The organism is Terribium retamae, assembly GCF_022347545.1.
Classification (GTDB): Bacteria; Pseudomonadota; Alphaproteobacteria; order Rhizobiales; family Rhizobiaceae; genus Mesorhizobium; species Mesorhizobium retamae.
The window spans coordinates 1-101,583 of the sequence record NZ_JAKREW010000019.1 but is presented as its reverse complement, the minus strand read 5'-3'; the positions used below and the strand labels follow the sequence as shown (position 1 = coordinate 101,583).

Sequence of the window (101,583 nt, the reverse complement as noted above, 5' to 3'; positions counted from 1 at the left end):
CGACTGCCACCCACGGCGCCGACCGCTGCGTTGGGCGCCCGCCCGGGCGCGGCCCCGCCCCCCACAAACCCCCCCACCACGAGGGGGGGCAACCACCCCCCCGCCCGCGGGGCGCCGCGGGGGCCCGTTCGTTTGGCGGGAGGTTTCGCCGGCCTTTTTTCCTGCTCCTTGATTTCACGGCAGAAGCCGTGAAATCTCACGCCATGGAATGGCGCGACGAGGGAATCATACTCGGCACCCGCAAGCATGGCGAGACCAGCGCCATCCTCGAGGTGATGACGCGTGCGCACGGCCGGCATCTCGGCCTTGTGCGCGGTGGTCGTGCGCGCAAGATGCAGCCCGTGCTGCAGGCCGGAAACCGGGTCGACCTGATCTGGCACGCCCGGCTCGATGAACATCTTGGAACTTTCCAGGCGGAAGCCATCGAAATGAATGCCGCGAGGTTGATGGACAGCGCGGTCGCCGTCTACGGTCTACAGCTTCTGGCCGCGCATTTGAGGCTATTGCCCGAGCGGGATCCTCATGATGCGCTTTTCGAGACGCTTGCGCTCATCATCGCGCATCTGGAGGACGCTGAAGTTGCCGGCGGGCTGGTGGCGCGCTTTGAGCTTATGATACTCGACGAACTGGGTTTCGGTCTCGATCTCTCCGAATGCGCAGCGACCGGGTCGAAAGAAAACCTCACCTATGTCTCGCCGAAGTCGGGTAGGGCGGTGTCTCATGAGGCTGGTGCACCATGGCACGATAAAATGCTGGCATTGCCCGCTTTCCTGCAGCGAGGTGCGGGATTGAGTGCGGATCTTTCAGCGATCGAGCAGGCCTTTCGCCTGACGTCTTTCTTCTTCACCCGTCATGTTTACGAACCGCGCGGCATTGAGCCACCCGATGCCCGCACCGGATTCATCGCGGCCTTGCGAAAACACCACGCCGGGCTAGGACTAACCAACGGAGACACCGCTGCATGAGCGCCGTCGAGATCTATCCAGGCCGGGTCTCGCCCATGGGCGTTGGGACCATTCCGCATGCCGACATGCTGAGCTATTCGGGCCTCGAACTGCTGCGTCGCGTCATTGATGGCCAGTATCCCGCTCCGCCGATGGCCTATCAACTGAGTTTCGCGCTCACCGAGGCTGAGGAAGGCCGCGTGGTCTTTTGCGGCATGCCCAATGAAAAACACCTCAATCCGATGGGCGGAGTGCACGGGGGTTGGGCGGCAGCTGTGATGGATTCCGCACTTGGCTGCGCAGTCCAGACCATGCTTGCCATGGGCGAGGCTTATGCGACAGCGGAATTCAAGGTGAATCTGATGCGCCCGATCACGCCAAGAACCGGCGAGGTGGTGTGCGAAGGCAAAGTGATCCACAAGGAACGGTCGCTGGCTGTATCGGAAGCCACGATGAAAGACAGCGAAGGCAGGCTGCTGGCTTTCGGAACCGAAACCTGCTCGATCTTCCCGGTCGCCAATCTGGCGGCCCGATAAGCTACGCGTGATCGTGTAAGGCGCGGTCTCAGGGGGACGCTGGGGTGGATATTTTCAGTATCGTCGGCTTTGTCGTGCTGCTCGTCATCGTGGCCAGGCAGCGCTCGCAGCTCGCCAGGATTGAGCGCGAATTGGGGGCGCTTCGCCAGCTGATTGTGCCGACCGCTGCTGATGGCACTCAGGGCAGCGCCGAGGTCGCAGGATCAGTGGCGGCTCTTTCCCCTTCAGGGCGGGAGGCCGACGAAACTATGGCGGCGGGGCAGGAGGAGTTTCCGCGAACCCCTGTATCCGAAGACGAAGCCACGGAAGCGACGGCCGGCCCTTGGGCTCAAGCAGCGACCGAAGACGTGAGCGCAGTTTCGGAACCGGCAGGTGCGAACGACGCAAAAACGGCGGAAACAAAGAAACCAGACATCGAGACCGCGCTTGGGACGCGATGGGCGGTTTGGGTCGGTGGCGTGGCACTGGCCTTGGGAGGCCTGTTCCTCGTGCGCTACAGCATCGAAGCAGGCATCTTCGGCCCAGGTGTGCGGCTCGCAATGGCAGCTATACTGGGTGTCGTGCTGACCGGCGCTGGTGAATTCATTCGCCGTACCGGTTTCAAGGTGCCGATAGAAGGCGCCGGTGGGGCCTATATTCCCGCAATCCTGACCGCGGCTGGCGCCTTTACATTGTTTGGTACCGTTTACGCCGCGCATGGCATCTACGGCTTCATAGGCCCATCGGTGGCGTTTGTACTGCTTGGGCTGGTTGGCGTCGCGACAATCGCTGCCGCGCTCGTGCATGGCCAGGCGCTAGCCGGCATTGGATTGCTCGGCGCCCTGGCGACGCCGATTCTGATCTCTTCCCAATCGCCCAGCCCATGGACGCTGTTCGGCTATCTGGCGGTTGTTCTCGCCGCAACCGGTTTTATCGCGCGTATTCGCAGATGGTCGCTGCTGATGGCGGCTGCTTTTACCGGCGTCGGTTTGTGGATCGTGCTCTACATGGTCGAAGCGCCAATGCCTGGCTTCGGGGTCCTGGTCTTTATCAATCTGGTTGTGCTGGCGGTTCTTGGCCTTGTCTGGCTCGGTTCGGAACCGGAGGCTCGGGCAGGCTTCGACCTGGTCTCTATAGCTCCGGCGATCTTCGTCGCGGCAGCAACCTTGGTCCTGTTTGCCGAGCCTCGTTTCGCCGATCTCGGTGGCCCCTGGTCGGCAGCCCTGGTCGTCGCCGCGATGATCGGTACCGTCGCGTTCCGGCCGCAAGCATTGCCTATTCTTTACGGTGCCGCGCTGGCGACGCTGTTTGCCTTTCTCAAAATTACGCCATTGGCCGAAGCGTCCATCGACCTTTCTGGCTATGCGACCGTCGATACCATGCCTGTGACGGTCGTGTCCGATGGGGAGATGATCCGCATCGGCATCGTGCTCGGTCTTCTGTTCCTCTGCGCGGGCTTATGGAGTGCCCGGCGGCATGTTGCGACAAGTCTTGCCCAGTCGGCCTCCTGGGCGGCATGGGCTGCAGCTGTACCCCTCGTGATCGCAATGTCTCTCTGGGTGACCTTCGGGGACATCGATCGTGACTTCGCCTACGCGACAGTTGCATTGGCGCTGCTCGCTATTCTGGCGATCGGCGGCGAATGGATCGCGAAAGCTGAAGAACCTTCACTCACCGGCGGTCCGGCGGTCTCTTTTGCTTTGGCTGGCGCTGGGCTTGCCACCGTTTTGATGCTGCACATGGCCTTCGGCTCGGCCCTGACCACCATTCTGTTGGGCGCTGCAGCGGTCGTGCCGGCCTTGGCCACGCGTTGGCGCAGCTATCCCGTTCTCGGCTGGCTTGCGGTTGGCGCTGTGGTAGCCGTTCTTGCTCGCATTGCCTTTGATCCAACGATCGTCGGCGCTGAGTTCTTGTCGCGAACACCAGTCTTCAACTGGCTGCTGCCCGGCTATGCCGTACCTGCGCTCGCGTTTGGCTTTGCTGCTTGGCAGTTGGCGCGCACCACCAATGGTCGCCCACGCCTGGCGATGGAAGCCGGCGCGGCGCTGTTCGCCTTGCTTGGCGTCGCCATGCTGGTGCGTCATGCCATGCACGGTGGTGTGATCGACGACGGGCCCGTCACACTTGCCGAACAGGCGATTTATACGCTGATAACCCTCGGTGCCGGTGCGATATTGATCAGTATAGACATGCGCTCTCCGAGTTCGGTGCTGCGATACGGATCGTTGATCGCGGGCGTCTTGTCGGCACTCACGATCGTCAGCCAACATTTGGGTATTCTCAATCCGCTTTTCACCGATGAATCGACTGGCCGAATTCCGGTCTTTAACCTGCTGTTCCTAGCCTATCTGCTGCCTGCCGCAGCAGCAGGGGCGTTGGCCTATTATGCGCGTGGCAAGCGCCCAAAGTGGTATTCCGCCATGCTTGCGCTGATGGGGGCGTTGCTGGCCTTCGCCTATGCAAGCCTGTCGGTGCGGCGCTTCTTCAAGGGCGAATTCATCGGTCTTTGGAGCGGTATGGGCCAGGTCGAGACCTACAGCTATTCGGCGCTGTGGTTGCTGCTCGGCGTTGTGCTGCTGGTTGTCGGAGTTCGCGTCGGCTCTTACGTGCTGCGTGTCGCCTCGGCAGCGTTGATCGCGATCGCTGTGCTGAAGGTCTTCCTGTTCGACATGTCGGAGCTTGAGGGCGTGTTGCGGGCGCTGTCCTTTATAGGCCTCGGCGCGGTGCTTATCGGCATCGGCCTCTTTTACCAGCGACTGCTCGCGCGCGCCCCTCAGCGGGAGAGTGCTTCGGGAAAGGGTTAAGGATTGTTACTAAAATATTACCCGTAAATGTTTGTTTTTACTAAATTTTGCGCAATGTTGGCGTAATCCATGCGGGCCATTGTCCCTCTGCAACCAGCGCGCTGGTGCACGGGGCCTGGCCGGCGGATTGCTTCCCCAGTCGCCGCTCGGCCACCAGCCCCGTCAACGGGCTGCGGGGCTAAATGCTCCGCAGCCCAATCATTTCGGAGCTAACACCATGTCCAAGCGAAATCTGTTTCTTGTCATGTTCGCTGGCCTCGCACCTTTCGCAGTGCCGGCCATGGCGGCCGACCTCGTATCCGACCAGACCTATTCGGATCCCGCCTACAACTGGTCCGGCACCTATATCGGTGGCCAGGTAGGCACGTCCTCCTCAGGCTTTCCAAACCCGTTTTCCAGCAGGAGCGGCTGGCAGTTCGGTGGCCAGGTCGGCACAAATTTCCAAAGTGGCCCGTTTGTCTACGGCGCCGAGCTCGACGGCTCTTACTCGAAAGGCACAAAACACAAACTGGACGACGGCGCCGAATTGAAGCGAACCTGGACCGGTGCCGCCAAAGTTCGAACCGGCATCTCCTTGGACAAGACGCTACTCTATGGCACTGCCGGCTATTCGATGACCAAGGTCAAGCCAGGCGGTACCGTCGCCTCCGGCGGAAAATGGGAAGGTGGCTATCTGGTGGGCGGCGGCATCGAGCAGGCCTTTGCAGGCAACATCTCGACAAAGGTCGAATACAACTATGTGAACTACGGTGACGTCGACTACACGCTGCGTAACGGCGCCAAGCGTTCGGAAGACTTGAAGAGCCACACGGTCAAGCTCGGCATCAACTATCGCTTCTAGAGCGATCTGACGGAACGCGACGCCGCCGGCCGACGGGTCGGCTGCGTCGTTATTTTTTGGAACGGCCACGGGAAATGGGAATATTCCCTTCGTCGGCTTCGTTCTGTTCTTGAAGGCAACAACGGGCATCGTCGGCGCTGCTTGCGCTGGCCGGCGAAGACGCGTTCAATCGCCGGGGCAACGGGAAAGATTGGCGAACCGCCACCCATGGACGACAGGAAGGCCGCGATCCTTGGAGAGATTCCGCGCTTGCGCCGCTACGCGCGCGCTTTGCTGCGTGATCGCGATGCAGCGGATGACCTTGTCCAAGATTGTCTCGAGCGCGCTCTCGCCAGGCTGGACAACTGGCAGACGGGCGAAAGTCCGAGGAAATGGCTGTTTACGATCATGCACCACCTTTTCATAGATCAGATGCGCAAGGCGGGCCGGCGCGGCGAGGTGGCGATGTTGTCCCTCGATGGCGATGAGGCGCTCGCAGTGCCTGTTCAGGTCGAAAGCATCGCCTCCAGGGAAATTCTCGACGCTTTGCAGGCGATCACCCCTGATCGTAGAGCTGCGCTGGTGACGGTCGCCATAGAGGGTTTTTCCTATGCCGAGGCGGCGGGCATCCTGGGAATCCCGGCCGGCACGCTGATGTCGCGCATTTCACGCGGCCGAGACGAACTGCGTGCATTGCTTGATGATCGTGCACGCCGCCGTTCGCTGAAGGTGGTCGAGAGATGACTGCGCGCGATTTCAACGAACGGGATATCCATCTGGCGCTCGACGGGGAACTGCCGGACGAGGAACGCACGGCCTTCGAGACATGGCTCAAGGCCAATCCGGAGATGAAGGCCAGGAGCAGCCGCTTCCGTACCGATCGAGAAGCGCTGCGCCTTGCCCTGGCAAGCGCCCTTGAAGAGCCGGTTCCGGTGCGCTTCATGAGGCTGGTTGCGGGTGATGCTGGTGCGCGGTCGTCGCAACGTTCCCGCTGGTGGCAGGGCGCTGCAGCCGCGGTTTTGTTGGCAACGGGTGGTGTCGGCGGTTATCTCCTCGGCACGCGAGGCATAGGCATCGAGGATGGCGCTGCAGATCGGTTCGCTGAAGAAGCGATCGCGGCGTATGTCGTCTATGCGGCTGAAAAACGTCATGCCGTGGAGGTGCCGGCTTCGGATGAGGAGCATATGCGCAGCTGGTTGTCGGCGCGTATTGGCCTGCGGCTGGTGACGCCGGACCTCACGACTGAGGGGTTCCAACTGGTCGGCGGCAGATTGTTGCCGGCCGGCGCGGGCAAGGCGGCGATGTTGCTCTATGAAGATACCGAGGGCAACCGCATCTCCCTCTTCGTGACCTCTGAATCTGGCAGCTATGCCAAAGGCACCTACGCCGAGAATAACCGTCCGACGGCGGTCTACTGGCTCGACAAGGGCTATGGTTGCGCCATTGTCGGCGCACTACCGCAAGAACGGCTCGCAGCCGTGGCCCGCAATGCCTATCGCCAGTTGATCGAGGGGGCCGAAAAGAGAGTCTGACCGAGCTGGTCGTGCAACAGTAAGCTTTGCATCCCTTTCGCACTTGCTCCCTGTATCGCGGCGGAAGGCGCTCGACGTCTTGGCAAGCAAGTCGAATCTGTCACAATTCAGCCGAAATCGAAGCGCGAAACGCTGGACATGCGTCGGTTTTCCGTCGGCGTCATCGATGTTTCGATTTGGCTCTTCCTGCTACGCTTCGAGGTTTTTCAAGCCTTCATGCCTGCCGAAATCCGTACGGCCCGCGCTTCCGACGTCGATGCTCTCGCCGCCATCGAAAACGCCGTCTTTGCAACCGACCGCATTTCACGCCGTTCCTTCCGCCAACTGATTGAGAGGGAAACTGCCGAGACGCTGATCGCTGAGAGCGAAGGCAGTATCGCAGGTTATGCGATCGTCCTGTTTCGAAAGGGTAGCCGCGTGGCGCGGCTCTATTCGCTCGCCACCGGTCCTGAGTTCGGCGGCCGAGGTGTTGGTCGACTGTTGCTGGAGGCTGCTGAAGACACTGCCTTCGAACATGACCGGATGATGTTGCGCCTGGAGGTGCGGGAAGACAATTCCCGCGCAATCGGCATCTACGAGCATTCCGGATATCGCAAGATTGGTCGCGAGAACGACTATTACGAGGATGGCGCGCCGGCGCTGCGATATGAAAAGATGTTGCGTGGCCATCTGCCCGTCGCAACCTCCGTGCCCTTCTATGAGCAGACCTGCGACTTTACCTGCGGTCCGTGCTGCCTGATGATGACCATGGCGCATTTCGACACTGACTTCCGGCCAGACCCGGTCATGGAAGTGCGGTTATGGCGGGAAGCCACCACTGTGTTCATGATGTCCGGCCCTGGCGGCTGTGAGCCATTCGGACTTGCGGTGGCTGCGTATGAATACGGGCTTTCGGCCGAGATATTCGTCTCGTTCAACGGGCCGCTGTTCCTGCAGTCGGTGCGCAGCGCCGAGAAACGCAGGGTGATGGAATTGGCGCAGGTCGATTTTCAGCGTCGCGCCAGGGAATATGGCATCCCGGTACGCTACAACGCCTTTTCCATCGACGATGTCCGCGCGGCGATTGCAGCCGGCAAGCTGGTTGTGGTCCTGATCAGTGGCTTCCTCATGTTCGGCAAGAAGGTCCCTCACTGGGTTCTGGCCATCGGCGACGACGGCGACCATATCCTTATCCACGACCCATGGGTCGAAGACGAGCGGGAAGAAACGCAGGTGGATGCCGCCAACATTCCCGTGCCGTACGACATCTTCATTTCCATGGCGCAGTTCGGCCGCGACGGACTGCGAGCCGCCATCATTCTTGGAGCGCGCGCGAAACAATGACCTGGGTCATCCTCACTGGCAGGCAGAACGATCTCGACCAGGTGGCAACGCCGCACAAAGTCATCACCAACCGCGATTATCTGGCCCATCCGTCCCTGTTTCGCGGCCAACGTCCGAAGGTGATCAATCTTTCCAACCGCTATGACTATCAGAGCCGCGGCTATTACGCCTCGCTGCTGGCAAGTTCGCGTGGCCATAAGGTCATCCCGACCGTCGAGACGATGATCGACCTCTCCGAGCGCAAGCTCTACGAACATGCGTTGCCGGAACTGGAATTGGCGCTGAACAAGTGCCGTAAGGATCTCGGTGGCGCCTTTCCGGCCAAGGTTCACATCTTCTTCGGTATCGGTCCCGGCAAGGCTTGGGACCGTTTCGCCAAACTGTTGTTCGACTGGTTCCGAGCGCCGGCTCTGGAAGTGGCCATCACCGATGCCGGCGAATGGGCGACGATCCGCAAGATCGGATTTTATCCCCTGGCCCGCATGAACGATGAAGAGGAAAAGCGCTTCCTCGAATGCCTTGATGTCTATACTGGCCGCGAATGGCGCGACAGCAAGGCACGGATGCCGGCACGCTATACTTTCGCGACACTGGTCGATCCGCACGAGCAACTGCCGCCTTCGGCGATTTCGTCACTGCGCTATTGGGCCCGAATCGCCGAGAAGATGGGCGTCGAGGTCGAGCCGATCACCAAAAAGGACCTGGCCAAGGTCGCCAATTACGACGCCTTGTTCATCCGAGAGACGACCTCGATTTCCAACCATACCTATCGCTTCGCCCGCCGGGCACAGCAGGAAGGCATGCCTGTCATCGACGATCCTTTGTCGATGATCCGTTGCACCAACAAGGTCTATTTGAACGAGCTGATGGCTTTCAACGACGTGCCGGTGCCGCCCACCGTCATGATCGCCGGCCCGTCTGATCTGGAGCTGGCAGCCGACACACTCGGCTTCCCGCTTGTCCTCAAGATACCCGACAGCGCCTTTTCGCGTGGCGTCAAGAAATGCAAGGATTTTGGCGAACTCAAAAAGCTGGCTACGGAGTGGCTGGAAGATTCCGACCTGCTCGTCGCGCAGAAATTCATCCCCACCGACTATGACTGGCGCATCGGCGTGCTCGGTGGCGAGCCGCTGTTTGCCGTGCAGTATTTGATGGCCAAGCAGCACTGGCAGATCGTCAACCACGATCGCGCCGGCAAGCCGGATGAAGGCGGCTTCAAGACCTTCACCTTGAAGGACGCTCCTGCGCATGCAGTGCAGACGGCCGTCAAGGCCGCGCGCTGCATTGGCGATGGCCTTTATGGCGTCGACTTGAAGGAAACCAGGGACGGCGTCTTTGTCATCGAGGTCAACGACAACCCGAACCTCGACCACGGCTGTGAAGACACGGGCGAAAAGGACGAAGTCTGGGTCAGGCTGACGCAGTGGTTCCTCGACCGCCTCGAGAGGCAGGGACGCTAGAGTAACTCCAGGAAAGTACGCAGCGGTATTCCGCCCGGAATGCGTAGGAACAAGAGCTAGAGTGTTTCCGTGAGGGCGGAAAGTTCTAGACGCCCTCCGTTCGGCCCGCATCAAAGCGCTCACGGGCGGCATCGAGATCGCCTGAATGGCGCTCCGCCCAGCGATCTAGCGCGATCAATGCTTCGCTGAGCGAATTGCCGAGAGCGCTCAGCCGGTACTCGACATGCGGCGGGACGGTTTGCATATCGTGCCGGATCACCAACCCGTTGCGCTCAAGATCCTTCAGCGTCTGCGTCAGCATCTTCTGCGAGATGCCGCCGATTTTCCTCAGCAACGCACTGTTGCGCATCGGGCCTGCGGATAAGGCCGGCAGGATCAGCATCGCCCATTTGGACGCGATCAGTTCCAGCGCGTCTCGTGCAGAACAGGTGGAATCATAAACATTTGGTTCTGCCATCGAAAACTCATAGGCACCAAAAGGTGCGTAATTGTCCTTTGGTTCCTGTTATCACAAATGAGCCTGCATCAGAATATCAAAGGAGGGCCGAATGGCTTGGTTGCTGCTTCTTGTCGCGAGTGTCGTTGAAATCGCGATGGGTGTTTCGCTGAAATATGCCGAAGGCTGGACGCGGTTCTGGCCAAGCGTTGGCGGCATTTTCTTCGCGCTGCTGAGTGTTTTCGTGCTGACTTTCGCGATGCGCCACCTGCCTGCCGGCACCGCCTACGCAGTCTGGACAGGCATCGGCGCGGTTGGCATCGCAACCCTTGGTATTGTGTTGTTTGGCGACCCGGCGACGCCGCTCAGGCTTGGCTGTATTGCCCTCATTATCGTTGGCGTCGTCGGATTGCGCTTTGTCGAAGCCTAAGCAGGTTGTCGCAGATCGCTTTCAATCATTTGGAAGCGGGCCATGAAGGCTGTCTCGACCTGTCGTGCCGGTTTGGGCGATAGGTCGAAATGGTCAGCGGAAAATCCGCGTGGGCGGCCGAAGAACTCAGCCGCTTCAGCCAATCCGAAACCGGCCAGCGCCGTCGCCTCGAAATAGGCTGCGATCTGATCCGCGCGCTTGATGTCTTTTTTCAGACCCTGCGCGATGGCAGCAGGCAAACCGAAGCGCAGATGGATGGCTTGCTGGAGACGTTCCTCGCAGGATTTGTATCCGCCGCCGACGACGGATTTGAACGGTGAGATCATGTCGCCGATCACATATTCCGGCGCATCATGCAGCAGTGCTGCCAACTGAGCCGCCGGAGACGCAGCAGGTACTATCGCGCGAAAAATCTCCTCCACCAGCAGGGAATGTTGGGCCACTGAAAAGGCATGATCACCAGAGGTTTGGCCATTCCAGCGTGCAACACGGGCGAGACCATGCGCTATATCGCCAATTTCGATGTCGAGTGGGGAAGGATCGAGCAGATCCAAGCGCCGTCCCGACAGCATGCGCTGCCAGGCGCGTGGTGGTGCGCCCACACGATCCGCCGCCATCAGGCGTCTTCCGCGCCAGCGATTTCGGGGAACGTGAAACGCGCCCAGCCAGGAATGGTGAGCGACACGGCAACGTTATCGGCCTTGATTTCCTGGTTGGCATCCATTGCGGCCTTGACGCGATCAATGCGGGCAATGGCCAAGCCATGTTTGCCGGAGGTCGAGCCGAGGGTGCCGACCGGGCGGCCATCGACTGTAAGTTCAGTGCCAGAAGCGGGCAGGGTGCTGGCAGCTTCCACCAGCAGCACGCGGCGGCGTGCAGTGCCGCGATGCTGCATGCGCGAGACCACTTCTTGGCCAATGAAACAGCCTTTCTTGAAGCCGACGCCGTCCAACTGATCGAGCAGAACATCATGCGGAAAAGCATCGTTCAAGGCATAGTCGAGACCACTTTCCGCCACGCCTTGTGACAGGCGGAAGGCATGCCACTCGTTCTGGGTAGCATCCGCTGCGGGCAACGGCGTTTCGTAGAAGCGCAAGACCGGAAGACCAAATCGGCGGTCGCGTATGCCAACTCCCGACACATCGGCGAAAGCAGTTGAATCATTTTCTGAACGGCTTGAATCCGCTTGCCACCGGACTGCGATAACATCCTGTTCCCACTTGGAAATATCCACCTTGGCGCGCAGCCGGTAGAACATCAGCCGCTTCACGAATTCGTCGGCGATGTCGGCGCGGCACTCTAGAATCAAGGCATTTTCGCCGGCGCGGGAGACCAGGAAATCGAACAGGATCTTGCCTTGCGGCGCCAGCAGTGCGCCTGGTTTGGCTTCGCTTTGTTCAAGCGGATCGAGATCGACAGTCAGGATATTCTGCAGGAAGTGTTCGGCCTCGGGGCCGGAAACAGTGATGAGGGCGCGGTCGGTGAGAAGGGCTGTCGGCATGGGGCCTGATCTTGCAATTCGAAGAGCCTTTACGTAAGCCGCTGGCAATTCCCACACAAGGGCCGGAGCGGATGGCAGTGACATACGACCTCATCCTCAAGGGCGGCATCGTCGTCAATCAAGATGGTATCGGCCGGCGCGACATCGGCGTCAAAGGCGGCAGGATCGCTGCAATCGGCGATCTTGGCACGGCGTCTGCCGGAGAGACCATCGACTGCCTTGGTCTGCATGTACTACCTGGCGTCGTCGACAGCCAAGTGCATTTCCGAGAGCCAGGCCTTGAGCACAAGGAAGACCTGGAGACCGGCTCTCTCGCCGCTGTGTTGGGGGGCGTCACTGCCGTCTTCGAAATGCCCAACACCAACCCGCTGACCACCAGTGAGGCAATGCTTGCCGACAAGGTCAAGCGTGCGACGGGACGAATGCATTGCGATTTCGCCTTTTGGGTTGGCGGTACGCGCGACAATGCCGGCGATGTTGCAGAACTGGAGCGCTTGCCCGGGGCTGCCGGTATCAAGGTGTTCATGGGTTCTTCCACCGGCGATTTGCTGGTGGAAGATGACGAAGGCGTTGCGTCCATTCTGCGCAACACCCGTCGCCGCGCTGCCTTCCACTCGGAAGACGAATTCCGCCTGCGAGAGCGGCTTGGCCTGCGGGTCGAGAACGACCCGTCTTCGCATCCGGTATGGCGTGACGAGATCGCGGCGCTTCAATGCACCGAGCGCCTGGTGCGGATTGCGCGACAGACGCGCGCGCGCATCCATGTGCTTCACATCTCGACCGCGGAAGAGATCACTTTCCTCCAGCAGTACAAGGATGTCGCTACCTGCGAGGCGACGCCGCACCATCTGACGATGAGCTCGGACGATTATGCCCGTCTCGGCACCCTTCTGCAGATGAATCCGCCGGTGCGCGCCGCCCGTCATCGCGATGGCATCTGGCAGGGCATCGGCCAGGGGATCGTCGACGTGCTTGGCTCCGATCATGCGCCGCATACGCTGGCCGAGAAGGCAAAACCCTATCCGGCCTCGCCGTCGGGCATGACCGGCGTGCAGACGCTGGTTCCGATCATGCTCGACCACGTCAATGCCGGCCGGCTCACGCTCGAGCGTTTCGTCGATCTTTCCAGCCACGGCCCAAACCGCATTTTCGGCATGGCGCGCAAGGGACGCATTGCAGCCGGCTACGATGCCGATTTCACGGTCGTGGACATGAAGCGGCGCGAAACCATAACCAATGCCCAGGCGGGCTCGCGCGCGGGCTGGACGCCTTATGACGGCAAGGAAGTCACCGGCTGGCCAGTCGGCACGATCATTCGCGGCAACCGCGTCATGTGGGAAGGCGAGATCGTGACGCCGTCGCAGGGGGCGGCAGTCGAATTTTCCGAGGCCATTATCCGTTAAATGTGGGGCCCGGAAATCTAGACAGGCTCCGTTCATGTTGGAACGCTAAAGCTCACGCCGAAGTCCTCATGGATAAACGGAGAATTGCCTGATGAGCCTCATGAAACTTGCGACTGCTTCGGCGGTTCTGATGACCTTGGCCATTACCGCCTGCTCGCAGACGCCGCAGCAACAACGCGCGACTGGCGGTGCTGCTCTTGGCGCGGCTGGCGGTGCGCTTGTCGGTCAGGCAATCGGTGGCAATACGGAAAGTACTTTGATCGGTGCTGGTGCGGGCGCTCTACTCGGTGCCGTTCTGGCAACGTCCGGTGGCCCACAGCCGCGCGACCGCGGTCGCGAGATGTGCCGCTATCAGGATCGATATGGCCGTATCTTCACCGCACCCTGCGACGAACGCTATTACCGCGGTCGGGGATACTGAAAACTCGCCCGGCGGGTCGGTACATCCCGTCAGGCCTCGTTTCAGCAATGTCTGACTTTGTTCTGAAGGGTAGTATCAGCCTCAATCGCCCGCGACGAAGAAGGTCCAGCGGCCCTGGGGTGTGATGCCGACCCGGTAGAATATGTACGTGCCGTACTGCTTCATGTCTTCATAATCGCCGGCAGTAACGATCTTGAACAATTCCACCCGCTGCTTGGCATCGAGCTTGGCCAGCGGATAGGCAAAGAAATAGGGCCAGACATAGAGTTCCTGCGGCGTGCCGGGGTCGAGCTGTACGTATCCCGCGTCCAGGACTTCCTGCAGGATGGCAAGGATTTCCTGGCCCTCGGTGTCACCCGATAAGCCTTTGAGGAAGGCGATCGGGTCGCCTTCGATGTCGGTCAGCGAGAGTTGTGTAAGCGAATCGCCGATCCCGATCAGCGGGCGGAGCTTTTCTATGTCACCCGTCTTGCAGGCCTCGACGATCAGGTCGCGCATGCGCCGCACGGGTTCCGGCAGCTTGGCCAAGTCATATTGCACGGGCGGCAGCGACCCTGTCGGGTCGATTTGCGGACGTGCAAGATTGCCACTGCCTTCACCCGGCTTGGCGGGCTCCACCTGCTCTGGTTCGTCTTGACCGGGAGGCGTTGTCCTGTTCGCAGGCGGCGTGGTCTGGATCGGATCCGGCAATGGCACGGCGCCGGGTTTTGGTGCTTCCGGTCCCATTTGCTGGCGCTTGCCGGGAACCTGTACGTCGTCGTGTTTGATTTCGCTGAGTGCGATGGCCGGACGAGCCGTCAGAAGAACGGATGGAGCAGCGAGCGCCAGGACGAGAAAACCAGCGCCGACCGCCAGGCCACAAGGTCTGTCGAAAGACGAGAATCTCACGGTCCGCCTCTCCATGCTGCCGGGTAGTGCCCGGTCGGTGTGCTGCCGCGTGCGGAAAGGCAATTCCGCCGGTCGGCGCCTGGCGTCGGTTCAATGCCGAATTTGATCGGGTTCGAACGCGCCAGCAATCACCTTTTCACGCATCCTGTCGAGCAGGGCAAGGGCTGCGGTCTCGCCATTGGCGCGCAACATCTCGCAAAATGCCGTTTCTAGCGCGGCTTCCGCGATGATGTCCGGTTCGATACCCGCCGAGAGCCCTTCGGCCCAGGCCTCGCTGTGGCTTTCGACAGCGGTCAGGCGCTTTTCTTCCCTGACAAGGGCATCAATATCGCTGGCTGTGTGTCCCATACGCAACTACCACCCTGTTCAAGCGGCGATCCTTCAAATAAGGATCAAACTTGACCCGTCCCTTTAAAGTCCCATTAAGGTTCCTACCACAGGAGTTTGGTGCTGTGCTGCCACAATGGTGAAAAAGTTAACAGCTTGCTAATCCGGGCGTATAGGGCCGAATCCCAAGACACACGCATCGGATTTCCGGAAACAGGCCACTTGAACACCTAAAGTGGCCGAATCTCAACAAAGTGCCTAATTGCCATAGCGCGACGCGATGTCGCGCGACAGGCTCTCGCCTTCCTTCATGTAGCGGCTGATCGCTTCGGTGGCCGAGGACGTACACTGCGTGTAGGTGCTGGAGAAGGAGCGGTAGCCGCGATTGAACGCGGCAATGAATCTGGCGCGACGCTCTGGATCCGGATTTTCAGACGCAAGCAGGTTCTCCATCTCGTCTCGCCATCGATCCCCTTTCTCGCCGCACAGGTTGCGGAGAAAATGCAGCGAGCCCAGCACCTCGGCCAGCCGCATCAAGCCGGGTTCAAACGGAGCCTCCGCCGCCAACGGAGCACGGACTGGTATGGCTACCGCCATGGCCAAACCAAGCAGGAGAGAGGCGACGACACGGATCATAGGGCCTTTGTGGAGAAACTATTTGTCCGCGGCAAGGCACCTTCAGGTGTCGCCCAAAGGCTTTTTATTCGGCTGCAGCAGGTCCCTGGCGACGGCAAAGACGGAGCCGGCCAGCGGCATCGTTTCCATCTCGGCAAGTGTGTAGAAGGCGGCCGTTTCGGCATCGTCGTCGGCTTTGGCTTCGCCTCCGATGTAGCGAGCACCGAACACGGTCAGGCGATAGTCGACGGGGTGGCCTTCGGCAGAGCCGTCGATGAAGATTTCGGTCAGCGGACGCAAATCGGCTGCGCCAAGGCCGGTTTCTTCCAAAAGCTCGCGTTCCGCCGCGGCTTCCGGGCTCTCATCCGCCTCGACCTTGCCTCCTGGAAACGCATAGACCCCCTGGGAAGGCGGTCTGGCGCGTTTCACCAATAGCACCGTGTCGCCACGAACGACTGCCACGGAAACAGACGGTATGGTTTGCCTGCGGGTCATTTTCCTGTGTCTTCCGTCGTTCGCCAGGCGTGCGATGGCTGTGGATCGCGCTTCCAAACCGAGCTTTAGCTGTTGCAGCGCCACGCTTCCACCACCACTTTCGGGGCCAGACGGAGAAGAGATTGCGCCATGTGCGGACGTTTTGCCCTGACGGCGACGCCGGATCAGACCACGACCTTTCTGGGACTGGACGATATCGAGCCTTTTCCCGCGCGCTACAACATCGCGCCGACGCAACCGATCACGATGGTGCTTTCCGGCGCTCCGAAGGCGCCCGGTTCGAACCGTTCCGACCGCTCTTCCCTGCTGGTCCGCTGGGGGCTGATACCGACGTGGGTCAAGGATACGCGCCAGTTCCCGCTCCTCATCAACGCCCGTTCCGAAAGCGCGGCAGAGAAAGCGTCTTTTCGTACCGCCATGCGCCATCGTCGTACCCTGGTGCCCGCCAGCGGGTTTTATGAGTGGCGCCAGGCGGGTAGCCGGAAAGGCCAAGCCTATTGGGTACGGCCAAGGAATGGCGGCATCGTCGCCTTCGCCGGCCTCATGGAGACTTATGCAGAACCAGGCGGCTCCGAGATGGATACCGGCGCCATCATGACCACGGCGGCAAATCCAGATATCGCGCATATTCACGACCGCATGCCGGTCGTGATTCACCCCGAGGATTTTTCGCGCTGGCTCGATTGCCGAAGTCAGGAGCCGCGGGCTGTCGCCGATCTTCTGCGCCCGGTAGAGGAGGGTTTCTTCGAGGCGATTCCGGTTTCCGATCTTGTCAACAAGGTCGCCAATTCGGGTCCGGAAATCCAGGAAAGGTTTGTTGCGCCGGCGGCGGACCTGCCGGGCGAGCCAAAGCCGGTCAAACCAGCGCGCAAGAAGCCCGGTGGCGACGATGCCGATCAGATGTCGCTATTCTAGTCTCTCGCGCTGAGCGAGCATCGGTTCTCAGCGACGGCCTGCACCCACAGACCGGTTGTTCAGGCCGCGCGTGGCGAAGTGATCTTGTGCGCGGGCTTTTTCTTCTTAGCCGTGTGGAGCAAGGCCGCCACCACCGCCGCCGGGCCGATTGCCCGATATTGGCTGGCGAGTGCCGGTTGTTTGGCTCGACTGGCTTCCTGCTTGCTGCGTGGCATTTCGACTTCCCCAAGGTCAAGGTCACTGGAAGGCGTTGCAGATGATGGCCGATTCCGACCAAATCGTGGCGTTTTCCACATGAGCCGACGAATATTATAGCACTGAACGCACATACTTAAGAAAATGTTTCTTCAATTGGTTTACGCCCGTCAGAGTGCATCGTCTGTGAAAGTTGCGACTTGACGGCAACACGGACGAGCGCGATAAAGCCGCGCATGAGAACGTCATTCGCCATTTGCGGCATTTGCATTATCGGCTAGCGCACGCGCTGGTCTGGACGTTTTCGCCTCAACTTTCTCTCTGAGTGGACAACGCCCCGGCCAGCAGGCTGGGGTTTGGATTGCGCGAAACGCGCGACGGCCAAGATCGGCCGGGAAGGGGATGAATGTCTGAGGGTTCGAAGGGCTTGCGCCTCTACAACACGTTGAACAGGGCGAAGGAGGATTTTGTCCCCATCGATCCCGCCAATGTGCGCATGTATGTCTGCGGCCCGACCGTCTATGACTTCGCCCATATCGGCAATGCCCGGCCGGTAATCGTCTTCGACGTCCTGTTCAGGCTGCTTCGCCATGTCTATGGCGCCGAGCATGTCACTTATGTCCGCAACATCACCGATGTCGATGACAAGATCAATGCGCGTGCTTTGCGCGATTTCGGCAGCGATATCGCTTCCGGAAAGCTGTCGCTCAACGACGCGATCCGGCAGGTGACCGCCAAGACCGCGGACCAGTTCCACAAGGACGTCGCTACACTCGGCTGCCTGGAGCCGACACACGAACCCCGGGCCACCGAATTCGTGGAGCCACGTGCCGATGGCAAGACCGATATGATCGGCCTGATCCATCAGCTGATCGATCGTGGCCACGCATATGAGGCGGAAGGCGAGGTGCTGTTCGACACCGCGTCTATGCCGGACTACGGTGAACTGTCCAAGCGTCCGTTGGACGAGCAACAGGCCGGCGCGCGCATCGCCGTCGACGCGCACAAGAAAAACCCTGGCGATTTTGTCCTGTGGAAGCTTTCATCTACGGAGGAGCCTGGCTGGCAGAGCCCGTGGGGCAGGGGACGGCCCGGTTGGCACATCGAATGCTCGGCCATGAGCGCCGCCTATCTCGGCGAAGTCTTCGACATTCACGGCGGCGGCCTGGACCTCATCTTTCCGCACCACGAGAACGAGATCGCCCAGTCGCGCTGCGCCCACGGTACCGACGTGATGGCCAAGGTGTGGATGCACAACGGCTTCCTTCAAGTCGAAGGGCAGAAAATGTCCAAAAGCTTGGGCAATTTCTATTCGATCAACGAACTCCTCGAAACGGAGACTTTCGGCGGCCGCAAATGGCCAGGTGAAGTGCTACGCCTTGCCATGTTGATGACGCATTATCGCGAGCCGATCGATTTTTCGGTTCGCAAGCTGGAGGAGGCTGAGAACACCCTTCGCAAGTGGAAGCGCGCGGCGGATTTGGCCGCCGGCGAGGCCGGCGATGTTCCGCAAGCCGTCATCGAGGCGCTTTCGGATGATCTTGGCACCTATCAGGCCTTCCAGGTGCTGACGCAGCTTGCAGCGGAAGCGGCTGAAGGAAACGCCGCGGCGGCGAGCCTGAGAGCGTCGCTGCAATTCCTTGGTTTCAGTCTTGCGACCGCGGACATTGACGAGCAGGCTGTCGCCAAGACCATAGCGGAGCGTCTGGCGTTCATCGCAGCCAAGAATTGGGCGGAAGCGGACCGCATCCGTGACGCATTGCTGGCACAAGGTATTCAGCTGAAGGATGGCAAAGATCCCGTGACGGGCGAGCGGGTGACGACCTGGGAGGTGAAGAGATGATCGATCATACCGGCATTTCTGTCCTGGATTTCGAGGCGGCCAAGGCTTTCTACGACAAGGCAATGGCGCCGCTTGGCGCGTCGCTGCTCTACATGGTACCGGAACAACATACGTCCGGCGCCAAGGTGGGCGGTTATGGCCGCGATCGGCCTGTGTTCTGGTTGCACGAGACAAAAACACCGGCTCCGGGCCGCCACTATGCCTTTACGGCGCGCAGTCGTGCCGATGTCGACGCCTTCCACAAGGCCGCGCTGGCTGCCGGCGGCCGCGACAACGGGGCTCCGGGACTTCGCCCGCACTATCACGAACACTATTATGCTGCCTTCGTCTTCGATCCTGATGGCAACAACATCGAAGCCGTTAGCCACGGACCGGCATGATGAGCCTCGACAACAAACCCACTTACACCGGCGGTTGTCAGTGTGGCGCCGTGCGGTTCCGCATCGAGGGCGTGCTCGGCGAAGCTTCGATATGCCATTGCCGCATGTGTCAGAAGGCGAGCGGCAATTTTTATCAGCCGTTGGTTTCGATAGCCGGCGCCAGCTTGACCTGGACACGTGCGGAGCCGAAACGTTTCCAGTCTTCGAGTTTCGCCCAGCGTGGCTTTTGCCCGGAATGCGGCACGCCCCTCACTTTTGAGGCTCCCGATGGTATCGCGCTTGCCATTGCAGCCTTCGACCATCCGGAAGAGATCCCGCCGACCATTCAGTGGGGTATCGAAGCGAAGCTCCCTTACGTCGATTCCATCCCCTCCTTGCCAGGCGGAAAGACGGAAGACGATCCCGTTTCGGTGCCGTTCGTCACTTCGATGGTGAATTACCAGCATCCAGACCATGACACCACAACCTGGCCCGTGGAGGACAGATCATGACCGATGCCATCAGAACCGGCGGCTGCCAGTGTGGTGCGGTGCGTTTCCGCATCCGGGGTGAGTTGGGGCGCGCCTCCATCTGCCATTGCCGCATGTGCCAGAAGCAATTCGGTTCGTTCTTCGGTGCTTTTGTCACGGTGCCTTCGGACGGCGTTGAATGGGTGCATGAAGAACCGAGCTACTTCCAATCTTCGGTCAACATAGCGCGTGGGTTCTGCAAGCGCTGCGGCACGCCGATGACCTACAAGAGTCCCGATGCGCTGGAGATTTCGATCGGCAGTTTCGACGACCGTTCCGATCTGGAGCCCAAGCATCAGGTCAACTACGCTTCGCGCCTGCCCTGGGTTGAAAAGATTTTCGAAGCGCCGGTCCACCAAAATCCAGACTATTATGCCCGGCAGGAGCAGATCATCTCCTTCCAGCATCCCGACCGTGAAACCGAAAATTGGCCTGAGACGGGGCTGAAACTGTGAGCTTGGAATTGCGTACGCTTTACGCCGAGATCGAACCGTTCGAGACCGGGACGCTGGATGTGGGCGATGGCCATCGGATCTATTGGGAACGGGTCGGCACCAAGGGCGCCAAACCCGCCGTTTTCCTGCATGGCGGTCCCGGCGGCACGATCTCGCCGAATCATCGGCGTCTGTTCGATCCGAAGCTTTACGACGTCATCCTGTTCGACCAGCGAGGCTGCGGCAAATCCACCCCAAATGCTTCGTTGGAAGCCAATACGACCTGGCATCTGGTCGCCGACATCGAGCAGCTGCGCGAGATGGCCGGCTTCGACAAATGGCTGGTCTTCGGCGGGTCGTGGGGGTCGACACTGGCACTGGCTTATGCCGAAACCCATCCCGAACGCGTCAGCGAACTGGTGGTGCGCGGCATCTATACGCTGACCCGTGCCGAGCTCGAGTGGTATTACCAGTTCGGTGTTTCGGAGATGTTCCCGGACAAATGGGAGCGTTTCCTGGCGCCGATCCCGGAAGTAGAGCGCGGCGATCTGATGGCCGCCTATCGCAAGCGGCTGGTGGGCAATGATCGCCAGAAACAGATCGAGGCAGCTAAAGCGTGGTCGATCTGGGAAGGCGAGACCATCACGCTCCTGCCCGAACCGGCAACCAGCGACCCGTTCGCGCAAGACGACTACGCGCTCGCCTTTGCCCGCATCGAGAATCACTATTTCGTCCATGCAGGCTGGCTGGAAGAGGGGCAGTTGCTGCGTGACGCGCATAAGCTGAAGGATATTCCCGGCGCCATCATCCACGGCCGCTACGACATGCCTTGCCCTGCAAAATATGCGTGGCAATTGCACAAGGCCTGGCCGAGAGCCGATTTCCATCTCGTCGAAGGGGCCGGGCACGCCTATTCGGAGCCGGGAATTCTCGACAGCCTGATCCGCGCCACGGACAAATTCGCCGGTAAATGACCATGCAACGCGACCGCCTCTACCTTTTCGACACGACTTTGCGCGATGGCCAGCAGACGCCGGGCATCGATTTTTCGGTCGAGGACAAGATTGCGATCGCAAGCATGCTGGACGAATTCGGCATGGATTATGTCGAAGGTGGTTATCCCGGCGCCAACCCGACCGACACCGAGTTCTTCACCAAAAAGCGCACCGCGCGCTCGAAATTCGTCGCCTTCGGCATGACCAAACGCGCCGGCGTTTCGGCTTCCAACGATCCCGGCCTCGCCGCGCTGGTGCAGGCGCGCTCGGACGCCGTCTGTTTTGTCGCCAAGAGCTGGGACTACCATGTTCGCGTTGCGCTGGGCTGCAGCAACGAGGAAAATCTTGACGCGATCCGTGCATCTGTCGCGGCGGCTATTGCTGCCGGCAAGGAGGCAATGGTCGATTGCGAGCATTTCTTCGATGGCTTCAAGGCCAATCCGGACTACGCACTGGCCTGCGCCAAGACGGCTTACGAAGCCGGCGCGCGCTGGGTAGTGCTGTGTGACACCAATGGTGGCACCCAACCATCCGAGGTTCGCGCGATCGTCGAAAAAGCGATCGCCGCAGGTGTCCCAGGCAGGAATCTTGGCATCCATGCCCATGACGACACCGGGCAGGCCGTCGCCAATTCACTTGCGGCGGTCGAGGCGGGAGTACGACAGATCCAGGGCACATTGAACGGGATCGGCGAGCGCTGCGGCAATGCCAATCTGGTGACGCTGATCCCCACGCTCATGCTGAAGTCGGCCTATAAGGATCGCTTCGAGACTGGCATCTCGCCAGAGCAACTGGTCGGCATTTCACGCCTTTCCCGCGCTTTCGACGAATTGCTGAACCGTGCCCCCGAAGCTCAGTCGCCTTATGTCGGTTCCTCCGCTTTCGCGACCAAAGCCGGGATTCACGCTTCGGCCCTGGTCAAGGACCCGCAGACCTATGAACATGTGCCGCCGGAAGCCGTCGGCAACCGTCGCCGGGTCATGGTTTCCGATCAAGGCGGGAAGGCCAATTTCCTGGCGGAACTGAAGCGGCGTGGTATCGAGGTGCCGAAAGACGACATGCGGCTCGACGCATTGATCGCCGTCGTGAAAGAACGCGAGGCCGAAGGTTACGCCTATGAGGGCGCTGATGCTTCCTTTGAATTGCTGGCGCGCAAGATGCTGTCCGGCCTGCCGGAGTTCTTCGCCGTCACGTCCTTCCGCTGCATGGTCGAGCGCCGCTTCGACGCCAATGGCCAGTTGAAGACTGTCTCGGAAGCCATCGTGAAGGTGGTGGTCGATGATGAGGAGAAGATGTCGGTTGCCGAAGGCCACGGTCCGGTCAACGCGCTCGACCTGGCACTACGCAAGGATCTCGGCAAGTATCAGAACGAGATCGCTGACCTCGAACTCGCCGACTTCAAAGTGCGTATCCTCAATGGCGGCACGGAGGCGATCACCCGCGTTCTGGTCGAATCGCATGATTCCACCGGCGCGCGCTGGTGGACGGTTGGCGTATCTGAGAACATCATCGATGCCTCGTTCCAGGCGCTCATGGATTCCATCATCTACAAGCTGATGAAGAACCGCGAGATGGCAGGTCTGGTCGCAGCAGAGTAACGCAAGCGCGGCGGTCTTTTCCACGAAAGGGAAACGCGATCCATCAGCGAAAGTCCATGATGCATCAGAATTAGTTGATGGTCTTGATGCAATCGCTGGCGCATAGCTTTGGACCATGACCACCCAGACTGTACCAATGGAAGCCGACTCTGGCGCCCGCCGCGGCTTTATCCTGGCTCTCGGCGCTTACCTTTTGTGGGGGCTTTTGCCCTTCTACATGAAAGCGGTGGCACATCTGCCGCTGGCCGAAGTCGTCGCCCATCGCATCATCTGGTCGGTGCCGATCGCGGCCGCCGTGCTGATCTGGCTTGGCCGCACCGCTGATTTCAAGGTGGCGCTGCGTTCGCCACGCATGCTGGCAATGGCGGCGCTGACAGCGACGTTGATCACGATCAACTGGAGCATCTATGTCTGGGCGATCGCTGTCGACCGCACGGTCGAAACCGCGCTGGGTTACTACATCAACCCGCTCGTCAACGTTCTGGTCGGTGCGCTGCTGCTTGGCGAGCGCCTCAACCGGATGCAGATCGTGGCGGTGGCGCTGGCGGCAGTCGCGGTCCTTGTTCTGACGGTTGAGAGCGGCACCTTGCCGTGGGTTTCGCTGGCGCTGGCCTTTTCGTTCGCGGCCTATGGCTTCTTTCGTAAGACACTGCCCATTGGCCCGAGCCAAGGTTTCCTTCTGGAAGTCCTGCTCCTGTCAATTCCGTCACTTGCCTATGTCATTTGGCTGGCATCGCGCGGGGAGGGGCATTTCGCATCCGGCAACACCACGGATACGTTGTTGTTCATGGGCAGTGGAGTAGCCACCGCCGTACCTTTGCTGCTTTTTGCGTTCGGTGCAAAGCTGCTGCGCCTCTCCACCATCGGCATCATGCAATACATTGCGCCGACCATCGTGTTCCTGATCGCTGTCTTCATCTTCGGCGAGCCATTCGACACGACGAAAGCAATCGCTTTCGGCCTGATCTGGGCCGCGCTGGCGATCTATACATGGTCCATGCTGACTGCGAGCCGGCGCGGCTGAGCCCAAGCTCTCACATCTTGTCGATGACGGAAGAGACGCCACTGGTCGGTGCGTCGACGGCGGCACCGGTGGCGAGAATAGTCGCGACGATCTTCGCCGGATCGTCCACCACCAACGGCTTCACATTGTGAGCCGTGTGGATGAAGCCTTCGGCAGCCATGTGATCGATCAGGGCGAGCATCGGATCCCAGAAGCCTTTGATGTTGGCGAAAACGATGGGCTTGCGGTGATGGCCAAGCTGCGCCCAGGTCATGATCTCGACGATTTCCTCGACCGTGCCGATACCACCGGGCAGCGCCACGAAGGCGTCGGATTCTTCGAACATCCTGTGCTTGCGCTGGTGCATGTTTTCGGTGACGACCAGTTCATGCAGCCGGTCGAGCGCGCTTTCCGTTGCCTCCCTGTTCATCAGGAAGCGCGGAATGATGCCCATGACCTTGCCGCCGGAACGCATGGTGCCTTCGGCGACGGCGCCCATGATGCCCTTGGTGCCGCCGCCATAGACCAGGCGCAAGCCAGAGCGGGCAAGCGATTGGCCGAGCTGCCGCCCGGCTTCGAGATAGATGCCATCGCGGCCAGGTGAAGAGCCGCAATAAACACAGACGGATCGAATCGTGTTCATGTTTGGATTGGTGATGCTGTCTGCAAGCTCGGTCAAGCCTTGAGGCGGGCTTTTTCTTGTCGATTCGGCGAAAAGCAGGTAGACCGGTTTAGGTGGCTAAGGGGGGTTGAGATATGACAACAACGCTTGTCAGGGCATTGCTATTTGCGGGTGGTGGCGCAGCCGCCGTAGCCGGCGTGGCTTATGTTTCCGGTGCCCTCGACCCCTACCTGAAATCCAATCCGCCGGCTCAGATCGCTGCTGTTCCGCCGTCTGCACCGGCTGCGCAGCAACCTGCGGTGCAACAGCCCGCTGCGGAACAACCGCCTGCCGAGCAGCAGGCAGCAGTGACGCCGGCGCCCCAAAAAACGGCTGAACCCGCGCCAGCGGTGACAGGCCCTATCGCGCCGACTTTCGACGTGCTGCGGGCCGAGAGCGATGGCTCCGTCGTTGTTGCTGGCAAGGCCGCCCCGAATGCAAAAGTCGATGTCATGCAGGGCGCTACCCTATTCGGGTCCACGACGGCTGGGCCGGACGGCGACTTCGCAATCGTTCTCGACGATCCGCTGAAGCCAGGGAACTACCAGCTACAGTTGCGTTCGACCTCTCCATCCAACACTGTCGTCCCCTCTGCTCAGACTGCCGTTGTTGCGATTCCCGAGAAACCGAACGGTCAGGTGCTCGCGCTGGTCGAGGAACCCGGCAAAGCCGCAACTTTGCTTTCGGTGCCGAAGGTCGAAGAAAAACAAGGTGAAACTGGCCCCAAGGAAGCACCCCCCGCACCTGCGGGCACGCAGGCAGCTGCGCCGCAGGCAACGGCTTCCGCGGCCCAGCCTGCCGAACCTGCCGCGCACCCCACACCCGGAGCGCCGAAGGTCGCGGTCGGGGCTGTCGAGATCGATGGCGGCAAAATCTTTGTCGCCGGCACTGCCGACCCAGGCAGCAAAGTCCGTGCCTATGCCAACGAAATCCTGCTTGGCGAAGCGGTAGCAACCGAAAAAGGGCAATTCCTGGTCGAGGCCACCCGTAATCTGCCAGTCGGCGATTACACCATTCGGGTAGATCTGCTGGGGGCCGACGGTTCCAAGGTGGTTGCCCGTGCTGCGGTGCCATTCCAGCGCGAGCCAGGCGAAGCCGTCGCTGCGGTCGCTCCCTCTGCTTCCGATGCGCCGCCAGCCCCCCAGGATACGGCATCTGCCGGCACGGCTCCGACCGCGGTCGCGCCGAAGCTGGAACAAGTCAATCACGCCGTCATCATCCGCCGCGGGGACTCGCTTTGGCGCATCTCACGTCGGGTTTACGGGCATGGCGTGAGATATTCGACCATTTATCTCGCCAACCAGCAGCAGATCCGCAATCCTGATCGGATCTGGCCTGGTCAGGTCTTCAAGGTGCCGCAGAAGTCGAAGGAAGGCGAGACCGCCGACATGAAGACATTGGGCGACCAAGCAACCGTCGCACAATAGAATTCAGTTCGCCCATCTGGTTAGGTTGCGCAAATTTGGTTCATCGTCTATCGACGATGAACCATGAACCCTTCACCCGAACTCTGTGGCACGGGCCACCCGATCGATACGCGCGCAGTGGCAGCAAAATTTGCGGCGCTGTCTCACCCCGCGCGGATCGAAATCCTAAAGTGTCTGTCCGCCAGCCGCTCTTGCTGTTGCGGTGAGGTGGTCGAGCATCTCGATCTCGCGCAATCGACGGTTTCCCAGCACCTGAAGATCCTTGTCGAAGCTGGTCTGGTCCGCTTCACGCCCGACCGGCAGCGTTCGCGCTACGAGGTCGACCACGAGGCCCTGGCTGGTGTTTCGGCATCCGTTGCCGCGCTGGTCGAGACCTGCTGCCGCACAGCCGAACCGACTTCATAGGGCAAGAACAGTGGCCGAAAAGACCGTTTCCGCCGCCGATACCGGCACGACCTTCCAGACGCTTCGCAATCTGTGGCCTTATATGTATCCAGCCGACCGGCCGGATCTGCGCTGGCGCGTGACCTGGGCCACGCTACTCCTGGTGGTCGCCAAGCTGGTTCTGGTCGCCGGCCCTTACTTCTTCAAATGGGCGACCGACGCTCTTGCCGGCACCGGGCAATATAATCCGCCACTGCCGGAGATCCTGTTGGCGCCAATCGCGCTGGTCATCGCCTACAACGTCCTGCGTCTCGTCCAGCTTGGCTTCAACCAGCTGCGCGATGCGCTGTTTGCACGGGTTGGCCAGCATGCGGTGCGCCAACTCGCCTTCCGCACTTTCGTGCACATGCATCAGCTGTCATTGCGTTTCCACCTGGAGCGGCGCACCGGCGGGCTGTCCCGCATCATCGAACGCGGCACGAAGGGCATCGAAACCATCGTGCGTTTCATCATGCTGAACACGGCACCAACCGTGCTCGAGTTTGCCCTGACCGCCGGCATCTTCGCCTTTACCTATGGCTGGAAGTATGTCGCCGTCGTCGCCATCACCGTCGCGCTCTATGTCTGGTTCACGGTGAGAGCGAGCGACTGGCGTATCGGCATCCGCCGCGACATGAACGACAGCGACACCGACGCCAACACCAAGGCAATCGATTCGCTGCTCAATTTCGAGACGGTCAAATATTTCGGCAACGAGGCGATGGAGGCCCAGCGTTTCGACCGCTCGATGGCGCGCTACGAGACCGCCGCCACTCGCATCTGGACTTCGCTCGGCTGGCTCAACTTCGGTCAGGGCGTCATCTACGGCCTCGGCACAACCGTGGTCATGTGCATGTCTGCATATGAAGTGATGAACAAGACGCAGACCATAGGCGACTTCGTTTTCATCAACGCGATGCTGATCCAGCTCTCCGTGCCGCTCAATTTCATCGGCTTCATCTATCGCGAAATCCGCCAGGGCTTGACCGATATCGAACACATGTTCGACCTGCTCAGCGTCAAACAGGAGGTGGACGACAAGCCGGACGCCAAGCCGCTCGCCATTGGCGCCGGGAACGTCGAGTTCCGCGATGTGCATTTTTCCTACGATCCCAATCGCAAGATTCTGAAGGGCGTCAGCTTTGAAGTGCCCGCGGGCAAGACCGTCGCCATCGTCGGGCCGTCAGGCGCCGGCAAGTCGACGATATCGCGGCTGCTGTTCCGCTTCTACGACGTGCAGTCAGGCGAAGTGCTGATCGACGGACAGGACGTGCGCGATGTCACGCAGGAAAGCCTGCGCTCAGCCATCGGCATGGTGCCGCAGGACACCGTCCTCTTCAACGACACTGTGGCCTACAACATCCGTTATGGCCGCATGGACGCAAGCCAGGACGAGGTCCGCCGCGCGGCGGAACTGGCTCAGATCGGCCCCTTTATCGAGCGTTTGCCGGAGGGCTATGCGACAATGGTCGGCGAACGCGGCCTGAAGCTCTCGGGTGGTGAGAAGCAGCGCGTGGCGATCGCCCGCACCATCCTCAAGGCGCCGCCGATCCTTATCCTCGATGAAGCCACGTCCGCTCTGGACAGCCATACCGAACAGGAAATCCAGGCGGCGCTGGATCTGGTCTCGAAGGACCGCACCACCATCGTGATTGCGCACCGGCTCTCGACCGTCATTTCGGCGGATGAGATCATCGTGCTGAAGGATGGCCAGATCGCAGAGCGCGGCACGCATGCCGACCTCCTCAGGCAGAATGGGCTCTACGCGTCGATGTGGGATCGCCAGCGCGAGGCTACGGAGGCGGAAGAGCGCCTGCGCATTGCCCGCGAAACGGACGACCTTGGGGTCGTCGTGCGCAGGCGTACCGAAGAAGTGTCGTAGGCGGCACGGATCTACGCTATACCTTCGGTCGGCCAGGCCGAAGTGCGCCAGGGCAGGGGGCGCCCAGCAACCCGGGGGAACCGATGCTTTATGCCATTCTCGCTTATCACGCCTCGGGTGTGGTCGAATCCTGGACGCCGGATGAGGATGCTGCCGTGATGGCGGATCTCGCCAGCGTTCGCGAGAGATTGTTGGCCGAGGGCAAGTTAGGCCCCGCTGCGCGTCTGGGACCCACGGAAGGTGCCTTCACCTTGCGCGGCTCCGGTGCCGGGATGGTCATTGACGGGCCATTCGCCGAGACCAAGGAGCAGTTGCTCGGCTTCTATGTCGTTGATTGCGCCACCCGTGACGAGGCGATCGAAGCTGCCCGTAGTCTCCGCAGCGCGAACCCGACTGCGGTCTACGAAATCCGGCCAATCCCGCTCTATCTGCCGGGCGTGCCGTTCCCGGTTACGGAATCGGTGGAGAATTAGAACAATCTCAACCACTTAGCCGGACGATTGCCTGCAATGTGAAGCGCTCGCTGCCGTGTTGGCCCGGCGGCGGTGGCCCGCGCGGCTTTGGCGCGTTGCGATGCTGGGCGCTTTCCGGTAGAGAGGCGCATCCGAAACGGAGCCACCCCTCACCCGATGAACCTTGTCGACACGGTCAAGAACGCATTCGTTCCGATCCACCGCGAAGGCTATCCGTTCATTGCGGGTTTTGCCGCGGCAACGCTGCTGCTTGGATATTTTTCTTCGACGCTGTTCTGGATCGGTCTGATCCTGACGGCATGGTGCGCCTATTTCTTCCGCGACCCAGAACGGGTGACGCCGGTCGATGATCGTCTGGTGGTCAGTCCGGCCGACGGCGTTGTCTCTGCTGTAGGACCGGCAATACCTCCGCGCGAACTTGGTCTCGGCACAACCGAGATGACGCGCATCTCGGTGTTCATGAACGTGTTTTCCTGTCATGTGAACAGGGCTCCGGTGCGCGGTCGCATCACGCGCATCGAGCATCGGCCGGGAAAGTTCCTCAATGCCGAGCTTGACAAGGCCAGCCAGGAAAACGAACGCAACGGTGTCGTTATCGAAAGCCCCAACGGCACCGTAGCTGCGGTGCAGATCGCCGGGCTGGTGGCTAGGCGCATTGTCTGCTGGGCCGACACCGGCGGCACGCTTGCGGTCGGTGAGCGCTTCGGGCTGATCCGCTTCGGCTCGCGTGTGGACGTCTTTCTGCCGGCTAATGCCGCACCGCGTGTTGCCGTTGGGCAGACGGCGGTTGCCGGTGAAACCATCATTGCCGAATTCGGTGGCGCGCAGGCAGCGCCGCTGGTGCGCATCTCGTAGGGAACGGCGCAATGGGCGCTCCCTTCAAGAAATTCGAGCCGCATAGCCACGGCGGACCGCGCATCACCGAGATTCCGCTGCGCATGGTTCTTCCGAACCTGGTGACCGTTCTGGCGATCTGCGCCGGACTTTCGGGAATCCGCTTCGCCTTTGAGAACCGCTTCGAGACTGCGGTGGTCATGGTACTCATCGCAGCGTTCCTCGACGGCATCGATGGCCGTCTGGCGCGGCTCCTCAAGGCGACGTCGAAGTTCGGCGCCCAGATGGATTCGCTGGCCGACATCGTCAATTTCGGTGTGGCGCCGGCGCTGGTTCTTTACGCTTATCTGCTCGACAGGGCCGGCTCGCCAGGCTGGATCGCAGCGCTTCTGTTCGCCATCGCCTGCGGCATGCGTCTGGCACGCTTCAATGTGCTTGATGAACAGACGGATCGTCCCGCCTGGCAGGTCGATTATTTTGTCGGTGTCCCGGCCCCTGCGGGTGCCGTGCTTGTCCTGTTACCGCTCTACCTGTCCTTTCTCGGCCTGCAGCCGACGCGTCCGATCGCCTTTGCCGGCGTTGCCTTCACGGTGCTGATCGCCTTCCTGCTGGTCAGCCGCTTGCCGGTCTACTCCGGCAAGAGCGTGAAGATTCCCGGCGATCGCGTGCTGCCGGTGATCCTCGCTGTCGTGCTCTATGTGCTGCTTTTGGTGAGCTACCCATGGCACACGCTGACGGCATCGGTGGCGGCCTACCTGGTATTCCTACCCTTCAGCGTGCGGGCCTATTCCCGGAGGGCCAAGAAGGAAGGCGAAGCGATCCTGCCCCCGGATGTCGATCATAAAGCGGGCGAAAACGACAGCTGAAGCAAGATCCCGAATCGATGGGTCAGCGAAGCAAGAATTGCAGGTTTCCGGCAAGGTGTTTTCAGGCGATCTGAGCCCGCTTGACTACCACTTGCGCTATGCGGCTTCGAGGCCTAACCGTTCCATGACCATTTTCCGCGCTGCAACATAGTCCGTCTTGCCGGAACCCAGGACCGGCAACGCCTCCACCTGGACGATGTCTTGCGGCACCGTCAGTTCCGCAGCGCCTTTCTCTTTGCTGAATTTGCGCAGTGCTTCGGGTTCGGCATCGCTGGCCGTGGTTATCAGTATGATGCGGTCGCCCCGCCGCTTGTCGGGTACGGCCACCACCGCATGATCGCCCTCCGGCCACAGCGACTGGGCCAACATCTCGACCGCGCCGAGCGACACCATCTCCCCGGCGACTTTGGCGAAGCGTTTTGCGCGGCCACGAATCGTGATGAAACCATCGCGGTCAACCGAGACGATGTCTCCGCTATCGTGCCAACCTTCCAGCGGCCGCAGCACGCCTGGCCGATCCTCGGACATGTAGCCCATCATCATATTGGGGCCGTCCAGCCAAAGCCTGCCACCGTCCTTGACGCCCTCCACAGGGTCTATGCGCATGCGGATGGAGGGCAGCAATCGTCCGACGGTGCCCTCGCGATTGTGAATGGCGGTATTGACGGAAACCACAGGTGCGGCCTCGGTCAGCCCGAAGCCCTCGATGATTTCGGCCTGGAAGCGCTCGCGGTAGGTACGCCGCGTTTCCGGCTTCACCGGTTCAGCGCCGGCCACGATGAAGCGCAGGCTGGAGAAGTCACCTTCCTTGGCGTTGCGTGCATAGTTGGCCAGGAAAGTATCGGTGCCGAACATGACGGTGGGGCGCACTTTCCGGGCCGCTTCCGGGATGAGCTTGTAATGCAACGGAGACGGATATTGGAAAGCTTTCACGCCCGTCAGCAGCGGTAAAATCGTGCCGCCGGTCAGTCCAAAGGAATGGAATGCCGGCAGAACGTTGAAGAGGACATCCTTTGGGGAAATCGTGATGCGCGCCTCGGCCTGCATCGCATTGGCCTGGAGATTGCTGTTGGAGAGCACCACGGCCTTCGGAGTGCCCTCCGATCCGGAGGTGAAGAGAATGACCGCCGCTGTGCTCGCATTCTGGGGCTGCAGCGGCCAGCGCCAGAACAGGCCGGCGACCAGCTTCTCGAACGCCGAGATGTTTTCTTGGACGTCTTCCAGCCAAAGCAGTCGCGCCCCGCCTTCCTCCGCGGCCATGACGATATCGGACAGGGCAGCCTTCTCGACGAAGGCGCGCGAGGAGATCATTGTACGGATGACGGCTGTGCGCACGCCGGAGCCTACGTTGGCGGGGCCTGCCGTATAGTTGATCATCGCCGCCACACGGTTCGCCGACCACAGGCCGAGCATCGTGGCCGCCAGACCGTTTGAGTTCGGCAGAAGAACGCCCACGGCTTCGCCTGGCGCGGTGCGGGCTTCCACGCGTTGACCTAGGAGGCGGGCGGCAGCAAAAAGCTTGCGATAACTGAGTGTGCCACCGATCACGTCTTCGACGATTGGGTGCGACGCGCCGAAGCGATCGGAGGCGTCGCGGATCGATTGGAACAGGCTGTGGCTGAGGTCGGTAGCTGCGAAACGCACCTCTGCGACATAGTCGAACAGAGCATTACCCCGGTTCCTGGGGGGCTCACCATCTCGTGCGGCCAGTTCATCGAGCGTCATCGGGGGCAGCACGCTGACCGACAATTTTTGAAACAGCTTGCGCGGCGCACGATCCGCTGGTGTCAGCGACATTGGCAGCCAGCGTGCGCCGCCGACGAAGATCGGTACGATGCGAGCATCTGCCTGCAGGGCGATCCGCGAAACCGCCCGGTAGAGCCGGAAAGATTTCACGTCCGGCTCGACGGCATCGGGGAAATAGACCGCAAGCCGACCGCGTCCTTTCAAAACGCGGACCAGACGGCGGCTGACAAAGACATGCTCGGCATTGAAAGCGATGGTGCGTGCCAGTTCGCGCCAGGGTTCCAGCCAGAAGGAACGCGCCGAAGCTTCGTCGAGGATGTGCAATGTATCCTCCGGAAGCAATGACAGCATGAGCGCCGGATCGAGCTTTGATTGATGTACGATTGCGTAGATGACCGGGGCCTCAGCCCTGCGCGCAACCTTGAGCTTATGGTCGGCTACACGGTAGGCGAGTTTGAAAGGCGTGTAGAGAAACGCCTGTGCGAAGCTGAGGCCAAGCCGAAACTTCTCGATGGCCGCAATCAACAGCCAAGCAAGCGCGACGGCGGCGAACAGGCCAACGCTGAGGATCATACCGCGTCACTCCCAATGCCATTCAGGGTGTCGCACGCCCGCAAGGCGTTCCGTGCAGTGCGTCGAAGGTTGTCGATCAACCGGGCAGAACGTATCGGAAGTCCCGTCAAGGTCAATGCGGCACAGCAGAAGAGACCGGAATAAGAAAAAGCCGACCAGAAGGTCGGCTGGAGGGGAGCGGGCCGAGGGGTTGGGGGGACTAGAGCGTGGCCCGCAATCGAATAATGCTTGGGCTGTGTGATGGTTCCATGACGATGCAATTATTTTGTTGCCCGGGCTGTGGAAACTTCTGCCGGCCGGCGCGCGGTGTTCCAATCGTTCAGGCCATGGGAAACCACTGCTGCGAGGACCACTGCGCCGCCCAACAGGCTGGCAGCCGGCGGGATCTCTGCGAGGAAAAACCAAGCGAACAGCACAGCAGCAGGAATTTCGGCAGCGCCAAGCAATGCCGATTCTGGCGCTGGAATCAGTCGGCTGCCCTCTGTCCACAGCACCGAGGCGAGCGCGAACGAGGTGCCGAATAGGCCGAGCAGGATCGCGTCTTTGCCGTTGATCGCCAGCGGGTCGGTGACGAACCATCCAAAGACGAACAAAAGCAGCGACGAGATGGCTCCCGCCCACACCACCGGTGTCTCACGAAAAGCGCGAACCATGACAATGTAGAGTGCGCTGCCGATCGTCATCAGCAGCGCCAGCCCGTCGCCGATAAGATTGCCTGAGCCAAGTCCCGCATGGACCATGATGGCGACGCCGGTCAGGGAAAGCGCGGCTGCCGCCACGGTCGGCAACCGGAACGGTTCGCGTACGAGGCCCCAAGCGAGCAGGGCGGTCATGAAGGGGGCGGTGGCATAGATCACCGCGACGTTGGCAACGTAGGTGAATTTGAAGGCCGCGATGAAGGCAATGCTGGCTGCGGCGCCTTCGATTGCAAGCAGCCAACCGCGCCAGCCGAGCCGCAGATCGGGACGTTGGCCAATCCCGGCCGACCGCCAATGCACATAAGCACCGATCAACACGAAGCCGACGAGCCCGCGCCAGCAGGTCACGGTCAATGCGTCGGCCGAGATCGATTTGGTGAGTACGCCTGTGAGGCCGAATACGACCGCCGAGGCTGATACCAGCAGGATGCCGAGTGCACGGTTCCTTTGCGTTTCATCTGCCTGCGTCATCGGCCCTCCAGCGCGACCATACTAGCGCCAGGCTCCTGACAACCTTCTGGCAGGAATCGCCTAGGCTGCAGGTTTGCGGAAACGTTCGCTGGCGACGATAACGAGACCGGCGAACACGATGATAGCCGCTCCGACGAACACGGCGTCACGCGGCACGTCACCCCAGATCAGGAAGCCGAGCGCGAACGCCCAGAGCAGCGCGGTGTATTCGAATGGTGCAATGATGGAAATCGGCGCCCGCTTCATGCCCTCGAACAGGAAATACTGTCCGAGCCCGCCAAGGGCACCGACGGCGATCATCAGCAGGAAGTCCTGCCAGCCGGGTGTCTGCCAGATCCAAAGCAGCGGAATTCCCGCGATCACCAGGAAGAAGCCGTTGTTGAGCACCAGTTGCACAGTCGTGCGCTCCTGTCCGGCGACTTTGCTCAGGAGAACAATGGATAGCCCCCAAAAGCAGGCCGCCGCCAAGACTAGAAGTACAGGGAGCGAAAAGCCTAGACTGGCAGGATCGCAAGCGACGAAGACACCGCCAAAGCCGATCAGGACAGCTGCCCAACGCAGCAAAGGCACCTTTTCCCCGAGAATCACGATCGATAGTCCCGTCACGATAATGGGGGCAGCAAAGTAGATCGTGGTGAGTTCGGCTAGCTGCAGGTCTTTGGCGGCCGTGTAGTAGCAAAGCCATGCAGCGAGGATCAGGAAGCTACGCAGCAGCATGGATTTAAGGATCGGCGAGTGCAGGGAATCGGCCAGAAGTTGCCGGCCGCCCGTCACCAGGCAACCGGCAAGGATGGTGGCACTGCGAAAAAACAGGATCTGCCAGACCGTCGCGGCAGTGACCAGCAGCTTGATCGAGGCGTCCTGGAGCGAGAACAGCAAATACGCCAGACTGGTGAGCAAGATGCCCGCCAGCACGCGTTCGCGCGTATCGGTAAGAACGACGTCTGTCATTATAGGCTCGGCTGCGCGATGCACGGCCGAGCCAGAATCGTAATTGGTCCAGGCCCCTCCGTAGCTGCCAAACTACACGAGAGGCGCCGCCAACGCTGCTGAGCCAGACAAATGCTTGCGTTGGCGCAGTCCTAGAGCGTTTCCGTTTTTCACGGAAACGCGGAAACGCTCTAAGTTTTTGTTTTCGTCACATTCTTGTAACGCCAAGTGATTCCACTTGGCTACAAAATGCTCCAACGCCGGTAGCCTTACTGGGCTGGGGCCGGGGCCGGCTGCTGCTGTTCGGCGCCGGGTTCGTCGTCGCCCATGTCGGCATAAGGCGAGGCGCTTGGCACGCACTGGACCGTCCAGCCGGTCGGAGCAGGCTGCTGCTTCTGGAATTCGGTGATAGCCGCCGCGCATTGCTCGCGGTTGTCGAAGGTGCTGGGCAGCACAACCATGCCGCCTTGCGGGCCGGCAACGACGAGATACCAGACCAGAGCAACGGTCGATGACATGGAAAGTCCTCACTTTAGGATTGGGAATGAATGAGTTGACGTTACCTAGCAAGTCTTGGCCGCACGCGAAAGCGCGCCCATGACGCATAGCTCCGAAAGCTGAATCAACCTTCGGAGCCAGCTGCCTTGAAAAGTGAACACAGCAACCGAACTTGGATTAAGTGTGACTTAGAGCTGCTGCGGGTTCACTCATTCGGATGCGAAGCAATAAAACAGCCCATCACCACCGGTGCCTTTGAGTGCCTCCTGGCTGCAGCCGCCACGCGAGCCGTGGGACGAGTTCCAAGATTTGGCCGCTGCCGAATCGTCGAGACCGGTGCGGTCGGAATGTCCCATGAGCGCGACACCTTCGGCGCCGCTCAACGTCCAGTCACCGCAGGTTTTGTCGGCGGCCCTGGTGCCGTCCGGGTTCGATCCGGTCAGGATGTCATGGCGGTTCGGCTTGTCGCCGCGTCCGTTGATCACCTCGCCTTTTTCATCGAGCGCCGTCTGTTTGGTGAGATTGTTCTTGTCGCTGTGGAGAGACGCGACGTCGTCCGCAATCTTCTCACCCTTGGCGTTGACCCATGGGCCCTTGCCGATGCGGTCGCGCGCGTCGGTGTCTTTTGTGGAAAGATAGGCATGCCAGGTCTTGCCGGTCACGCCGGCAGCCTCGGCCAGCTTGCTGCAATGCGCATCGGCACCAGCTAGACCACCAAGGTCTGCGCCCTTACCAGAGCCGACACTGGTGACGAAGAAACTCATCGTCTTGTCCTGAGCGTAGGCTGTTCCTGCAACGAGCAGGGCTGCCGTTACGGAAAAGAAAAGCAGTTTGCGCATGATATTCCTCCCGGTTGGATTGCCCTCACCGAGAGCAACGATACCGGGGAAAGGATTCATCCCGCAATCGCAGCTTTGTTTGCGGGCCTCAGGCCGGCATTTGGTACGATACCCAGCGATTGTGCTTGGCTTGGAAGATCATGCCGGTTTCGGTCATCGAGGGACTTGCCAGCGGCACGATACGCGCAGCGATTTCGGAAGGGTGGGGCAAAGTGTCGGGATTTTCGCCGGGGACCGCTTGCGAACGCATGGCAGTGCGGGTGGCGCCGGGGTCGACCATGTTGATGCGCAACGGCGAATTGCGAGTTTCGTCTGCCCAGGAGCGGCCCATCGCCTCGATCGCTGCCTTGGATGCAGCGTAAGGGCCCCAGAAAGCGCGTGCCGAATGTGCTGCCCCCGATGAGAGCAAGATGGCGCGGCCGGCGTCGGAAAGCCTGAGCAGCGGGTCGACCGAACGGATCAGGCGCCACGTCGAGGTGACGTTGATGTTGATCACCTTCTCGAAGGTCTTGGCTTCGACGTGGCCGAGTGGAGCGATCACGCCAAGCACGCCGGCATTGGCGACCAGGATATCGAGCTTGCCCCAGCGCTCGTGGATTGCGCCGCCCAGCCGGTCGATGCCGGCCATGTCTGCGAGGTCCAGCGGTACCAAGGTCGCTTCGCCCTTGCCGGTCTTGGCATGTTCTGCCTTGATCTCATCGTCCAGTTCCTCAAGTCCGCCGACCGTGCGGGCCACTGCGATGACATGGGCGCCGGCTGCAGCCATCTGCTTGGCGATGAAATAGCCGATGCCGCGCGAGGCGCCGGTGACGACTGCAAGGCGGCCGGTGAGATCTGGAGTAGCGGTCATGCGGTCATCCAATTCGACGAGAATGGTCAGCGCGACCAGATAGGACGAAATCCGGACAAACGAAACCCCGCACACCGTTGCGAGCAGGGGACCCGACGAATGGTCGCAGGAATTTCAAACGGGATGTCGGAATTGGTCTTGCTGCACCGTCCTTGGGGACGAAACTGGCTCCAAAGGAGGGAACAATGGGCAGAACTGTTGCAATTTTGATCGCAAGACTGATCTTTGCGGGTGCCTTTGCCATGGCCGCGGCGTTCAAGTTTGCCGGCATGGCTGATACTGCCGCCTATATCGCGGCTGCCGGCTTTCCTGTTCCGCTGCTTCTTGCCTGGTTGGCTGCCATCTTCGAGGTCGGCCTGGTGCTGGCCTTCTTGACCGGCGCGTTCTTTTCCGAAGCCGCTTTGCTGGCGGCCGCATACGTGATCTTCCTAGCCTTCGCCTTTCATGGTCCCTCGCATTGGCAGGGGAACCAGGCCGAATTCGGTTTCTTCGTCGACCACTTCACCTTCCTGGCGGGACTGTTGTTCGCCGCGGTTCATGGACCGGGCGAACGATTGACGGCGCGGAACGGACTTCTGTGGAAAGATCAAGCTGCTTCCGCGCGGTGACGCGGAGGCAGAATGCCCGACTTACTGCCCTCCGCTCGCCAGAAGCGACAGCGTGCGCACATTGTCGGCACCTTCATGGTCGAGCAGGCGTGTCGGATATTGTCCCGTGAAGCAGGCGTCGCAGAACTGCGGCTGCTCGTCATTGCGGGTGGCTTCGCCGACAGCACGATAAAGCCCCTCGATGGTGAGGAAGCCGAGCGTGTCGACACGGATGAACTCGGCCATTTCCTCGATGGACATACGGGAAGCCAGGAGCTTCGATTTTTCCGGTGTATCGACGCCGTAGAAGCAGGACGCCCGCGTCGGCGGTGAAGCGATGCGCATATGCACTTCCTTGGCACCGGCATCGCGAACCATCTGTACGATCTTTTGCGAGGTGGTGCCGCGCACGATCGAATCGTCGACCAGCACCACGCGCTTGCCTTCGATCATGCGGCGGTTGGCGTTGTGCTTCAGCTTCACGCCCATGTGACGAATGGAATCGCCCGGCGAAATGAAGGTGCGGCCGACATAGTGGTTGCGGATGATGCCGAGCTCGAATGGGATGCCGGCTTCCTGGGAGAAGCCGATGGCGGCCGGGGTGCCGGAATCCGGCACCGGCACGACGATATCGGCCTCGACGGGATTTTCACGGGCAAGCTCCACGCCGATGCGCTTCCTGACGTCATAGACGTTGCGGCCTTCGACGGACGAGTCCGGACGGGCGAAGTAAACATATTCGAAGATGCAGAAACGGGTCTTTTGCTGCTCGAACGGGAAATGGCTCTCGATGCCTTTGGCGGTAACGACGACCATTTCGCCTGGCTTGAGGTCACGCACGAAGCGAGCGCCGATGATATCGAGGGCGCAGGTTTCCGACGCAAGAATCCAAGCGCCGTCGAGATCGCCCAGCACCAGCGGGCGGATGCCGAGCGGGTCGCGCACGCCGATCATCTTCTTTGAGGTCAGTGCCACCAGCGAGAATGCGCCCTCCAACTGGCGGATCGCTTCAATGAAGCGGGAGTTGATGTCGCGTTCCTTGGACGTGGCGACGAGGTGCAGGATCGTCTCGGTATCGGAAGTCGAGGAGAAGATCGAACCCTGCTTCTGCAAGGTACGCTGCACGGTCAGGGCATTGGTGATGTTGCCGTTATGGGCGACGGCAAGACCGCCGGTCGAAAGCTCGGCGAAGAAGGGCTGTACATTGCGCAGGCCGGCACCGCCGGTGGTTGCGTAGCGCGTATGGCCGATGGCGCGGTTGCCCTGCAACCGGTCGATCACGGATTGCTTCGTGAAAGTATCGCCGATCAGGCCTACATGCCGTTCGACATGGAATTGGCTACCGTCATACGAGACGATGCCCGCAGCCTCCTGGCCCCGATGCTGCAGGGCATGAAGCCCCAATGTGGTGATGGCGGCCGCATCCTGGCGACCGAAAATGCCGAAGACGCCACATTCATCGTGGAAATGGTCGTCTGCCTCGGCGCAAAGCACGTCGTCTGCGTCTGCCATGCCGGAAGCCTCTTGTCCGCTAAAGCCGCGATATAAGGCTATGACCCGCTGAAAGCAACGTGCTCGTTCAGTTTACCATCAGTTATTGGTAGCCGGCGCATTGCCGCCAGCAGGCGGCTGGTCGGCCGGCGCCTGATCATCCGGACCGGGCGCTTCGTTTTCCGGGGTCGTGCCTTCCGGAGCCGGAGCCTGAGTTCCCGGCGTTTCGCCGGCGGCAGGCGGTGTTCCCGTGCCGCTCTCCGGCACTACGCCGCTCTTGTTGAGCTGTTTGAGGATCGTCTTTTCCGGATCTTCCGGCAGAATGCTCTCGATGTACTTTCCGATCGATTCCAGCAGGGGCCGGGACTTCGATTCGGCGACCCAGTTCGGCACCTTTTCCCCGGCCAGCCAGTTGAAGAACATCAGGCCCACGGCGACGACCAGGATGCCGCGTGCAGCGCCGTAAAGGAAGCCAACCGTGCGGTCCAGTGCGCCGACGCGGGAATCGATGATGAAATCAGCGATCTTCATGGTGATGACCGACACGACGATCAACGCGATGATGAAGACGATGCCCGCTGCGGCACCCATCGCGATCTTTTCGTTGTCGATATACGGCTGAACGTAAGGGATGACCGGCTTGTAGAACAGATAGGCTGCAACCGCCGCCGCCACCCAGGAAGCGATCGACAGCACCTCGCGCGAGAAGCCGCGCACCATGGCAAGCATGGCCGAAACAAGGGTGAAGCCGGCGAGAATCCCGTCTAGCAGCGTAATCGGCATGTCCTGCGCCTACTCCATATGCCCAGTCATTCGTCCTCGGTGGCGCGGCCGCGGCGAGTGCCGGCGATGCGCGCCACGAGATCGGCGAGCTCGGTAGGCTGGAAAGCGCCGGCGCCTATACCCCCGGCAATTTCCTCGCTGCCCACGGGCAGGACTGCGCTTCCGAAGCCCAGCTTTTCGGACTCCTTGAGACGCTGTTGCGCGTGCGCAACCGGCCTCACGGCGCCGGAAAGGCTGATTTCGCCGAAATAGACGCAATCGGCAGGAAGGGCAAGACCGGTGATTGACGACACCAAGGCTGCGGCGACCGCGAGGTCTGCTGCAGGCTCGGAAATCCGATATCCGCCGGCAACATTCAAATAGACATCATGCTGGCCGAAGCGCACGCCGCAATGCGCCTCCAGGACAGCGAGAACCATCGAAAGTCGTGCGCCGTCCCAGCCGACGACAGCGCGACGCGGCGTGCCGAGCGAGGACGGCGCGACCAATGCCTGGATTTCGACAAGCACGGGCCTTGTTCCTTCCATGCCCGCGAAAACCGCAGCGCCGGGCGACTTTGCGTGCCGTTCCCCAAGGAAAAGCTCGGATGGATTGGCGACTTCACGCAACCCTTTGTCCGACATTTCGAACACGCCGATCTCGTCGGTTGGGCCGAAGCGGTTCTTCACCGTGCGCAGGATGCGGAAGTGGTGACCGCCTTCGCCTTCGAAGTAGAGAACGGCGTCGACCATATGCTCGACGACACGCGGTCCGGCGATCTGGCCTTCCTTGGTGACGTGCCCGACAAGCACCACTGCAGCACCTGTGGATTTCGCATAGCGGATCATCGCCTGGGCGGCTGCGCGCACCTGTGTGACGGTTCCCGGGGCCGAATCGGCGAGATCCGTCCAGAGGGTCTGGATGGAATCGATGATGACGAGATCCGGCCGCTTGCCGTCGGCGATGGTTGCCAGGATGTCTTCGACATTGGTTTCGGCGGCGAGCTCCACTGAGGCCGAGGCGGCACCCAGCCGCTGCGCGCGCAGCCGGATCTGCGCGACGGCTTCTTCGCCTGACACATAGACGATGCGGTGTCCCTGGCGGGCGAGTGCCGCCGCTGCCTGAGTGAGCAGGGTCGACTTGCCGATGCCGGGATCGCCGCCGACCAGAAGTGCCGATCCGCGTACGAAGCCGCCGCCCGTGGCCCGATCCAATTCGCCGATGCCGGAGGCGATACGGGGGGCATCCTCTATGTCGCCCGACAACGTCGTCAGCGCCACGGCGCGGCCCTTGCGGGCGCTCTTGAGCGATGCAGGACCCGAGCCAATGCCGCCGGCGGTGCCTTCCTCGATCAGCGTGTTCCATTCGCCGCAGGCATCGCACTTGCCCGCCCAGCGCTGATGCACGGTGCCGCAGTTCTGGCAAATGAACTGAACGCGCGACTTAGCCATCGGCGCGGCTGCCGTAGCATGATCCCGAAAAGTTGCAGACTTTTCGGATAAAGATCATGCGCCAAAACAAAGAAATAGGCTGGAACGCCGATTCATCGCCGCACTGCGCCCGCGTGCGCTGGGTTGCCGAGACGCACATCAAGACGTTACTCGAACCTCTCGGGCAGCTGGTGCTCTTCCGCAAGATCGGAGAAGCGAGTGTACTGACCCTCGAAGGCGAGTTCCACCGTGCCGGTAGGCCCGTGACGCTGCTTGGCGATGATGAGTTCGGCCTTGCCCTTCACCTTCTCGAATTTGATCCGCCAGTCCTCATATTCCGGCGTGCCTTCCTCGGGCTGCTTGTTCTGCATGTAGTATTCATCGCGATAGACGAAGAGCACGACGTCCGCGTCCTGCTCGATCGAGCCCGATTCACGAAGGTCCGACAGTTGCGGGCGCTTGTCGTCGCGGCTTTCGACCTGACGCGACAGCTGTGACAGCGCGATGATGGGCACGTTGAGTTCCTTGGCCAGCGCCTTCAGGCCGGTGGTAATTTCGGTGATTTCCTGGACGCGGTTCTGCGAAGACTTCGCGCTGGAGCCCTGCATCAGCTGCACGTAGTCGATGACGATGACTTCCAAGCCGCGCTGGCGCTTCAAGCGACGCGCGCGCGCAGCAAGCTGGGCGATGGAGATGCCACCGGTAGCGTCGATAAAGAGTGGGATTTTCTGCATGGTCTGCGCGCAGGCGACCAGCTTCTCGAAATCGGCTTCGGTGATTTCGCCCCGGCGGATCTTCGACGATGAGATTTCGGTCTGTTCCGAGATGATACGGGTCGCCAGCTGTTCAGCCGACATTTCCAGCGAGAAAAATCCCACCACGCCGCCATTGGCAGCTTTGAAGGACCCGTCTGCCTGCTGCGCCGGCTGGTAGGCTTCGGCAATGTTGAAGGCAATGTTGGTGACCAGCGAGGTCTTGCCCATGGCCGGGCGGCCAGCAAGGATGATCAGGTCGGAGGGCTGCAGGCCCCCGAGCTTGCGGTCGACGTCGCGCAGGCCAGTGGAAATGCCCGATAAGTGGCCATCGCGCATATAGGCAGCGTTGGCCATGTCGACAGCGGTCTTGATCGCGTCAGAGAAACTTTCGAAGCCGCCATCATAACGTCCCGTTTCGGCCAGTTCGAACAGACGCCGTTCGGCATCCTCGATCTGTTCGGCCGGCGACATGTCGACCGGTGCATCATAAGCGATGTTGACCATGTCCTCGCCGACGGTGATCAGCGCGCGGCGTGTAGCCAGATCATAGATCGCCCGGCCATAGTCGGACGCATTGATGACGGTGACGGCTTCGGCGGCAAGCCTGGCAAGGTACTGGGCCACAGTCATGTCGCCGACCTTTTCGTCGGCAGGCAAGAAGGTCTTGATGGTGACCGGATTGGCCATCTTGCCCATGCGGATCAGCTCCGCCGAGACCTCGAAAATCTTGCGATGCAGCGGCTCGTAGAAATGGGCAGGCTTGAGGAAATCAGAGACCCGGTAGAAGGCGTCGTTGTTGACGAGAATGGCGCCGAGCAAAGCCTGCTCGGCCTCGATATTGTTGGGGGCCTCGCGGTAGAGCGGCGTTTCCGCCGCGCCGAATTTGAGAGCTGCCTCTGCCATGATATCCCCAAACTATTCCGTCGTGTCGTTAGCAGAAGGATCGCGGCCGCGGGGGCAACCACACGCGCAGAACGACCAAACATGCCCGTGATCCACAGAACGGCGTCATCGTCCACAGGACGATATTCCACCATCCCGAATCCGATTGACTCGATGGGGTATAAAGCCTAGCCGAGCAATGGAAACATATCAAGAACAAATAGAAAGGTCAGACAGAATCGAAGTCGAGGGTATCACCCCAGTCCAGACGGCGTGCAGCCTTGAAGATCTCGCCGTCCCGTTTCGTGAAAAGGCGCTCCGAGACAGCGCCATCGGACTGGCAAAGTTTCAACGCGACCTTGCCCGAGCCGGTTTTTGATGGTGCCAGCACACGCGCGACGTGGGCGGCTCGCGATTTGCGGGAGGCGGCCAGATAGATGAATTTCTCGTCTTCCCACGGCACATCGGCGTCCTTGGCCAGGCGGTGCAGGCGCGAGCGGGCGACACGTCGCGAAAAATGGCACCAGTCCGGCGCGGCCAGTGGACAGGGTGCATGATGCGGGCAGGGAGCGGCGACAAAGGCGCCGACGGCGATCAGCCTTGTTCTTGCATCGAGGATACGCTGCCAACCTGCGGGCGTGCCCGGTTCGATGATGATCAGCGTGTCTGTAGTGAGCTGCCAGAGTCGTTCGACCAGCTTAGGCAGCGATGCCGGTGCGATTTCGTCCATGACATAGGCCATGGTGACGAGGTCGGCAGCCTGCATGTCGGCAAGGTCGATGGTCACGTCGCCTGCCAGCCAGCGAATTTGGGGTGTGTCAATCCCGGCTGCCAGCGTCTGTCCCACCTTGCGGGCCGCGCTGCTGGCTTCCAGCAGCGTCGCGGAATCGATCGATGACCATAGGTCTGTTGCTGCCCACAGCACCGTTCCCGGGCCGGCGCCGATATCGAGCATCGTCCGTGGCGTGAAATCGGGCGAAGCCTCGGCCAGTACCTCGAGGCTGGTGCGCACCGCGGCATAGGTGGCGGGCAGGCGCGTGGCGAGATAGGCCTTTGCGGCGATGTCATCTCCCATGTGCAGACGCCCGTCGCGAACCTCCGCGCGGTAGCGGTCGGAAAGTGTCCGGGAAGCTTGTTTCAATGTCGCCAGTGGCACCTTGTCCAGCAATTGCTCGACCGCTTGTCGCAATTCTGCGGGCAGTTCCATGCTCAGACGCTCCTTGGCGCGAGCAGGATGACCGAAGCGCCTGCGAAGCAGATCACGGCGCCGAGGAGATCCCATCGGTCGGGACGGATGCCTTCGGCCAGCCAAAGCCAGAAAAGCGACGCGGCGATATAGATTCCTCCGTAGGCCGCGTAGGCGCGACCAGCCGCATCGGTGGGTGCCAGTGCCAGAAGCCAGGCGAATACGATCAGGCATGCGAGGCCTGGCAGGAGCCACAACGGCGATTTTTCCAGCCGCCACCAAGCCCAGAAGGAAAAGCAGCCTGCGATTTCGGCAACAGCCGCAGCGACGAAGAGGGGAATGTTCATTCCCCTCTCATAGTGCATCTCGATGCTCGTGGCATCTGCTGGAAGGAAGGCGGGCGCCGTAGCCTTCGTTTATTCCTTTACCTTCCGACGTTTGGCGACGGGTTTCGCGAAGAGCGGCGCCTGTGGCGCATCGCGAACTTCCAATGCCTTCTCGCACTTGCTGATGTAGTCGCGTGTCACCGGCAGCACATCGTTCTTGTGCGTGAGCTGGATCTGGAAGACAACAAGGTCCTGCCAGCGGAAAGAGGCCTCCGAGCCCGACAGGTAGAACTCCCACATGCGGCAAAAGCGCTCGTCATAGATCGCCTTGACCTTGTCGCGGTTGGCCAGGAAGCGTTCGCGCCAGTGTTTCAGCGTATCGGCGTAATGCAGCCTCAAGATCTCGACGTCGGTGATGGCGAGGCCGGATTTCTCGATGTGAGGCATTATTTCCGAGAGTGCCGGGATATAGCCCCCCGGGAAAATATGCTTGCGGATGAAGGCGTTGGTGGTGGTAGGAGGACCACTGCGGCCTATCGTGTGCAGCAACATCACGCCATCCGGCTTGAGCAGCTTCGAGCATTTGTCAAAGAACGTCTTGTAGTGGTTGATGCCGACATGTTCGAACATGCCGACGGATACGATGCGGTCGAAGCGTTCGGACAGATCGCGATAGTCGCGCAGTTCGAAATGCACATGGCGATCGAGACCCTGGGCATGGGCCCGGTCGGTGGAGACTTGATGCTGTTCGGTGGAGAGCGTCACCCCCAGCACATCAGCCTCGAAGGCTTCTGCTATGTAGAGCCCAAGCCCGCCCCAACCCGAGCCGATGTCCAGAACAGTTTGGCCGGGCCTGACCTTCAGCTTGGCGGCGATATGCCGTTTCTTGGCGAGCTGTGCCTCTTCCAGTGTCATGTCGGGTCGCTCGAAATAGGCGCAGGAATACTGCATATCCTTGTCGAGGAAGAGTTTGTAGAGATCTCCCGACAGGTCGTAGTGATGCGCGACATTCTTGCGGGAACGGCGCGCATTGTTGAGCTGCTGCAGCGGGCGAACCGTCAACCTTGCGGTATTCACCAGCTTGCCCCAGGTCGATTCCACCCAGGAAATGCCTGTGTTCAGATAGACGAGGTTCAGGAAGGAAAGCACGTCGCCTTCGACGAAGTCGAGTTCCTCTTCCATGAAGGCTTCCGGAATGGCGAGCGAAGGGTGCAGCGTAATGGCGCGCTCGGCATGGCGGGTGTGGATCACCATATGCACCTTAGGGCCGGTGCCGTCGCCGAAAGTGCGGGAGCCTCCGTTAGGGCCGGTGATCACCAAATTGCCTTTTCGAACGACACGTTCGACGATGCGTTCCAGAAAAACGTTCATGGTGGGCCCTCAAAGAACGATAGTGACAGCTTTGCTGTCCAATCCTGCAAAAAAGGCGAACGCGTCAAAAAGTTCCGGTTGGCATAAAAAAACCGGGCACCAGGCCCGGTTTCTTGATCCAGCTGCGGGGCTGGATTTGTGACAGATCTTTAAAAGATCAGGCGTTCTCTTCGTCGCCTTCGAACTCGGCGTTCGGATCGAAGAAGCTGTCGGGACGCGCATTCTCGTTGATGTCGTCGCCGTAGATGGCTTCGGCGGTCGTGAGCGTCTCGCCCTTGGCCTGACGCTCGGCCTCTTCGGACGAACGGGCAATGTTGAGCGTCACCGTGACTTCGACTTCCGGATGCAGCGCAATCGCCACATTGGTCAGGCCGATGGTCTTGATCGGATGGTTCAACTCAACCTGGTTGCGGGCAACCGAGAAACCTTCGGCCGTCAGCAGGTCGGCGATATCGCGGGTCGAGACCGAGCCGTAGAGCTGACCGGTTTCACCGGCCGACCGCACGATGATGAAGCTCTTGCCGTCGAGCTTGTCGGCCACCTGCTGGGCTTCGGACTTGCGCTCGAGATTGCGGGCTTCCAGCTGGGCGCGTTGACCCTCGAACTTCTTCTTGTTGGCCTCGTTGGCGCGCAGCGCCTTGCCCTTCGGCAGGAGGAAGTTGCGGGCGAAGCCGTCCTTGACCTTGACGGTATCACCCATCTGGCCGAGGCGGGAAATGCGTTCTAGAAGAATGACTTCCATTGTTTTCTCCATTTGCGTCGCGAAAGACGCCGTTCGGGAGACAGTCAGGAAGAGAAGGGCGCTTGGCGCCGGTTTCGCTGTCCTGCCTGTCAAGGCAGTTAGGGCCTGGGCCCAACTTGGGATTTTATGCCGCCGGCCATGCCCATCATGACCGTGGAAGCCCGCGGGCGTTGCCGCCCGCGGGTAGAAAGCTTAGCGAACCACGTAGGGCAGCAGGCCGAGGAAGCGGGCGCGCTTGATCGCCTGGGCGAGCTCGCGCTGCTTCTTCTGGCTGACGGCGGTGATGCGCGAAGGAACGATCTTGCCGCGCTCGGAAATGTAGCGCTGCAGCAGACGCACGTCCTTGTAGTCGATCTTCGGGGCGTTGGCGCCGGAGAACGGGCAGGTCTTGCGGCGGCGATGGAACGGGCGCCGGGTCGGGATCTGGTTGATGTCGACCATTATTCTGCACCCCCTTCAAAGCTGCGCTGCGGACGCGGGCCGCGATCGCCACCGTCGCGGTCGCCGAACGAGCGCGGACCACGATCGCCGCGGTCGCCGAACGAACGCGGACCACGATCACCACGGTCACGGTCGCCGAAACCACCGCGCTCGGAGCGCTCTTCGCGCTTCTGCATCATTGCGGAGGCGCCTTCTTCGTGCTTCTCGACCTTGATGGTCAGGAAGCGCAGGACGTCTTCCGACAGACCCATCTGGCGTTCCATTTCGCTGAGCGCTGCCGGCGGGCAGGTCAGGTCCATGAGTGTGTAGTATGCCTTCCGGTTCTTCTTGACCCGGTAGGTGAGGGACTTCAGTCCCCAGTTCTCGACCCGGCCAACCGAGCCGCCGCCTGCGGTGATGACGCCCTTGAAACGTTCAACGAGCTCATCGACCTGCTGCTGCGACAGATCCTGCCGGGCAAGGAACACATGTTCGTAAAGAGCCATTTGTCTTGCCTTTCTTCAACTTCTCTCCCGGTTCCCGGCGGCAAAAGCCTCTGCAACTTCTCTTTATCCGCGGGGCGGAGAAGAAAGGAGCATGACGAGACGGTCGAGAGCGGAGACACGGGAGGCGGAAGCGTTTTCGCTCCACACGGCGGTTCTTGAGAAACCTCCGGCCCTCCGTTCAGCCCCCAGCTGGGACCGGCAGATTGCGCGCGTCTATACAGCAATTTGGCCGGAACACAACCCTTGCCGGCCGATCGCAGGCCGAATGAGGTTTGGCAAGCAGTTGTTGTTGACGACGCAGGGCCGTCGTTGCCCCGGCTTTTACACGATCCCATATTGCCCCGCACAATACCAGATGGAGGGAGCACATGTCTTTTCAGGCCTATCTCGATACGATCAAGAACAAGACGGGTCAGGGGCCGGAAGACCTGATGCGCCTGGCCGACGAAAAAGGCTTTTCCGAAGGCGGAAACTGAAGGCCAGCGTCAAGGCGGGGCAGATCATCGAATGGCTGAAGGCCGATTATGATCTCGGTCACGGTCATTCCATGGCGGTTTATGCGCTCTTGACCGGCAAGAAGAAGCCCGGTGACTGAAGATCAGGCATGCCCACAAAGTTGGACGCATCGGCTTCCCGAAAATGTCCGTGCGGACCCGCTGGAATATGAGCAGAGCTAAATTGGACGTTGTACGGGGCAATCGAATGAGCCATCTCGGCCGTTTCGTCCCGAGACACGGAGTTCGCCATGACCAGCCCGAGGAAAGACCACGACCATTGGTCCGATGTCGCATCCGAGTGGATTGAGTGGGCACGCGCGCCTGGTCATGACGCCTTCTGGGCCTATCGATCTTCCTTGCGAGAATTCATAGGCAAAGACACCGGCAATGCGCTGGAAGTCGGTTGCGGCGAGGGGCGGGTTTCGCGCTTGCTCAAGGAATGCGGGTATCGCGTGACCGCGACAGATCCGGTCGAAGCTTTTGTCGTTGCTGCAAGAGAAGCCGGTTCTGCCGATCACTACGAGGTGGCCCCGGCGAACGCATTGCCCTTCGAAGCGGAAAGTTTTGACGTCGTCATGGCCTACAATGTGCTGATGGATGTCGACGATGTGCCTGCCGCGGTGAAGGAAATGCGTCGCGTGTTGCGGCCATCGGGTACGTTGTTCGTGTCGATCGTGCATCCCTTTGCCGACCGCGGCCGCTTCGATCGAGAGCGTGCCGACAGGCCTTTCGTCGTGGATGGCACCTATTTTGGCATCGAGCATTTTGAAGGTGCGGAAGAGAGGGACGGCTTGCGTATGCGTTTCGCCGGCTGGTCGCAACCATTGGTGAATTATTTTGCGGCCCTGGAAGCTGCGGGATTGGCGGTCACATCTTTGTCCGAACCGAGGCCCGATAAAGGGCCGCAATGGGCGGCATTGCGCGATTGGGACCGCATTCCGCTGTTCTTATGGTTGAAAGCACGGCCCCTGGCCGGCTGATGCTCTAACCCTTGGCCGATTTCAGGATCAGACGGCCAACGGCCAGCAGAATGTAGGCGCCGAAGAACAGTGACAGCGCGCCGCCGAAGCCGGAGGGGCCGAACGCGTCCATGCCGAGGCCGATGGCTTGTGGCCCGAGCACCATGCCGACGCCGTAGCACAGCACGAAAGCAGCATTGGCCGAGGCAAGCTCATGTCCTGAAAGCTGGGATCCGAGATGGGCGAGGCCGACAGTGTACATTGCCGCGACCACACCGCCCCAGAGGAACAGAAGTCCGGCCATGAGATGCCAGTTCGAGGCGAGATGCGGCATCACCAGTGTGCCGAGCAATCCGATTGTGGCGCAGGCGAGCAGCAGATAGCGCCTGTCGCCGACGCGGTCACTCACCATGCCGATTGGTATCTGCAGCAGCACGTTGCCGAGGCCGATCATCGTGAGCAGCAGCGCAGCATCCGCCTCCGAATAGCCGATGCGACTGCCATAGACCGGGAACAGCGCAAAACCGCCAGTTTCTACGGCACCGAACACGAGCACGGCCGCGGTAGCGGTTGGAACCAGCCAGATATAGCGCAGGAACCCGCTGGTCTCCTCGCCTTCGGGACGAATGGGCGGGCTTTCCTTGCGGGCGGCAAGAACGGGAACAGCCGCTATGGCAACCAGCACGACGATGACGCCGAAGGGCAGGAAGCCGGCACTGCCGATGCGCGAGAACAGCCATGGCCCTGCAGCGAAGCCCAGCGAAAGCACGGTGGCGTAAATGCCCAGCACAAGCCCCCGGCGTTGCGGCGGCGCCGAGGTACTGATCCAGAACTCCGAAAGAATGAAGAGGACAGTCAGCGCAATGTGAAGCACCGCGCGCAACGGGAACCACATCCAGAAGAAAGGTGCGAAATGGAAGCCAACGAAGGCAAGCGCACCCGCTGCAATCATCAACAGCATTGCCCAGGCGACGCCAAGACGCGTCGCGATGGGCGTGGCCAGCGGGGCCGCCGCGATCGAGGCGATGCCAGCGACTGCCGTGTTCAAGCCGATCATCGAGGCCGAATGGCCGCGGGATTCGAGAATGACGCTGAGCAGCGGCATGCCGAGACCAATGGCGATACCCACGACGCTGATCGACGAAATGGCCGCGATCATCGGCAGCCAATGTACGCGCTCCTCGTCTTGCGCCATGGTTTCGTCCGTCATGCGATACCTGAATGCTGGATTTGGGTCTTAGAGGACTTCACGCACGAAGCGGTTATGGAGCATCCGGTAGAAGGGGATGGTTCCGCCCGGCCGCAGCAGCGGATCGTCACTGAGCCGCTTCTCGAGTTCGTCCAGGATCGTGCGTGTAATCGTTGGTATATCGGCCTTGCGTGCCTCGGCCAGCGGCAGCCAGACCAATTCCTCCAACTCATTGGTGGGGCCGCTTGGCAGGGCAACCGCCACATCGTCGCGCCAGGCGGCGAGGAAGCGGGTGTCGAAGCGGCGGACTCGACCCGGCGGCGTGATGGCGCGGGCGATGAAACGCACCGCTTCCAATGAAGGCTGCACGCTGTGTTCGACGAAACCCTGCCAATCACGCTTACCGGTCGAAAGCGGGCCTTTGCGACCGATCAAAAGGCCGGCCTCCTCATATGTCTCGCGGATGGCCGACAAGGCTATCGCGCGCGCGCGGATGGCGCCGGTACGTCCCGCACGAGCCGTCAGTTTCGCTTCTTCCTCGGGATAGAGGCCCGTTGCGACCGGCACGCGGCTATCGGCAGGGTCGGTGCGGCCGCCGGGAAAGACGAACTTGCCGGGCATGAAAGCATGGGCCGCATGACGGCGGCCCATCAATACGTGGAAATCATTGCCTTTGCGGTCGAGCAAAATCAGTGTTGCCGCATCACGAGGACGTTTCGGTCCATCACCGAGAGCCACCTCGTTGCGTTCGGCCTTGTCGACTTCCGCCTTGGTCATCCCTTGCATGCGACCGACCTAGCGGAAACTCATGTCAAATTAAAGAGGCCGCGACGGTCGCACATTGAGCCAGGATGCCGCTCAGAGTTCAGGATGACCTTCGATATGGTCAGGCTCTCCCCCGAAGCCGTGCATGTAATAGGCCCATTGCAGGCCGATAACGGCGCCTTTGATGGGCTGCAGCAGAGCCAGCGACATGATGATGGTGAGCGGTGCCCAGATCGCCAGATGTTGCCACATCGAAAGCGTCGAGGTTGCTTCCACGCCCATGAAACCGCCCAGGATGACGTGGCCGACAATGACGATCACCAGGTAGGCGGGCAAGTCGTCGGCACGATGATGATGGAATTCTTCACCGCAACTCTGGCAGTGGTCGAAAGTCTTGGTATAGGCGCGAAACAGCTTGCCTTCGCCGCAGTTCGGGCAGCGGCAGAAAAAGCCACGCTTCATCGCCGTCCACAGCGGACGCGTTGCCCTGGCGGACTGCTCGCCGCCGAAAACCTGCTGCTGCATCATCGTCTCCTGCCGCGCGGTCCAGAACGCGAATGCGAGGCGCGGGCGCGGCCCTTTGCCTTGTGAAACGAGCGCTTGGAACCGGGCAGTGGTTTCGGGGGGCTCAGCATCTCGAAGCGCATCGCACCAGCCATCGGCGCCACTTCGACGAGACGGACCTCGACGCGATCCGCCAACTGATATCCCTTGCCGCTGCGTTCTCCAAAAAGCGAACGCGCCGTTTCGTCATACAGATAGTAATCGTCACCCAGGGATGACACCGGGATGAAACCATCTGCGCCAAATTGTGGCAATTGGACAAAAAGTCCAGCCTTGGCGACGCCGGAGATTCTCGCGTCGAAGCGCTCGTCGACCCGCTCGGCCAGATGGGCCGCGATCAGGCGGTCGACCGTCTCGCGCTCGGCCGCCATGGCGCGGCGTTCCGCCGCCGAAATCAGAGCGCCGGTTTCGGCCAGTCTTTCTTCTTCCCCTCGCGTCAGCCCATCCGGGCCCAAACCGAGTGCGGCGATCAAGCCGCGATGCACGATCAAATCGGCATAGCGGCGAATCGGCGAGGTGAAATGCGCATAGCGGTGCAGGTTCAGGCCGAAATGGCCGATATTGTCGGGATTGTATTCGGCCTGGCTCTGGGAGCGGAGCACCACCTCGTTGACGAGCGCTTCATTGTCGGCGCCGCGCACGCGTTCGAGGATCGAGTTGAATTGACTCGGACGCATCTGCGCCCCGCGCGCCAGCGACAGTCCGAGCGTCTGCAGGAACTCTCGAAGTGATTCCTGCTTGGCCAATGTCGGCCCGTCATGAATGCGGTAGATCAGCGACTGCTTCTTTGCCTCGAGCGTCTCTGCAGCGGCGACATTTGCCTGGATCATGAATTCTTCGATCAGCTTGTGCGCATCGAGCCGCTCGGGAACGATCACACGGTCGACCGTGCCGTCCTCCTTGAGCAGGATCTTTCGCTCCGGCAGGTCGAGTTCCAGCGGCTGGCGCGCATCGCGGCCGCGTTTCAATATGGCATAAGCATTCCACAGCGGTTTCAGCACTGTGTCGAGGATCGGGCCGGTCTTGCCGTCGGGCATTCCGTCGATGGCAGCCTGCGCCTGTGGATAGGCGAGCTTGGCGGCCGACTTCATCATCACCCGATGAAAGCTGTGGCGGATCTTCCGCCCCTCCGCGGAAAACGTCATGCGGGTAGCAATGGCCGGGCGGTCCTCGCCTTCGCGCAACGAGCAGAGGTTGTTCGAGATGCGCTCTGGCAGCATCGGCACGACCCTGTCGGGGAAATAAACCGAGTTGCCGCGTTTCAGAGCTTCGCGATCCAGCGCCGAATTCGGTCGTACATAGGCGGAGACATCGGCAATCGCCACGGTCACCACAACGCCGCCGGGATTCTTCTCGTCCGTATCCGGCTCCGCATGAACGGCGTCGTCATGGTCCTTGGCGTCCGCCGGATCGATGGTCACCAAGGGCAGGTCACGCCAATCTTCGCGCCCCTGCAGGGTAACCGGTTTCAAGGCCTCGGCTTCAGCCAGCACCTCGGCCGGGAAGATATGCGGGATGTCATGCGCGTGGATGGCGATCATCGAGACCGCCTTTTCGCTGGTCAGCGAACCGAGCACCGTCAGCACCTTGGCGCGCGGCAGGCCATAGCGGCCGGAGCGCGAAGGCTCCACTTCCACCAGGTCGCCGTTTTGGGCGCCGTTCTGGAACTCCTTGTCGACGATGAGTTCAGGCTGGCGCCGCTCAACAGGCTCGATGCGGAAAGTACCGTCCTTCAGGATGCGAAAGACACCGAGCACCGCGTCCTTGCGTTTTTCGAACACTTTCATGATCCGCGCCGTATAGGCTGGACCTGTCGGCTCGTCGGTCGGGAAGGTCTTGGCGAGCACCCGGTCGCCGATACCGGCGCCCGGTCCGCTGCGTGAAATGCGGATCGACACCGTCGGTGCCTCGCCATTGCCCGGGTGTTCGGATGGGCGAGCCAACAATCCACCCTGGTCGTCGCGGCCGATCACATCGAGCACAGCGACATGGGGCAAGGCGCCGGGCCGGATGTGCCGCTTGCGTTTCTGCTCCAGCAGGCCTTCGTCCTGCAGGTCGCGCAGCATGTCTTTCAGCCAGACGCGATCCTCGCCTCGCAGCGCAAATGCCTTCGCGATTTCGCGCTTGCCGGAGCGATCGGGATTCTCTGCGATGTAGCGAAGGATCTCTTCGCGCGAAGGACGATACTGGTCGCGTGTCCCCCGGCGGGTATCGGCAGCGCGGGGATCGCCATGGCTTCGTCCGGAGATCCTGCGCGCCAATGTCCTATCCCTTCTTTTTGCCGCGGAACGGCTTCTTGCCGCCTCCGCCTTTGGCTTCTTTTTCGGCGATGAGCGCGACCGCCTCATCGATCGTCACCGTCTGCGGGTCCTTGCCCTTGGGCAGCGTGGCGTTGATCTTGCCGAAATTGACATAGGCGCCGTAGCGGCCGTCACGCACGGTGATCTTGCCGCCGCCGGCCGGGTGCTCACCAAGATCCTTTAGTGCCGCCGGCGTTCCGCCATTGCGGCCGCCCGGGCCTTTCGACTGCTTCTCAGCCAGAACCGAGACGGCGCGGTTGAGGCCGATGGAGAACACATCCTCGATGCTTTCGATATTGGCATAGGTGCCGTCATGCAGCACGAACGGGCCGTAACGGCCAAGGCCGGCTGAGATCATCTTGCCGGTCTCCGGATGCTGGCCGACATCGCGGGGCAGGGACAGCAGCGCCAGCGCCTTCTCATGATCGATCGTCGCAGCCGTCCAGCCCTTGGGCAGGCTGGAGCGCTTGGCATCCTTGCCTTCGCCACGCTGCACATAGGGGCCGAAACGCCCCGACCGCAACGTGATCTCTTCGGCCGTATACGGATCCTTGCCGAGCAGCTTGGTGCCGTCCTCGACCGCACCGTTTTCGCCATTGCCGTTCTGGCCGTCCAACTGGCGCGTATAGCCACATTCGGGATAGTTCGAGCAGCCGACGAAGGCACCGAACTTGCCGAGTTTCAGCGATAGGTTGCCGCTGCCGCATTTCGGGCAGATGCGTGGATTGGAACCGTCCTCGCGCTCCGGGAAGACCAGTGGCGCGAGTTCTTCGTTGAGGGCGTCGAGCACATCGGTGACGCGCAGTTCCTTGATGCCGTCGACGGCGCCCGAGAAATCCTTCCAGAAGTCGCGCAGCACATCCTTCCAGGCGAGCTTGCCGTCCGAAATCTCGTCGAGCTTCTCCTCGAGCGAGGCAGTGAAGTCATACTCCACATAGTGCTCGAAGAAGCCTTCCATGAAGGCGGTGACTAGCCGGCCCTTTGACTGCGGTACCAGCTTGCGGTTCTCGATTTTGATGTAGTCGCGGTCTTCCAGCGTCTTCAGCGTCGCGACATAGGTCGAAGGGCGACCGATTCCCAGCTCTTCCATCTTCTTGATGAACGAGGCTTCGGAGTAGCGGGGCGGTGGTTCGGTCGTGTGTTGCGTGGCGTTGACCTGTTCGCGCTTCAGTGTTTCCTCTGCGCGGATTTCGGGCAGACGGCGATTCTCCTCGTCCTCCGAATCTTCGTCCTTCTGATCGGTGTAGGCAGCAATGAAACCGTCGAAGCGGGTGACGGAACCCACTGCCCGTAGGCCGGCGATTTTCGCGCCATTGCGGGCTTCGATCTCGACCGTGGTGCGCTCGATCTCGGCCGGCTGCATCTGGCTGGCGATCGCCCGCTGCCAGATGATCTCGTAGAGCCGCGCCTGGTCGGAATCGAGATATTTGCGCATCTCGGCCGGCGTGCGGTTGAAATCGGTTGGACGGATGGCCTCGTGGGCTTCCTGCGCATTCTTGGCCTTGGTCGTATAGTGACGCGGCTTTTCCGGCAGGTATTTGGCGCCGAACTCTTTGCCGATGGTGTCACGGGCCGCCGAGATCGCTTCGGGCGCCATCTGGACACCGTCGGTACGCATATAGGTGATGAGGCCCGCAGTCTCACCGCCGATGTCCATGCCTTCGTAGAGGCGCTGGGCGACCTGCATGGTGCGCTGGGCCGAGAAGCCGAGCCGCGACGAGGCCGCCTGCTGTAGCGTCGAGGTGGTGAAAGGCGGTGCAGGATTGCGCTTGGTCGGCTTGGCTTCGACCGACAATGCCCGGAAGGATGCACCCTCCAGCATTGCCTTGATGTCGTCGGCCATGCTCTGCGAAGAGATGTCGAGCTTCTGTAGCTTCTTGCCTTCATAGGCAGTCAGCCTGGCTTCGAAGCTCTCGTTGCGAGGCGTGCCGAGGACAGCGGCGATCTGCCAGTATTCCTCGCGAACGAAGCGTTCGATTTCCGCCTCGCGATCGCAGACGAAACGCAATGCCACCGACTGCACGCGGCCGGCGGAACGAGCGCCTGGCAGCTTGCGCCACAATACCGGCGACAGGGTAAAGCCCACCAGATAGTCGAGAGCGCGGCGCGCCAGATAGGCATCCACCAGCGGCGGATCGATCTCGCGTGGGTTGGCGATCGCATCAAGCACCGCCTGCTTGGTGATGGAATTGAAGGCGACACGTTTGACCGGCTTGTCCTTCAGCACCTTCTTCTGCTTCAGCACCTCCAGCACATGCCAGGCAATGGCTTCGCCCTCGCGATCCGGGTCGGTTGCGAGAATCAGGCCATCGGCCTCTTTTACCGCCTTGGCAATGTCGGTCAGCCGCTTGGCCGACGATGTATCGACCGACCAGGACATGGAAAAATCCTCGTCAGGCTTAACCGAGCCGTCCTTGGCCGGCAGGTCGCGGACATGGCCGAAGGAGGCCAGAACCTTGTAGTTCCGGCCGAGATATTTGTTGATGCTTTTAACCTTGTTCGGCGACTCGACGACGACGATGTCCATGAGCGGCTGCGTTCCCGTGCGGCGCCAAACCGTAAAGAGGGGCGCCGGAAGCTGAAAAATCCGCCCGTCAAATGGCCGTGCTTTTCAGCCCGGTCAAGAGGTTGCCGCAAATTGGATGCCTCAGGCCGGGCGGAAGCCGCGCATTTAGAGGCGATCTTTTGCAGCTTGAGGTCTTTGCAGTACGACGCCGTCAAGCGCGACTTCGATTATGTCACATCGACGTGGAAGAAGCTTCGGTCTGCCAAGAATAGAGAGCGGCAACAGGAACTGTTGTCTATGTCAAAGTGGGGCTTTTATCGCGCCGAACGGCATTGCGGTCTTCTGCACCGAACACGACTGGGACGTCGCAAAGGCCGAAGAAAGTCCGCGTTCCGAAATTTATGGGCCTCACAACTTCGTCATCGGCTGCCCACTGTTCTGCGCTGACTTGCCACATAATGATGATTGGAGACCGGGCTCCAGCGGGGCTATATCCTGCTGCGCAACGGACGGAGCATCAAATATGGCACTGGATGTCGGCTATGTCAGCGCGATCGGGGCAGGGGCGATCTCCTTCCTGTCACCATGCGTGCTCCCGCTGGTGCCTCCTTATCTATGCTACATGGCCGGGGTTTCCGTTGAGGATTTCCGTGGCAACGCCGGTGTTGCCGCAAAGGCGAGGGCCCGTGGCGCGTTGATCGCTGCCTCTATTGCCTTCGTTCTCGGCTTCTCTACCGTCTTTATTGCTTTGGGTGCCGGCGCTTCGACCATCGGACGGTTGCTGCGCGTCTACCAGGAACCGCTGGCGATGATCGCCGGCGTTCTTATCATCCTGATGGGCCTGAATTTCCTAGGCATCCTGCGCATTCCGCTATTGTCGAGGGAGGCGCGCTTCCAGTCGCAAGGCAAGCCTGCCAGCGCGGTTGCGGCCTATGTCATGGGCCTGGCCTTCGCCTTTGGCTGGACGCCGTGCATCGGTCCGGTGCTTGGGCCGATCCTGACGCTGGCCGGCGGGCGCGAGACGGTGAGTGAAGGTGCGTTGCTGCTTGCCGCCTATTCACTAGGCCTCGGCATCCCGTTCCTGATCGCAGCGTTGTTCTCGGGCGCTTTCATGCGGTTCCTGAGCAAATTCCGCGTTCATCTCGGACGGGTCGAGAAGGTGATCGGCGCGCTATTGGTTGTTGCCGGCGTCTTTTTCCTGACCGGCGGCGTGCAGGTGATGGCCTATTGGCTGCTGGAAAACTTCCCTGCGCTCGGGCGCCTTGGATAACGGCCTCCGAATTTAACCATATTGGTACCATAGTTCGCCGATGCTAGAAGGCCTCACCTTTTCTTCCATCGGTAGCTGCTCATGACATCCAGAACCTGCCTGTCCATCATCCTCGCCGCTGGCGAAGGCACGCGTATGAAAAGTGCGCTGCCGAAAGTCCTGCATCAGATTGCCGGCCTGCCGATGGTGGCGCATGTGGTGAAGGCTGCGGAGACCGCTGGCGCGACGGACATTGCTTTGGTTATCGGTCACGGCGCCGACGAGATGCGCAAGGCGGCGGAAAAGTTCGCGCCCCGCGCCGGGACGTTCGTTCAGGAGCAACGCCTGGGTACGGCACATGCAGTGCTGGCCGCGCGCAATGCCATCGCCAAGGGTTATGACGATATTCTCGTCATGTTCGGCGACACGCCTCTGATCGATGCGGCAGCGCTTGGCGCAGCGCGGGCCAAACTCGCCGAAGGCGTCGCGGTGGTGGTGATCGGCTTTCGTCCGCCGAACCCTTCGGGATATGGGCGTCTGCTTGAAAAGAGCGGCAAACTCACCGCGATCCGCGAGGAAAAGGATTGTACCGAAGAGGAGCGCAAGATCGGCTTCTGCAATGCCGGCATGATGGCGGTGTCCGGCAGACATGCACTTGATTTGCTGGACGGTGTCGGCAACGCCAATGCCAAGGGTGAGTATTATCTGACCGACATCGTTGAGATTGCCAACGCCAAGGGGCTCGACGTCGTGGCTACCGAGGCAGGATATGAAAACGCGCTCGGCATCAACAACCGCGCTGAACTCGCCGAGGCCGAGGCGATCTGGCAGAAGCGCCGCCGCCGCGAGGCGATGCTTGCCGGTGTGACGCTGATCGCTCCGGAAACCGTCTATTTCTCGCATGATACCGAAGTCGGCCAGGACACGATTGTCGAACCCAACGTCTTCTTCGGCCCAGGCGTGAAGATCGCCGGAGGGGTGAAAATCCACGCCTTCAGCCATCTGGAGGGTGCCACCGTTGCCGCAAATGCCGACATTGGCCCCTATGCCCGGTTGCGCCCGGGTTCGGATCTCGCCGCCAAGGCAAAGGTTGGCAATTTCGTCGAGGTCAAGAATGCCAGGATCGAGGCGGGCGCCAAGGTAAACCACCTGACCTATATCGGGGATGCGCGTGTCGGTGCGGGCGCCAATATCGGTGCAGGGACCATCACCTGCAACTATGACGGCTATTCCAAGTTCTTCACCGACATCGGGGCAGGGGCTTTCGTCGGCTCGAATTCTTCTCTGGTCGCGCCGCTGAAGCTTGGAGATGGCGCTTACATCGCATCGGGAAGCGTGATCACTGAAGATGTCCCCGAAGATGCTTTGGCTTTCGGTCGTGCTCGTCAGAAAACCTTGCCGGGCAAAGGCAAGGAGCTGCGCGAGCGGCGCGCTTCTGCTGCCAAGAAGTAGGTATTCTTGCGGCTGGACTTCGTGAAAGGCCTGTCATACGAGGCAGTGAGATAGGTCTAAAGCAATTCCAAGGAAAAGTGCGTAGCGGTTTTCCATCCGGAGTTGCGCAAAAAAGTTTGAGCGTTCCGCGTTTCCGGAAGAAACCGGAAACGCTCTAAGTCAAAAGACTTGACGAAACGCAATGTGATTGTCGTGGGCGGCAGCGGTCGACTAAACAGCGGCCGGGTTATCGCCAAGAGGAATCGGGGCAGCTTTTATGTGCGGAATTGTTGGAATTGTCGGCCATTCGCCGGTAGCGCCGCTGATTGTCGACGCGCTGAAGCGGCTGGAATACCGCGGTTATGATTCAGCGGGCGTCGCTACGATCGAGCATGGCGAACTGTCGCGTCGCCGCGCCGAGGGCAAGCTGGTCAACCTCGAGCGCCGGCTGCAGGCCGAGCCGCTCGACGGCACCATCGGCATCGGCCACACCCGCTGGGCAACGCACGGTGTTCCCAACGAAACCAATGCACATCCGCATTTTTCCAATGGCGTGGCGATCGTCCACAACGGTATCATCGAGAATTTTGCCGAACTGCGTACCGAGCTTTCGGCTGATGGCTATGAATTCTCCTCGCAGACCGACACCGAAGTCGTCGCCCATCTGGTTTCGCGCGAGATGGCGCGCGGCGCAAAGCCGGTCGAGGCAGCTCACAACGCGCTGAAGCGGCTGGAAGGCGCGTTTGCGCTCGCGATCATGTTCAAGGGCGACGAAGACCTAATCGTGGGCGCCCGCAACGGCCCGCCGCTCGCTGTCGGCCATGGCGAGGGCGAGATGTATCTCGGTTCGGACGCCATCGCGCTGGCGCCGTTCACCAACTCGATCACCTATCTCGAGGATGGCGACTGGGCGGTGGTACGCCGCAACGAGATCTCCATCTTCGACATGGATGGCAACAAGGTCGAGCGTAAGCGCCAACAGTCGATCGGCACCTCGTTCCTGGTCGACAAGGGCAATCACCGCCACTTCATGCACAAGGAAATCCACGAGCAGCCGGAAGTCATTTCCCACACGCTCGGCAACTACATCGATTTCACCAACGGCAAGGCTAAGGCACTGGACCTGCCATGGGATTTCGCAAAGATCGATCGTATCGCCATCTCGGCGTGCGGTACCGCCTACCTCGCAGGCCTCGTCGGCAAATACTGGTTCGAGCGTCTGGCGCGGCTTCCGGTGGACATCGATATCGCCTCGGAATTCCGTTACCGCGAGATGCCGCTGTCGAAGAACAGCGCCGCACTCTTCATTTCGCAGTCGGGCGAGACTGCCGATACGCTGGCCTCGTTGCGCTATTGCCGCAAGGAAGGCGTGCCGATCGGCGTCGTCGTCAATGTGCGTGAATCGACCATGGCGCGAGAGGCCGATGTCGTCCTGCCGATCCTGGCCGGGCCCGAGATTGGCGTGGCCTCGACCAAGGCCTTCACCTGCCAGCTTTCGGTAATGGCAGCACTCGCAGTGCGCGCCGGCGTTGCCCGCGGCTTCATCTCGCCCGATGACGAAGCGAAGCTGGTCAAGCAGCTTGCCGAGGCGCCACGCCTCGCCAGCCAGGTCATCAAGCTGGAGGAGCAGATCGAGAAGGTCTCGCGCGATCTCGCCCATCACCGCGACGTGCTCTATCTCGGGCGGGACACCAACTTCCCGCTGGCGCTCGAGGGCGCGCTCAAGCTCAAGGAACTATCCTACATCCACGCCGAGGGTTATGCGGCGGGCGAGCTCAAGCACGGTCCGATCGCACTGATCGACGAAAACATGCCGGTCGTTGTCATCGCTCCGCACGACCGTATCTTCGAAAAGACTGTCTCGAACATGCAGGAAGTGGCCGCACGAGGCGGCAAGATCATCCTGATCACCGACAGGAAGGGCGCCGAAAAGTCGACGGTGAAGACGATCGACACCATTGTCCTGCCGGACGTACCGGAGATCATCGCGCCGATCCTCTACGCGCTGCCCATCCAGATGCTGGCCTATTTCACGGCCGTGTTCATGGGCACCGACGTCGATCAGCCGCGCAACCTGGCCAAGTCCGTCACGGTGGAGTGACGGCTCAGGCTTTCATGATGCTGCTGTCGCGATAGTGATTGTCGCCCATCCGTGTTGATGCTCTAAGATAGGTGCAGCGCACAATCTTAGAGCACAGCCAATCCTCGAGCACGGAATGTCGGACACCCCCAGGACATCAGCGATAGCGCGTCTGAGGAACTATTTCCTCGCCGGTTTCATTGTCTGCGCGCCGCTCGCCATCACGGCCTATATTGCGTGGTCGTTCATCGGCTGGGTCGATTCCTGGGTCAAACCGTATATTCCGGGACGCTACAATCCCGACACCTATCTGCCGTTTGCGGTCCCCGGTTTCGGGCTCATCGTGGCGCTGGTCCTGATCACGTTGATCGGCTTCTTTGCCGCCAACATCGTCGGTCGTGCCATAGTCACCTTCGGCGAGCGCCTGCTCGGGCGCATGCCGCTGGTACGCGGCATCTATGGGTCACTGAAGCAGATTTTCGAGACCGTGCTCTCGAACAAGAGCGAGATGTTTCGCCAGGTCGGCCTTGTCGAATATCCGCGCAAGGATGTCTGGTCGCTTGTCTTCGTCGCCGGCGAGAAGCACACCGAAATCAACGAGAAGCTCGATGTCGAGGGCGATCCGCTGATGGGTGTCTTCATGCCTTGTACACCGAACCCGACCACCGGTTTCCTGATGTATGTCCGCAAGTCCGAGATCGTCATGCTGGACATGACCATCGAGGAGGGCGCCCGCCTGATCGTGTCGGCCGGCCTTGTCGCTCCGGACCCGAGGAAAAAGGTCAAGGGGCCGGATGGGCAATTGATCGATCTCGGCAATCCGCCGGCTGGAACCTTGCCTCAGCCGGCCCGCAAGAGCCGGACCGCCTCGTCGCGTCCGAACAAATAAAGCAACAGCCTAAGCGCTTCGCCGCGTTTGCCCTGCAGGTCTGGATCGCCGGAGAGGATCAGCCTTGCGTCGTCGCGCGCGGCCTCCAGAAGATCGGCATGAGCATCGATGCGGGCGATCTGGAAACCCGGCGTTCCTGACTGGCGCGTTCCGAGAAGCTCACCTTCGCCGCGGAGCTTCAGATCCTCTTCGGCAATGACGAAGCCGTCCTCGGTCTCGCGCATCACCGAAAGCCGGCGTTTCGCCGTCTCGCCGAGCGGGTCCTTGTAGAGCAGCACACAACTCGACGGCTTCGAGCCACGACCCACGCGGCCGCGCAACTGGTGCAACTGGGCAAGGCCGAAGCGCTCGGCATGCTCGATCACCATGATTGTGGCGTCCGGCACATCGACTCCAACTTCGATCACCGTGGTGGCGATCAGCACACGGGTTTCGCCATCCTTGAAGGCACGCATGGCTTCGTCCTTTTCGGCACCTTTCATGCGGCCATGCACCAGCCCGAGCTGGTTGCCGAATACCGGTTTCAGCGATGAGAAGCGGTCCTCCGCCGACATCAGCTTGATTTCTTCGGATTCCTCGACGAGCGGACAGATCCAGTAGATCTTCTGGCCTTCGACGACCGCATCGCGGATGCGACCGACCAATTCGTCCAGCCGTTCCAGCGGCAAGGTGACCGTGCGGATCGGCTGGCGCCCAGCAGGCTTTTCAGTGAGCTTCGAGACATCCATGTCACCGAAGGCGGTCAGCACCAGCGTGCGTGGGATCGGCGTCGCGGTCATGACCAGCATATCGGGAGCATCGCCCTTGGCGGTCATGGCGAGGCGCTGATGCACGCCGAAACGGTGCTGCTCATCGATCACCGCGAAGACCAGGTTGTGGAAAGAAACGGTCTCCTGGAAAAGGGCATGGGTGCCGACGACGATGTTGATCGAACCGTCGGCAAGTCTGGCCAGCGTCTCGGTGCGTTCGCGTCCCTTTTCGCGGCCTGTGAGGATGGCTGTGGTGAGGCCTGCTTTTTCGGCGAGCGGCGCGATGGTGGCGAGATGCTGGCGCGCCAGGATTTCGGTTGGCGCCATCAGCGCCGCCTGGCCGCCCGCTTCGACCGCACGTGCCATGGCCAGCAACGCAACCACGGTCTTGCCGGAGCCCACATCGCCCTGCAACAGGCGCAGCATGCGTTCAGGCGTCGCAAGGTCGGTCAGGATCTCGGCGAGCGCGGCCTCCTGGGAGACGGTCAGCGAATAAGGCAAGGTTGCACGCAGCCGTTCGATGATCTGGCCGTTGCCGTTCAATGGTCGGCCTGACAGCTTGCGGATGCGTGAGCGGACCAAGGCCAGCGAGACCTGGCCCGCAAGAAACTCGTCATAGGCAAGCCTGCGCCAGGCCGCGCTCTCCGGCTGAGCGTCGATCGGGCTCTCCGGATTGTGCACCCGGCCGAGTGCCGCTGCGAATGGCGGAAAAGTATGGCGCCGCATGAACCCGGCGTCCTGCCATTCCGAAAGGACGGGTACACGCTCCAGCGCCTGGCCGATGGCACGCCGCAGCACTTTCGAGGAAAGTCCCGCCGTCAGCGGATAGACCGGTTCGACCAGCGGCAGGTTGCCTGCATCGCTTGCCAGCGCGATATGATCGGGATGCACCATGCTTGGCCGGCCGTTGAACCACTCCATACGTCCGGACACCACGACAAGCTCGCCCTCGGGCATTGCTTTTTCGAGATAGCTGGCATGGGCGTGGAAGAAGGTCAGCGTGATCTCGCCGGTGTCGTCATGCGCAAAGACCCGGTAGGGCACGGTCCTGTTGCCGCGCGGGGGCGGCTGGTGACGGTCGATGCGCACTTCCAACGTGACGATCGCGCCTTCGATCGCATTGGAGATGCCTGGGCGATTGCGGCGGTCGATGACCGAGTTCGGCAGCACGAACAGAAGATCGCCCACACGCGCTTCCCGGTCGCCCAGGTCCACCGGCAGCACTCGTTCGATGAGCGCGGCGACCTTCGATCCGACACCGGCAAGTATCGTGATGGACGAGAACAGCGGGTCGAGCAGGGAAGGGCGCATCACCGCAATAAGCGCGGAACCGGCCATATGTGCAAGGCATATGCGACCGGTTCCTGACGTCGTGAACTGCTGGTGTCACGCGCCGGCGCGTTTCAGGCGATCAGCCCTTGCGGATGTTGGGTCATACCGATCGGGAGGTGGTCGGTCCGACTGGGAACGCGGCGATTCGAATCTCTCGAGCAGATGTTCCGCTGCCGTCGCTAGCGGCAGCAGCAATCCGTAATCGTCGTGCAGATAGCCCCGGTCGAGCCCGCGTCGGAGCACCGTCTGGTCGCCAGTGCCGGAAAGATAGGCTGACATCGTCGCCTCGTTGAGGATTTCGGCATCCACATTGGCGCAGGCGCGCGTGTCCGCGAGCAGGTAACGACCGGGCGAGAGATCGAGCACGTGCAGGACGGGCATGGCGCGGTCCGGCGCCCAGGCGGCCTTCCAGGCTTCGACACCGTCACCCAGCCGGCGCGCCAGGTCGGGCCTGCGGCGCAGGCTGGACTCGTAGTCACCGATGAAATGATAGGCGATGTCGTCGGCACGCTTTACCGTCGGGAATGCCAGGCTATAGGCCGGAATGGGCCGGACATTGGTGATGTCGTAGTCATCCCTCTTGTCGAAATACGGGCTGAACCGTTCGATGCTGAGTTGGCCGACACCCACCGGGGGCTGCAGGTGCTGCAGCAGCGGTATGAGATCCGCCGTAACCTCATAGGCTGCGTCCTCATCACCCGGAAAATCGGTCAGCAAGTTCCACGCCGCTTCGATGCCAAGCGACCGGGCGAAACGCAGGCAATCAAGATTGATCTTCAGCGTGCTGCCCTTGCGCATCAATTTCAGGACCGAGGTCGCAAGCGACTCGATACCGGGCTGGATGCGCTCGACCCCGGCCGATTTCAGCAACTTCATCTTCTGAAAGGAGAGATTGGCTTTTTGCTCATAGAAGATGCCGACCTTGTTTTCGGCCTTCGCCAGCTCCGGAAGCAGCGTCGAGAAGTAGGAGTGCGGCATGATGTTGTCGACCATCATGATCCTCGTCGCCTTGTGCCGCGTAACAAGGTCATTGAGTTCGGTGAACGCCTTGTCCGCCGATTTCTGCCGATGCTGCATACCGTTGGCGTTGAGACCACAGAAGGTGCAATGCTGCTTGGCGCCCCACCAGCAGCCGCGGCTTGTTTCATAAGGAAGCCAGATCTCTTCCGGACGCAGTCCGTCCGGGTGAATGTCGCAAGCTACCGTCTGTGCCAGCTGTACGAAATAGTCGTCATAGTCCGGCATCGGCGAGTCATCGAGCGTCTCGAGCGGTTCGCCACGGATAATCTTGCCTTTGCCGGTTTTTTGATCGCGCAGATTAGCCAGGAAATCGACAAAGGAGACATCGCTTTCGCCGGAGAAGATATAGTCGATCGAGCCCGCCAGAGGGCGGATGCCTTCAGACATAACGCCGTCGACATTGGCGCCGCCGAGCAGCAAGGTCTTGCCCGATGCTGCTTTTTTGGTTCGTTTCGCAATGGATAGCGCGGCGAGGGTCTGTTCGAAGACGGTGCTGAAGCCGACAATGCCCGCGGGCATCGCGGCGAGTTCCGCGGAGAAGTCGTCGGCCCATTGCTTTGCGGCTTCCTGCAGCCAGCCGAGCGTGACGGCCGATGGGGCGGTCGCCGCGGCAATGGCGCGCTGGACATCGGGCTCCATATGCCCATGTGCTTTGGCTCCGAACATGGCGCGCGCGAAAATCCGTTCTCCGATCAGCAGTCCGGTCGGGGTCCCGCAGAGCTTCTGGTAACGCCGAACACCGACCCGGCTGGCGAAGGAGAGGTTGGCGTAGAGCACCCTGGTTCGGTAGCCGGCTTGCTCGGCGCGTGCAGCAATCACGTGAGGGCCGAGTGCCGGTCGATCCGGGCTTGCGAAGGGCGGTACTACTACGAGAATATCGGCTGTTCTATAGTCTGCGTCGAACATGGCGCACCTGTGTTTTGTTGGCGAGAAAGCCCCCTCCGCCTAGCGTTGATACGCATGATGCGGAGGGGTCTTGCACGATGAACGCAAGCTGCATCGACGGTGGTTGCCTGTCCTTGCCGTCAGAATTTGACGCCGACGGAGACGGTGACTTCGGTTTCCGCGGCCTCGGAACCGGTAAGCGTACCGCCGGGGCGCGTTCTAAGCTTGGCGACCTCGCGCGAGAGCCGGGCGGCTTCGGCGTCCGAAATGATCAGGCCCTTGGCTTTCAAGGCTTTCGACGGATCGCTGAGAAAACTGTCGCCAAATTTCACATCGGTGCTTTTCAGACTGGCGACAGTGGTTTTGGTAGCACTTTTAGTGACAGCTTTGACCATGATCATGCTCCCTCTTGTGGGCAGATGGTTGAGTGCACCGCAAATCTGAGCACGAAGCCGGGTGTAGGACTGTGAGATCAATCACAGTCACGCATATCGGCGATTGAGTTGTCAGGGGGCCTTTGGTGGCGAACAGGCTGACACCGCCGTCTATCCACGCTATATGCGCGCTGCAAGTGAGGAACGCCGCCGCCATGACCGCAACGACACGATCGAACGCAAGAGTGGCGAACAATGAGCTGGACCCGCACCGCAAGAAACTTCTTTTTCGCTCCTGGCATCGCGGCATGAAGGAGATGGACCTCATCCTCGGCAACTTCGCGGAGCGCGAGATCGGCAGCTTGACCGCCGATGAAATCGACCAATATGAAAGGCTCCTCGAAATCTCCGATACGGTGCTGATGCCTTGGTTGACCGGCGGCGAGCCGGTTCCCGGCGACATCGATCTGCCTGTCCTGCATAAGATCCTGGCGTCGCGCCAAACGCTCGAATTCTGAAACGATCATGAGCTTGATACCCAAAATCGGCCTGCCCAAGGGCCGCGCCGCCTCCTATATCGTCGACGGTGTCGCCGACGGCTTCGAAGCGTTCGCGCTGGTACAGGCCGCAAGCGAAATCGCGCCGGATGGGCCGTTGCTTTTCGTCGCTCGTGACGGCCAGCGCCTGCCCGCTATTGTCGAGGCGCTCGGCTTTGCTGCGCCCGGACTGCCGGTGCTGGAACTGCCGGCCTGGGATTGCCTGCCTTACGACCGTGTTTCGCCGGGGTCGGATGCCGCCGGGCGCCGGCTCGATGCCCTGGCGGCCATGATCGCTTTGGCCAGGAAGCCGCATCGGGCCATCGTGCTGACGACGGTGAATGCGCTGCTGCAGCGTATGCCGCCTGCCGAATTGCTGGAAAGTCAGACCTTCCACGCCAGGCCCGGCAATCAGGTCGATATGAACAAGCTGATAGCGCGGCTGGAAAATTCCGGCTTTGAACGCGTGCCGACAGTGCGCGATATCGGCGAATTTGCTGTTCGCGGCGGCATCCTCGATCTCTACGCGCCGGGTTGGAGCGAGGGCTTGCGCCTCGACTTCTTCGGCGACACGCTGGAATCGATCCGCAGCTTCGATGTCGCCAGCCAGCGCACGACCGGCCAGCGCAAGTCGATGACATTGCAGGCGATGAGTGAGGTGGCGCTGACGCCCGAAACCATCAGCCGATTCCGCCGCTCCTACATCGAAGCCTTCGGTGCGCCATCGCGTGATGACGGCCTTTATGCGGCGGTTTCCGAAGGTCGCCGTTTCGCCGGCATGGAGCACTGGTTGCCGTTCTTCTACGAGCGGCTGGAAACCGTGTTCGACTATCTGCCGGACGCGCCGGTGGTATTCGATCACTTGGCGCATGAGGCGCTGGCCGAGCGGCACGATCTGATCCTCGACCACTATGAAGCCCGGCGCAAACAGGCTGACGCAGCGCTCAAGGATGCGGTGCCGTACAAGCCGGTTGCGCCGGCGTTGATGTATCTGGCGCCGGAAGACGTGAAGCGCGCGAATGGTGACCGCGAGCAAATCGAATTCACGCCCTTCGATGCGCCAGATGCCGGCGACCGCAAGGTTTTCCATGCCGGTTCGCGTGCGGGACGCTCGTTCGCCGAGGAACGCGCCGATCCCAATGCCAATGTCTTCGACGTGGCGGTCAAACACATTGCGGAGGAGCGTGCCGCCAAGCGTCGTGTCGTCATCGCCGGCTGGACCGAAGGCTCGCTCGATCGCCTTGGCCAGATTCTCGCCGAACACCACCTCGGCAACATCAAGCAAATCGCATCGCTGGCCGAGGCCGAAAAGCTCGCGCCGGGCGAGGCGGGGCTTGCCGTCCTGCCGCTGGAAACCGGCTTCGAGACCGATGCATTGGTCGTCGTTGCCGAACAGGACATTCTGGGCGACCGGCTGGTGCGCCGCTCCAAGCGCAAGAAACGGGCGGCCGATTTCATCGCCGAGGCAGCCTCGTTGTCGCACGGCGACATCGTCGTTCACGCGGATCACGGCATTGGTCGGTTCGTTGGCCTAAAAACCATTGAGGCCGCCGGCGCACCGCACGATTGTCTCGAAATCCGGTACGCCGGTGACGACCGGCTGTTCCTGCCTGTCGAGAACATCGAGCTTTTGTCTCGTTACGGTTCGGATTCGGCGGAAGCGACACTCGACAAGCTGGGCGGCGGCGCCTGGCAGGCGCGCAAGGCCAAACTGAAGCGACGGCTGCTCGACATGGCGGGCCAGCTGATCCGCATCGCAGCCGAACGGCAGATGCGCGCCGCTCCAAGCATGGTTCCAGCCGATGGGCTGTATGGCGAGTTCGCCGCACGTTTCCCCTACGAGGAGACCGACGACCAGCAATCTGCCATCGATGCGGTCACCGAGGATCTTTCCGCCGGCCGCCCTATGGACCGCCTGATTTGCGGCGACGTCGGCTTCGGCAAGACGGAAGTGGCGCTGCGCGCCGCCTTCATTGCAGCCATGGAGGGTTTCCAGGTCGCCGTGGTGGTGCCGACGACACTGCTGTCGCGCCAGCATTTCAAGACCTTTTCGCAGCGCTTCTCAGGCTTGCCGATCCGGGTTCGCCAAGCCTCGCGGCTGGTGGGCACCAAGGAATTGGCGGAAACCAAGAAGGGTATTGCCGACGGCACGGTCGATATCGTCGTTGGCACCCATGCGCTGCTCGGCTCCTCCATCTCGTTCAAGAATCTCGGCCTGCTGATCGTCGACGAGGAGCAGCATTTCGGCGTCAAGCACAAGGAGCGGCTGAAGGAGCTGAAGAGCGACGTGCACGTTCTGACGCTGTCGGCAACGCCCATCCCGCGCACCTTGCAACTGGCGCTTACCGGTGTGCGCGAACTGTCGCTGATCGCCACACCGCCGGTGGATCGCATGGCGGTCCGTACCTTCATTTCGCCATTCGATCCGCTGGTCATCCGCGAGACGCTGTTGCGCGAGCGTTATCGTGGCGGCCACTCCTTCTATGTCGTGCCGCGGATCTCGGATCTCTCTGAAATCCACGATTTCCTCAAGGCCGAGGTGCCGGAGCTCAAGGTGGCCGTCGCCCACGGCCAGATGCCGCCGGGCGAGCTCGACGACATCATGAACGCCTTCTACGACGGTCAGTACGACGTGCTGCTCTCCACCACGATCGTGGAGTCCGGTCTCGACATTCCGACCGCCAACACCCTGATCGTGCACCGCGCCGATATGTTCGGTCTGGCGCAGCTCTATCAGCTGCGCGGTCGTGTCGGTCGTTCGAAGGTACGGGCCTATGCATTGTTTTCGCTGCCGGCGAACAAGAAGCTCACCGACACCGCCGACCGCCGTCTGAAGGTGCTGCAGTCGCTGGATACGCTGGGGGCAGGTTTCCAGCTCGCCAGCCATGACCTTGATATCCGTGGCGCCGGCAATCTGCTCGGCGAAGAGCAGTCCGGTCACATCAAGGAGGTCGGCTTCGAACTCTACCAGCAAATGCTGGAAGAAGCGGTCGCGGAGGTGAAGGATTCCGGCGAGGTGGCCGACACCGGCTGGTCGCCGCAGATCACCGTCGGCACCGCAGTCATGATCCCGGAGGGCTACGTGCCGGATTTGCAGCTCAGGCTGGCCCTATACCGCCGCCTTGGCGATCTGGAGACCACCGAAGAGATTGACGCCTTCGGCGCCGAACTGATCGATCGCTTCGGTCCGCTACCGGAAGAAGTGAAGCACCTTTTGAAGATCGTGTTCATCAAGGCCCTGTGCCGCAAGGCCAATGTCGAGAAGCTCGACGCCGGTCCGAAGGGCGTCGTTATCCAGTTCCGCAAGAAGGAATTCTCCAATCCTGTGGGCCTGGTCAAATTTATCGGCGAGCAGGGATCGCTCGCCAAGATCAGGCCGGACCAGAGCGTGGTGTTTACCCGCGACTGGCCGACGGCCGAAAAGCGCCTTGCCGGCTCAGCCGTCGTGATGACGCAACTGGCGAAACTCGCAGTCTAGCTAGCTTAAACCGCCTTCTCCAGCTCTCCGCGCGCCTTGGCTTCGGCGACCTGACGGATCGCATCGGCGAGCGTGTCCGTGTCCTGTGCGCCCATCACTGCGTAACGCCCTTCGATCAGGAAGCATGGCACGCCGGTGATGCCCATGCGCGAGGCGGTCGCAATCTCGGCGCGCACGGCTTCGGCGTCCGCGTCGGTCGGCAGCAGTGTCTCTACGATGGAAACGTCCATGCCGGCCTCGCGTGCCGCCTCGATCAACACATGAGGATCGCCGGTGTTTTCGCCATGCTCGAAGTAAGCGCTGAACAGCCGCGCGACCAGATTGTTCTGGACTGCAATGCCGGCAGTGCCCGCCCAACGGATGACGCGATGTGCGTCCAAGGTGTTGGGAGCCACTTTGATGGCATCGAAATCGAATGAAATGCCTTCCACCGCACCCAGCGAGACCAGGTTGGCGTGGATCTGCTTCAATCGGTCTCCGTCGCCGAACTTGGCCTGCATATAGGCTTTGCGGTCCTTGCCTTCCGCCGGAATGGTCGGATCGAGCTGGAATGGCCGCCAGCGCACCTCGACGCTCACATCCTTCAAGCTCTCGATGGCGTGCTGCAGCCGCTTCTGGCCAAGGAAACACCAGGGGCAGACGACATCCGACACCACGTCGATGCTAAGGGTCTCGCTCATCGCTTCGTCCTTTCGCAGCATGGCAATTCCAGGAGGGCGGAGCGGTTTCCGTCCCGAATTGCATAAAGTGTCGGAGCGTTTCCGCGACAATCGGAACCGCCCCGGAGTTCAGTTCGGTTTGCGCCACCACACCGGCAGTTGGTAGCCGAACAGTGGTGTCACTTTCGGATGCTCCAGATAAGTCCAGTAGGCGACCCACTGTTCGGGATTGTACTGCATCGGCACCATATAGTTGCCCGAGATCAACAGCCTGTCGAGTACACGCACTGCGGCAACGAAATCTTCCTTGGTGCGGGCGTTGAGCATGGCGTTGATTGCGGCATCCACCGCGGGGTCGGCAACGCCGGCCAGATTGAACGAGCCGTCGACCTTGGCCGCCTCCGATCCCCAGCGGCCGCGCTGTTCAATGCCAGGCGACAGCGAATTGTTGAAACCGCTCGCGCCGATCAAAACGTCGAAATCGTAGCGCTGCTTGCGCGACTGGATCTGGTCGCCGTCGAGCGCACGAAGCGAAACCGCAACACCGATCTTGGCCAGAGTGCGCTGATAAAGCGATGCGAGCCGCTCTTCGTCCTGTGATGAGGTGAGGATTTCGAAGGTGAGGGGCTGGCCTTGCGGGTCGAGCATCTGGCCATTTTCGATGCGGTAGCCCTGGCCTTTCAGGATCTCAAAAGCTGCCTTGAGTACCTTGCGGTCCTGGCCGCTGCCATCCGTGACGGGTGGCTGCCAGGTGCCATCCATGACGTCGGCAGGCACGCGGCCCGGGTAGGGTGCCAGAAGCGCCTTCTCCTTTTCGCTGGCCGGATGACCGAGCGCCGAAAGCTCGGAATCCTGCCAGAAGCTTTTCAGGCGCGCGTAGCGGTTGCTGAACAGGTTCTTGTTGGCCCATTCGAAGTCGTAGAGCATGCCGAGCGCACGGCGCACCTCCACATTGGCGAATTTCGGCAGGCGCGTGTTGAAAAGAAAGCCGGTGACGACCGGCGGAATGCCGCTCTTGAAGGTCTCCGCCACCACTTCGCCCCGCTTGAAGGCCGGGAAATCCATGTCACGCTCGCGCTTGACCGGATCGGTCTCCATGTTGACGGCGCAGATGCCTTTCTTGAAAGCCTCGAGTTGCGCATTGGAATTGAGGAAATATTCGATCGTGATGCGGTCGTAATTGTCGAAGCCCCGCTTGGACGGGATGTCCTTGCCCCAGTAATCAGGGTTGCGCTTGAAGATGATGCGTTGGCCGGGGACCACTTTCTCGACCGTGTAGGGGCCTGAACCGATCAACGGCTTCAGAGTCGTCTTGTCGAACGTCTCCTTATCGAAGGTGTGTTTCGGGATGATCGGCGTCATCGCGATGATGAGCGGGAATTCCCGGTCCGACAGTTCGTTGAACGTGAAGCGCACGCTGCGCTCACCGGTCTTTTCAAGCTTCTCCACCCGCTTCATGCGATCGGAGTAGGGCGGACGACCTTTCTCCGTGAAAACGTCATAGGTGAACAGCACATCCTCCGGTGTCACCGGCTGTCCATCCGACCACCTGGCTTTGGGATCGATATGGAACTCGATCCACTTTCGCTCGGGATCCATATCGACGCTATCGGCAAGCAGGCCGTAAAGGCCGAACGGCTCGTCGAAATTGCGCTGCATCAGCGGTTCGAAGACGAGGTTACCATAAATGGTGTCGATCACGCCCCGTGCGGTGGTGCGCAGGCTCTTGATGATGAATGGATTGAGATTGTCGAAGGAGCCGACCACGCAATAGGTGATGTTTCCACCCTTCGGGGCATCAGGATTGGCATAGGGAAAATGTGTGAAGCCGGCTGGCAATTCCGGTTCGCCTTGCATGGCGATGCCATGTTTCGGCTCAGCCGGGGCCAGTGAGCTGCCAACCAGGAGAAAAGCGGCGGTCAGCCAATAAAACGAGCGGCTCATGCCGTATCCTCAAACGGAATATGTGATTCGAGACGCAACCTAGCATGAGCTGTGGCCGTACCGTGGCCATAGTCAAGAAATGCCGCTATTGGGCTGGATTCGGGAACAATGCCGGTGTAACACGCCGGGCAAAGTCATTCTGTTGCCTCATTTGGGCAAGAGGTAGCACGCCAAGGTCTGAAGGCCGCTACGGGGATCAAGGTAGAGGAAGTTCATCATATGAAGAGCCTGAACAGCAAAGCTCATCGTCTTTCGCTCATGGCCGTCGGCGTGGTCGGCATCCTGGGTGCGGGCGTTCCGGCTGCTTCCGCTCAGCAGCAGATCCCACAGGGCTGGTTCAAAGCCTGCACCAAGCAGGAAGACGTCGACATCTGCAACGTGCAGAATATCCAGACTGCTGGCAACGGACAGCTGCTCACCGGCGTCAGCCTGATCGATCTGCGTGGCAAGGTGAACCGCAAGGTCTTCCAGGTTACCGTTCCCACCGGTCGTCTCGTTCCTCCTGGCATCGGCCTGCAGGTCGACAACGGCAAGGCACAGAAGCTCGACTATGTCATCTGCTTCCCGGATCGCTGTGTTGCCGAGGTGCCGCTGACGGATCAGCTTGTCACGTCCTTCAAGAAGGGCCAGCAGATCACGCTGACCTCGATCAATTTCCAGAACCAGCCGAATCCCATCAAGATTCCACTGACTGGTTTTGGTACCGCTTTCGATGGCCCCGCCATGCAGCAGTCTGATCTCGAAGATCGCCAGAAGAAGCTGCAGGAGTTCGTCACCAAGAACAACCAGGATTTCTCCAAGAAGCTCAAGGAAGAGCAGGAGAAAGCCAAGACGGCGCAGTAATCGCAGCGCGGCCTGAAGGCCGGGTGATACCGAATGAAAAAGCCCTGGTTTCGACCGGGGCTTTTTGTTGATCGAATGCCAGCCACAGCCTCGAATTGCCGGATTTTGAAGCCGGCTTCGTTCACGCCGCCGTCATGCCGGGTCGCTATGAGCAGCGCCGACTAACCCGGCACGGAGCGATTCTTGATGCGGATGGCACGGCTCGGCGCGGCACTCGCCGCGATGCTGACGATGACGCTCGGTAGCGCGGCGGCGCAAGATCGGACCGCCCTCATCCTCGATCGCCTGCAGCATGCCAACCAGTGGCGTGACCATGTCATGGTCGTTGCGCATCGCGCCGGTGGCCTGCAAGGCGCCAAAGCCCGCTTCCCGGAGAATTCGCTTGCGGCGGTCGAAGATGCGGTCGCAGCCGGCGCGGAAATGATCGAAGTGGATGTGCGCCGATCGAAAGATGGCGCGTTCATCGTCATGCATGACAGCTGGCTGGACCGTACGACGACGTGCAAAGGCGAAGCTGCGGAGCGCACGTTGGCGGAACTCAGAAATTGTCGGCTGGTGGTCGAAGCGGGTCGCGCCGAAACCAATGAAGCCGTCTCGACGCTTGCCGAATTGCTCGCCGTCACCCGGGGCCGCATCCTCGTCAATGTCGACAACAAGCTTGGCACCGAGGCGTTGCCGGGTATCATCGCCGAAGCGAAGGCGCTTGGCATGGCCGAGCAAGTGGTGGTGAAAGAGAATATATGGAACGATGCCCGCATCGCCGAAGTCGGAACTGCGTTGAAAGCAGCGGGCAGGGGCTTCCAGTTTATGCCGATCATCGCAGATGATGCCGTGCGCGATGCGGGTTTTGTCGAGAAGGTTGCCCGCACCTTCAATTCCCATGCCATGGAACTGATCAATTGGCGTAACGGCGCCGAGACGCTGACCGAAACCGGCGGCGCGCTGTTCTCAACCCGCATGCGCGCAACCGCCATACGCGGCGGGTGGCACTTGTGGGCGAACACCTACGCGATCCTCAACAAGCCAGGCGGCTTCCTGGCCGGCGGCCGCGGTGACGAATTGGCAGTCGCTGCAGGCATGCCCGCCGAAAGTTGGGGTTTCTGGGTCGAGCGTGGGGCGACCATCATCCAGACCGATGAGCCTCGGGCTGCTATCGAATGGTTGGCTGCCAAGGGTTATCGTGTGCCTTATGGCCAAAAGCGGCCCGAAATGCCGACGACGACGGCCAGCATCAACTGAATTGTAAACCGCAAGGCTGGCTCTGCCCCGTTTCCTATTGACCAAATGAAAAAGGCCGCCCGGAGGCGGCCTTTTGGATCTGAGTCTGGCGAAACGCTTAGCGCTTCGAGAACTGGAAGCTGCGGCGGGCCTTGGCCTTGCCGTACTTCTTACGCTCGACGGTACGGCTGTCGCGGGTCAGGAAGCCGCCCTTCTTGAGAACGGCGCGCAGCGCCGGCTCGTAATAGGTGAGCGCCTTGGAGATGCCGTGACGCACAGCGCCGGCCTGGCCGGAGAGGCCGCCGCCGGTGACGGTGGCGACGATGTCGTACTGGCCGGTGCGGTTGGCCGCGATGATCGGCTGGTTGAGGATCATCTGCAGGACCGGACGCGCGAAATAGGCGCCGAATTCCTTGTCGTTGACAGTGATCTTGCCGGAGCCAGGCTTCACCCAGACGCGGGCGATGGCATCCTTGCGCTTGCCGGTGGCATAGGCGCGGCCCGACTTGTCGAGCTTCTGGACGTGGACCGGAGCGGCCGGCTGCGCGGTCTGCGCGACCGAGCCGAGTTCTGCGAGCGAGGAAAGCTCAGCCATTATCAAGCCCTCTTGTTCTTGGCGTTCAGCGCGCCGACGTCAAGCGTCACAGGCTGCTGGGCGGTGTGCGGATGCTCGGCGCCTGCATAGACGCGGAGGTTCTTCATCTGGCGACGGCCGAGCGGGCCGCGCGGGATCATGCGTTCAACGGCCTTCTCGACAACGCGCTCCGGGAAGCGGCCTTCGAGCAGCTGGCGCGCGGTGCGCTCCTTGATGCCGCCGGGGTGACCGGTGTGCCAGTAATAGACCTTGTCGGTGTACTTCTTGCCGGTGAAAACGACCTTGTCGGCGTTGATGATGATGACGTTGTCACCGTCGTCGACATGGGGCGTGAAGGTGGGCTTGTTCTTGCCGCGGAGGATGTTGGCGACGAGCGATGCCAGACGACCGACGACGAGACCTTCGGCGTCGATCAGCACCCACTTCTTCACCACGTCCGCAGGCTTCTGCGAAAAGGTTGCCATGGTTACATGCTTTCGTTTCGGACCTTCAGAAGAAGGCGTTTCTTGTTGCTTTCATTGCCGGTCGGCATCTGCCCGCCGCCAATAACAAAACGGCGGCCTTTGCGGGCCGCTGCTTTGCGTCGGCTTATAGGAGAGGGCATCGATGTCGTCAAGCGACGGGAGGCTTCGGATATGCTAAAAAATACCATAAAAACAATAGATTAGCGAAAAGGTATTATTTTACCGCATCCTTATTGCCTAAATGATGCTCGTTTTGCGCCATTTGGACAGCTTGGCGACCAACTACTTTGAGGGCCGGGGTATTTACTCCGACCCTCAATACGTGTCTCGGTCAATTCCAAGCGGCGCCAGCCACCTGACGCACGCTGGCGTTCAATCGGTTCCACACATTGATCTGCGCGATCTGAAGGAGAAGCCCGGATATAGCCTTCTCGTCATAATACTTGCTGGCTTCATCCCAAACATCGTCCGGCACTGCGTCGGAACGGTCGGCAAGACGCGTGACAGCTTCGGTCAGCGCCAGCGCCGCCCGCTCTGCATCATTGAAGAACGGCGTGTCGCGCCAGGCGGCCACGGCGAAGATGCGGCGGTCGGTCTCGCCGGCTTTCTTCAGCTCCTGCGCATGCATGTCGACGCACACGCTGCAGCCGTTGATCTGGCTGGCACGCAGGTGGACCAGTTTGGTGGTGACCTCGGAAAGGCCGCTCTTTTCCGTAGCCTTGTTGAGCGCCATCAGCGCCTGCATCGCTTCCGGAATAACAAAGACGGGGTTTTTCATTCTCGCCTGCATGGTTCTCATCTCCGTGTTAGATCGGGTTCGCGACGATTCCGGCGCCTGTCGGTCACATCGGCCGGATTTCGTTCGTCATCGACATAACGCACGGCAGACAGGGAATGTGACCGATGGACGAAAAAAAGAGTCTTGCAGACCAGTTCGAGGCGAATCGCGCTCATCTGAGAGCCGTCGCCTTCCGCATCCTTGGCTCCGGCAGCGAAGCCGAGGATGCCGTACAGGAAGCATGGTTGCGGCTGAACCGGACCGACATCGGCGATGTCGACAACCTCGGCGCGTGGCTGAGGACGGTGGTGGCGCGTATCTGCCTGGATATGCTGCGTTCACGCAAATTGCGTCGCGAAGATCCCATGGGCGAGAGCGAATCCGATCTGCCATCGGAATCCGGCACCGCTTCTTACGATCCCGAATATCAGCTCGCCCTGGCCGATTCCGTCGGCCTTGCCATGCTGGTCGTGCTGGAGACTCTTGGTCCGGCTGAACGGGTCGCTTTCGTGCTGCATGACATGTTCGATCTGCCCTTCGACGACATCGCACCGATCGTGGGGCGCACTACCGATGCCACGCGCAAGCTCGCCAGTCGTGCCCGCCAGCGCGTGCAAGGCACTCCGATCTCCCCCGAAGCAGATCGCGCGCGCCAACGCAGGGTGATCGAAGCCTTTCTCGCCGCCTCGCGCGACGGCGATTTCGAGGCGTTGCTGTCCATTCTCGATCCTGAGGTCGTGTTCAGGGCCGATGAGGCGGCGACACGACTGGGATCCGAGGCCGAACTGCGTGGACCGGAGGCCGTCGCAATCCACTTCAAGGGCCGTGCGCGTGGCGCCAAACCTGCCACGCTCGACGGCGCTCTTGGTGTCCTGGTGGAATCCCACGGCAAGACGCTGCTGGTTCTGCGTGTGACGCTGAAAGGGGATCGTATCATTGGCATCGACGCCGTGGCGGATGCCGAAAGCCTCGCCGGGCTCCAGGTGAATGTCCTCGACTGAATGCGATCAGCGCTTGGGCGGGATCGAATAGGTTCCAGTCGCTTGTGCTACCGTGTGGCCTGTCGCACCCGCGACGATGTCGATGTCATAGACCATAAGGCTCCTGCCCAATTTCAGGATGCGGCAGTGGCCGAGAATTGGGCCTGCTTCGGCCTTGCGCATGAAATTGATGTTGAGATTGGTAGTAACGGACAATGCATCCGGCCCGGCATGCGAAAGCACACAGACGTAACCGCCGATATCGGCCAGCGTGAACAGGCACGGGCCCGAGACCGTGCCGCCGGGCCGCAGGTGCCGTTCGTCCGCGTTGAGGCGAACGGTGCAACCACCCGGGAAGATGTCGATGGCCTCATAGGCGAGATAATCGTCATTGAGCTGCGGATAGACTGATTTCAGAAGCGCGTTGGCCTCTTTGGCCGTGAGCACCGGCTCGAGATCGTCCTGCATCGGCATGGCACTGCCCGTTCACTGTCGTGGTGCTTCGGCCTTTGCTTTGCACCTGTTATGATCCGAAAATTCAGAAAGCATGCTTGAAGCCTTTCCTTCAACCGGCAGCGTGCTAGTTGTTTTGTTCCATATTGAACGAATCCGACGGCTGAATCGTCGAGCAGCGGAGATCAGGAAGTGGCTGAAATCGTCGCCATAAAAACCGAACCCGTCGGGCCGGTGCTGGCCGAGCAAGCCAATGGCGTCGCACGGATCACACTTGCCAGCCCTCCCGCCAATGCACTGTCGCTGGCTGTCATGGCTGCCCTGCAAGCAGAATTCGACCGGTTGCGCGACGACCGTTCCGTACGGGTCATTGTGCTTGCAGCATCGGGCAAGGTGTTCTGTGCCGGACACGACCTCAAGGAGCTCACCGCGCACCGCAATGAGGGCGACCGGGGCCGGGCCTTCTTTGAGAAGACTTTCGCTGCATGCTCGACCTTGATGCAAACCATCGTGCGCCATCCCAAGCCCGTGATCGCGGTGGTCGATGGGCTGGCGACGGCCGCCGGCCTGCAGCTTGTCGCCAGCTGTGACCTGGCGATGGCTTCCCACGAAGCGACATTCTGCACGCCGGGCGTCAACATTGGTCTGTTCTGCTCGACGCCGATGGTGGCTCTGTCGCGCAATGTCTCGCGCAAGCAGGCTATGGAAATGTTGTTGACCGGCGAAACCATCGACGCCGCAACAGCGAAGGAATTCGGTCTGGTCAATCGTATCGTGCCGCGCGAATACTTGAATCAGGTTGTGACCAAATACGCGCAAACCATTGCATCGAAATCGCCTTTGACGATCCGTACCGGCAAGGAAGCCTTTTACGCGCAGGCCGAAATGGGTCTTTCGGATGCTTATGACTATGCCGGACGCGTGATGGTTGAGAACATGCTGGCGCGCGACGCCGAAGAGGGCATTGGGGCGTTCATCGGCAAACGGCAGCCCGAATGGAAGGGCGAGTGATGCGGCCATCCGACCGTGTCGCTCACATCGAAGCTCCGGGCCTTTTCAGCGCATGAGCCAAAGCCTCGTTCTCGACATACAGCCCAACACTGTCTGGCACGTCGAGGAGGCCTGCCGTCAAGCCTGGCCGGCAGCCGTGGAACAGGTCGTGGATGGCTGGTTGTTGCGCCGTTCGGGCGGCGGCATCCGCCGAACCAACTCCGCCAATCCGCTGGCAGGCAAGCGCCAGTGCGAGGCTGCCCTCATCGACAAGGTAGAAGCTTTCTATCGAGGTTTTCGCCAGGCCCCGGTGTTTCGCCTCACCGATTTTACACGGGAAATTTCGGCCGAACTCGACAGACGTGGCTATACCACACAGGCGAGTACGTTGACCCGGCTAGCCCTGCTTGCTGGCCAGCCGGCTCTCGATGCGGAAGGCTGCATCGTAACGACTGAACCAACGGAAGCCTGGCTTGACTTGCGGGACCGTCTTGCGAAAGATCCGCTGATCTTCCGCGACATGGTTGCTTCGATCAGCCTGCCCAAGGCTTTTTCCTCGTCGCGCGCCGGCGGGCGCACGGCGTCGATTGCCTATGGCGTGCTCTGCCACGGCATGTTGGTGGTGGAGTCGGTCGCTACGCACCCCGACCATCGCGGCAAGGGGATGGCCAAACGTACGGTCGGCGCTCTGATGAACTGGGCGCGGGATGCTGGCGCCGACAAGGCTTGCCTGCAGGTCGTTGCCGACAACCATCCAGCCCTTGCCGTTTATCGGGCTTTGGGCTTCAACACCGAACTCTACAGCTATCATTATCGTTTTGCGCCGGATGCAGCATGAACCACGACGCCTATGACAACGCCTATATCGCCGGCATCCTGAATTCGGTGAAGACCATCGCCATGGTGGGCGCCTCTGCCAACGATGTGCGGCCGAGCTGGTTCGTGCTGAAATACATGCTGGCCAAGGGCTTTTCGGTGTTTCCGATCAATCCGGGTCAGGCAGGCAAGGAAATTCTCGGCCGCATGACCTATGCCAGGCTGGCCGACATTCCTGAACCGATCGACATGGTCGACATCTTTCGTGCTCCGGCTGCCGTGCCTGGCATCGTCGACGAGATCCTGGCACTCGATCCGCTTCCCAAAGTCGTCTGGATGCAACTCGGCGTGCGCCATGACGAAGCGGCGGCGAAGGCGGAGGCCGCTGGCATCAAAGTGGTAATGAACCGCTGCCCCAAGATCGAGTATGGCCGCCTCTCCGGCGAAATCGGCTGGAATGGCGTCAACTCCGGTGTGCTGTCCTCCAAGAAGCCGATCATGCGTCGGGGCTTCCAGAGTTTTGGCGTTCGCCAGAAGTAGTCAGCAACAATTTTCCACGGTTTTGCCGAAACGCTGGCGGCAGCACTGAAAAATAGCGCGCGGCAGGGAAAATCTTCTTTGCATTCGGCGTGCGGCTCGCCCAAGAATGCCGGGCGATTTTTTGGGGCGATTTGAGGAGGTTTTCGATGAGCCAGCGCGCACCCGGTTTCAACACGCTCGCGGTTCACGCCGGCGCCAAACCAGATCCAGCTACAGGCGCTCGCGCCACGCCGATCTACCAGACGACATCTTATGTTTTTGATGATGCGGATCACGCCGCTTCATTGTTCGGCCTGAAGGCGTTCGGCAACATCTACACGCGCATCATGAACCCGACCCAGGCAGTGCTGGAAGAGCGCGTGGCTGCGCTCGAAGGCGGCACGGCAGCACTGGCGGTGGCATCGGGCCACGCCGCGCAGCTGCTGGTCGCGCATACGCTGCTGAAATCCGGCGAGAATTTCGTCGCCGCGCGCCGGCTTTATGGCGGCTCGATCAACCAGTTCGGCCACGCCTTCAAGAACTTCGGCTGGGAAGTACGCTGGGGCGACACCAACGACATCTCGACCTTCGAGAAGCAGATCGATGAAAACACCAAACTCATCTTCGCCGAGAGTCTGGCCAACCCGAACGGTGAGTTCGTCGACATCGAGAAGCTGGGCGATATCGCACGCAAGCATGGCATTCCGCTGGTCATCGACAACACGCTGGCCACGCCCTATCTGGTGCGTCCGATCGAGCATGGTGCCGACATCGTCGTACATTCACTGACCAAATTCATCGGCGGCCACGGCAACTCGATCGGCGGTGTCATCGTCGACGGCGGCACCTTCGACTGGTCGAAATCCGGCAAATATCCGATGCTGTCCGAACCGCGTCCTGAATATGGCGGCCTGGTGCTGCACGAGACCTTCGGCAATTTCGCCTTTGCCATTGCGACCCGCGTGCTTGGCCTGCGCGATTTCGGCCCGGCGATCTCGCCCTTCAATGCTTTTCTAATCCTGACCGGCCTGGAGACGCTGCCGCTGCGCATGCAGCGCCATTGCGACAATGCCTCGACTGTCGCCGCCTGGCTTGCCAACCATCCCAAAGTTTCGTGGGTGTCCTATCCGGGCCTGCCGACGGACAAGAACAACGCCTTGCACAAGAAGTACTCGCCATTGGGCGCCGGCGCCGTCTTCACCTTCGGCCTCAAGGGCGGCTACGATGCCGGCGTGAAATTCGTCGAGGCGTTGGAACTGTTCTCGCATCTGGCCAATGTCGGCGATACCAAGTCGCTGGTCATTCACCCGGCTTCGACAACACATCGCCAGCTTTCCGACGAACAGAAGGTGGCAGCTGGTGCCGGACCGGACACGGTTCGTCTCTCGGTCGGCATCGAGGACGTCAACGATATCATTGCAGACCTCGAACAGGCGCTCGCCAAAGCCTGATCGGCATGGCACAGAAGGCTCCGGACCAGACCGGAGCCTTTTTCATGAGCGAGCCGAAATTCCTCACCGTTTCGATTGATGGCGTCGAGCCGGAGCATGGCGCACCAGCGCCGGATCGGCTGATTTCAGGCGATCCGCAGTTCCGTACCTGGAACGCTGAGGAGCGTGACAGCGGCCTCTATGCCGGAATATGGGAATCGACGCCCGGCAAATGGCGCATCGTCTATGACGAATGGGAGTTCTGCCACATCCTCGCCGGTGTCTCCGTGATCGCAGAGGAGGGCGGTGAAGCGCGCACTGTGCGGGCAGGCGACAGTTTCGTGCTCAGGCCGGGTTTCAAGGGAAGCTGGGAAGTGCTCGAAACCTGCCGCAAGGAATACGTCATCAAGCTCTGACGGCCTCTCTATCCTGGTTTCCGGCCCGAGACCCTGAAGAAGGTGTGCGACGTCACCAGCACGTCGGGATTTGCCAGGTGCTCTGTCAGCGTGGCCATATCCGCTTCAAGGTCGTGCTGCGCGACGAAACCCTGATCGATCATCTGCTCGCGCACATTGTTGACGAATTCATAGAGCATCGGCCGGCGATCATGTCCGAGCGGATAGACATGATAGGCAGCGTCGACATGGATATCGGTCAGGCCCGCTTCGCGGAACAAGCGATGCGTGCGCCGCCCGATGAACAGGTCTATGCCTTGCGCCGTTGAGTAAGCGGTATAGGTATTGAGCAGCCTCTCCCAGGCCGGGAGCGGCGGATCGCAGAAGTGGGCGACGAAATCAGCCTCAAAACTGGCGACCCAGCCGCCCGGACGCACCAGCGCCACCATCTCGCGCACGATGCGGTGCGGCTCCGGCACATTGACGAGGACCAGTCTCATATGGGCGCCATCGAATGAGCCGCGTTCCAATCGGGTGTCGTAGGCGTCGCCCTCGCGCACTTCGACGTGCGGTAGCGCGTGGTCGGCTACGAAGCGGCGCGCCATCTCGACAAAATGCGGACTGCGCTCAAGGCCAAGCACCGAGCCTGACGGGCCGACACGCTTTCCAAGCAGATGAAGCACGCCACCGGGACCGCAACCGAGATCGATGACCCGTTCACCCGGCTTGATGCCGATGCGTTCAAACTGGGCGTCGGAGTCCGGTGCGAGGTTCGCGATCTGTCTTTTCAGACGTGCTTCCTCGGCCGGACCGCGGCCAAGCAGATATTTGTCCTGCCGCATTGATGCACGCTCCCCCTCATCGAGACGTACGGCGACCTGAAACATTGCCTGCGAACAACGCAGGATAGCACGGAATGGTCGTGTTGGCGTGAGAGACTTCACATAGCGCTCACGCAAAAAGCGGGTGCGTCAGACGCGGACGCTGAGCCTTTCCAGCCCATGGAAGTGATAGGTGTCACGGAACCGCGGTTCCTCGGCGAACCGCAGCATCGGCAGCCGCTCGAACAATGTCTTCAGTGAGACCTGCAATTCCAGCCTGGCCAAGGGCGCCCCAATGCAGAAGTGGATGCCGGCGCCGAAGGAGACATTCTTCTGGTCGCTGCGGTCCGCGTTGAAGACATCCGGTGCCGCAAAGGCAGAGGGATCGCGGTTCGCCATGCCGAGAAGCAGGCCGACCTGTTCATTCGGCTTTATCGTCACCCCTGGCACCACCTCAATTTCTTGATAGGCATAACGGGTGAACATGTGCAGTGGCGCGTCATAGCGCAGGCATTCTTCCACCGTGGCTGCGGTCGCCTCGGGAGATGTGAAGAAACGCCTAGGATCGCCGCCTTGCGCGAGGAGCGAACGCACTGCGTTGCCGGTCTGGTGCACGGTTGCCTCGTGGCCTGCATTGAGCAGCAGGATGGTCGAGGAAACCAGTTCATCCTCCGTCAGCTTCTGACCGTCTTCCTGGGCAGAGATCAGCAGCGACAGCAGATCATCGCCCGGCTGCTTGCGCCGTTCCGCGACATAGCCGCGCAGGAAATCCGCGAATTCACGGGCGGCGTGATTGGCCGTATCCTCGGTCTCGCGGGTGCGGCCATGCATATACATGGCCACCATCCGGTGCGACCAGTCGAGCAGTTGCGGTCCCATCTCGACCGGCACACCGAGCATCTCGGCGATGATGGTAATCGGAAGCGGCGCAGCATAGGCAGGCAGCAGATCCACAGGTCTGTCTGGCTCGAAGCCATCGATCAATTTGTTGGCCAATGCCTCCACGCGCGGCCGCAGCCGCTCCACCTGGCGCGAGACGAAGGCGCGGTTGACCAATGTGCGCAGCCTCGTATGCACCGGTGGCTCCAGCTCCAGCATGGAGTTGGCTTCGATCGCGTCGAAGGCGGTGAGATGGCTGCGATCTTGGTTGAGCCCCCGGCTGTCAGGGATGCCGGCCGGGTTTTGGCGGCCGAAGCGGCGGTCGCGGAGCAGGCTGTTCACCGTGTCGTAGCCGCCCAGGCACCAGAAGCCGAATTCTTTCCAGAAGAAGGTCGGGCTGTTGGCGTGCAGCCAGGCATAAGCCTCATATGGGTTCTGGACAAAGGCTGGCTCATGCGGATCGAGGCTAACATGCCGGTTGGCCGGGTCGAGTGAGAGATAGGCTGGCTTCGTCGGCATAAATCGGTCTCAGCTTGCGAAGGAAAGGCACAGGATCGGGGTGAAACCCGCTTCGACGCGTCGCCAGTTCACGAAAGCCGCGCTTTCGCACAAGGCAGCCAGCAAATTCGGCTGATTGCGTTTCAGCGTCTCGGCTTGGCTCAGGTGAATGGTGACGATGCCGCCTTTTTCCACATGGATGGATGAAAGGCCAGCATCCGGTTCGTCCAGATGCGACATGCAATCGATCCAGGCGTCCCAGTTGTGGCCGTATAAATCCGGCAAACCAAAGGCTTCGGCGAAAAGATCATGCAGATCGGCGGCTTCGGAGCAGTCGATGCGGACGAAACGGTGTTGCAAGAAATGCTCCAAGATTGTGAAGTCGATCCGATTTTCCCGCATGAGAAGGGGGTTGCCAATATGGACGTCATCGTCGTCGGCGCCGGCATTGCCGGCCTATCCACGGCCTGGTCCCTGATCAAGGCCGGACACGGCGTCACCATTCTGGAGCAGGGCCCGATCCCAAATCCGCTGGCGGCGTCGGGCGACCATCACCGCATCATCCGCCGTGCCTATCGCGCAGATACCGGCTATGGCCAATTGATCAGCGAGGCCTATGGCGCTTGGGAAGAATTGTGGGACGATCTGGGTGAGAACCATCTCGACCAGCGCGGCTTCCTCTGTGTATCGCGCGAGCCGGGTGATGAAGCCGAGGAATATCGAGAGGGCATGGAGGCGGGCGGTTGGCCAATCGAACTCCTGACACCTGAAGCGGCCGTCGAACGCTGGTCTTTTCTGGAAGCCGGCACTTTTCGCTACGCCTACTTTTCGCCGGATGGCGGCGCACTTCATTGTCGCAAGATCGCAGGAGCGATGGCGAAGTGGCTGCGTGCCCACGGGGCCAATGTGCGCGAAAACTGCAAGGTGACCGCCGTCGACGCCGAAGCCGGAAGGGTTACCCTCGCCGATGGTGAAAGCCTGCGAGCCAGCCGCGTGGTCGTCACGGCTGGCGCCTGGGTCCTGAAGCTGTTTCCAGAACTGGGCGACGAATTAAAGACCTACCGTACCGCGCTCGCCTATGTCGAACCGCCGGCCGACTTGCGCTCTGCCTGGGAAACCGCGCCCGTTATCCTCGATGTCGGCGGCAAGACGGATGGCTACATGATCCCGCTGACGCGCGGCGCAGGAATGAAATTCGGCTCAGGTCTTCATAAGGTGCCGACCGAAGATGCTGACCGGAACCGCACAGCGATCGCAGGCGAGGGTGAGCAGATCCGCGACCTGTTCTCACCCCCGATTGCCCGGATCAAGGAATACCGGGTCACCGATGTCGTGACCTGCGCTTATACGTTCACGGCGGATGAGAAGTTCCTGGCGCGTGAAAAGGGCAAGTGCCTTATCATTTCAGCCTGTTCGGGACACGGCTACAAATTCGGCGCCGCGGTTGGCCGGCGCGTCGCCCTTGCTGTGGGCGACGGCGATATCGACAGGCTGAAACATTGGCTTCGAGCCGAACAGATTTGAATGCGCTACAAAGCCGGAGCAAATGCCCTGCCTTTGTCGGCAAGCTGCCCGCTCAGTATTGGCAATGGCGCGGAATGTGCACGCGGCGCCAGCCGGTCTGGCCTTCGGAGACCATCACACGGCGTGCGACCTGCCGATAAGTCGGAGGAACTTCCAGGACGCGCTCAGAACCAGGCTGGATTACGACCTGCTCGGTCTCATAGCCATATTCAGCAGGGATGACGACGCGGCGGCGCGATTCCGGCTGGATCACCACGGTCTCGGCCACTCTTTCGTAGCGCGGTTTGTGTTTGATCTTGCACAGCACGCGGCGACCATTGATCCAGCGCCACTCCCAGCCATAACCGCCATCCGAGACTTGCACGGTCCGGTAGCGGGTGTCGACGACTGCGGGGATGACTTCATAGGTGACGCGTTCTGGACGGATTAGTACGGCGCGCTGGCGTGTTCCATAAATGGGAGGTGTCCTCACAACCCGGCTGTAGCCAGGACTGACCTGTTCCTCTCCGTAGATCGTGTCGTAGACCGGACGGGTCCGGTACGGCTCGTAACATTCGACCGCGCGGCCGCCGGCCACCGTTTCGGAGGCGGTACCGAGCATGATCAGTGCGGTTACGGCCAGCGAAAGCTGCTTCTTCAACATATGCCACCCCTTTTTACGCGAACTTACGCCACTCGCTTCAACTTTAGCGGATGGAGATCGCCGGAAAAGCGGATTCTTTAAAATTCGTTAACGGTGGCTCATGCCGGAAAATGCGCTGACCGGATGGCTAGGCGCTGCGGTCTTGCGCTAGGGTGAGCCGGCATCCTATCTACGGAAACGACCGTCAGCATCGATTCCGCCCACTCGGCGCGGAAATCCCATCCAGGCAAGGGACCATTTATGAAGAGCCCCATCGAAACCTATATGAACCTCGTCCCGATGGTGGTCGAACAGACCAATCGCGGTGAACGAGCTTACGACATCTTTTCGCGTCTCCTGAAGGAACGCATCATCTTCATCACCGGCCCGGTCGAGGACGGCATGGCGACGCTAGTATGCGCGCAGCTGCTTTTCCTGGAAGCCGAGAACCCGAAGAAGGAAATCAATCTCTACATCAACTCGCCTGGCGGCGTGGTGACGTCCGGCATGGCGATTTACGACACCATGCAGTTCATCAAGCCGGCCGTCTCGACGCTTTGCATCGGCCAGGCCGCGTCGATGGGCTCGCTGCTGCTTTGCGCCGGTCACAAGGACATGCGCTTCGCTACGCCGAATGCCCGCATCATGGTGCACCAGCCTTCGGGCGGCTTCCAGGGCCAGGCTTCGGATATCGAGCGTCACGCCCAGGATATCATCAAGCTGAAGCGCCGCTTGAACGAGGTTTACGTCAAGCACACCGGCAAGGATTACGAGACCATTGAAAAGACGCTGGACCGTGACCATTTCATGACTGCCGACGAGGCCAGGGATTTCGGTCTCATCGACAAGGTCATCGAGAGCCGCGATGCGGCGGAAACGGCCGCAAGCTGATATTCAATCGGATTAAAATTGTCAGTTGTCGGCGGCAGACAACGCTTTTGGTGTGGTTTGCGGCATTTCAGCCACAATTGGCTGTTTCCTCGACGACGACGATTGCCTACGTTAAGGCTATGTTGATTTTCGGCGGCTTAGCTTTCCGTGGGGCTGCGGGAATCATTGCCACGTTTTCTGATTTGTGTTTCGTACGGAATGCGTTGCAGGAGCCAGGTCACTGGCCGACGCGGATTCCCGCGATAGATATGTAGGTGTGCCAAACGCCAAACCATCGGCGGGTGCCCATGAAAGGACTGGGACGATGAGTAAGGTCAGCAACAGCGGCGGTGACTCCAAGAACACCCTGTATTGCTCCTTCTGTGGCAAGAGCCAGCACGAGGTGCGCAAGCTGATCGCCGGACCGACGGTGTTCATCTGCGACGAATGCGTCGAATTGTGCATGGACATCATCCGCGAGGAGAACAAGACCTCGATGGTGAAGTCGCGCGAAGGCGTGCCGACACCGCAGGAGATCCTGAAGGTTCTAGACGATTATGTCATCGGTCAGCCTTACGCCAAGCGCGTGCTGTCGGTGGCGGTTCATAACCACTACAAGCGCCTCGCGCATGCCGGCAAGAACAACGATGTCGAACTGGCGAAGTCGAACATCCTTCTGATCGGCCCGACCGGCTGCGGCAAGACGCTGCTTGCCCAGACGCTTGCCCGCATCATCGACGTGCCGTTCACCATGGCTGACGCCACGACGCTGACCGAAGCCGGTTACGTCGGCGAGGACGTCGAGAACATCATCCTGAAGCTGCTGCAGTCGGCCGACTACAATGTCGAACGTGCTCAGCGCGGCATCGTCTATATCGACGAGATCGACAAGATCAGCCGCAAGTCGGACAACCCCTCGATTACCCGCGACGTGTCGGGCGAGGGCGTCCAGCAGGCACTTCTGAAGATCATGGAAGGCACGGTTGCCTCGGTGCCGCCGCAGGGCGGTCGCAAGCACCCGCAGCAGGAATTCCTGCAGGTCGACACTGCGAACATCCTGTTCATCTGCGGTGGCGCGTTTGCTGGGTTGGATAAGATCATCTCCGATCGTGGCCGCAAGACCTCGATCGGCTTCGGCGCGACGGTCGCTTCGCCGGAAGATCGCCGCACCGGCGATCTGTTCCGCCAGGTCGAGCCCGAGGATCTGCTGAAGTTCGGCCTGATCCCGGAATTCGTCGGTCGTCTGCCGGTGCTGGCGACGCTCGAGGATCTCGACGAACCGGCGCTGATCCAGATCCTGACCGAGCCGAAGAACGCTTTGGTCAAGCAATATCAGCGCCTTTTCGAAATGGAGAGCGTCGATCTGACCTTCCACGAGAACGCGCTCTCGGCGATCGCCAAGCGCGCCATCGAGCGCAAGACCGGCGCACGCGGTCTGCGTTCGATCATGGAAGCCATCCTGCTCGACACCATGTTCGAGTTGCCGGCACTCGAAGGCGTTCGCGAAGTTGTGATTTCGGAAGAGGTCGTTTCGGGCAACGCTCGCCCGCTCTACATTTATTCCGAGCAGAAGGAAAAGAAGGGCAACGTCAGCGCCTGACGTGTCTTTTCCAGAGTTTGAAACGGCGCCTAACGGCGCCGTTTTCGTTTCCCGGATAATAGGATGGCGCATAAAGTTGCCTAGCACTAAAGGCAGGTCCCAGAGGGCCTTGATCTTTGCCAGCACCTTATCCACTTAACCACCGAAGGCCGCGTGCCAATTCTGTGCTGAAAAACTCCCGTCACAATCGGTGGTAGGCGGATTGGTCCGCGGTCGTTAATATGAGATTCGCGATTGGCCAAAGGCGATCGCGAAGGAAAGGTTGGACAATGGCCAAAATATCCAAGGCTCCCGGCGACGGCGTCTTCGCGGTTCTCCCGCTTCGCGACATCGTGGTATTTCCCCACATGATCGTTCCGCTCTTTGTTGGGCGCGAGAAGTCGATCAAGGCGCTGGAAGAGGTGATGGGGCAGGAAAAGCAGATCCTGCTCGCCACCCAGATGAATGCCGCCGACGACGATCCGGAGCCCGATGCGATCTATGACATCGGTACACTCGCCAATGTGCTGCAGTTGCTGAAGCTTCCCGACGGCACCGTGAAGGTGCTGGTCGAAGGTTCTGCGCGCGCCAAGATCGTGTCGTTTACCGACCGTCCCGACTTCCACGAGGCGAAGGCCGCTGTCCTGACCGAGCCGGAAGAAGAGGAAGTCGAGGTCGAAGCTCTGGCACGTTCCGTGGTTTCGGACTTCGAGAACTACGTCAAGCTGAACAAGAAGATTTCGCCCGAAGTGGTTGGTGCAGCCAGCCAGATCGACGACTACTCCAAGCTCGCCGATACGGTCGCTTCGCATCTTGCCATCAAGATCCCTGAGAAGCAGGAGATGCTCGCCACGCTCTCCGTCAAGGAGCGACTTGAGAAGGCGATGGGCTTCATGGAAGCCGAGATCTCTGTCCTGCAGGTGGAGAAGCGTATCCGCTCGCGCGTCAAGCGCCAGATGGAGAAGACGCAGCGCGAGTACTACCTCAACGAGCAGATGAAGGCGATCCAGAAGGAACTCGGCGAGGGCGAAGATGGCCGCGACGAGGCCGCCGAGATCGAAGCGCGCATCAAGAAGACCAAGCTGACGAAGGAAGCTCGGGAGAAGGCTGAAGCGGAGCTGAAGAAGCTGCGCACCATGTCGCCGATGTCTGCCGAGGCCACGGTCGTGCGCAATTATCTCGACTGGATCCTGTCGATTCCGTGGGGCAAGAACTCCAAGGTCAAGCAGGACCTGAATTTCGCGCAGGACGTGCTCGATACCGATCACTATGGCCTCGACAAGGTCAAGGATCGCATCGTCGAGTATCTCGCCGTGCAGAGCCGCCAGAAGAAGCTGAAGGGCCCGATCCTGTGCCTCGTCGGACCTCCGGGCGTCGGCAAGACCTCGCTTGGCAAGTCGATTGCCAAGGCGACTGGCCGTGAGTTCATCCGTATGGCGCTGGGCGGCGTTCGTGACGAAGCCGAGATCCGCGGTCACCGCCGCACCTATATCGGCTCGATGCCTGGCAAGGTCATCCAGTCGATGAAGAAGGCAAAGAAGTCCAATCCGCTCTTCCTGCTCGACGAGATCGACAAGATGGGCCAGGACTTCCGTGGCGATCCGTCGTCGGCGCTGCTTGAAGTGCTCGATCCGGAACAGAACGCCTCCTTCATGGATCACTATCTGGAGGTCGAATACGATCTCTCGAGCGTGATGTTCGTGACGACGGCCAATACGCTGAACATCCCTGCGCCTTTGATGGATCGCATGGAGATCATCCGTATTGCCGGCTACACGGAAGACGAGAAGGTCGAGATTGCCAAGCGGCACTTGCTGCCGAAGGTGGTTCGGGATCATGCCCTGCAGCCGAAGGAGTTCTCGGTTTCCGAGGATGCAATTCGCGCCGTGATCCAGACCTATACCCGCGAAGCGGGCGTGCGTTCGCTTGAGCGCGAACTGATGAAGCTCGGCCGTAAGGCAGTGACTGAGATCCTGAAGACGAAGAAGAAGTCGGTGAAGATCACCGCTTCCAACCTGTCCGATTATCTCGGTGTCGAGCGCTATCGTTTCGGCCGTGCGGAGTCCGACGACCAGGTCGGTGTCGTCACCGGCTTGGCTTGGACGGAGGTGGGCGGCGAATTGCTGACGGTCGAAGGCGTCATGATGCCCGGCAAGGGCAAGATGACGGTCACCGGCAACCTGCGCGATGTCATGAAGGAATCGATCTCGGCGGCGGCGTCTTATGTCCGCAGCAGGGCGCTCGATTTCGGCGTCGAGCCGCCGCTCTTCGACAAGCGCGACATCCACGTCCACCTGCCGGAAGGCGCTACGCCGAAGGATGGTCCGTCCGCGGGCGCAGCGATGGCCACCGCCATCGTATCGATCCTGACAGGCATTCCCGTCCGGGCCGATGTGGCCATGACCGGTGAGATAACCTTGCGCGGTCGCATCCTGCCTATCGGCGGCTTGAAGGAGAAGCTGCTGGCGGCTCTGCGTGGGGGCATCAAGAAGGTGCTGATCCCGGAAGACAACGCCAAGGATCTGGCTGAAATTCCGGACAATGTGAAGAACGGAATGGAGATCATTCCCGTTTCCCGCATTGGTGAAGTCCTGCGGCACGCCTTGGTCAGGATGCCTGAACCGATCGAGTGGGTCGAACCCGTCAGCCCGCCGGCATCAGCCGATGCCGACGATGCCGGAAAGTCACTTGCCCACTAACGTCGGCCACGAGTGCATTGCACAAACCAAAAGCCGGGCTAAGAGCCCGGCTTTTTTGTGAAAAAGCCCGGTTTTCCGGGCTTTTTTCGTTCTTTTGCCGGTCTTATGGCTTGGTTGTCGGAACACTTCTTTCTAAAGTCCAATCCCTGCCGGATGAGTCGCAAGTTCCGGTTTTCTCATGGAAGGGAATTTTTATGAACAAGAACGAACTGGTGTCCGCTGTCGCCGATGCCGCGAAGATCTCGAAGGGTGACGCGCAGTCGGCGGTGGATGCGGTATTTGCCGTTATCACCGGCGAGTTGAAGAAAGGTGGCGATGTCCGTCTGGTAGGCTTCGGCAATTTCTCGGTTTCGAAGCGCGCTGCCTCGACCGGCCGTAACCCGCAGACCGGCGCGGAAGTGAAGATCCCGGCCCGCACGGTGCCGAAGTTCACTGCCGGCAAGGGCCTGAAGGACGCCGTCAACTAAGGCGCGCTGATTGTTCAGAACTGCGAAAAGCCGGGCCTAGGCCCGGCTTTTTTATTGGTCTCGATTAGAGAGCGTTCGGCCGGGATCAAAAATAGGTCCGCGGTCGAACCTGCTTCGCGTGCTGGCGCAGATAGAAGCAGTAGAAGCCGAACGCCGCAGCGAACCACATGTAAGCCTCACCGATCGCCAGCCGGTTGTTGGAATTGCTGAGCAAGGTGATGGCGAAGAAAACCAGCGTCGAAAGATAGCAATGCCAGGCCGTTGCCTCGATCAGCTTTGTCCGGGCCGCCTGTTGCACCTGTCTGGCCGCCCAGATGAACAGAAACGCATAGAAGGCCAATCCGGCGATGCCGTAGCGCACTGCGATTTCGAGATAGCCGTTGTGAAAGACGTCGTAGATATCGGTGTGGTAGGTTCTGTTCTGCCACTCCGTGAGCCACGCTGAACTGGCACCAAATATCGGATGCCGTGACCACACTTCCAACGCATCGGACCAAAGCATTAGTCTGTCTTTGGAGGACAGTGGGGTCAGTTCACTGTTGATAGCTTGGTTCAGGGCTTTGCCAACACCATTGGTCGCCACATCCGAGATCAGCGTTCCGATGAAGGCGACGGTATCACCTGCGGTCGAAGATAGGATACCGTAGGAGAAGAAGACGGCAGCAAGGACCACTATCAGGGCGCTTGTGCCAATGAGCAGGTGACGCCGGCTCCCTCGCAGCAAAGTCAGGACAATCAGCAGCAGAAGCACTGCTGCCAGAGCAAACCAGACGCCCTTCGAACGCAGCGCGACGATGTTGACGACGGCAAATGCCAGTACGGCAGTTGAAAGCAGCCAGAACAGTGCTTTGTTTCCTGCTCTCAAGTCGTTGCGTTGACCCGTGTAGATCGCAAATTGCAGAGCGCACAGAAAGATGAAACCTGCCGCGATCGCGGCATGGATTGTATTGTTGAACAGCCCTGCCAGAGGTTGCATCCCCTGGAGTATGGCCGCGTAGCCCGTATTGGCGGCCAGGAAAGCAAGGCTGGCGGCCATGAAGCACCCGGCCACCACCGCAGGTCTCTTGACGTAAGCCAGAAGCGCGAAACCCGTTGTGGCGTAGAGAGCAGGGAACAGATAGATCCCTTCAGCCGTGCCGAGTTGACCCGTCGTGAAGTAGACGCCCGCGAGACGTGCGAAGACGTAGAAAGTCCAGCCAAAGCACAGGTAGCCGACCCCGCCGATCAGCGGCTTGCTGCATGTCCAGAGGTCCTTGCCCAGCCAGCGAAAGATGCCCGCTATAAAAAGGATCATCCCGGCATAGCGATATGTGTCGGCTTCCCGCCAGACCGGTGAAACGAACGCCAGTACGAGCAGTGTCGCTAGTATCTGCCACAAAAGCGGCTGCCTGGATGTCGGGTAGTCCGGAGCCTCGCCGTTCAGCGGCGGAGACTGGAACACGTGATGCAAGCGTCGAAACTGATCCTTCGCACGGAAACAGGCTGTCCCCAGCCGCTTCCACCAGGAGAATCTCGCTTCTTTGTAGCTTCCGGAGGGCCCTGCGATGCTGGAAACGGCACTGCGCGACGTGAAGCTCAGCACATTCTTGCGGACTGAGTAGACTTCGAGACCAGAATCCCAAAACCTTTCCAGGGCGATATCCCATGGCAAGGTCATCGTGGCGAGTTTTGAAATCAGCTTCTGCGCGCCTCGCCTTGTGACGAGATAGGCAGCCGCCGACCCTTGCGGACCGTGGAGTGTACGCCCGATCTCATCGCCACGCGAAGTCGTGGCTGCACGGATGAACAGTGCGGTTCTGTGCGTGGTGAGCTTGATGGCGTCGAAATCCGGTGCAGCGGCTATGATCGCTTCAATCCGAGGCAGTGAGTCGTCATCGAAGGCGACGTCATCTTCAATGATCAACCCGTATGGCTTGTCTTCGTCCAGGAATGCCCGCAGTGCGGTCAAATGGCTCTGATAGCAGGCGTATTCGGTCGGAAGAATCTCCCGCCCGTTCCGCGTCTTGGCGGTAGCGAAATCGACACCGTTCCAATTCTCGATCGGTAGCGCTCTGCCGTCGATCGCCGACACGCGGTGTAAAAAAAGTCCTGCAGCGCCGGCATTACTGGCCAGCTCTTCCCAACGATCGACTTGGGTGTCGAGATTGATGGCGAAGATGGGAAGATCCATACGGCGTTCTGTCATTGCGATTGAAAAGCTGTACATGCAGAATCACCTGCTTGGCCAGTGCGACTACGCTACCCCGAAATCATCTAGATTTGCGGAAGCGCTAGGGCCGCAACACATCTATACCGACCTTTATGGATCGCGCAGTGTCTTTGCTCACACTCTTGAGCCGAGGGTGTTTCGCATTACGGCAATCTTACAGCGTTGGAAAAAGCGAGAATCCTGCAATCAGGATGCCGGGTTGGCAAGTTGCGAGGGATATGGTGGGCGATGACGGACTCGAACCGCCGACATCTTCGGTGTAAACGAAGCGCTCTACCAACTGAGCTAATCGCCCGCTCCGGCGGGTTCTTTAAGCAGTTACCGAGCACTTCGCAAGGCAAAATCCGAGACGGATCATGCGCGATGCCGGCGTTTCCGTAACTTGTCAAAAAACCTTCGCATGAACTGCAATTAGCACCCATGGGCCGCTTGACACCCGACAGTGAACCCCTTATCCAGCCGCCATCGACGTCACGGCTCATCCGCGGCGTCAGTGCGCGGGTGTAGCTCAGTCGGTTAGAGTGCCGGCCTGTCACGCCGGAGGTCGCGGGTTCGAGCCCCGTCACTCGCGCCATTTTTTCAAAGGCTTAGCCCAAGCTTTTGAAATCAGATTTACCTCCCTCTCGGCCACTTCTATCTTTTGACTCGCTGCTTTGGCAGGTCATTGCGCTTCGTCCGCGGCTCCGAATTGGCCACACCTCGAGCGTCGCAACCGCGTCTGAACGAATCCGCAACAGCAACTGCAGCAGGGTCGTTTGTTACGGGGTGGTGGAATCAGCCGCAACGATGTCGGCCTCCAGGGCCGCTCCCAAAAACGCCGATCGGGCAACATCCGGCGCGGTGGTGCCACCGAGGACGCGCATGCAAGCCATGCGGGCTTGAATGCGTTTGGCGGTTTCCCCGACGGGCCAGTGGTAGAGCAGCATCTCGGCCGCTTGGCGGGCGCTGGTCACCTCGACCTCACCGGACGGCAGCGCCACTGTTACCGGCTCTGCAAATGCGCCATTGCTGTCATTCATTTCTAGTCCTCCTTGCTCGCACGAAACAACATACGAACAGGAAGACCATTCTGTTTCTTCACAAATGGCGGTTCTGGCTCACATTGAGTGAACGGGTGAGGGAAGACATCACTGCCTGCGCAGCAGACCCATGAAATGCAGGACAGAGCGCAACAGCATCACCAGCAGGTTGATTCCGGCAAATTGCAGGGCGAGCACCACGCCGACGCTGGCGAGGAACCAAATGCCGGTATGAGAGACGTCTGCGCATCCCCGGCACAAAAGATCTAAGGTGTATTTGACGATCATGGCAGGTTCGGAGAATCGCGTGGGCGACCAGCTTTGGATAAGCCGACGGTTTGTGCACGACAAGTTGGCGGCATGCGTCCTAAGTTCTGCCAGGCTGCAGGTTGCCGCTGTCTAGAGATATTTCTCCACCTTCCGGCCAATCCTGAGGAACCTTAGCGGATCGATGGCTTCACCATCGTGGCGCACTTCGTAATGCAGGTGCGGGCCTGTGGAACGACCGGAAGAGCCGGTCTGGCCGATAACGTCCCCCATCTTCACCGTCTGTCCGATGGCAACCCCGACCTTGCTCAGATGGGCATATCGGGTGGTGTAGCCTCGACCGTGATTGATCTCGACCATGCGCCCATAGCCGCCGTTCCAGCCTGCCTTGGTTATGACGCCTGCCGCAGTTGCGCGGGCGGGCGAGCCGAGTGGGATCCGGAAGTCCATGCCGGAATGCAGGGCGGCAGTTCCGAGAAGGGGATCCGTGCGCACGCCGAAAGGACTGGTCACAGAGCGGCCGGGCGCTGGATTGGCGAGTGGCAGGCGGCGCGCTTCCTTGCGCAAGTGATCGAGCTGGTCGAGTGCCTCGTCCAGTTCCTTGACCTTTGTGTCGAACAGCGTCGCACGGTCGACCGGCACGAGGGGGCCGCCCACATCGCTTTCATCCTTGCCGAAGTCGCTATCGACCGGGAGCCCCGCCGCTTGTAGCGCTTCCTTGATGGCGTCGGCATTTTCGTATGTGGTGTCGGCCAGCCGTGTAAGGCGCTGGAGCTGTTCGGTTTCGATGTCCTGGAGCGACTGGTTGATGGCTGCAAACAGCTTGTCGGCACGGTCTGCAGCGGAAGCATCAGCAGGAAGGTCAGCGCGGGTCGACCAGCCTGAGAAAGCGGGGGGGTGGCTGTCGCCAAGACTCACCAACGCGGCAAGCTGCGGCATCGACTTTTCCCCGACGAACGTCGCGTGGTCCTCCGGCTTGGTCCGATCGGCGGGTGCTACGTCAGGCGGCGTGGTGTTGATCTCGGGTTCGATGGCTTCGGCGCGTTCGAGGATGGGTCCCAGCCGACCATGACGCTGACTGAGCTGGCTCTGACGCGCCAGCAATTCACCAACCTTGGTTTCCATCAACTGCTGGTCGAGCAACTGCCGGCTGGTGATGCGATCCACTTGCGCGCGCAGTGCCGAAATGCGGTCTTCATAGGCCTGCTGCATGCGCGCTTGCCGAGCGGTCGTCGCGCCGATCAGATCGTCGCGGAACACGAGATATGACGTTGCCAACAGATAACCGATGAAGACGGCGGCAATGGCAGAGCCAACGAAGGCCATCATCCAGGGTCGCACTGTGAAGTGCCGGATCTCGTCGCCGCGAGCGATGATGACCGTATGCGGCTCTTTACGCCTGCCGAACACCGCCGACTGACCGTTTGCGTCCACCGAACCAGGCTTTCGTTTGCTACCCCGACAATGCCATTAGGCACTTGTTATGGTTAACAAAGCCTTGCCTGCGCGCAGGCATCGAAACATTACCCGTTCAGGGTCCGCAACCGCGTAGCTCGCGAATAGACCTCAGAGCCCTCGCACCGCCTCGAGAACCGATTCCGCGTGCCCCTTGACGCGTACCTTTCGCCATATCTGGGCAATCCGGCCATCGCGCCCAATCAGGAATGTGGCGCGCTCCACACCCATATAGGTGCGGCCATACATCTTCTTTTCCACCCACAGATGATAGGTTTCGATCACCTTGCGCTCTTCGTCCGAAGCTAGGTCTACCGTCAGGCCATGCTTGGCCTTGAACTTATCATGTTTCTTCACGCTGTCTGGCGAAAGTCCGATCACCACCGCGCCGGCTTTCTCGAAATCGGATTTAAGCTGGGAAAAGCCGATCGCCTCGTTGGTGCAGCTTGGCGTGTCGTCCTCGGGATAGAAATACAGAACCACCGGCTTGCCGATAAAATCGGAAAGCTTGAAACTGCCGCCGCCATCGCGAGGAAGAGTGAAATCGGGCGCGATATCGCCCACGTTGAGATCGGCCATAACCACGCCTTTGTTTGAACCTAAGCGCCAACCCATGGTGTCTGCAAAGCAGCATTTGACAGACATCATGCGTGATCCTCAATAAATTGGCACGCGCTCGAAGGCAAAGCGGGATTTGAGCTTTTGCCGTTCGCGCTTTGGGTTGGCCCGATATAGTGTCGATGAGGAATCGTCAGCCACGGCGGGCTGAAGACGGAAAATTAGGTGGATCAGGAACTCCCGAGGCACGAGAAGATTCGATTCAGGCGTGACGAGATTGCCGATCTCCGCGCCTTGCCCTCGGCCAATGCCGTGCCTCCGCTTGGACGTGCCAAATTTCGGCGTGGCGCACGGTTATTGAGCCGTTTTCTTTTCGGCGTCGGTGTTCTGGTGGCGGCGGCTGTCGTCGCGATCTATGCGATCGGAGCCACCGGTATCGGTTCGGAACGCCTGCGGCAGGCGGCGGAACGCGCCATCGAGGGGATGGCCGGGGTCGATGTCAATGTGACCGTCGGTCCGGCAAGCATCACGCTCGACAAGGCAAGCTTCCTGGCGTTGCAGGTGCGGGATGTGAAGCTGACTTCCAGCGACCGCAGGCCGATGGTCGAGGCGGGTCTGATGCGCTTCGGCGTACGACTCGCACCCCTTCTTTCGGGAGAGGTGCAGCTTACCAGTGCCAGGGTTTCCGATGCGCGTATCTTTGCAGATACGCTCCCCTCGCAGGGAGATCATGACTGGACCGTGTCACTGCGCAACGGCGACGGGCTCATCGATCCTGACAAGGTGGTCGATGTGGTTTTCGGCGCGGTCCATCAGTCGCTCGATGCGGTCCGCCTAGATTCGATCCGGATGATCGATCTCGACAATGTTGCGGTGGTCTTGTCCAAGACGGGTGACATGCGGCTGGTGACGATTGCCGATGCGACGGTCGAACAGTCCGGCTCATCCGGTGTCAAGCTCTCGTCCAAGCTCGATATCGACGGTCGACAACTGACAGTCGGCGCCACGGCCGGCCGCGATCCCTCGGCGCGCAGGGTGACGGCTCTGCAGGCTGACATAACGGTTGAACCCATCGAGGCCGACCCGAAGGCGGTTGAGGTGGTAGGTGGCAATGTCGGGGCGCTGACGTTGCATCTGGAAGGCACGGAAGGCGAGGGCAACGTTCAGCCTCAGCTGGGCCTTTCCGGCACCTTGGCTGGTGCTGTGCTTGATCTTGGCGCGCGCGGCATGCTGCCCGTCGATGCCAAATTACAAGCCACTCTGGTGCGCGGTGCCAACAAGATCGCTATCGACAAGCTCGACCTGCAGGTAGGCCGCTCGGATTTCGATATCGAGGGCTCTCTGGGTCCGAAGCCGCGGGCTGGCGTAGCGGGAGACGAGCCGTCCTACCGTTTCGATCTGGTCAGCAACAAGTCGATGCTGGCTCCCGGCGATTCCTCGGAACCGGCGCTCAACTTCGCCGGGCGTCTCGCGGGAGATTACCAGACGATCAGTCGCAAGCTGTTGGTGCCCACCATTGCGGTGCGCTCCGACAATGCCGGGGAGGTGCTCGGCAACGCGGCTGTCGAATTTGTTGCTGGCAAAGCGCCGGGCGTTTCGCTTGCTCTCAATGTCCACGATGTGCCGGTTTCCCACATCAAGCAATTATGGCCCTGGTTTTCGGCGCACGGCGCACGCGAGTGGGTGCTGCAGAATCTATTTGGCGGAAGAGTTGTGGAGGCCAGCCTGCAATACCAGGTCGCTCCGGGACGTGCCGGAAATGGAGTGCCGCTGAACCGCAACGAAGTGTTCGGTCGCTTTCAGATCGAAGGCACGCGTTTTGACACGGCCGGCCAGATCCCGCCGATCCGTGATGCCGATGGTGTGGTGGAGTTCCACGGCAATGACGTCGACATCTCTTTGTCGAGCGGTACCGTTTATATGCCGAGCGGGCGCTTGGTCTCGGCAAGCAACGGCACGCTGACCGTCAGAAATGCCAATGTTCCCCCGGTGATCGGTGCGTTGAACATCGATGTGGCGGGCAATGCCGATGCTGTCGCGGAACTCGCCTCATATGAACCGATCAACGCCATGCGCCATGTCGGATTGAAGCCTGACGAATTGTCGGGAACCGTTACGGGGAATGTCAAGGCCGACATCCCGCTGCAAAAGGGCATCGACACCTCGAAGCTCGGCTGGCTGGTGTCTTTGGATTACCAGGATCTCGGCATCACCAAGCTGATTGACGATCAGATCGTCAGCGACGCCGATGGCAGCATCGTCGTTGACCCGAAGAGCGCAACGGTCAGGGCAAAAGCCTCGCTCAACAACATTCCGGCCGAAATCAGTCTGGTGGAACCGCTCGAGCCGGACGGGCCTCCGCGCTCCCGCCAGGTTACACTGACCGTCGACGATAAGGTCCGCCAGGCCCTGATGCCCGGCTTGTCCTCCATTCTCTCCGGTTCGATGAAGATTTCGCTCGATAAGAGCGACAGCGAAAATCAGCACGTGGATGCCGATTTGACCAACGCCAGACTGAGCATCCCGTGGGCTGGATGGAGCAAGGGGGCAGGCGTGCCGGCCACCGTCTCCTTCGTGATGGAGAAGAACGGGTCGACCACTCGGCTCACCGATTTCGATCTCGATGGCAAGACCTTCTCGGCCAATGGCACGGTCGAGCTTTCCAACGGCAATCTGGTTTCCGCCGATCTCAGCCATGTTCAGCTTAACCGTGGGGATGACGTCGCTGTCTCGGTCAAACGATCGGGCAAGGGATACACCGTCAAGCTCGACGGCGAAGCGCTCGATGCCCGCGCGCTGGTCAAGCAATTCACTTCCGATACCGACAGCGCCACAAAAGGCAGTGGCGGTGATGCCATCTCAGTCAGCGCTGACATCAAGTCCCTGACAGGTTTCAACGACGAGGTCGTGTCGAACTTTTCGCTCGACTACAGCGGGGTTGGGTCGACGATCAACGGGCTGACGGTAAGGGCACAGGCCCGGTCTGGGGCCATGATCGACGTTTCGAACAATACCGTAGGGGATCGGCATACGCTGGATATGAAATCGTCGGACGCTGGTGCAGTGCTGCGTTTCCTCGACATCTACAAGCATATGCAGGGCGGCGCGATCGGCGTGGCGTTGGCAGGAGCGGCAGACGGGCCGATGCGCGGCACCGTCGATGCGCGCAATTTCCAGATCGTCAACGAACCGAAGCTGGCATCGATCGTTTCAACAACTCCTGCCGGCGACAAGCGATCGCTGAATCAAGCAGTGAAGGCCGATATCGACACGTCCCGTGTCCAGTTCGAGCGTGGCTATGCCGAGGTCGTCAAGGGCAAGGGCTATCTTAAGGTTGCCAACGGAGTCCTGCGTGGGCCGCTCATCGGTACGACCTTCCAGGGAACACTTTACGACCAGAACGACAACATGGACATGACCGGTACCTTCATGCCCGCCTACGGGATCAACCGCATCTTCGGTGAATTGCCTTTGGTCGGGGCGCTGCTGGGCAACGGCCGAGATCGTGGCCTGATCGGCGTGACTTATCGATTGAGGGGCAGCTCCAAAAAGCCGGATCTGCAAATCAACCCGCTGTCGGCGATCGCGCCCGGTATCTTCCGCTCGATCTTCGAATTCCGGTGAGGGGGGGGGGGGGGGGGGGGGCCCCCCCCCCACCCCCCGGGGGGGGGGGGGGGGGGGGGGGGCGGGGGCCCCCCCCGCGGGGGGGGGGGGGGGGGGGGGGGGGGGGGGGGGGGGGGGGGGGCGGGGCCGCGGGGGGCGGGGGGGGGGGGGGGGGGGGCGGGGGGGGGGGGGGGGCGGGCGGGGGCGGGGG

Annotated in this window: 98 protein-coding genes and 2 tRNA genes; 50 read left to right on the top strand and 50 right to left on the bottom strand. The window is 60.7% G+C overall.

What is annotated here, in order from left to right:
- The first annotated feature begins 203 nt into the window (after nt 1-203).
- The 8 genes from recO (at nt 204) to L4923_RS18425 (ending at nt 9,398) form a co-directional block, all read left to right on the top strand.
- Nucleotides 204-965 (top strand): DNA repair protein RecO, encoded by a 762-nt coding sequence (gene recO, locus L4923_RS18460; protein WP_239367754.1) that lies wholly within the window; start codon nt 204-206, stop codon nt 963-965.
- On the top strand, nt 962-1,480 hold the full coding sequence (locus tag L4923_RS18455) for a PaaI family thioesterase (RefSeq protein ID WP_239367741.1): 519 nt from the start codon (nt 962-964) through the stop codon (nt 1,478-1,480). The genes recO and L4923_RS18455 overlap by 4 nt, the downstream gene beginning before the upstream one ends.
- A gap of 44 nt (nt 1,481-1,524) precedes the next feature.
- A complete protein-coding gene (locus L4923_RS18450) occupies nt 1,525-4,263 on the top strand; it encodes a DUF2339 domain-containing protein (protein ID WP_239367739.1) in 2,739 nt (912 codons plus the stop codon).
- A gap of 217 nt (nt 4,264-4,480) precedes the next feature.
- Complete coding sequence (locus L4923_RS18445) at nt 4,481-5,104, top strand: outer membrane protein (protein WP_239367737.1); 624 nt, start codon at nt 4,481-4,483, stop codon at nt 5,102-5,104.
- Nucleotides 5,105-5,311: 207 nt separating this feature from the next.
- Nucleotides 5,312-5,827 (top strand): RNA polymerase sigma factor, encoded by a 516-nt coding sequence (locus tag L4923_RS18440; RefSeq protein ID WP_239367735.1) that lies wholly within the window; start codon nt 5,312-5,314, stop codon nt 5,825-5,827.
- Nucleotides 5,824-6,615: an anti-sigma factor family protein gene (locus L4923_RS18435; protein ID WP_239367733.1), complete on the top strand. Its 792-nt coding sequence runs from the start codon at nt 5,824-5,826 to the stop codon at nt 6,613-6,615. The genes L4923_RS18440 and L4923_RS18435 overlap by 4 nt, the downstream gene beginning before the upstream one ends.
- Nucleotides 6,616-6,831: 216 nt before the next feature.
- Nucleotides 6,832-7,938: a GNAT family N-acetyltransferase/peptidase C39 family protein gene (locus L4923_RS18430; RefSeq protein WP_239367753.1), complete on the top strand. Its 1,107-nt coding sequence runs from the start codon at nt 6,832-6,834 to the stop codon at nt 7,936-7,938.
- Nucleotides 7,935-9,398: a RimK family protein gene (locus L4923_RS18425; RefSeq protein ID WP_239367731.1), complete on the top strand. Its 1,464-nt coding sequence runs from the start codon at nt 7,935-7,937 to the stop codon at nt 9,396-9,398. The genes L4923_RS18430 and L4923_RS18425 overlap by 4 nt, the downstream gene beginning before the upstream one ends.
- Nucleotides 9,399-9,483: 85 nt before the next feature.
- Here L4923_RS18425 and L4923_RS18420 read toward each other — a convergent pair whose 3' ends face one another.
- Complete coding sequence (locus tag L4923_RS18420; protein WP_239367729.1) at nt 9,484-9,855, bottom strand: winged helix-turn-helix transcriptional regulator; 372 nt, start codon at nt 9,853-9,855, stop codon at nt 9,484-9,486.
- 91 nt (nt 9,856-9,946) lie between these two features.
- On the opposite strand from L4923_RS18420, the gene L4923_RS18415 reads away from it, so the two are divergent.
- On the top strand, nt 9,947-10,264 hold the full coding sequence (locus L4923_RS18415; RefSeq protein ID WP_239367727.1) for a DMT family transporter: 318 nt from the start codon (nt 9,947-9,949) through the stop codon (nt 10,262-10,264).
- On the opposite strand, the gene L4923_RS18410 is transcribed toward L4923_RS18415, so the two are convergent.
- Entirely contained in the window at nt 10,261-10,881 is a 621-nt protein-coding gene (locus L4923_RS18410; RefSeq protein ID WP_239367725.1) for an HD family hydrolase, read from the bottom strand. The two genes, L4923_RS18415 and L4923_RS18410, sit on opposite strands and share 4 nt — an antisense overlap.
- The gene (ygfZ, locus tag L4923_RS18405) at nt 10,881-11,765 is read right to left on the bottom strand and encodes a CAF17-like 4Fe-4S cluster assembly/insertion protein YgfZ (protein ID WP_239367723.1); all 885 of its coding nucleotides are present in this window, start codon (nt 11,763-11,765) and stop codon (nt 10,881-10,883) included. The genes L4923_RS18410 and ygfZ overlap by 1 nt, the downstream gene beginning before the upstream one ends.
- A 71-nt stretch (nt 11,766-11,836) precedes the next feature.
- Between ygfZ and L4923_RS18400 the strand changes: the two genes are divergently transcribed.
- Together L4923_RS18400 and L4923_RS18395 are read left to right on the top strand one after the other, a co-directional pair.
- Nucleotides 11,837-13,168, top strand: a complete 1,332-nt coding sequence (locus tag L4923_RS18400; RefSeq protein ID WP_239367721.1) for a dihydroorotase — start codon at nt 11,837-11,839, stop codon at nt 13,166-13,168.
- 91 nt (nt 13,169-13,259) lie between these two features.
- Nucleotides 13,260-13,589, top strand: coding sequence for a YMGG-like glycine zipper-containing protein (locus tag L4923_RS18395; RefSeq protein WP_239367719.1), 330 nt, complete (start codon nt 13,260-13,262; stop codon nt 13,587-13,589).
- A gap of 81 nt (nt 13,590-13,670) precedes the next feature.
- On the opposite strand, the gene L4923_RS18390 is transcribed toward L4923_RS18395, so the two are convergent.
- The 4 genes from L4923_RS18390 to L4923_RS18375 all read right to left on the bottom strand — a co-directional run bounded on the left by L4923_RS18390 (nt 13,671) and on the right by L4923_RS18375 (nt 15,914).
- Nucleotides 13,671-14,492, bottom strand: a complete 822-nt coding sequence (locus L4923_RS18390) for a hypothetical protein (RefSeq protein ID WP_425530971.1) — start codon at nt 14,490-14,492, stop codon at nt 13,671-13,673.
- Nucleotides 14,493-14,567: 75 nt separating this feature from the next.
- Nucleotides 14,568-14,825 carry a hypothetical protein gene (locus L4923_RS18385; RefSeq protein ID WP_239367717.1) on the bottom strand — a complete coding sequence of 86 codons (258 nt, stop codon included), beginning with the start codon at nt 14,823-14,825 and terminating at the stop codon, nt 14,568-14,570.
- A 237-nt stretch (nt 14,826-15,062) separates the two neighbouring features.
- The gene (locus L4923_RS18380) at nt 15,063-15,440 is read right to left on the bottom strand and encodes a TIGR02301 family protein (protein ID WP_275448466.1); all 378 of its coding nucleotides are present in this window, start codon (nt 15,438-15,440) and stop codon (nt 15,063-15,065) included.
- 42 nt (nt 15,441-15,482) lie between these two features.
- Nucleotides 15,483-15,914 (bottom strand): NUDIX hydrolase, encoded by a 432-nt coding sequence (locus L4923_RS18375; protein WP_239367715.1) that lies wholly within the window; start codon nt 15,912-15,914, stop codon nt 15,483-15,485.
- A gap of 129 nt (nt 15,915-16,043) precedes the next feature.
- On the opposite strand from L4923_RS18375, the gene L4923_RS18370 reads away from it, so the two are divergent.
- Entirely contained in the window at nt 16,044-16,829 is a 786-nt protein-coding gene (locus tag L4923_RS18370) for an SOS response-associated peptidase (protein WP_239367713.1), read from the top strand.
- Nucleotides 16,830-16,888: 59 nt separating this feature from the next.
- Here the strand turns inward: L4923_RS18370 and L4923_RS18365 are convergent, their stop codons facing one another.
- Entirely contained in the window at nt 16,889-17,044 is a 156-nt protein-coding gene (locus tag L4923_RS18365) for a hypothetical protein (RefSeq protein WP_239367711.1), read from the bottom strand.
- A gap of 386 nt (nt 17,045-17,430) precedes the next feature.
- Here L4923_RS18365 and cysS point away from each other — a divergent pair, with 386 nt between their 5' ends.
- The 7 genes from cysS (at nt 17,431) to rarD (ending at nt 23,807) form a co-directional block, all read left to right on the top strand.
- Entirely contained in the window at nt 17,431-18,867 is a 1,437-nt protein-coding gene (gene cysS / locus L4923_RS18360) for a cysteine--tRNA ligase (protein ID WP_239367709.1), read from the top strand.
- On the top strand, nt 18,864-19,247 hold the full coding sequence (locus tag L4923_RS18355; RefSeq protein ID WP_239367707.1) for a VOC family protein: 384 nt from the start codon (nt 18,864-18,866) through the stop codon (nt 19,245-19,247). The genes cysS and L4923_RS18355 overlap by 4 nt, the downstream gene beginning before the upstream one ends.
- Nucleotides 19,247-19,738: a GFA family protein gene (locus L4923_RS18350; RefSeq protein WP_239367705.1), complete on the top strand. Its 492-nt coding sequence runs from the start codon at nt 19,247-19,249 to the stop codon at nt 19,736-19,738. Before L4923_RS18355 ends, L4923_RS18350 begins: the two co-directional genes overlap by 1 nt.
- Nucleotides 19,735-20,211, top strand: a complete 477-nt coding sequence (locus L4923_RS18345) for a GFA family protein (protein ID WP_239367703.1) — start codon at nt 19,735-19,737, stop codon at nt 20,209-20,211. The genes L4923_RS18350 and L4923_RS18345 overlap by 4 nt, the downstream gene beginning before the upstream one ends.
- Nucleotides 20,208-21,164, top strand: a complete 957-nt coding sequence (gene pip, locus L4923_RS18340) for a prolyl aminopeptidase (RefSeq protein WP_239367701.1) — start codon at nt 20,208-20,210, stop codon at nt 21,162-21,164. Before L4923_RS18345 ends, pip begins: the two co-directional genes overlap by 4 nt.
- A complete protein-coding gene (cimA, locus tag L4923_RS18335; RefSeq protein ID WP_239367699.1) occupies nt 21,161-22,783 on the top strand; it encodes a citramalate synthase in 1,623 nt (540 codons plus the stop codon). The genes pip and cimA overlap by 4 nt, the downstream gene beginning before the upstream one ends.
- A 115-nt stretch (nt 22,784-22,898) precedes the next feature.
- On the top strand, nt 22,899-23,807 hold the full coding sequence (gene rarD / locus L4923_RS18330) for an EamA family transporter RarD (protein WP_239367697.1): 909 nt from the start codon (nt 22,899-22,901) through the stop codon (nt 23,805-23,807).
- Nucleotides 23,808-23,817: 10 nt separating this feature from the next.
- On the opposite strand, the gene L4923_RS18325 is transcribed toward rarD, so the two are convergent.
- On the bottom strand, nt 23,818-24,429 hold the full coding sequence (locus L4923_RS18325; RefSeq protein WP_239367695.1) for an LOG family protein: 612 nt from the start codon (nt 24,427-24,429) through the stop codon (nt 23,818-23,820).
- A 113-nt stretch (nt 24,430-24,542) separates the two neighbouring features.
- Here L4923_RS18325 and L4923_RS18320 point away from each other — a divergent pair, with 113 nt between their 5' ends.
- The 6 genes from L4923_RS18320 (at nt 24,543) to pssA (ending at nt 30,352) form a co-directional block, all read left to right on the top strand.
- Nucleotides 24,543-25,874, top strand: a complete 1,332-nt coding sequence (locus L4923_RS18320; protein ID WP_239367693.1) for a LysM peptidoglycan-binding domain-containing protein — start codon at nt 24,543-24,545, stop codon at nt 25,872-25,874.
- 63 nt (nt 25,875-25,937) lie between these two features.
- On the top strand, nt 25,938-26,279 hold the full coding sequence (locus L4923_RS18315) for an ArsR/SmtB family transcription factor (protein WP_239367691.1): 342 nt from the start codon (nt 25,938-25,940) through the stop codon (nt 26,277-26,279).
- Nucleotides 26,280-26,289: 10 nt separating this feature from the next.
- Nucleotides 26,290-28,179 carry an ABCB family ABC transporter ATP-binding protein/permease gene (locus L4923_RS18310; protein ID WP_239367689.1) on the top strand — a complete coding sequence of 630 codons (1,890 nt, stop codon included), beginning with the start codon at nt 26,290-26,292 and terminating at the stop codon, nt 28,177-28,179.
- A gap of 83 nt (nt 28,180-28,262) precedes the next feature.
- Complete coding sequence (locus L4923_RS18305) at nt 28,263-28,652, top strand: YciI family protein (RefSeq protein ID WP_239367687.1); 390 nt, start codon at nt 28,263-28,265, stop codon at nt 28,650-28,652.
- Between the two features lie 129 nt (nt 28,653-28,781).
- Complete coding sequence (locus L4923_RS18300; RefSeq protein WP_343303593.1) at nt 28,782-29,507, top strand: phosphatidylserine decarboxylase; 726 nt, start codon at nt 28,782-28,784, stop codon at nt 29,505-29,507.
- Nucleotides 29,508-29,518: 11 nt separating this feature from the next.
- Entirely contained in the window at nt 29,519-30,352 is an 834-nt protein-coding gene (gene pssA / locus L4923_RS18295) for a CDP-diacylglycerol--serine O-phosphatidyltransferase (protein WP_239367683.1), read from the top strand.
- Between the two features lie 96 nt (nt 30,353-30,448).
- Here the strand turns inward: pssA and L4923_RS18290 are convergent, their stop codons facing one another.
- The 6 genes from L4923_RS18290 to L4923_RS18265 form a co-directional block, all read right to left on the bottom strand.
- Entirely contained in the window at nt 30,449-32,671 is a 2,223-nt protein-coding gene (locus tag L4923_RS18290; protein WP_239367681.1) for an AMP-binding protein, read from the bottom strand.
- A 260-nt stretch (nt 32,672-32,931) separates the two neighbouring features.
- Nucleotides 32,932-33,840 carry a DMT family transporter gene (locus L4923_RS18285; protein WP_239367679.1) on the bottom strand — a complete coding sequence of 303 codons (909 nt, stop codon included), beginning with the start codon at nt 33,838-33,840 and terminating at the stop codon, nt 32,932-32,934.
- 60 nt (nt 33,841-33,900) lie between these two features.
- A complete protein-coding gene (locus L4923_RS18280; protein ID WP_239367677.1) occupies nt 33,901-34,791 on the bottom strand; it encodes a DMT family transporter in 891 nt (296 codons plus the stop codon).
- A 248-nt stretch (nt 34,792-35,039) separates the two neighbouring features.
- On the bottom strand, nt 35,040-35,288 hold the full coding sequence (locus L4923_RS18275; RefSeq protein WP_239367675.1) for a hypothetical protein: 249 nt from the start codon (nt 35,286-35,288) through the stop codon (nt 35,040-35,042).
- A 189-nt stretch (nt 35,289-35,477) separates the two neighbouring features.
- Nucleotides 35,478-36,107 carry a hypothetical protein gene (locus tag L4923_RS18270; protein ID WP_239367673.1) on the bottom strand — a complete coding sequence of 210 codons (630 nt, stop codon included), beginning with the start codon at nt 36,105-36,107 and terminating at the stop codon, nt 35,478-35,480.
- 88 nt (nt 36,108-36,195) lie between these two features.
- Nucleotides 36,196-36,957, bottom strand: coding sequence for an SDR family NAD(P)-dependent oxidoreductase (locus tag L4923_RS18265; RefSeq protein WP_239367671.1), 762 nt, complete (start codon nt 36,955-36,957; stop codon nt 36,196-36,198).
- 185 nt (nt 36,958-37,142) lie between these two features.
- Between L4923_RS18265 and L4923_RS18260 the strand changes: the two genes are divergently transcribed.
- A complete protein-coding gene (locus tag L4923_RS18260) occupies nt 37,143-37,565 on the top strand; it encodes a DoxX family protein (protein WP_239367669.1) in 423 nt (140 codons plus the stop codon).
- A gap of 21 nt (nt 37,566-37,586) precedes the next feature.
- Here L4923_RS18260 and purF read toward each other — a convergent pair whose 3' ends face one another.
- From purF to rpsF, 10 genes are all read right to left on the bottom strand, one after another.
- The gene (gene purF / locus L4923_RS18255) at nt 37,587-39,056 is read right to left on the bottom strand and encodes an amidophosphoribosyltransferase (protein ID WP_239367667.1); all 1,470 of its coding nucleotides are present in this window, start codon (nt 39,054-39,056) and stop codon (nt 37,587-37,589) included.
- Nucleotides 39,057-39,134: 78 nt separating this feature from the next.
- Entirely contained in the window at nt 39,135-39,818 is a 684-nt protein-coding gene (locus tag L4923_RS18250) for a CvpA family protein (RefSeq protein ID WP_239367665.1), read from the bottom strand.
- Between the two features lie 26 nt (nt 39,819-39,844).
- Nucleotides 39,845-41,248, bottom strand: coding sequence for a DNA repair protein RadA (gene radA / locus L4923_RS18245; RefSeq protein WP_239367663.1), 1,404 nt, complete (start codon nt 41,246-41,248; stop codon nt 39,845-39,847).
- A gap of 146 nt (nt 41,249-41,394) precedes the next feature.
- Entirely contained in the window at nt 41,395-42,885 is a 1,491-nt protein-coding gene (locus L4923_RS18240; RefSeq protein WP_239367661.1) for a replicative DNA helicase, read from the bottom strand.
- 208 nt (nt 42,886-43,093) lie between these two features.
- A complete protein-coding gene (locus L4923_RS18235) occupies nt 43,094-44,071 on the bottom strand; it encodes a small ribosomal subunit Rsm22 family protein (protein ID WP_239367659.1) in 978 nt (325 codons plus the stop codon).
- Nucleotides 44,072-44,073: 2 nt separating this feature from the next.
- Nucleotides 44,074-44,397: a YnfA family protein gene (locus tag L4923_RS18230; protein ID WP_239367657.1), complete on the bottom strand. Its 324-nt coding sequence runs from the start codon at nt 44,395-44,397 to the stop codon at nt 44,074-44,076.
- Between the two features lie 69 nt (nt 44,398-44,466).
- Nucleotides 44,467-45,747 (bottom strand): cyclopropane fatty acid synthase, encoded by a 1,281-nt coding sequence (locus L4923_RS18225; RefSeq protein ID WP_239367655.1) that lies wholly within the window; start codon nt 45,745-45,747, stop codon nt 44,467-44,469.
- 157 nt (nt 45,748-45,904) lie between these two features.
- The gene (rplI, locus tag L4923_RS18220; protein ID WP_239367653.1) at nt 45,905-46,489 is read right to left on the bottom strand and encodes a 50S ribosomal protein L9; all 585 of its coding nucleotides are present in this window, start codon (nt 46,487-46,489) and stop codon (nt 45,905-45,907) included.
- A 192-nt stretch (nt 46,490-46,681) separates the two neighbouring features.
- A complete protein-coding gene (rpsR, locus tag L4923_RS18215) occupies nt 46,682-46,930 on the bottom strand; it encodes a 30S ribosomal protein S18 (RefSeq protein ID WP_024923879.1) in 249 nt (82 codons plus the stop codon).
- Nucleotides 46,930-47,415 carry a 30S ribosomal protein S6 gene (rpsF, locus tag L4923_RS18210; RefSeq protein WP_239367651.1) on the bottom strand — a complete coding sequence of 162 codons (486 nt, stop codon included), beginning with the start codon at nt 47,413-47,415 and terminating at the stop codon, nt 46,930-46,932. The genes rpsR and rpsF overlap by 1 nt, the downstream gene beginning before the upstream one ends.
- Nucleotides 47,416-47,783: 368 nt before the next feature.
- Here rpsF and L4923_RS18205 point away from each other — a divergent pair, with 368 nt between their 5' ends.
- The 3 genes from L4923_RS18205 (at nt 47,784) to L4923_RS18195 (ending at nt 48,892) form a co-directional block, all read left to right on the top strand.
- Nucleotides 47,784-47,891 carry a DUF4287 domain-containing protein gene (locus L4923_RS18205; RefSeq protein ID WP_239367649.1) on the top strand — a complete coding sequence of 36 codons (108 nt, stop codon included), beginning with the start codon at nt 47,784-47,786 and terminating at the stop codon, nt 47,889-47,891.
- Nucleotides 47,888-48,010: a DUF4287 domain-containing protein gene (locus L4923_RS18200; protein ID WP_239367747.1), complete on the top strand. Its 123-nt coding sequence runs from the start codon at nt 47,888-47,890 to the stop codon at nt 48,008-48,010. The genes L4923_RS18205 and L4923_RS18200 overlap by 4 nt, the downstream gene beginning before the upstream one ends.
- Nucleotides 48,011-48,160: 150 nt before the next feature.
- On the top strand, nt 48,161-48,892 hold the full coding sequence (locus L4923_RS18195; protein WP_239367647.1) for a class I SAM-dependent methyltransferase: 732 nt from the start codon (nt 48,161-48,163) through the stop codon (nt 48,890-48,892).
- A 4-nt stretch (nt 48,893-48,896) separates the two neighbouring features.
- On the opposite strand, the gene L4923_RS18190 is transcribed toward L4923_RS18195, so the two are convergent.
- The 5 genes from L4923_RS18190 to topA all read right to left on the bottom strand — a co-directional run bounded on the left by L4923_RS18190 (nt 48,897) and on the right by topA (nt 56,216).
- Entirely contained in the window at nt 48,897-50,081 is a 1,185-nt protein-coding gene (locus L4923_RS18190) for an MFS transporter (protein ID WP_239367645.1), read from the bottom strand.
- A 27-nt stretch (nt 50,082-50,108) separates the two neighbouring features.
- Nucleotides 50,109-50,846 carry an NUDIX hydrolase gene (locus tag L4923_RS18185; RefSeq protein WP_239367643.1) on the bottom strand — a complete coding sequence of 246 codons (738 nt, stop codon included), beginning with the start codon at nt 50,844-50,846 and terminating at the stop codon, nt 50,109-50,111.
- A 72-nt stretch (nt 50,847-50,918) separates the two neighbouring features.
- Complete coding sequence (locus L4923_RS18180) at nt 50,919-51,350, bottom strand: DUF983 domain-containing protein (protein WP_239367641.1); 432 nt, start codon at nt 51,348-51,350, stop codon at nt 50,919-50,921.
- On the bottom strand, nt 51,350-53,650 hold the full coding sequence (gene rnr, locus L4923_RS18175) for a ribonuclease R (RefSeq protein WP_239367639.1): 2,301 nt from the start codon (nt 53,648-53,650) through the stop codon (nt 51,350-51,352). Before rnr ends, L4923_RS18180 begins: the two co-directional genes overlap by 1 nt.
- Nucleotides 53,651-53,654: 4 nt before the next feature.
- Nucleotides 53,655-56,216, bottom strand: coding sequence for a type I DNA topoisomerase (gene topA, locus L4923_RS18170; RefSeq protein ID WP_239367637.1), 2,562 nt, complete (start codon nt 56,214-56,216; stop codon nt 53,655-53,657).
- A gap of 502 nt (nt 56,217-56,718) precedes the next feature.
- Here topA and L4923_RS18165 point away from each other — a divergent pair.
- From L4923_RS18165 to L4923_RS18150, 4 genes are all read left to right on the top strand, one after another.
- Nucleotides 56,719-57,465: a cytochrome c biogenesis CcdA family protein gene (locus L4923_RS18165; RefSeq protein ID WP_239367635.1), complete on the top strand. Its 747-nt coding sequence runs from the start codon at nt 56,719-56,721 to the stop codon at nt 57,463-57,465.
- Nucleotides 57,466-57,546: 81 nt separating this feature from the next.
- Nucleotides 57,547-58,896: a bifunctional UDP-N-acetylglucosamine diphosphorylase/glucosamine-1-phosphate N-acetyltransferase GlmU gene (glmU, locus tag L4923_RS18160; RefSeq protein ID WP_239367633.1), complete on the top strand. Its 1,350-nt coding sequence runs from the start codon at nt 57,547-57,549 to the stop codon at nt 58,894-58,896.
- Between the two features lie 256 nt (nt 58,897-59,152).
- Complete coding sequence (glmS, locus tag L4923_RS18155) at nt 59,153-60,976, top strand: glutamine--fructose-6-phosphate transaminase (isomerizing) (RefSeq protein ID WP_239367631.1); 1,824 nt, start codon at nt 59,153-59,155, stop codon at nt 60,974-60,976.
- Nucleotides 60,977-61,091: 115 nt separating this feature from the next.
- Nucleotides 61,092-61,844, top strand: a complete 753-nt coding sequence (locus tag L4923_RS18150) for a DUF502 domain-containing protein (RefSeq protein WP_239367629.1) — start codon at nt 61,092-61,094, stop codon at nt 61,842-61,844.
- Here L4923_RS18150 and recG read toward each other — a convergent pair.
- The 3 genes from recG to L4923_RS18135 all read right to left on the bottom strand — a co-directional run bounded on the left by recG (nt 61,796) and on the right by L4923_RS18135 (nt 66,225).
- Entirely contained in the window at nt 61,796-63,904 is a 2,109-nt protein-coding gene (gene recG / locus L4923_RS18145) for an ATP-dependent DNA helicase RecG (protein WP_239367745.1), read from the bottom strand. The two genes, L4923_RS18150 and recG, sit on opposite strands and share 49 nt — an antisense overlap.
- A gap of 75 nt (nt 63,905-63,979) precedes the next feature.
- Nucleotides 63,980-65,851, bottom strand: a complete 1,872-nt coding sequence (locus L4923_RS18140) for a RiPP maturation radical SAM C-methyltransferase (RefSeq protein ID WP_239367627.1) — start codon at nt 65,849-65,851, stop codon at nt 63,980-63,982.
- A 119-nt stretch (nt 65,852-65,970) separates the two neighbouring features.
- Complete coding sequence (locus tag L4923_RS18135) at nt 65,971-66,225, bottom strand: hypothetical protein (protein WP_239367625.1); 255 nt, start codon at nt 66,223-66,225, stop codon at nt 65,971-65,973.
- A gap of 194 nt (nt 66,226-66,419) precedes the next feature.
- Here L4923_RS18135 and L4923_RS18130 point away from each other — a divergent pair, with 194 nt between their 5' ends.
- Entirely contained in the window at nt 66,420-66,722 is a 303-nt protein-coding gene (locus L4923_RS18130) for an FAD assembly factor SdhE (RefSeq protein ID WP_239367623.1), read from the top strand.
- A 7-nt stretch (nt 66,723-66,729) separates the two neighbouring features.
- Nucleotides 66,730-70,218, top strand: coding sequence for a transcription-repair coupling factor (mfd, locus tag L4923_RS18125; RefSeq protein WP_239367621.1), 3,489 nt, complete (start codon nt 66,730-66,732; stop codon nt 70,216-70,218).
- A gap of 5 nt (nt 70,219-70,223) precedes the next feature.
- Here mfd and L4923_RS18120 read toward each other — a convergent pair whose 3' ends face one another.
- Together L4923_RS18120 and L4923_RS18115 are read right to left on the bottom strand one after the other, a co-directional pair.
- Nucleotides 70,224-70,898, bottom strand: a complete 675-nt coding sequence (locus L4923_RS18120; protein ID WP_239367619.1) for a DsbA family oxidoreductase — start codon at nt 70,896-70,898, stop codon at nt 70,224-70,226.
- A 108-nt stretch (nt 70,899-71,006) separates the two neighbouring features.
- Nucleotides 71,007-72,821, bottom strand: a complete 1,815-nt coding sequence (locus L4923_RS18115) for an extracellular solute-binding protein (protein ID WP_239367617.1) — start codon at nt 72,819-72,821, stop codon at nt 71,007-71,009.
- A gap of 219 nt (nt 72,822-73,040) precedes the next feature.
- Here L4923_RS18115 and L4923_RS18110 point away from each other — a divergent pair, with 219 nt between their 5' ends.
- Both L4923_RS18110 and L4923_RS18105 read left to right on the top strand, forming a co-directional pair.
- A complete protein-coding gene (locus L4923_RS18110) occupies nt 73,041-73,664 on the top strand; it encodes an invasion associated locus B family protein (RefSeq protein WP_239367615.1) in 624 nt (207 codons plus the stop codon).
- 186 nt (nt 73,665-73,850) lie between these two features.
- Complete coding sequence (locus L4923_RS18105; RefSeq protein ID WP_425530968.1) at nt 73,851-74,903, top strand: glycerophosphodiester phosphodiesterase family protein; 1,053 nt, start codon at nt 73,851-73,853, stop codon at nt 74,901-74,903.
- A 97-nt stretch (nt 74,904-75,000) separates the two neighbouring features.
- On the opposite strand, the gene rpsI is transcribed toward L4923_RS18105, so the two are convergent.
- From rpsI to L4923_RS18090, 3 genes are all read right to left on the bottom strand, one after another.
- A complete protein-coding gene (gene rpsI / locus L4923_RS18100; protein WP_239367613.1) occupies nt 75,001-75,477 on the bottom strand; it encodes a 30S ribosomal protein S9 in 477 nt (158 codons plus the stop codon).
- A 2-nt stretch (nt 75,478-75,479) separates the two neighbouring features.
- Nucleotides 75,480-75,941 (bottom strand): 50S ribosomal protein L13, encoded by a 462-nt coding sequence (gene rplM / locus L4923_RS18095; RefSeq protein ID WP_129410383.1) that lies wholly within the window; start codon nt 75,939-75,941, stop codon nt 75,480-75,482.
- 331 nt (nt 75,942-76,272) lie between these two features.
- Nucleotides 76,273-76,731: a carboxymuconolactone decarboxylase family protein gene (locus L4923_RS18090; protein ID WP_239367611.1), complete on the bottom strand. Its 459-nt coding sequence runs from the start codon at nt 76,729-76,731 to the stop codon at nt 76,273-76,275.
- A gap of 113 nt (nt 76,732-76,844) precedes the next feature.
- On the opposite strand from L4923_RS18090, the gene L4923_RS18085 reads away from it, so the two are divergent.
- Nucleotides 76,845-77,720, top strand: coding sequence for a sigma-70 family RNA polymerase sigma factor (locus L4923_RS18085; protein ID WP_239367609.1), 876 nt, complete (start codon nt 76,845-76,847; stop codon nt 77,718-77,720).
- A gap of 6 nt (nt 77,721-77,726) precedes the next feature.
- On the opposite strand, the gene L4923_RS18080 is transcribed toward L4923_RS18085, so the two are convergent.
- Nucleotides 77,727-78,173, bottom strand: a complete 447-nt coding sequence (locus L4923_RS18080) for a PaaI family thioesterase (protein ID WP_239367607.1) — start codon at nt 78,171-78,173, stop codon at nt 77,727-77,729.
- Between the two features lie 171 nt (nt 78,174-78,344).
- On the opposite strand from L4923_RS18080, the gene L4923_RS18075 reads away from it, so the two are divergent.
- The 5 genes from L4923_RS18075 (at nt 78,345) to L4923_RS18055 (ending at nt 82,323) form a co-directional block, all read left to right on the top strand.
- A complete protein-coding gene (locus L4923_RS18075) occupies nt 78,345-79,163 on the top strand; it encodes an enoyl-CoA hydratase (RefSeq protein ID WP_239367605.1) in 819 nt (272 codons plus the stop codon).
- Between the two features lie 52 nt (nt 79,164-79,215).
- Nucleotides 79,216-79,980 carry a GNAT family N-acetyltransferase gene (locus L4923_RS18070; RefSeq protein ID WP_239367603.1) on the top strand — a complete coding sequence of 255 codons (765 nt, stop codon included), beginning with the start codon at nt 79,216-79,218 and terminating at the stop codon, nt 79,978-79,980.
- Nucleotides 79,977-80,498, top strand: a complete 522-nt coding sequence (locus L4923_RS18065; protein ID WP_239367601.1) for a CoA-binding protein — start codon at nt 79,977-79,979, stop codon at nt 80,496-80,498. Before L4923_RS18070 ends, L4923_RS18065 begins: the two co-directional genes overlap by 4 nt.
- A gap of 146 nt (nt 80,499-80,644) precedes the next feature.
- Nucleotides 80,645-81,928 carry an O-acetylhomoserine aminocarboxypropyltransferase gene (locus tag L4923_RS18060; RefSeq protein WP_239367599.1) on the top strand — a complete coding sequence of 428 codons (1,284 nt, stop codon included), beginning with the start codon at nt 80,645-80,647 and terminating at the stop codon, nt 81,926-81,928.
- 44 nt (nt 81,929-81,972) lie between these two features.
- Nucleotides 81,973-82,323: a cupin domain-containing protein gene (locus L4923_RS18055; protein ID WP_239367597.1), complete on the top strand. Its 351-nt coding sequence runs from the start codon at nt 81,973-81,975 to the stop codon at nt 82,321-82,323.
- A gap of 8 nt (nt 82,324-82,331) precedes the next feature.
- Here L4923_RS18055 and L4923_RS18050 read toward each other — a convergent pair whose 3' ends face one another.
- The 3 genes from L4923_RS18050 to L4923_RS18040 all read right to left on the bottom strand — a co-directional run bounded on the left by L4923_RS18050 (nt 82,332) and on the right by L4923_RS18040 (nt 84,860).
- Complete coding sequence (locus tag L4923_RS18050; RefSeq protein ID WP_239367595.1) at nt 82,332-83,144, bottom strand: methyltransferase domain-containing protein; 813 nt, start codon at nt 83,142-83,144, stop codon at nt 82,332-82,334.
- Between the two features lie 129 nt (nt 83,145-83,273).
- Nucleotides 83,274-84,521, bottom strand: a complete 1,248-nt coding sequence (locus tag L4923_RS18045) for a cytochrome P450 (RefSeq protein ID WP_239367593.1) — start codon at nt 84,519-84,521, stop codon at nt 83,274-83,276.
- 9 nt (nt 84,522-84,530) lie between these two features.
- Nucleotides 84,531-84,860, bottom strand: coding sequence for a barstar family protein (locus L4923_RS18040; protein ID WP_239367591.1), 330 nt, complete (start codon nt 84,858-84,860; stop codon nt 84,531-84,533).
- A 60-nt stretch (nt 84,861-84,920) separates the two neighbouring features.
- On the opposite strand from L4923_RS18040, the gene L4923_RS18035 reads away from it, so the two are divergent.
- Complete coding sequence (locus L4923_RS18035; protein WP_239367589.1) at nt 84,921-86,024, top strand: NAD(P)/FAD-dependent oxidoreductase; 1,104 nt, start codon at nt 84,921-84,923, stop codon at nt 86,022-86,024.
- A 52-nt stretch (nt 86,025-86,076) separates the two neighbouring features.
- Here the strand turns inward: L4923_RS18035 and L4923_RS18030 are convergent, their stop codons facing one another.
- Nucleotides 86,077-86,667 carry a hypothetical protein gene (locus L4923_RS18030; RefSeq protein WP_239367587.1) on the bottom strand — a complete coding sequence of 197 codons (591 nt, stop codon included), beginning with the start codon at nt 86,665-86,667 and terminating at the stop codon, nt 86,077-86,079.
- 240 nt (nt 86,668-86,907) lie between these two features.
- On the opposite strand from L4923_RS18030, the gene clpP reads away from it, so the two are divergent.
- From clpP to hupB, 4 genes are all read left to right on the top strand, one after another.
- Nucleotides 86,908-87,537: an ATP-dependent Clp endopeptidase proteolytic subunit ClpP gene (gene clpP, locus L4923_RS18025; protein WP_239367585.1), complete on the top strand. Its 630-nt coding sequence runs from the start codon at nt 86,908-86,910 to the stop codon at nt 87,535-87,537.
- Nucleotides 87,538-87,841: 304 nt separating this feature from the next.
- Nucleotides 87,842-89,116 (top strand): ATP-dependent Clp protease ATP-binding subunit ClpX, encoded by a 1,275-nt coding sequence (clpX, locus tag L4923_RS18020; protein ID WP_054308708.1) that lies wholly within the window; start codon nt 87,842-87,844, stop codon nt 89,114-89,116.
- A gap of 269 nt (nt 89,117-89,385) precedes the next feature.
- The gene (gene lon / locus L4923_RS18015) at nt 89,386-91,794 is read left to right on the top strand and encodes an endopeptidase La (protein ID WP_239367583.1); all 2,409 of its coding nucleotides are present in this window, start codon (nt 89,386-89,388) and stop codon (nt 91,792-91,794) included.
- 194 nt (nt 91,795-91,988) lie between these two features.
- The gene (gene hupB, locus L4923_RS18010) at nt 91,989-92,261 is read left to right on the top strand and encodes a DNA-binding protein HupB (RefSeq protein WP_129410362.1); all 273 of its coding nucleotides are present in this window, start codon (nt 91,989-91,991) and stop codon (nt 92,259-92,261) included.
- Nucleotides 92,262-92,346: 85 nt separating this feature from the next.
- Here hupB and L4923_RS18005 read toward each other — a convergent pair whose 3' ends face one another.
- Entirely contained in the window at nt 92,347-94,467 is a 2,121-nt protein-coding gene (locus tag L4923_RS18005) for an O-antigen ligase family protein (RefSeq protein ID WP_239367581.1), read from the bottom strand.
- 222 nt (nt 94,468-94,689) lie between these two features.
- A tRNA-Val gene (locus L4923_RS18000) sits at nt 94,690-94,765 on the bottom strand.
- A gap of 202 nt (nt 94,766-94,967) precedes the next feature.
- Here L4923_RS18000 and L4923_RS17995 point away from each other — a divergent pair.
- A tRNA-Asp gene (locus L4923_RS17995) sits at nt 94,968-95,044 on the top strand.
- 184 nt (nt 95,045-95,228) lie between these two features.
- Here L4923_RS17995 and L4923_RS17990 read toward each other — a convergent pair.
- The 4 genes from L4923_RS17990 to L4923_RS17975 form a co-directional block, all read right to left on the bottom strand.
- Nucleotides 95,229-95,489 carry a DUF982 domain-containing protein gene (locus L4923_RS17990; protein WP_239367579.1) on the bottom strand — a complete coding sequence of 87 codons (261 nt, stop codon included), beginning with the start codon at nt 95,487-95,489 and terminating at the stop codon, nt 95,229-95,231.
- A 108-nt stretch (nt 95,490-95,597) separates the two neighbouring features.
- Entirely contained in the window at nt 95,598-95,777 is a 180-nt protein-coding gene (locus tag L4923_RS17985) for a hypothetical protein (protein WP_239367577.1), read from the bottom strand.
- 111 nt (nt 95,778-95,888) lie between these two features.
- Complete coding sequence (locus L4923_RS17980; RefSeq protein WP_239367575.1) at nt 95,889-97,190, bottom strand: M23 family metallopeptidase; 1,302 nt, start codon at nt 97,188-97,190, stop codon at nt 95,889-95,891.
- Nucleotides 97,191-97,322: 132 nt separating this feature from the next.
- Nucleotides 97,323-97,790: a peroxiredoxin gene (locus L4923_RS17975; RefSeq protein ID WP_239367573.1), complete on the bottom strand. Its 468-nt coding sequence runs from the start codon at nt 97,788-97,790 to the stop codon at nt 97,323-97,325.
- Between the two features lie 204 nt (nt 97,791-97,994).
- On the opposite strand from L4923_RS17975, the gene L4923_RS31105 reads away from it, so the two are divergent.
- Nucleotides 97,995-101,393 (top strand): YhdP family protein, encoded by a 3,399-nt coding sequence (locus tag L4923_RS31105; RefSeq protein ID WP_239367571.1) that lies wholly within the window; start codon nt 97,995-97,997, stop codon nt 101,391-101,393.
- Here L4923_RS31105 and L4923_RS17965 read toward each other — a convergent pair.
- The coding region (locus L4923_RS17965; protein WP_239367569.1) for a hypothetical protein at nt 101,335-101,583 on the bottom strand (249 nt) is incomplete at its 5' end. The two genes, L4923_RS31105 and L4923_RS17965, sit on opposite strands and share 59 nt — an antisense overlap.

What these genes read in the sequence shown, in the direction of transcription:
- recO (WP_239367754.1), top strand. Translation starts at nt 204, where the DNA reads ATGGAATGGCGCGACGAGGGAATCATACTCGGCACCCGCAAGCATGGC.
- L4923_RS18455 (WP_239367741.1), top strand. Translation starts at nt 962, where the DNA reads ATGAGCGCCGTCGAGATCTATCCAGGCCGGGTCTCGCCCATGGGCGTT.
- L4923_RS18445 (WP_239367737.1), top strand. Translation starts at nt 4,481, where the DNA reads ATGTCCAAGCGAAATCTGTTTCTTGTCATGTTCGCTGGCCTCGCACCT.
- L4923_RS18440 (WP_239367735.1), top strand. Translation starts at nt 5,312, where the DNA reads ATGGACGACAGGAAGGCCGCGATCCTTGGAGAGATTCCGCGCTTGCGC.
- L4923_RS18435 (WP_239367733.1), top strand. Translation starts at nt 5,824, where the DNA reads ATGACTGCGCGCGATTTCAACGAACGGGATATCCATCTGGCGCTCGAC.
- L4923_RS18430 (WP_239367753.1), top strand. Translation starts at nt 6,832, where the DNA reads ATGCCTGCCGAAATCCGTACGGCCCGCGCTTCCGACGTCGATGCTCTC.
- L4923_RS18425 (WP_239367731.1), top strand. Translation starts at nt 7,935, where the DNA reads ATGACCTGGGTCATCCTCACTGGCAGGCAGAACGATCTCGACCAGGTG.
- L4923_RS18420 (WP_239367729.1), bottom strand. Translation starts at nt 9,855, where the DNA reads ATGGCAGAACCAAATGTTTATGATTCCACCTGTTCTGCACGAGACGCG.
- L4923_RS18415 (WP_239367727.1), top strand. Translation starts at nt 9,947, where the DNA reads ATGGCTTGGTTGCTGCTTCTTGTCGCGAGTGTCGTTGAAATCGCGATG.
- L4923_RS18410 (WP_239367725.1), bottom strand. Translation starts at nt 10,881, where the DNA reads ATGGCGGCGGATCGTGTGGGCGCACCACCACGCGCCTGGCAGCGCATG.
- ygfZ (WP_239367723.1), bottom strand. Translation starts at nt 11,765, where the DNA reads ATGCCGACAGCCCTTCTCACCGACCGCGCCCTCATCACTGTTTCCGGC.
- L4923_RS18400 (WP_239367721.1), top strand. Translation starts at nt 11,837, where the DNA reads ATGGCAGTGACATACGACCTCATCCTCAAGGGCGGCATCGTCGTCAAT.
- L4923_RS18395 (WP_239367719.1), top strand. Translation starts at nt 13,260, where the DNA reads ATGAGCCTCATGAAACTTGCGACTGCTTCGGCGGTTCTGATGACCTTG.
- L4923_RS18390 (WP_425530971.1), bottom strand. Translation starts at nt 14,492, where the DNA reads ATGGAGAGGCGGACCGTGAGATTCTCGTCTTTCGACAGACCTTGTGGC.
- L4923_RS18385 (WP_239367717.1), bottom strand. Translation starts at nt 14,825, where the DNA reads ATGGGACACACAGCCAGCGATATTGATGCCCTTGTCAGGGAAGAAAAG.
- L4923_RS18380 (WP_275448466.1), bottom strand. Translation starts at nt 15,440, where the DNA reads ATGATCCGTGTCGTCGCCTCTCTCCTGCTTGGTTTGGCCATGGCGGTA.
- L4923_RS18375 (WP_239367715.1), bottom strand. Translation starts at nt 15,914, where the DNA reads ATGACCCGCAGGCAAACCATACCGTCTGTTTCCGTGGCAGTCGTTCGT.
- L4923_RS18370 (WP_239367713.1), top strand. Translation starts at nt 16,044, where the DNA reads ATGTGCGGACGTTTTGCCCTGACGGCGACGCCGGATCAGACCACGACC.
- L4923_RS18365 (WP_239367711.1), bottom strand. Translation starts at nt 17,044, where the DNA reads ATGCCACGCAGCAAGCAGGAAGCCAGTCGAGCCAAACAACCGGCACTC.
- cysS (WP_239367709.1), top strand. Translation starts at nt 17,431, where the DNA reads ATGTCTGAGGGTTCGAAGGGCTTGCGCCTCTACAACACGTTGAACAGG.
- L4923_RS18355 (WP_239367707.1), top strand. Translation starts at nt 18,864, where the DNA reads ATGATCGATCATACCGGCATTTCTGTCCTGGATTTCGAGGCGGCCAAG.
- L4923_RS18350 (WP_239367705.1), top strand. Translation starts at nt 19,247, where the DNA reads ATGAGCCTCGACAACAAACCCACTTACACCGGCGGTTGTCAGTGTGGC.
- L4923_RS18345 (WP_239367703.1), top strand. Translation starts at nt 19,735, where the DNA reads ATGACCGATGCCATCAGAACCGGCGGCTGCCAGTGTGGTGCGGTGCGT.
- cimA (WP_239367699.1), top strand. Translation starts at nt 21,161, where the DNA reads ATGACCATGCAACGCGACCGCCTCTACCTTTTCGACACGACTTTGCGC.
- rarD (WP_239367697.1), top strand. Translation starts at nt 22,899, where the DNA reads ATGACCACCCAGACTGTACCAATGGAAGCCGACTCTGGCGCCCGCCGC.
- L4923_RS18325 (WP_239367695.1), bottom strand. Translation starts at nt 24,429, where the DNA reads ATGAACACGATTCGATCCGTCTGTGTTTATTGCGGCTCTTCACCTGGC.
- L4923_RS18320 (WP_239367693.1), top strand. Translation starts at nt 24,543, where the DNA reads ATGACAACAACGCTTGTCAGGGCATTGCTATTTGCGGGTGGTGGCGCA.
- L4923_RS18315 (WP_239367691.1), top strand. Translation starts at nt 25,938, where the DNA reads ATGAACCCTTCACCCGAACTCTGTGGCACGGGCCACCCGATCGATACG.
- L4923_RS18305 (WP_239367687.1), top strand. Translation starts at nt 28,263, where the DNA reads ATGCTTTATGCCATTCTCGCTTATCACGCCTCGGGTGTGGTCGAATCC.
- pssA (WP_239367683.1), top strand. Translation starts at nt 29,519, where the DNA reads ATGGGCGCTCCCTTCAAGAAATTCGAGCCGCATAGCCACGGCGGACCG.
- L4923_RS18290 (WP_239367681.1), bottom strand. Translation starts at nt 32,671, where the DNA reads ATGATCCTCAGCGTTGGCCTGTTCGCCGCCGTCGCGCTTGCTTGGCTG.
- L4923_RS18285 (WP_239367679.1), bottom strand. Translation starts at nt 33,840, where the DNA reads ATGACGCAGGCAGATGAAACGCAAAGGAACCGTGCACTCGGCATCCTG.
- L4923_RS18280 (WP_239367677.1), bottom strand. Translation starts at nt 34,791, where the DNA reads ATGACAGACGTCGTTCTTACCGATACGCGCGAACGCGTGCTGGCGGGC.
- L4923_RS18275 (WP_239367675.1), bottom strand. Translation starts at nt 35,288, where the DNA reads ATGTCATCGACCGTTGCTCTGGTCTGGTATCTCGTCGTTGCCGGCCCG.
- L4923_RS18270 (WP_239367673.1), bottom strand. Translation starts at nt 36,107, where the DNA reads ATGCGCAAACTGCTTTTCTTTTCCGTAACGGCAGCCCTGCTCGTTGCA.
- L4923_RS18265 (WP_239367671.1), bottom strand. Translation starts at nt 36,957, where the DNA reads ATGACCGCTACTCCAGATCTCACCGGCCGCCTTGCAGTCGTCACCGGC.
- L4923_RS18260 (WP_239367669.1), top strand. Translation starts at nt 37,143, where the DNA reads ATGGGCAGAACTGTTGCAATTTTGATCGCAAGACTGATCTTTGCGGGT.
- purF (WP_239367667.1), bottom strand. Translation starts at nt 39,056, where the DNA reads ATGGCAGACGCAGACGACGTGCTTTGCGCCGAGGCAGACGACCATTTC.
- L4923_RS18250 (WP_239367665.1), bottom strand. Translation starts at nt 39,818, where the DNA reads ATGCCGATTACGCTGCTAGACGGGATTCTCGCCGGCTTCACCCTTGTT.
- radA (WP_239367663.1), bottom strand. Translation starts at nt 41,248, where the DNA reads ATGGCTAAGTCGCGCGTTCAGTTCATTTGCCAGAACTGCGGCACCGTG.
- L4923_RS18240 (WP_239367661.1), bottom strand. Translation starts at nt 42,885, where the DNA reads ATGGCAGAGGCAGCTCTCAAATTCGGCGCGGCGGAAACGCCGCTCTAC.
- L4923_RS18235 (WP_239367659.1), bottom strand. Translation starts at nt 44,071, where the DNA reads ATGGAACTGCCCGCAGAATTGCGACAAGCGGTCGAGCAATTGCTGGAC.
- L4923_RS18230 (WP_239367657.1), bottom strand. Translation starts at nt 44,397, where the DNA reads ATGAACATTCCCCTCTTCGTCGCTGCGGCTGTTGCCGAAATCGCAGGC.
- L4923_RS18225 (WP_239367655.1), bottom strand. Translation starts at nt 45,747, where the DNA reads ATGAACGTTTTTCTGGAACGCATCGTCGAACGTGTCGTTCGAAAAGGC.
- rplI (WP_239367653.1), bottom strand. Translation starts at nt 46,489, where the DNA reads ATGGAAGTCATTCTTCTAGAACGCATTTCCCGCCTCGGCCAGATGGGT.
- rpsR (WP_024923879.1), bottom strand. Translation starts at nt 46,930, where the DNA reads ATGGTCGACATCAACCAGATCCCGACCCGGCGCCCGTTCCATCGCCGC.
- rpsF (WP_239367651.1), bottom strand. Translation starts at nt 47,415, where the DNA reads ATGGCTCTTTACGAACATGTGTTCCTTGCCCGGCAGGATCTGTCGCAG.
- L4923_RS18205 (WP_239367649.1), top strand. Translation starts at nt 47,784, where the DNA reads ATGTCTTTTCAGGCCTATCTCGATACGATCAAGAACAAGACGGGTCAG.
- L4923_RS18195 (WP_239367647.1), top strand. Translation starts at nt 48,161, where the DNA reads ATGACCAGCCCGAGGAAAGACCACGACCATTGGTCCGATGTCGCATCC.
- L4923_RS18190 (WP_239367645.1), bottom strand. Translation starts at nt 50,081, where the DNA reads ATGACGGACGAAACCATGGCGCAAGACGAGGAGCGCGTACATTGGCTG.
- L4923_RS18185 (WP_239367643.1), bottom strand. Translation starts at nt 50,846, where the DNA reads ATGCAAGGGATGACCAAGGCGGAAGTCGACAAGGCCGAACGCAACGAG.
- L4923_RS18180 (WP_239367641.1), bottom strand. Translation starts at nt 51,350, where the DNA reads ATGCAGCAGCAGGTTTTCGGCGGCGAGCAGTCCGCCAGGGCAACGCGT.
- topA (WP_239367637.1), bottom strand. Translation starts at nt 56,216, where the DNA reads ATGGACATCGTCGTCGTCGAGTCGCCGAACAAGGTTAAAAGCATCAAC.
- L4923_RS18165 (WP_239367635.1), top strand. Translation starts at nt 56,719, where the DNA reads ATGGCACTGGATGTCGGCTATGTCAGCGCGATCGGGGCAGGGGCGATC.
- glmU (WP_239367633.1), top strand. Translation starts at nt 57,547, where the DNA reads ATGACATCCAGAACCTGCCTGTCCATCATCCTCGCCGCTGGCGAAGGC.
- glmS (WP_239367631.1), top strand. Translation starts at nt 59,153, where the DNA reads ATGTGCGGAATTGTTGGAATTGTCGGCCATTCGCCGGTAGCGCCGCTG.
- L4923_RS18150 (WP_239367629.1), top strand. Translation starts at nt 61,092, where the DNA reads ATGTCGGACACCCCCAGGACATCAGCGATAGCGCGTCTGAGGAACTAT.
- recG (WP_239367745.1), bottom strand. Translation starts at nt 63,904, where the DNA reads ATGCGCCCTTCCCTGCTCGACCCGCTGTTCTCGTCCATCACGATACTT.
- L4923_RS18140 (WP_239367627.1), bottom strand. Translation starts at nt 65,851, where the DNA reads ATGTTCGACGCAGACTATAGAACAGCCGATATTCTCGTAGTAGTACCG.
- L4923_RS18135 (WP_239367625.1), bottom strand. Translation starts at nt 66,225, where the DNA reads ATGGTCAAAGCTGTCACTAAAAGTGCTACCAAAACCACTGTCGCCAGT.
- L4923_RS18130 (WP_239367623.1), top strand. Translation starts at nt 66,420, where the DNA reads ATGACCGCAACGACACGATCGAACGCAAGAGTGGCGAACAATGAGCTG.
- mfd (WP_239367621.1), top strand. Translation starts at nt 66,730, where the DNA reads ATGAGCTTGATACCCAAAATCGGCCTGCCCAAGGGCCGCGCCGCCTCC.
- L4923_RS18120 (WP_239367619.1), bottom strand. Translation starts at nt 70,898, where the DNA reads ATGAGCGAGACCCTTAGCATCGACGTGGTGTCGGATGTCGTCTGCCCC.
- L4923_RS18115 (WP_239367617.1), bottom strand. Translation starts at nt 72,821, where the DNA reads ATGAGCCGCTCGTTTTATTGGCTGACCGCCGCTTTTCTCCTGGTTGGC.
- L4923_RS18110 (WP_239367615.1), top strand. Translation starts at nt 73,041, where the DNA reads ATGAAGAGCCTGAACAGCAAAGCTCATCGTCTTTCGCTCATGGCCGTC.
- L4923_RS18105 (WP_425530968.1), top strand. Translation starts at nt 73,851, where the DNA reads ATGCGGATGGCACGGCTCGGCGCGGCACTCGCCGCGATGCTGACGATG.
- rpsI (WP_239367613.1), bottom strand. Translation starts at nt 75,477, where the DNA reads ATGGCTGAGCTTTCCTCGCTCGCAGAACTCGGCTCGGTCGCGCAGACC.
- rplM (WP_129410383.1), bottom strand. Translation starts at nt 75,941, where the DNA reads ATGGCAACCTTTTCGCAGAAGCCTGCGGACGTGGTGAAGAAGTGGGTG.
- L4923_RS18090 (WP_239367611.1), bottom strand. Translation starts at nt 76,731, where the DNA reads ATGCAGGCGAGAATGAAAAACCCCGTCTTTGTTATTCCGGAAGCGATG.
- L4923_RS18085 (WP_239367609.1), top strand. Translation starts at nt 76,845, where the DNA reads ATGGACGAAAAAAAGAGTCTTGCAGACCAGTTCGAGGCGAATCGCGCT.
- L4923_RS18080 (WP_239367607.1), bottom strand. Translation starts at nt 78,173, where the DNA reads ATGCCGATGCAGGACGATCTCGAGCCGGTGCTCACGGCCAAAGAGGCC.
- L4923_RS18070 (WP_239367603.1), top strand. Translation starts at nt 79,216, where the DNA reads ATGAGCCAAAGCCTCGTTCTCGACATACAGCCCAACACTGTCTGGCAC.
- L4923_RS18065 (WP_239367601.1), top strand. Translation starts at nt 79,977, where the DNA reads ATGAACCACGACGCCTATGACAACGCCTATATCGCCGGCATCCTGAAT.
- L4923_RS18060 (WP_239367599.1), top strand. Translation starts at nt 80,645, where the DNA reads ATGAGCCAGCGCGCACCCGGTTTCAACACGCTCGCGGTTCACGCCGGC.
- L4923_RS18055 (WP_239367597.1), top strand. Translation starts at nt 81,973, where the DNA reads ATGAGCGAGCCGAAATTCCTCACCGTTTCGATTGATGGCGTCGAGCCG.
- L4923_RS18050 (WP_239367595.1), bottom strand. Translation starts at nt 83,144, where the DNA reads ATGCGGCAGGACAAATATCTGCTTGGCCGCGGTCCGGCCGAGGAAGCA.
- L4923_RS18045 (WP_239367593.1), bottom strand. Translation starts at nt 84,521, where the DNA reads ATGCCGACGAAGCCAGCCTATCTCTCACTCGACCCGGCCAACCGGCAT.
- L4923_RS18035 (WP_239367589.1), top strand. Translation starts at nt 84,921, where the DNA reads ATGGACGTCATCGTCGTCGGCGCCGGCATTGCCGGCCTATCCACGGCC.
- L4923_RS18030 (WP_239367587.1), bottom strand. Translation starts at nt 86,667, where the DNA reads ATGTTGAAGAAGCAGCTTTCGCTGGCCGTAACCGCACTGATCATGCTC.
- clpP (WP_239367585.1), top strand. Translation starts at nt 86,908, where the DNA reads ATGAAGAGCCCCATCGAAACCTATATGAACCTCGTCCCGATGGTGGTC.
- clpX (WP_054308708.1), top strand. Translation starts at nt 87,842, where the DNA reads ATGAGTAAGGTCAGCAACAGCGGCGGTGACTCCAAGAACACCCTGTAT.
- lon (WP_239367583.1), top strand. Translation starts at nt 89,386, where the DNA reads ATGGCCAAAATATCCAAGGCTCCCGGCGACGGCGTCTTCGCGGTTCTC.
- hupB (WP_129410362.1), top strand. Translation starts at nt 91,989, where the DNA reads ATGAACAAGAACGAACTGGTGTCCGCTGTCGCCGATGCCGCGAAGATC.
- L4923_RS18005 (WP_239367581.1), bottom strand. Translation starts at nt 94,467, where the DNA reads ATGTACAGCTTTTCAATCGCAATGACAGAACGCCGTATGGATCTTCCC.
- L4923_RS17990 (WP_239367579.1), bottom strand. Translation starts at nt 95,489, where the DNA reads ATGAATGACAGCAATGGCGCATTTGCAGAGCCGGTAACAGTGGCGCTG.
- L4923_RS17985 (WP_239367577.1), bottom strand. Translation starts at nt 95,777, where the DNA reads ATGATCGTCAAATACACCTTAGATCTTTTGTGCCGGGGATGCGCAGAC.
- L4923_RS17975 (WP_239367573.1), bottom strand. Translation starts at nt 97,790, where the DNA reads ATGGCCGATCTCAACGTGGGCGATATCGCGCCCGATTTCACTCTTCCT.